At 36.8% G+C, this 99,081-nt stretch carries 95 protein-coding genes, 1 tRNA gene, 1 other RNA gene and 2 riboswitches; of the genes, 63 read left to right on the top strand and 34 right to left on the bottom strand.

The window, feature by feature from the left end:
- The first annotated feature begins 466 nt into the window (after window positions 1-466).
- The 7 genes from H9655_RS08375 (at window position 467) to H9655_RS08345 (ending at window position 7,158) form a co-directional block, all read left to right on the top strand.
- Window positions 467-1,963: a tetratricopeptide repeat protein gene (locus H9655_RS08375; RefSeq protein ID WP_191812882.1), complete on the top strand. Its 1,497-nt coding sequence runs from the start codon at window positions 467-469 to the stop codon at window positions 1,961-1,963.
- 93 nt (window positions 1,964-2,056) lie between these two features.
- On the top strand, window positions 2,057-3,010 hold the full coding sequence (gene trxB / locus H9655_RS08370) for a thioredoxin-disulfide reductase (RefSeq protein ID WP_191812881.1): 954 nt from the start codon (window positions 2,057-2,059) through the stop codon (window positions 3,008-3,010).
- A gap of 550 nt (window positions 3,011-3,560) precedes the next feature.
- Window positions 3,561-4,019: an NUDIX hydrolase gene (locus H9655_RS08365; protein ID WP_095371889.1), complete on the top strand. Its 459-nt coding sequence runs from the start codon at window positions 3,561-3,563 to the stop codon at window positions 4,017-4,019.
- 25 nt (window positions 4,020-4,044) lie between these two features.
- Window positions 4,045-4,935 carry an RNase adapter RapZ gene (gene rapZ / locus H9655_RS08360; protein ID WP_191812879.1) on the top strand — a complete coding sequence of 297 codons (891 nt, stop codon included), beginning with the start codon at window positions 4,045-4,047 and terminating at the stop codon, window positions 4,933-4,935.
- Window positions 4,932-5,900 carry a gluconeogenesis factor YvcK family protein gene (locus H9655_RS08355; protein ID WP_191812872.1) on the top strand — a complete coding sequence of 323 codons (969 nt, stop codon included), beginning with the start codon at window positions 4,932-4,934 and terminating at the stop codon, window positions 5,898-5,900. Before rapZ ends, H9655_RS08355 begins: the two co-directional genes overlap by 4 nt.
- Before the next feature lie 27 nt (window positions 5,901-5,927).
- Window positions 5,928-6,875 carry a DNA-binding protein WhiA gene (gene whiA, locus H9655_RS08350; protein WP_191812871.1) on the top strand — a complete coding sequence of 316 codons (948 nt, stop codon included), beginning with the start codon at window positions 5,928-5,930 and terminating at the stop codon, window positions 6,873-6,875.
- Window positions 6,876-6,894: 19 nt separating this feature from the next.
- The gene (locus H9655_RS08345) at window positions 6,895-7,158 is read left to right on the top strand and encodes an HPr family phosphocarrier protein (protein ID WP_191812870.1); all 264 of its coding nucleotides are present in this window, start codon (window positions 6,895-6,897) and stop codon (window positions 7,156-7,158) included.
- Window positions 7,159-7,557: 399 nt separating this feature from the next.
- On the opposite strand, the gene clpP is transcribed toward H9655_RS08345, so the two are convergent.
- Window positions 7,558-8,157 (bottom strand): ATP-dependent Clp endopeptidase proteolytic subunit ClpP, encoded by a 600-nt coding sequence (gene clpP / locus H9655_RS08340; protein WP_191812869.1) that lies wholly within the window; start codon window positions 8,155-8,157, stop codon window positions 7,558-7,560.
- Between the two features lie 288 nt (window positions 8,158-8,445).
- On the opposite strand from clpP, the gene H9655_RS08335 reads away from it, so the two are divergent.
- The 4 genes from H9655_RS08335 to H9655_RS08320 all read left to right on the top strand — a co-directional run bounded on the left by H9655_RS08335 (window position 8,446) and on the right by H9655_RS08320 (window position 11,137).
- Window positions 8,446-8,517: transfer RNA gene (locus H9655_RS08335), tRNA-Arg, on the top strand.
- A 151-nt stretch (window positions 8,518-8,668) separates the two neighbouring features.
- On the top strand, window positions 8,669-9,634 hold the full coding sequence (locus tag H9655_RS08330; protein ID WP_191812868.1) for a tyrosine-type recombinase/integrase: 966 nt from the start codon (window positions 8,669-8,671) through the stop codon (window positions 9,632-9,634).
- A 175-nt stretch (window positions 9,635-9,809) separates the two neighbouring features.
- The gene (locus H9655_RS08325; RefSeq protein WP_191812867.1) at window positions 9,810-10,670 is read left to right on the top strand and encodes a hypothetical protein; all 861 of its coding nucleotides are present in this window, start codon (window positions 9,810-9,812) and stop codon (window positions 10,668-10,670) included.
- A 260-nt stretch (window positions 10,671-10,930) separates the two neighbouring features.
- The gene (locus H9655_RS08320; RefSeq protein ID WP_191812866.1) at window positions 10,931-11,137 is read left to right on the top strand and encodes a hypothetical protein; all 207 of its coding nucleotides are present in this window, start codon (window positions 10,931-10,933) and stop codon (window positions 11,135-11,137) included.
- A gap of 70 nt (window positions 11,138-11,207) precedes the next feature.
- Here the strand turns inward: H9655_RS08320 and H9655_RS08315 are convergent, their stop codons facing one another.
- From H9655_RS08315 to H9655_RS08300, 4 genes are all read right to left on the bottom strand, one after another.
- Window positions 11,208-11,579 carry a hypothetical protein gene (locus tag H9655_RS08315; RefSeq protein WP_191812864.1) on the bottom strand — a complete coding sequence of 124 codons (372 nt, stop codon included), beginning with the start codon at window positions 11,577-11,579 and terminating at the stop codon, window positions 11,208-11,210.
- 147 nt (window positions 11,580-11,726) lie between these two features.
- A complete protein-coding gene (locus H9655_RS08310; RefSeq protein WP_191812858.1) occupies window positions 11,727-11,960 on the bottom strand; it encodes a hypothetical protein in 234 nt (77 codons plus the stop codon).
- Window positions 11,947-12,159 carry a hypothetical protein gene (locus H9655_RS08305; RefSeq protein ID WP_225230512.1) on the bottom strand — a complete coding sequence of 71 codons (213 nt, stop codon included), beginning with the start codon at window positions 12,157-12,159 and terminating at the stop codon, window positions 11,947-11,949. Before H9655_RS08305 ends, H9655_RS08310 begins: the two co-directional genes overlap by 14 nt.
- A gap of 397 nt (window positions 12,160-12,556) precedes the next feature.
- On the bottom strand, window positions 12,557-12,799 hold the full coding sequence (locus H9655_RS08300) for a hypothetical protein (RefSeq protein WP_191812856.1): 243 nt from the start codon (window positions 12,797-12,799) through the stop codon (window positions 12,557-12,559).
- A gap of 259 nt (window positions 12,800-13,058) precedes the next feature.
- Here H9655_RS08300 and H9655_RS08295 point away from each other — a divergent pair, with 259 nt between their 5' ends.
- The gene (locus H9655_RS08295; protein ID WP_191812854.1) at window positions 13,059-14,825 is read left to right on the top strand and encodes a DEAD/DEAH box helicase; all 1,767 of its coding nucleotides are present in this window, start codon (window positions 13,059-13,061) and stop codon (window positions 14,823-14,825) included.
- Window positions 14,826-15,301: 476 nt separating this feature from the next.
- Complete coding sequence (locus H9655_RS08290; RefSeq protein WP_191812851.1) at window positions 15,302-15,802, top strand: hypothetical protein; 501 nt, start codon at window positions 15,302-15,304, stop codon at window positions 15,800-15,802.
- Between the two features lie 286 nt (window positions 15,803-16,088).
- Here H9655_RS08290 and H9655_RS08285 read toward each other — a convergent pair whose 3' ends face one another.
- Window positions 16,089-20,780: a DEAD/DEAH box helicase gene (locus H9655_RS08285; protein ID WP_318245466.1), complete on the bottom strand. Its 4,692-nt coding sequence runs from the start codon at window positions 20,778-20,780 to the stop codon at window positions 16,089-16,091.
- Window positions 20,781-21,221: 441 nt separating this feature from the next.
- Between H9655_RS08285 and H9655_RS08280 the strand changes: the two genes are divergently transcribed.
- Window positions 21,222-21,596, top strand: a complete 375-nt coding sequence (locus H9655_RS08280) for a hypothetical protein (protein ID WP_191812849.1) — start codon at window positions 21,222-21,224, stop codon at window positions 21,594-21,596.
- A 7-nt stretch (window positions 21,597-21,603) separates the two neighbouring features.
- Window positions 21,604-22,821: a hypothetical protein gene (locus H9655_RS08275; RefSeq protein WP_318245462.1), complete on the top strand. Its 1,218-nt coding sequence runs from the start codon at window positions 21,604-21,606 to the stop codon at window positions 22,819-22,821.
- 143 nt (window positions 22,822-22,964) lie between these two features.
- Here H9655_RS08275 and H9655_RS08270 read toward each other — a convergent pair whose 3' ends face one another.
- Both H9655_RS08270 and H9655_RS08265 read right to left on the bottom strand, forming a co-directional pair.
- Window positions 22,965-23,879 carry a hypothetical protein gene (locus H9655_RS08270; protein ID WP_191812847.1) on the bottom strand — a complete coding sequence of 305 codons (915 nt, stop codon included), beginning with the start codon at window positions 23,877-23,879 and terminating at the stop codon, window positions 22,965-22,967.
- 172 nt (window positions 23,880-24,051) lie between these two features.
- On the bottom strand, window positions 24,052-24,558 hold the full coding sequence (locus H9655_RS08265) for a hypothetical protein (RefSeq protein ID WP_191812845.1): 507 nt from the start codon (window positions 24,556-24,558) through the stop codon (window positions 24,052-24,054).
- A gap of 201 nt (window positions 24,559-24,759) precedes the next feature.
- Here H9655_RS08265 and H9655_RS08260 point away from each other — a divergent pair, with 201 nt between their 5' ends.
- Window positions 24,760-25,212: an NUMOD1 domain-containing DNA-binding protein gene (locus H9655_RS08260; protein ID WP_191812843.1), complete on the top strand. Its 453-nt coding sequence runs from the start codon at window positions 24,760-24,762 to the stop codon at window positions 25,210-25,212.
- Window positions 25,213-26,121: 909 nt separating this feature from the next.
- Here H9655_RS08260 and H9655_RS08255 read toward each other — a convergent pair.
- Window positions 26,122-26,376: a YueH family protein gene (locus H9655_RS08255; RefSeq protein WP_191812841.1), complete on the bottom strand. Its 255-nt coding sequence runs from the start codon at window positions 26,374-26,376 to the stop codon at window positions 26,122-26,124.
- Window positions 26,377-26,728: 352 nt separating this feature from the next.
- Between H9655_RS08255 and H9655_RS08250 the strand changes: the two genes are divergently transcribed.
- Both H9655_RS08250 and H9655_RS08245 read left to right on the top strand, forming a co-directional pair.
- A complete protein-coding gene (locus H9655_RS08250) occupies window positions 26,729-27,742 on the top strand; it encodes a DUF3231 family protein (RefSeq protein WP_191812839.1) in 1,014 nt (337 codons plus the stop codon).
- A 9-nt stretch (window positions 27,743-27,751) separates the two neighbouring features.
- Complete coding sequence (locus H9655_RS08245) at window positions 27,752-28,219, top strand: hypothetical protein (RefSeq protein WP_191812837.1); 468 nt, start codon at window positions 27,752-27,754, stop codon at window positions 28,217-28,219.
- A gap of 368 nt (window positions 28,220-28,587) precedes the next feature.
- Window positions 28,588-28,673: riboswitch (cyclic di-GMP riboswitch) on the bottom strand.
- 168 nt (window positions 28,674-28,841) lie between these two features.
- On the opposite strand, the gene H9655_RS08240 is transcribed toward H9655_RS08245, so the two are convergent.
- Window positions 28,842-29,618, bottom strand: a complete 777-nt coding sequence (locus H9655_RS08240) for a class I SAM-dependent methyltransferase (protein ID WP_191812835.1) — start codon at window positions 29,616-29,618, stop codon at window positions 28,842-28,844.
- A gap of 421 nt (window positions 29,619-30,039) precedes the next feature.
- Here H9655_RS08240 and rpoN point away from each other — a divergent pair, with 421 nt between their 5' ends.
- From rpoN to eno, 8 genes are all read left to right on the top strand, one after another.
- Window positions 30,040-31,374 carry an RNA polymerase factor sigma-54 gene (rpoN, locus tag H9655_RS08235; protein ID WP_191812833.1) on the top strand — a complete coding sequence of 445 codons (1,335 nt, stop codon included), beginning with the start codon at window positions 30,040-30,042 and terminating at the stop codon, window positions 31,372-31,374.
- 16 nt (window positions 31,375-31,390) lie between these two features.
- On the top strand, window positions 31,391-31,642 hold the full coding sequence (locus H9655_RS08230; protein WP_191812831.1) for a glutaredoxin family protein: 252 nt from the start codon (window positions 31,391-31,393) through the stop codon (window positions 31,640-31,642).
- A 190-nt stretch (window positions 31,643-31,832) separates the two neighbouring features.
- Window positions 31,833-32,858: a sugar-binding transcriptional regulator gene (locus tag H9655_RS08225; protein ID WP_191812829.1), complete on the top strand. Its 1,026-nt coding sequence runs from the start codon at window positions 31,833-31,835 to the stop codon at window positions 32,856-32,858.
- 19 nt (window positions 32,859-32,877) lie between these two features.
- Window positions 32,878-33,885, top strand: coding sequence for a type I glyceraldehyde-3-phosphate dehydrogenase (gene gap / locus H9655_RS08220; RefSeq protein WP_191812827.1), 1,008 nt, complete (start codon window positions 32,878-32,880; stop codon window positions 33,883-33,885).
- 284 nt (window positions 33,886-34,169) lie between these two features.
- On the top strand, window positions 34,170-35,354 hold the full coding sequence (locus H9655_RS08215) for a phosphoglycerate kinase (RefSeq protein ID WP_191812824.1): 1,185 nt from the start codon (window positions 34,170-34,172) through the stop codon (window positions 35,352-35,354).
- 25 nt (window positions 35,355-35,379) lie between these two features.
- Complete coding sequence (tpiA, locus tag H9655_RS08210; RefSeq protein WP_191812822.1) at window positions 35,380-36,141, top strand: triose-phosphate isomerase; 762 nt, start codon at window positions 35,380-35,382, stop codon at window positions 36,139-36,141.
- Entirely contained in the window at window positions 36,134-37,666 is a 1,533-nt protein-coding gene (gene gpmI, locus H9655_RS08205; protein WP_191812820.1) for a 2,3-bisphosphoglycerate-independent phosphoglycerate mutase, read from the top strand. The genes tpiA and gpmI overlap by 8 nt, the downstream gene beginning before the upstream one ends.
- Window positions 37,667-37,756: 90 nt before the next feature.
- Complete coding sequence (gene eno / locus H9655_RS08200; RefSeq protein ID WP_191812818.1) at window positions 37,757-39,052, top strand: phosphopyruvate hydratase; 1,296 nt, start codon at window positions 37,757-37,759, stop codon at window positions 39,050-39,052.
- A gap of 217 nt (window positions 39,053-39,269) precedes the next feature.
- Here eno and H9655_RS08195 read toward each other — a convergent pair whose 3' ends face one another.
- Window positions 39,270-39,902 (bottom strand): hypothetical protein, encoded by a 633-nt coding sequence (locus tag H9655_RS08195; RefSeq protein ID WP_191812815.1) that lies wholly within the window; start codon window positions 39,900-39,902, stop codon window positions 39,270-39,272.
- A gap of 197 nt (window positions 39,903-40,099) precedes the next feature.
- Here H9655_RS08195 and secG point away from each other — a divergent pair, with 197 nt between their 5' ends.
- The 5 genes from secG to ssrA all read left to right on the top strand — a co-directional run bounded on the left by secG (window position 40,100) and on the right by ssrA (window position 44,655).
- Window positions 40,100-40,333: a preprotein translocase subunit SecG gene (secG, locus tag H9655_RS08190; protein ID WP_095371911.1), complete on the top strand. Its 234-nt coding sequence runs from the start codon at window positions 40,100-40,102 to the stop codon at window positions 40,331-40,333.
- A gap of 115 nt (window positions 40,334-40,448) precedes the next feature.
- On the top strand, window positions 40,449-41,195 hold the full coding sequence (locus H9655_RS08185) for an alpha/beta hydrolase (RefSeq protein WP_191812813.1): 747 nt from the start codon (window positions 40,449-40,451) through the stop codon (window positions 41,193-41,195).
- Between the two features lie 77 nt (window positions 41,196-41,272).
- Complete coding sequence (rnr, locus tag H9655_RS08180) at window positions 41,273-43,552, top strand: ribonuclease R (RefSeq protein ID WP_404826085.1); 2,280 nt, start codon at window positions 41,273-41,275, stop codon at window positions 43,550-43,552.
- Between the two features lie 103 nt (window positions 43,553-43,655).
- Window positions 43,656-44,123: an SsrA-binding protein SmpB gene (smpB, locus tag H9655_RS08175; protein WP_095371914.1), complete on the top strand. Its 468-nt coding sequence runs from the start codon at window positions 43,656-43,658 to the stop codon at window positions 44,121-44,123.
- A gap of 172 nt (window positions 44,124-44,295) precedes the next feature.
- Window positions 44,296-44,655, top strand: a transfer-messenger RNA (tmRNA) gene (ssrA, locus tag H9655_RS08170).
- 85 nt (window positions 44,656-44,740) lie between these two features.
- On the opposite strand, the gene H9655_RS08165 is transcribed toward ssrA, so the two are convergent.
- The 3 genes from H9655_RS08165 to H9655_RS08155 form a co-directional block, all read right to left on the bottom strand.
- Window positions 44,741-45,124 (bottom strand): hypothetical protein, encoded by a 384-nt coding sequence (locus tag H9655_RS08165; RefSeq protein WP_191812809.1) that lies wholly within the window; start codon window positions 45,122-45,124, stop codon window positions 44,741-44,743.
- Between the two features lie 259 nt (window positions 45,125-45,383).
- The gene (locus H9655_RS08160; protein ID WP_191812807.1) at window positions 45,384-45,785 is read right to left on the bottom strand and encodes an ArsI/CadI family heavy metal resistance metalloenzyme; all 402 of its coding nucleotides are present in this window, start codon (window positions 45,783-45,785) and stop codon (window positions 45,384-45,386) included.
- A gap of 18 nt (window positions 45,786-45,803) precedes the next feature.
- A complete protein-coding gene (locus tag H9655_RS08155) occupies window positions 45,804-46,106 on the bottom strand; it encodes an ArsR/SmtB family transcription factor (RefSeq protein ID WP_191812805.1) in 303 nt (100 codons plus the stop codon).
- Between the two features lie 185 nt (window positions 46,107-46,291).
- Between H9655_RS08155 and H9655_RS08150 the strand changes: the two genes are divergently transcribed.
- Genes H9655_RS08150 through arsC form a run of 3 tightly spaced genes read left to right on the top strand, consistent with a single transcriptional unit; the run spans window position 46,292 to window position 48,380 of the window.
- On the top strand, window positions 46,292-46,627 hold the full coding sequence (locus H9655_RS08150; RefSeq protein WP_191812803.1) for an ArsR/SmtB family transcription factor: 336 nt from the start codon (window positions 46,292-46,294) through the stop codon (window positions 46,625-46,627).
- 11 nt (window positions 46,628-46,638) lie between these two features.
- Window positions 46,639-47,940, top strand: coding sequence for an arsenic transporter (locus tag H9655_RS08145; RefSeq protein ID WP_225230510.1), 1,302 nt, complete (start codon window positions 46,639-46,641; stop codon window positions 47,938-47,940).
- 11 nt (window positions 47,941-47,951) lie between these two features.
- Window positions 47,952-48,380, top strand: a complete 429-nt coding sequence (gene arsC, locus H9655_RS08140; RefSeq protein ID WP_191812800.1) for an arsenate reductase (thioredoxin) — start codon at window positions 47,952-47,954, stop codon at window positions 48,378-48,380.
- Between the two features lie 38 nt (window positions 48,381-48,418).
- Here arsC and H9655_RS08135 read toward each other — a convergent pair whose 3' ends face one another.
- From H9655_RS08135 to H9655_RS08125, 3 genes are all read right to left on the bottom strand, one after another.
- Window positions 48,419-49,069, bottom strand: coding sequence for a DedA family protein (locus H9655_RS08135; RefSeq protein WP_191812798.1), 651 nt, complete (start codon window positions 49,067-49,069; stop codon window positions 48,419-48,421).
- 145 nt (window positions 49,070-49,214) lie between these two features.
- Window positions 49,215-50,420, bottom strand: coding sequence for an MFS transporter (locus H9655_RS08130; RefSeq protein WP_191812796.1), 1,206 nt, complete (start codon window positions 50,418-50,420; stop codon window positions 49,215-49,217).
- A gap of 19 nt (window positions 50,421-50,439) precedes the next feature.
- Window positions 50,440-51,021, bottom strand: coding sequence for a TetR/AcrR family transcriptional regulator (locus H9655_RS08125; protein WP_191812792.1), 582 nt, complete (start codon window positions 51,019-51,021; stop codon window positions 50,440-50,442).
- Between the two features lie 231 nt (window positions 51,022-51,252).
- Between H9655_RS08125 and H9655_RS08120 the strand changes: the two genes are divergently transcribed.
- On the top strand, window positions 51,253-51,648 hold the full coding sequence (locus H9655_RS08120; RefSeq protein WP_191812790.1) for a winged helix-turn-helix transcriptional regulator: 396 nt from the start codon (window positions 51,253-51,255) through the stop codon (window positions 51,646-51,648).
- A gap of 40 nt (window positions 51,649-51,688) precedes the next feature.
- Here H9655_RS08120 and H9655_RS08115 read toward each other — a convergent pair whose 3' ends face one another.
- Window positions 51,689-52,201, bottom strand: coding sequence for a type 1 glutamine amidotransferase domain-containing protein (locus tag H9655_RS08115; protein WP_191812788.1), 513 nt, complete (start codon window positions 52,199-52,201; stop codon window positions 51,689-51,691).
- 244 nt (window positions 52,202-52,445) lie between these two features.
- Here H9655_RS08115 and H9655_RS08110 point away from each other — a divergent pair, with 244 nt between their 5' ends.
- The 3 genes from H9655_RS08110 to H9655_RS08100 all read left to right on the top strand — a co-directional run bounded on the left by H9655_RS08110 (window position 52,446) and on the right by H9655_RS08100 (window position 54,720).
- The gene (locus tag H9655_RS08110; RefSeq protein WP_191812786.1) at window positions 52,446-53,237 is read left to right on the top strand and encodes an amino acid ABC transporter substrate-binding protein; all 792 of its coding nucleotides are present in this window, start codon (window positions 52,446-52,448) and stop codon (window positions 53,235-53,237) included.
- A 61-nt stretch (window positions 53,238-53,298) separates the two neighbouring features.
- Window positions 53,299-53,958, top strand: coding sequence for an amino acid ABC transporter permease (locus H9655_RS08105; RefSeq protein WP_191812784.1), 660 nt, complete (start codon window positions 53,299-53,301; stop codon window positions 53,956-53,958).
- A gap of 15 nt (window positions 53,959-53,973) precedes the next feature.
- Window positions 53,974-54,720, top strand: a complete 747-nt coding sequence (locus H9655_RS08100) for an amino acid ABC transporter ATP-binding protein (protein WP_191812782.1) — start codon at window positions 53,974-53,976, stop codon at window positions 54,718-54,720.
- 211 nt (window positions 54,721-54,931) lie between these two features.
- On the opposite strand, the gene H9655_RS08095 is transcribed toward H9655_RS08100, so the two are convergent.
- Window positions 54,932-55,168, bottom strand: coding sequence for an indolepyruvate ferredoxin oxidoreductase subunit alpha (locus tag H9655_RS08095; RefSeq protein WP_191812780.1), 237 nt, complete (start codon window positions 55,166-55,168; stop codon window positions 54,932-54,934).
- A gap of 261 nt (window positions 55,169-55,429) precedes the next feature.
- Between H9655_RS08095 and H9655_RS08090 the strand changes: the two genes are divergently transcribed.
- Window positions 55,430-55,789 carry an ArsR/SmtB family transcription factor gene (locus H9655_RS08090; RefSeq protein ID WP_318245465.1) on the top strand — a complete coding sequence of 120 codons (360 nt, stop codon included), beginning with the start codon at window positions 55,430-55,432 and terminating at the stop codon, window positions 55,787-55,789.
- On the top strand, window positions 55,786-58,119 hold the full coding sequence (locus H9655_RS08085; RefSeq protein WP_191812778.1) for a heavy metal translocating P-type ATPase: 2,334 nt from the start codon (window positions 55,786-55,788) through the stop codon (window positions 58,117-58,119). The genes H9655_RS08090 and H9655_RS08085 overlap by 4 nt, the downstream gene beginning before the upstream one ends.
- A gap of 39 nt (window positions 58,120-58,158) precedes the next feature.
- Here H9655_RS08085 and H9655_RS08080 read toward each other — a convergent pair whose 3' ends face one another.
- The gene (locus H9655_RS08080) at window positions 58,159-58,353 is read right to left on the bottom strand and encodes a helix-turn-helix transcriptional regulator (protein ID WP_191812775.1); all 195 of its coding nucleotides are present in this window, start codon (window positions 58,351-58,353) and stop codon (window positions 58,159-58,161) included.
- Between the two features lie 121 nt (window positions 58,354-58,474).
- On the opposite strand from H9655_RS08080, the gene H9655_RS08075 reads away from it, so the two are divergent.
- A complete protein-coding gene (locus H9655_RS08075; protein ID WP_191812773.1) occupies window positions 58,475-58,915 on the top strand; it encodes an NUDIX domain-containing protein in 441 nt (146 codons plus the stop codon).
- Between the two features lie 105 nt (window positions 58,916-59,020).
- Here H9655_RS08075 and H9655_RS08070 read toward each other — a convergent pair whose 3' ends face one another.
- From H9655_RS08070 to H9655_RS08055, 4 genes are all read right to left on the bottom strand, one after another.
- The gene (locus tag H9655_RS08070) at window positions 59,021-60,070 is read right to left on the bottom strand and encodes an NAD(P)/FAD-dependent oxidoreductase (RefSeq protein WP_191812771.1); all 1,050 of its coding nucleotides are present in this window, start codon (window positions 60,068-60,070) and stop codon (window positions 59,021-59,023) included.
- Window positions 60,071-60,234: 164 nt separating this feature from the next.
- Window positions 60,235-60,912, bottom strand: coding sequence for a molybdate ABC transporter permease subunit (gene modB / locus H9655_RS08065; protein ID WP_191812770.1), 678 nt, complete (start codon window positions 60,910-60,912; stop codon window positions 60,235-60,237).
- Window positions 60,893-61,699 carry a molybdate ABC transporter substrate-binding protein gene (modA, locus tag H9655_RS08060; RefSeq protein WP_191812767.1) on the bottom strand — a complete coding sequence of 269 codons (807 nt, stop codon included), beginning with the start codon at window positions 61,697-61,699 and terminating at the stop codon, window positions 60,893-60,895. Before modA ends, modB begins: the two co-directional genes overlap by 20 nt.
- Window positions 61,700-61,784: 85 nt before the next feature.
- Window positions 61,785-62,843 (bottom strand): ABC transporter ATP-binding protein, encoded by a 1,059-nt coding sequence (locus H9655_RS08055; RefSeq protein ID WP_191812765.1) that lies wholly within the window; start codon window positions 62,841-62,843, stop codon window positions 61,785-61,787.
- A gap of 100 nt (window positions 62,844-62,943) precedes the next feature.
- Between H9655_RS08055 and H9655_RS08050 the strand changes: the two genes are divergently transcribed.
- The 4 genes from H9655_RS08050 to H9655_RS08035 all read left to right on the top strand — a co-directional run bounded on the left by H9655_RS08050 (window position 62,944) and on the right by H9655_RS08035 (window position 65,566).
- Window positions 62,944-63,867 (top strand): helix-turn-helix transcriptional regulator, encoded by a 924-nt coding sequence (locus H9655_RS08050; protein WP_191812763.1) that lies wholly within the window; start codon window positions 62,944-62,946, stop codon window positions 63,865-63,867.
- 135 nt (window positions 63,868-64,002) lie between these two features.
- Complete coding sequence (locus H9655_RS08045) at window positions 64,003-64,512, top strand: GNAT family N-acetyltransferase (RefSeq protein ID WP_191812761.1); 510 nt, start codon at window positions 64,003-64,005, stop codon at window positions 64,510-64,512.
- A gap of 91 nt (window positions 64,513-64,603) precedes the next feature.
- Window positions 64,604-65,254 carry an alpha/beta fold hydrolase gene (locus tag H9655_RS08040; RefSeq protein ID WP_191812759.1) on the top strand — a complete coding sequence of 217 codons (651 nt, stop codon included), beginning with the start codon at window positions 64,604-64,606 and terminating at the stop codon, window positions 65,252-65,254.
- Window positions 65,255-65,329: 75 nt separating this feature from the next.
- Window positions 65,330-65,566: a hypothetical protein gene (locus tag H9655_RS08035; protein ID WP_225230508.1), complete on the top strand. Its 237-nt coding sequence runs from the start codon at window positions 65,330-65,332 to the stop codon at window positions 65,564-65,566.
- A 71-nt stretch (window positions 65,567-65,637) separates the two neighbouring features.
- On the opposite strand, the gene H9655_RS08030 is transcribed toward H9655_RS08035, so the two are convergent.
- Window positions 65,638-66,414: a 3-hydroxybutyrate dehydrogenase gene (locus H9655_RS08030; RefSeq protein WP_191812755.1), complete on the bottom strand. Its 777-nt coding sequence runs from the start codon at window positions 66,412-66,414 to the stop codon at window positions 65,638-65,640.
- A gap of 183 nt (window positions 66,415-66,597) precedes the next feature.
- Between H9655_RS08030 and H9655_RS08025 the strand changes: the two genes are divergently transcribed.
- The 8 genes from H9655_RS08025 to H9655_RS07990 all read left to right on the top strand — a co-directional run bounded on the left by H9655_RS08025 (window position 66,598) and on the right by H9655_RS07990 (window position 77,979).
- Window positions 66,598-67,527, top strand: a complete 930-nt coding sequence (locus H9655_RS08025) for a 3-hydroxyacyl-CoA dehydrogenase family protein (RefSeq protein ID WP_191812753.1) — start codon at window positions 66,598-66,600, stop codon at window positions 67,525-67,527.
- Between the two features lie 126 nt (window positions 67,528-67,653).
- The gene (locus H9655_RS08020) at window positions 67,654-69,336 is read left to right on the top strand and encodes a sigma-54 interaction domain-containing protein (RefSeq protein ID WP_225230507.1); all 1,683 of its coding nucleotides are present in this window, start codon (window positions 67,654-67,656) and stop codon (window positions 69,334-69,336) included.
- A 605-nt stretch (window positions 69,337-69,941) separates the two neighbouring features.
- A complete protein-coding gene (locus H9655_RS08015) occupies window positions 69,942-71,327 on the top strand; it encodes a GntP family permease (RefSeq protein ID WP_191812751.1) in 1,386 nt (461 codons plus the stop codon).
- A 35-nt stretch (window positions 71,328-71,362) separates the two neighbouring features.
- A complete protein-coding gene (locus H9655_RS08010) occupies window positions 71,363-72,061 on the top strand; it encodes a CoA transferase subunit A (protein ID WP_191812749.1) in 699 nt (232 codons plus the stop codon).
- A gap of 15 nt (window positions 72,062-72,076) precedes the next feature.
- Window positions 72,077-72,718: a 3-oxoacid CoA-transferase subunit B gene (locus H9655_RS08005; protein ID WP_095371955.1), complete on the top strand. Its 642-nt coding sequence runs from the start codon at window positions 72,077-72,079 to the stop codon at window positions 72,716-72,718.
- Window positions 72,719-72,973: 255 nt separating this feature from the next.
- Window positions 72,974-73,957, top strand: coding sequence for a hypothetical protein (locus H9655_RS08000; protein ID WP_225230506.1), 984 nt, complete (start codon window positions 72,974-72,976; stop codon window positions 73,955-73,957).
- A gap of 248 nt (window positions 73,958-74,205) precedes the next feature.
- Window positions 74,206-74,781, top strand: coding sequence for a TetR/AcrR family transcriptional regulator (locus H9655_RS07995; protein ID WP_191812745.1), 576 nt, complete (start codon window positions 74,206-74,208; stop codon window positions 74,779-74,781).
- A 93-nt stretch (window positions 74,782-74,874) separates the two neighbouring features.
- Window positions 74,875-77,979, top strand: a complete 3,105-nt coding sequence (locus H9655_RS07990) for an MMPL family transporter (RefSeq protein ID WP_191812743.1) — start codon at window positions 74,875-74,877, stop codon at window positions 77,977-77,979.
- A 92-nt stretch (window positions 77,980-78,071) separates the two neighbouring features.
- Here H9655_RS07990 and H9655_RS07985 read toward each other — a convergent pair whose 3' ends face one another.
- From H9655_RS07985 to H9655_RS07965, 5 genes are all read right to left on the bottom strand, one after another.
- Window positions 78,072-78,743 (bottom strand): methionine ABC transporter permease, encoded by a 672-nt coding sequence (locus H9655_RS07985; protein WP_095371958.1) that lies wholly within the window; start codon window positions 78,741-78,743, stop codon window positions 78,072-78,074.
- Window positions 78,718-79,755: a methionine ABC transporter ATP-binding protein gene (locus tag H9655_RS07980; RefSeq protein WP_191812741.1), complete on the bottom strand. Its 1,038-nt coding sequence runs from the start codon at window positions 79,753-79,755 to the stop codon at window positions 78,718-78,720. Before H9655_RS07980 ends, H9655_RS07985 begins: the two co-directional genes overlap by 26 nt.
- Window positions 79,756-79,794: 39 nt before the next feature.
- A complete protein-coding gene (locus H9655_RS07975; protein ID WP_191812739.1) occupies window positions 79,795-80,616 on the bottom strand; it encodes a MetQ/NlpA family ABC transporter substrate-binding protein in 822 nt (273 codons plus the stop codon).
- Window positions 80,613-81,728 carry an iron-containing alcohol dehydrogenase family protein gene (locus H9655_RS07970; RefSeq protein WP_191812737.1) on the bottom strand — a complete coding sequence of 372 codons (1,116 nt, stop codon included), beginning with the start codon at window positions 81,726-81,728 and terminating at the stop codon, window positions 80,613-80,615. Before H9655_RS07970 ends, H9655_RS07975 begins: the two co-directional genes overlap by 4 nt.
- Window positions 81,729-81,819: 91 nt before the next feature.
- Window positions 81,820-81,935: riboswitch (SAM riboswitch) on the bottom strand.
- Window positions 81,936-82,014: 79 nt separating this feature from the next.
- Entirely contained in the window at window positions 82,015-82,584 is a 570-nt protein-coding gene (locus H9655_RS07965; protein WP_191812736.1) for a hypothetical protein, read from the bottom strand.
- 173 nt (window positions 82,585-82,757) lie between these two features.
- On the opposite strand from H9655_RS07965, the gene H9655_RS07960 reads away from it, so the two are divergent.
- The 3 genes from H9655_RS07960 to H9655_RS07950 all read left to right on the top strand — a co-directional run bounded on the left by H9655_RS07960 (window position 82,758) and on the right by H9655_RS07950 (window position 86,525).
- Window positions 82,758-83,279, top strand: a complete 522-nt coding sequence (locus tag H9655_RS07960; protein WP_191812734.1) for a GNAT family N-acetyltransferase — start codon at window positions 82,758-82,760, stop codon at window positions 83,277-83,279.
- A 52-nt stretch (window positions 83,280-83,331) separates the two neighbouring features.
- Entirely contained in the window at window positions 83,332-84,747 is a 1,416-nt protein-coding gene (locus H9655_RS07955; protein ID WP_191812732.1) for a hypothetical protein, read from the top strand.
- Between the two features lie 260 nt (window positions 84,748-85,007).
- Window positions 85,008-86,525, top strand: coding sequence for a glycine betaine uptake BCCT transporter (locus H9655_RS07950; protein WP_191812730.1), 1,518 nt, complete (start codon window positions 85,008-85,010; stop codon window positions 86,523-86,525).
- A gap of 39 nt (window positions 86,526-86,564) precedes the next feature.
- On the opposite strand, the gene H9655_RS07945 is transcribed toward H9655_RS07950, so the two are convergent.
- Together H9655_RS07945 and H9655_RS07940 are read right to left on the bottom strand one after the other, a co-directional pair.
- Window positions 86,565-87,587 (bottom strand): HAAS signaling domain-containing protein, encoded by a 1,023-nt coding sequence (locus H9655_RS07945; RefSeq protein WP_191812728.1) that lies wholly within the window; start codon window positions 87,585-87,587, stop codon window positions 86,565-86,567.
- Complete coding sequence (locus tag H9655_RS07940) at window positions 87,574-87,921, bottom strand: PadR family transcriptional regulator (RefSeq protein WP_191812726.1); 348 nt, start codon at window positions 87,919-87,921, stop codon at window positions 87,574-87,576. Before H9655_RS07940 ends, H9655_RS07945 begins: the two co-directional genes overlap by 14 nt.
- Before the next feature lie 288 nt (window positions 87,922-88,209).
- On the opposite strand from H9655_RS07940, the gene H9655_RS07935 reads away from it, so the two are divergent.
- The 3 genes from H9655_RS07935 (at window position 88,210) to H9655_RS07925 (ending at window position 90,923) form a co-directional block, all read left to right on the top strand.
- Entirely contained in the window at window positions 88,210-89,328 is a 1,119-nt protein-coding gene (locus H9655_RS07935; protein WP_191812724.1) for a mechanosensitive ion channel family protein, read from the top strand.
- A gap of 86 nt (window positions 89,329-89,414) precedes the next feature.
- Window positions 89,415-90,017, top strand: coding sequence for a pyroglutamyl-peptidase I (locus tag H9655_RS07930; RefSeq protein WP_191812722.1), 603 nt, complete (start codon window positions 89,415-89,417; stop codon window positions 90,015-90,017).
- Window positions 90,018-90,032: 15 nt separating this feature from the next.
- Window positions 90,033-90,923 carry an aminoglycoside phosphotransferase family protein gene (locus H9655_RS07925; RefSeq protein WP_191812720.1) on the top strand — a complete coding sequence of 297 codons (891 nt, stop codon included), beginning with the start codon at window positions 90,033-90,035 and terminating at the stop codon, window positions 90,921-90,923.
- A 124-nt stretch (window positions 90,924-91,047) separates the two neighbouring features.
- Here the strand turns inward: H9655_RS07925 and H9655_RS07920 are convergent, their stop codons facing one another.
- Window positions 91,048-93,174: an MMPL family transporter gene (locus H9655_RS07920; protein WP_191812719.1), complete on the bottom strand. Its 2,127-nt coding sequence runs from the start codon at window positions 93,172-93,174 to the stop codon at window positions 91,048-91,050.
- 96 nt (window positions 93,175-93,270) lie between these two features.
- Window positions 93,271-93,837 carry a TetR/AcrR family transcriptional regulator gene (locus H9655_RS07915; RefSeq protein WP_191812717.1) on the bottom strand — a complete coding sequence of 189 codons (567 nt, stop codon included), beginning with the start codon at window positions 93,835-93,837 and terminating at the stop codon, window positions 93,271-93,273.
- Window positions 93,838-94,344: 507 nt separating this feature from the next.
- Between H9655_RS07915 and H9655_RS07910 the strand changes: the two genes are divergently transcribed.
- The 4 genes from H9655_RS07910 (at window position 94,345) to H9655_RS07895 (ending at window position 98,702) form a co-directional block, all read left to right on the top strand.
- Window positions 94,345-95,418, top strand: coding sequence for an amino acid ABC transporter substrate-binding protein (locus H9655_RS07910; protein ID WP_191812715.1), 1,074 nt, complete (start codon window positions 94,345-94,347; stop codon window positions 95,416-95,418).
- A gap of 91 nt (window positions 95,419-95,509) precedes the next feature.
- Entirely contained in the window at window positions 95,510-96,694 is a 1,185-nt protein-coding gene (locus H9655_RS07905; protein WP_318245461.1) for an amino acid ABC transporter permease, read from the top strand.
- Window positions 96,695-96,702: 8 nt separating this feature from the next.
- Entirely contained in the window at window positions 96,703-97,908 is a 1,206-nt protein-coding gene (locus tag H9655_RS07900; protein WP_191812713.1) for an amino acid ABC transporter permease, read from the top strand.
- Window positions 97,909-97,922: 14 nt separating this feature from the next.
- Window positions 97,923-98,702 carry an amino acid ABC transporter ATP-binding protein gene (locus tag H9655_RS07895; protein WP_191812711.1) on the top strand — a complete coding sequence of 260 codons (780 nt, stop codon included), beginning with the start codon at window positions 97,923-97,925 and terminating at the stop codon, window positions 98,700-98,702.
- Window positions 98,703-99,081 lie beyond the last annotated feature (379 nt).

Raw genomic sequence — 99,081 nt, 5'->3', positions numbered from 1 at the left:
TGTAGGGATTGAACCGGAAGAGTGGGCAAATGGGAAATGCCCCCACAAGAGTGTAGGGAAGTGAACCGGAAGAGTGGGCAAAAAGGTAATGCCCCCACAAGAGTGTAGGAAGAGAGCAGTAAGAGTGAGCAAAAACCGGAAGAGAAGGGCAATCAAATCGTTCACTATCAAATAATCAGGACTGACATTTATAATATGTTCATACAAAACTGTTCATTACCCTCATTTGTTGCTCATTCAATTTCCATCCATTCTAATTCCACAGTTATTCCTTTGCTATAGTGCGAGGTTCCACTTTATTAATAAAAAATATCATAAAATAGTCATATTTTTCGAAAATGTTGATTTTTTAAGCTGAGTTAGATAATCTTTCTATCTTCGCTTTTTTCCTTATCTTGTCACCCCCTTCTCGAGCGGTTGTTCGTATGTTATACTCAATTGGTTAATATATTTTATGGAGGATTCCATGCGTAAAGACTCTAAAGCAAGAGATCATAAAGGAAAAATTTTATCATTTATCCCTACAGGTGAGTATTATTTTTCAAAAGGCATTAAAGCATACCACCGCAGGGATTTTCATAGAGCGAAGAAGTACCTCCAACGTGCAATGCATCTAGAGCCAGGCGAACCGATGATTGTTTGTCAATTGGCAGTGGTGCATGCCGAAATGGGAGAATATCAAGATTCTAATCAGCTACTCCGATTGATCTTAGAGGAATTAGACGGAGAGATGATCGAGTGCCATTATTTTTTAGCAAATAATTATGCACATTTAGGTTTTTTCAAAGACGCTTACCATCATGCGACATTATATATAGAATTAGACCCAGAAGGCGAGTTTGTTGAAGATACAGAAGAGTTGTTGGAGCTTCTTACATTAGAGGACGACGACCTAAATGAACATCTATATGAGCAGGACGACTTAATGATCAAACAGGAACAAGCAAGGGAGTTACTTGAGACGGGTTATTTTCCAAAAGCTGTCGAATTACTCAATGGTGTCATTGAAGAGTACCCCGAATATTGGTCTGCTTATAATAATTTAGCGCTAGCTTATTTTTATCTAGGTGAAACAGATAAAGCCTCGGATGTGTTGAAACAAGTATTCAAAGACAATCCGGGGAATTTGCATGCCCTTTGTAATAAGCTTGTTTTTGCTTTTTACGAAAACGACTTTATAGAGATGCGAGCGCTAAAAGATGCTTTATTAAAGGTACATCCTATATCAGTTGAGCATCAATTTAAATTAGGGGCCACTTTAGCACTTATTGGTGAATATGATAAAGCTTATGCATGGCTCGGTCGCCTCTATAAACTAGGGTTTAACGGGGACGCTTCATTTTACTACTGGCTCGCATACGCTGCTTATCATACTGGTAAAGAATCTGTTGCTCAAGTGGCATGGAAAAGGGCTGTTGAATTAAATCCAGAAAAAGAAGGACTGGAGCCTTGGAGTGAATCATCAAAAAGTGCCCAAGGGTTCGAAGATCATGTTTCTTCTATTCAACAAAGGTTAGAAAGTGACTATCCAGAAGAACGATTGTTTGCCTTGTTTTTAACAGCCGTTTCAGGCAAGAAAGAACAATTACTAGACTCTGACCATTTAAAAGGGAATAGGAAGTTCTCTGCGTTAGAGAGGGATTATTTAGCTTATTTAAAATTTGGTGAGGCGTCTCAAGATACCTCAACGGCGCATGATATCGCTGGATTGCTTTATGAAAATTACTCACCAGTTGGGGCAAAAGAAGCAAGTTTATATTTAATGTGGTTTTCTGCCTATTTACAGTTAACCCAAGCAGGCGTGACAATTAAAAACCCTCATGCATATGCCGGTGCAATCACTTACTCTTGGCATAAGCTAAGAAATGAGACGGTATCACAAGCAACAATAGCAAAGAATTTCGGAATTTCTACATCAACTTTAAGAAAATATTTGCGTTTATTGAATGAATACCTTCGTTGAGCAAAAACTTGGACGTTTTCCTATAAATTTTATAGGATAAAACCAAGAAGGTCATAATAGAACAGAAGGCTTCAAGACAAAGGAGTGGGAATGATGGCTGAAGAAAAAATTTACGATGTCATTATTGCAGGGGCAGGTCCAGCAGGAATGACCGCGGCAGTATATACATCTCGTGCAAATTTATCTACATTAATGCTTGAACGCGGGGTACCAGGCGGGCAAATGGCGAATACGGAAGAAGTGGAGAACTATCCAGGGTTTGATCATATTCTTGGACCTGAACTCTCTACAAAAATGTTCGATCATGCGAAAAAATTTGGTGCGGAATATGCATACGGAGATATTAAAGAAATCATAGATGACAAGGAATATAAAACAGTCATTGCTGGTTCTAAAGAATACAAAGCACGTGCGGTTATTATTACAACAGGTGCAGAATATAAAAAACTAGGCATTCCTGGTGAAAAAGAGCTAGGCGGCCGCGGTGTATCTTATTGCGCGGTTTGTGATGGTGCATTCTTTAAAGAAAGAGAACTTGTCGTTATTGGTGGAGGCGACTCTGCGGTTGAAGAAGGTGTTTACTTAACACGCTTTGCAAGTAAAGTAACAATCATTCACCGTCGCGATAAACTACGTGCACAACAAATTTTACAACAACGTGCCTTTGATAATGATAAAATTGATTTCATTTGGAACCATACAGTGAAAGAAGTCAATGATAAGGACGGAAAAGTAGGCAGTGTCACGATTGTATCTACAGAAACAGGTGAAGAAAAAGAATTCAAAGCGGATGGCGTGTTCGTTTACATCGGTATGAATCCACTATCTAAACCTTTTGCAAGTCTTGGTATTACAAATGAAGAAGGCTATATTGTAACCAATGATCAAATGGAAACAAAAGTTCCTGGTATCTTCGCTGCTGGGGATATTCGTGAAAAAACATTGCGCCAAATCGTTACTGCAACTGGTGATGGTAGCATTGCAGCCCAAGCGGCTCAGCACTATATTGAAGAACTTCAAGAAAGTCTAAAAACAGCTGCAAATTAATGAAAAAAGGGAATCATAAACCGACTTTATCCATCATTTACAAAAAGTCATTTTGTTTTAACTCTACTGTAACCTGGGTGAAACAAATTTCGGTTATGATAATAATAGAAATTGACCCCCTTTTAAAGATATATTCCTTTTACAGCACAGGTGCTCCTGTGCTCTTTTTTTTGGTTCAAGTACAATTCTCAAAATATATGGATGTTTAAACAGAGCAATATCAGTAACTACTTGAACAAGTAGGAGAAAAAGGAACGAACGTACTCCGAATATAGAAATAAGAGTGGAGGAAAATGTATTTGCGAATCACTCTGAAGTTTTTTTCCACAGATTATATGAAAGATGACATTCTACTAAAGAAGACCGTGACAATTTGCTTAGAACGGTTTTTTAAGGGCGAAGAATCATGTTCAACCTGTATCGTTGTAGCGCTATGACAAAAATAGTATAATATAATGATAAATACTATGCTTTCATTCATTAGAGTATTTTTCCTTTAAGTCTAGTCTGTTCTCTAATAATGAGTAGCACAAAGTAAGAGGTGAATAGGATGCAGCGGGTCACAAACTGCGTATTATTAAAAGATGACCAAGTATTGTTGCTACAAAAGCCACGCCGTGGATGGTGGGTTGCACCGGGCGGAAAGATGGAGCCAGGTGAATCGGTGCGTGACTCTTGTATCAGAGAATATAGAGAAGAAACGGGGATTTACTTAAGGAATCCAAACATAAAAGGGATATTTACTTTCATTATGAAGGATGGAGATCAAGTACTTTCGGAATGGATGATGTTTACATTTTTTGCTACAGATGCGGACGGGTTGAATGTAGATGAGTCTGAAGAAGGAAAATTGCGATGGGTCGAAGTGGATAAAGTGAAAGATTTACCAATGGCTGCAGGAGATCATCATATTCTTGAATATATGATTAATGGTAATCGCATGATTTACGGTACATTTACTTATACACCTGATTTTGAATTAATTAGTTACCGCTTAGATCCAAGCTAAAAATGAATACAGGGGGAAGCGAGAAATGAGTTCGGTTGTAGCAAAAGAAACACAAATGGTCATTATTACAGGAATGTCTGGCGCAGGTAAAACAGTGGCGATTCAAAGCTTCGAAGATTTAGGCTTTTTTTGTGTAGATAATTTACCACCGACCTTATTGCCGAAATTTCTTGAACTGATGAAGGATTCAGGGAATAAGATGAATAAGGTTGCGCTTGTGATGGATTTACGTGGCCGTGAGTTTTTTGAGCATCTTTTCAAAGCGTTAGATGATTTAGCAGATACGTCATGGGTCACACCAGAAATTCTTTTCCTTGATGCGGACGATGCAACCCTTGTAAGTAGATATAAAGAAACGCGTCGCTCTCATCCATTAGCGCCATCAGGCTTACCGATGGAAGGCATCAAATTGGAGAGAGAATTATTAGATGATCTAAAAGGTAGGGCGCAGATTATCTATAAGACATCTAATATGAAGCCGCGTGAATTAAGAGAAAAGATACTCCATGAGTTTTCTGTGAATAAACAATCTATCTTCACTGTCAATGTGATGTCATTTGGTTTTAAACATGGATTACCGATTGATGCCGATCTTGTATTTGATGTTCGCTTCTTGCCAAACCCGCATTATATTGAGCATATGCGTCCGAAGACAGGCTTGGATGAAGAAGTGTCTAACTATGTTTTGAAATGGAATGAAACAAATAAATTTTTAGAAAAGGTCACGGATTTACTAGCATTTATGCTTCCGCATTATAAACGTGAAGGAAAATCCCAACTTGTTATTGCGATTGGATGTACGGGTGGACAGCATCGATCTGTAGCACTAACCGAGTATATCGCTAACCATTTTAAGCAAGACTACAACACTCGCATCACTCACCGTGACATTGAGAGGAGAAGGCAAACAACATGAATAGAAAGCCGAGGGTCGTTATCATTGGCGGTGGAACAGGGTTGCCAGTTTTATTAAGAGGATTAAAAAAATATCCCCTTGATTTGACAGCCATTGTGACAGTTGCTGATGATGGCGGTAGCTCTGGTAGGTTGAGAGAAGAATTAAATATCCCACCTCCAGGAGATATTCGTAATGTTTTGGCAGCGTTATCAGATGTGGAACCTCTTGTGGAAGAAATGTTTCAGCATCGTTTTAAAACGTCCAATGAATTATCGGGTCATTCTTTAGGTAATCTGATTCTAGCAGCGATGACTTCTATTACTGGTGACTTTGTTCATGCGATTCAAGAGATGAGTAAAGTATTGAATGTTAATGGAAGAGTCTTACCTGCAGCTGAACAGAGTGTTGTATTACATGCAGAAATGGAAGATGGCAGTATCGTTTCAGGAGAATCAAAAATCCCTTACTCTGGCAAAAAGATTAAAAAAGTATTTTTGACACCTGAGACGGTAAGTCCACTTTCGGAAACGATTGAAGCGATTCGAGAGGCTGATCTCATTATCATTGGTCCCGGAAGCCTTTACACAAGCATACTTCCCAATCTACTTGTACCGTCTGTAGGTAAGGAAGTGTGCCGTTCTCATGCCAAAAAGCTGTATATCTGTAATTTAATGACGCAGGCAGGGGAAACATTGGACTATCGTGCCAGTGACCACGTACAGGCAATATTTGATCATATGGCTGAGCCATGTTTAGATTTGATTCTTGTCAATCATGAAGAAATACCAGAAGATATTCAAGAACGTTATGAAGAGCAACGTGCGAAGCCTGTTTATTATGACCGTGATCGATTAGTCGAACAGGGCTTGCAAGTGCTACAGGGTGAGATTGTTAGCCTTGAAAAAGGAGCAATCCGTCATAAAACGAATGAAGTTGCAAAAATGATTTATCAATTAATTGTAGATGATATAATGAAAAACTAGTATTTGTCTGGTTAGGGGGGAGAAAGTATGTCTTTTGCTTCGGAAACGAAAAAAGAATTAACGAACTTGGAGACAAAGGATTGTTGCGGAAAGGCAGAACTATCCGCTTTGATCCGTATGAACGGATCTCTCTCTTTTTCAAATAAAATGTTAATTGTAGATATTCAAACGGAGAATGCAGCGATCGCCAGAAGAATCTATACGCTTATCAAAAGGAATTATGATGTGCAAGTTGAATTGCTTGTTCGAAAGAAAATGAGACTTAAGAAAAATAATGTTTATATTGTTAGACTTATGGAGCAAGCACAAAAAATTCTTGATGATCTGCACATTATTAGTGCTGGCTTTCAATTTATCCATGATATCTCAATGGATTTAATTAAAAAGAAATGCTGTAAACGTGCGTATTTAAGAGGAGCTTTTTTAGCAGGGGGATCAGTCAATAACCCTGAAACCTCTTCGTATCATTTAGAAATTGCTTCGATGTATAAGGAACATAATGACGCCTTGTCGAAATTAATGAATACTTTTGGATTGAATAGTAAAACATTGGAAAGAAAGAAAGGTTTTATTACCTACTTAAAAGAGGCGGAAAAAATTACAGAATTCCTTAATATTATTGGTGCTCATAGTGCGCTTTTACGATTTGAAGATATACGGATTGTTAGAGATATGCGAAACTCGGTTAACCGCTTGGTCAATTGCGAAACAGCCAATTTAAATAAAACAATTGGGGCTGCCTTAAGACAAGTCGAAAACATAAGATATATAGAGGGTACCGTTGGACTAAAGGTGTTACCTGAGAAATTACGCGAAATTGCAGAATTGCGTGTGACGTATCAAGATGTGACTTTAAAGGAACTCGGAGAAATGGTCTCTGGTGGCACGATAAGCAAATCGGGTATCAATCATCGCCTAAGAAAAATTGATGAAATTGCAGAAAAAATTAAAACAGGGCAATGGAAGGAATCTTAAGTTTTTTGGAGGTTAGGACATGGTAGAAAGACAAGTGGAAGTCAAACTAAAAACAGGCTTACAGGCACGTCCAGCTGCAAAGTTAGTGCAGGAAGCCAATCGCTTCACAGCCGATCTCTTTATCGAAAAAGGCGGAAAAAAAGTAAATGCCAAAAGTATCATGGGATTAATGAGCCTATCTCTAAGTGCTGGTTCAACCGTCACCCTCCTTGCTGAAGGCAACGATGAAACCGAAGCCTTAAATAAACTGACTGCACTCTTACAAGAGGACATTGTTTCATAATCTGCTTAAAACCCGAATAAGTGCGCACCCTCATTGCTAGATGTTTCTACCGATGGCGGTGCGCTTTATTGTGAAGAATGAGTGAAAAGAAATTGTTCAGCTATCGAGAAGAGAAATGGCAAAGAAGCCTGAGCAAAGTGAAATTGCGCAGCTATGTAATTTCTCCTCTTATATCGATTGAAATTGCCACTCAAAAATCAAACGCAACAAGTTATTCTATTTCTACTACTTTTATCCCCTCATTTTTCGTTCACCTCAACTATTTGTAAATCCATAATGAAACGTAATCTTATTTAACTATGCATGATCACTAAATAGTTAATCTAACAACTACCAATTTTTTGCAGAACAAAAGCCATCAGCAAATGAAATGCTGATGGCTTTTGTTCTTTGTGATGCTTATTTTTTCGCTTCTGGTGTATTGTTTGTAATGATCTTGTCGATAAGACCATATTCTAGTGCTCTTTCTGCAGTCATGAAGTTATCACGATCTGTGTCTTTAGAAATCACATCTAAAGGTTGGCCAGTGCGTTCAGCTAGAATTTGGTTCAATTTTTCACGTAAGAATAGGATGCGTTTAGCAGCAATCTCGATTTCAGTTGCTTGCCCTTGAGCGCCACCTAGTGGTTGGTGAATCATGACTTCACTATTTGGAAGCGCAAAACGTTTTCCTTTTTCACCAGCTGCTAGTAAGAATGCACCCATGGATGCAGCCATACCAGTACAGATTGTTGAAACATTTGGTTTGATGTATTGCATCGTATCATAGATGGCCATACCAGCAGTGATACTTCCGCCTGGGCTATTAATATAAAGCGTGATGTCCTTTTCAGGATTATCTGCTTCTAAGAATAATAGCTGAGCCACGATGGAGTTAGCCACATTATCGTCAATCGCACTGCCTAACATGATAATGCGATCTTTTAATAGGCGAGAGTAAATGTCATAAGCGCGTTCCCCTCGGTTTGTTTGTTCGATTACTGTAGGGATTAAGTTCATTTCCAATTCCTCCTTTAAAGGTCAAAAAAAGTTTTGGAAAGGTATTTTATACCTCGCCATTGGTAAATGTATGTAGTTTCATCATACATGGTTGGTCAATTAAGGTCAAACGAATCGCTTGATTATTTCAAGAGAATTATTCGACATTTTTTTCTAAGTTGATTTACTCGTATCCATGATACCCACAAATTTTCGCTTTTAAACAACGAATGCTTGCAAATAAAGGGCTTTTCCCATATAATTAATATTCGTAACACCAAGAAAAAACGTGTTCTTACATAAAAAAATGCCCTCGTGGTGCAACGGATAGCACGTAAGATTCCGGTTCTTAAAATGGGGGTTCGATTCCCTCCGAGGGCGTACCGAATTGCTTGATACCACTGTGTTTAATAAACATAGTGGTATTTTTTTATGTTCATTTTTTATGGGTACAATTCAAACAAAAATACCACGAAGTGAATACCACGCAATGCACACACAAGCGAACCTTCAAAATTTAAGGAGGTTCAAAATGAAGCGGAGAAAATCTGTCACCAACTCTTCAGCAATACAAACTCTCAAAAAAATATCTAATGATACAATTCCCACTATTTCATATCAGGAAGCAGCAGACCAATTTTTAAAACATTGCAGAATAAAAGGCTTATCCCCAGAAACAGTTAAATTCTATGATAAAGAACTAAAGCAAACCAAAAGAGGTCTTGTGGAAGTCGATGCGCCATTGAACAATATACGGGATATGACAACAGATCATATCGAAAGTTTTATTGAGTATCAGCAGAAAATTGGAAGAGCTGTTAATACAATTAATGCTCGCTTGAGGGCAGGGAGGACATTTTTTAATTATTGTCACAGAAAAAGCTATATACCTTCAAACCCTTATGACGGCATTCAACAACTTAGGAAACGGCATGAGGTTGGTGCTACCTTCACTAAACGTCAGCTGAAGCGTTTGCTTGACGCACCAGACGTTACAACATTCATTGGGTTACGAGACCTTGCAATCATGTTAACTTTTGCCCATACAGGCATTAGATTGACGGAGTTAACGTCATTACGCTTACAAGACATTTCTTTTGATGATAAGGGAGCAATTAATGTTCAACGTGCCAAGAACCGATATGCCCGGAGGATTCCACTCACAAATCGCCTGAGGGTGGCTCTCAGAGCTTATATACAAGAACGAGGGGTTTTACACCATGACTATCTATTTATCAGTTTAGAAAACGAGCCAATGGGTGCTAGAGGCATTCAAGACAGATTAAAACAGTATGGAAAACAAACGGGGGTAAGCAAAGAAGTCACAGTTTCTCCTCATGCTTTTCGGAGAACTTTTTGTCGATTAAAAGTTGAAGCTGGAATAAATATCTTTATTCTTCAACGCTTATCGGGTCATCAATCATTGGAAATTTTAAAGCGATATGTAGAAATTTATGGGCGAGATTTGGAAGATGCGATTGAGCAAGGAATTGATTAAAAAATTTTTAGAAAGGTAGTTTAGAAGTTATTTTAGCCATGTTAGTATAGTTAAGTTTAAAAAATAAAAAAACTTCCTCCGACAGTTTGGCGACCGAAGAGGAAGTTTCAACAAATAAAAACTGATTTCATTATAGCATGGTTGCTTGATGGAATCCAAAGGAGCCTATTTACTTATGAACGGAATAATTAAACGCAGAAAAACATCTGACTATGCACAAATCCATAATGGAGCATTACAGCAGCTGGAGGATATTCGTTCGATCGGACTTATTTCTCATTTAATGTCACTTCCTGAAGGCTGGGAAATTAAGAAGATGCAGTTATATAAAAAGTTTGGTCGTGGTCCGATAACAAATGGAATCAAAGAACTGGAGCAGAAAAAATACTGGGTAACCATTAAATACAGGAATGGTAAAAAGACTTTGTACTATTATCAGGTCAGTGACGTAGCTTTTGACGACAGTGACGTTTTAAATATGATTCTAGAAGTGAATAAAGGAGGATATAAAATACTCGAAATATCGGAAAGATTCACGCATTTACTTTCCAATGGCGGAAATCAACAATTGAAAACTGAAGATTCTTCTTCTGTGGATTCATGCATTGTCGATTCTCAACAACGCATGGTCAACAATTCACCATCAACAGTGCAAAATCGACAACTATTAAATAAAAAAGAAAAAACAAAAAGTAAAAAACAAAATAAAGATAAAAAAACATTGTTAATTAACAAGGAATTAACAGCCGATGAATGGAAAATTTATTTAACCGATTCCTGCAATGAATTTTATACTTTATTTGCACCCAATAGATGGGATAAAAAGTCATGGAATGCTTTAATCAATGCTTTCGTCACTGAAACGATAGACGAGAGCAGATATATAAATATAACAGAAGATAAAATCAAAGGGTATGCTTATCAATCACTGAAGAATATCGCATATAAACACGATTTAAAAAATGGAAAAGTGGAGCGCAAATTCCCATTCTATGATTGGCTAAACGATGATTCAGAGGACGAAATGCCTTATTAAAATTGAATATTAATAAGACGCCCAGCTATCCGTCTTAGTTGGGTGTCCTATGCAATCCTATTTCGGGTATCATTTACTCACAGTGCTGATTTATTTAAATGGTTTTGGTGACGTATAGGAGGGTTATATGAAGGTTATTAAATGGGTCAAGAAAAGACATCCCCTTGTGATTTACTATGAGGGAAAGGGCTTGGCCAGTACTGGATTTCTAAAAAATCAAAGACACGGCACACATATAGCTGTGATTAAGGAGGATTATTATGACTGTTTGGATTAACATTGATATTCCTACAATGATATTTGGAATTTACTATGAGAATAAATCCCGAAACCCTAAGTACAAAGGGATTAATCAAATGTTAAGAGATGGAGGCTGGTTTGAATACGAATCTTATCAAGAAGCTATAAACCTTTATAAAAGAGAGTATCCTAGTTTTAAGCTGTTGGATAATGTGAGGCAATATTAACATTTTCGAATGTCCTTGATAAAATAAGTACTCCTTGCTTGGGAGTACCTATTAAAGTTTTTATTTTATATTAAAAATCTGGCATCTCATCTTTTTTAACAGAATCAGAATCATCTTGCAAAAAATCATTTATGCGAGCAATGAGTTGAGTTTTGAATTGTACTCGTTCATTGTAGCCAAGATTGCAATCTCTTTCCCTTTGGTCTAATTCTACTACAGCATCTTCTACCATAATCGGAATCAGAATTTCATATTTATATTGCTTACCCAAATCAGCCAAGTCGCTTGTTGCTGTTCCTTTGTTCTCTAAAATATACAAGCCTTTCTTTCTATCTTCCTCGGTAGAATTTTGGATCGGATTGTAAATTTCTTCAAGAATCAACGCTTCTTCTAAACTTGCTCCCAATACCATTGCTTTTTCAATAAATTCATGTTTTTTCATTATAAATTCCTCCGATTTTTTGTTTTGTCCCTTTCGACAATTAGATTGTATTGAAAAAATTTTCAATGTAAGGTAAATCATTAAAAAAGATTCGGAGAAATTTTTTCTTCATTATTATATAAATAAAAAAACGCACCTAAAGGCACGTTATTCACAATCGCTATGGTCGAATCGGCTATCTTCACACATGGCTTCCCTTTTCAACTGTTCCAAAGCTTCCTTTCGTTTTTCAGTACGATCTTCAATAATCGGTATTTTTGCTTCCATTACAGGGTCTTTCGGAAATGCTACTTTAAGGAACTGAACCATCATTACAGTTATTAATAACATCATCGCTAAACTCAAGGAAATGTATGTAGCTGCGATTTTAAAATTCTTCATTATTAAAACCTTCAACGTACTCCTGACCGTTCAGCACGGCAATGTCCTTGCGTAATTTCGGTGTGTCCTGAAAGGCGTACACTTGCCATTTACTGTTTTCTCGATTTCTTGTGCTGTAAAGGAAATTGTTGTCTAGTCTCACAAGCTCCACGAATAACGACTTCTTATATATCATTTTAACTGGCAATTTCTCTTCCATCATAACAGCTCCTTATTATGTATTTTAAAAGGGTCTCCCGTTTCGGCAGACCCTTAAAGGATGGTTATTTTGTAACCACCCATGAAGGACAGGCAAATTATGCCCACCCTTTTATTTGATAGAGGGAGTAAACATTGTTTACATTCTAGGGTCTGAATACTGTTCACACCCTCTCTTAAGGAGCTAAACAATGTGTAGACCCTTTAGGCTCGTAACATAATTACAAACCCTTTAAGGGTGACGTATAGTATACGTATCCTTTTATTTGCTGAAGGGTCTGAAAAGTAATCAGACCTTAGTCAAATGACCATTTTAAAAGGTTCTGTCAAAACGACAGTTCCTTCAACATCGTTCGAGCCGATGTTAAATTTCAAGATCATTTGAAATGATCTTGAAATCAAATCCCATAAGGCAACAACTTGGCATTTATTTCTTCAATCCACTCTGGCTCTGTCAAGTTTGATTCATACCAGTGAGTGAGATTAATAATAACAGTCTCGTAGACTTTGAATGGCAACTGTTGAAATCCCATTTCATCATCAAGCGTATAATTGAAGGTTTCTCCTGAAATATCATCAAAAGCCAATCCGTTTTCTAATCGTAGTGCTTTCCATCGTTTCAAATCCCAAACGTATTTCATGCTATCACTCCCAAATTTTAGTATTTACTACATTATACGATGTGCAAAATTGGCAGCCTAGTGTAAATATCAGAAAAATAAAACATTTCTCCATCTAACTGCGTTTGAAAAACTTTTCAATACAATAGTCGAGTCCTGAAAAGACAAAAAATTTAAAAATCGAGGACAATAAACGACATTACAATCAACTTTTTGATTTCGCTATAAGAAAATCGATCTTAATGTTGTTCATTGTCCTTCCTATAAGGAGACGACTATTATGGAGAAAAAGTTCAACTACATTACGGAAGTACTGACTAAAGCTGATTTGAAAGTTATGTTAGACAACAGAGAAGGATTCACTTTAATTGTTTCGCCTACAGGAACTGGGAAATCAACCTTTATTATCGAAGACATAATCAAACCACATTTTAAAAATGAAAATCATGGCTTCGGTCAAGGAATATACCAGGATTTTGCCAGTAAAAAGATTTTGGTTATGGCGAATAGAACTGCGGTAGTTTTGAAGTTTAATGATGATGTTGAAAAGGCTTGTGAAGAGATGGGAATATATAAAGCGAAAAATATAACAGTTGCCAGTTATCAAAAAGTATCACAAGTAGCACACGATGAAATGCTCTTAGAAATAGAAGAAGCTGAAATTATTTTATGCGATGAAGCACATTACTTTATCGCAGACGCTTGGAACGGAACAACAGGAGCAATCATGAATAAGATACTTGAAGCATCTGAACAAAAGCCTGTTATCTTCTTCACAGCTACTCCACAGCAAATCATAAAATATTTTAATAATCGAGGTTTAACATACAAGGAGCTTGATTATAGAAATGTACTGGGATTTAATGACCGAATGGACTTTGTTTGCACGAATAAAGACTTGGAGCAAATCATCAAAAGCATTGATAAGAATGAAAAAATAATGGTGTTCGTAGCTGATATGACTTCAAGAAAAATGATTGCGAGAATGTGCCAAAAATATGTTAAAAAAGGTTATCAAGTAGAGTTCTATCATTCCGTATGGGTTAAACCAGATGATGGCAGATTTAATGGTTTGAAAATACCCCAAATGGCTGCTAAAGTTGGACAACTTGTTAGCGACAAAAAATTCGATACTCAAATCGCTATAGCCAATAAGGCTATTGATAATGGCATAGACATTATTGACCCTGACTTTAAACATATAATCCTTTTGAATCAGTATGACCAAGTTCAGATCCAGCAGATGGTTGGTCGTAAACGGTTTGACATTCATAATCCTAATGACCGTTTAACAGTATGGCTGTCTACTGAGAATCAACCCATGTTAGAAAATTTCTATGATTTAATAATCGCTCAGATTAATTTCATAAAAAAATTCAGACAATATCGTTCGGAAAATATTGAATCTGCAAAAAGTGGCATGAAGATTTTACCTGGTAATAAAAACAAATCAGAAGGGGAAATTTTAAAATTAGCTGAATCATGGGTTGTCGATTCCTTCTTTGCGGAAGATGTAAATATTGAAGAATCAGAGAATTTAAAAGTAGAAAAACGGCTCATTCAAAGTGAAGAATATGCCAAACTTCTAAGTTATCAATTAGATTACATTTCACCACTTGTATGTAAACATCTAATGGATACTGAAGAAGCATTAACAACTGATGAACTTCAAAGCATTGTTAAAAATTATCAGAAGCTGGTAAAGGAATTATTTGAAAGACCTGCTACCCTTCAATGGAGAAACAAGTATATCGCTTCTGAAGAAAACAAATTGGAATTTAAACAGCGTATAAAAGATGAACTAATTCCATACTTAAATGAACTTGAAGGAATCAAATTGTTTGATAATGAAAAGCGTGCATTTGAAGAAAAAATCAGTCACTATTTCGGAGCATCTAAAAGAATCGGTAGATTGGCGAGTCTAAAGACGATTAATGAATTTATCCAACCTCATGGATTTGAAATCAACGCTAAACGTCCAATCATCAATAATGAAAAGAAAACTGTATGGATTGTTGAAGAATTAATGACACAGGACAGGAAGTGACATTAGAACTCATTTCCTTTAAACGTCTTTAAGAGAACGAATCTTAATGACGTTTTCTGTCCTTAAAACAACAATCAAGGGGTGGCTATGCTACACCCATGCTACCAGCAGGTCGATTATATACTACTGTTATATAGATAGTATATAGTACAGCATACTACAGTTATATATAATATATATAATAAGTATATATGGGCTTAGATGGCTTAGCAGCCACTAAAGCCTTAACTCATTCGCTATCGCTCATGAGTTGCAACTGTGATGGTTGTATGTGCTTATTTATATTGTAGCAATGTATATATTAAATGAATAATAGGATAATAAAGCAGACCAGTATCGAATGATGCTGGTTATTTTTATGGGAATATTTATACCCCCTACCGAAATAAGAAAAAAGCTATAAGGATAAGAGGACCAGGTCTAAGTTATTACAAAAAAATCCAGTCCCTATCTTTACTTTTGAAAGGAGAATTTACATGGCTAGAGGTGTCAGAACAAGCACAAATCAATTAAAAATGAAAGCCAGCAAAGCACAAATAGCTGCTCGAGAACAAGCTGAAGAATTGGTGGTGACAAATGCCACAAAGCCAAAAGCGTCTCCGATGTTGACATCTGAAGAACGTAAAATGTTTAACAAGCTCAAGAAGCGGAATGACAATTATACTGAAAGCGATTCAGAATCATTAAACCTTTTAGCACAATATTTAACTATGTGGTATAACTTGAAACAACACTACAACGCACTGGACGTGTTTGACGAACGTTCAGCAGATATTGAAAGGCGTATGATTGCCCTTGATAAACAAATTGCAGCTCATATGTCAGCTCTCGCTATACCATTGTCACAACGCTTTAGGCTCGCTAATGACATGGCTAAGGTTATGATTGAGGAACGGAAGTTACAACAAATGGAAGTGGAAAAACGTCAGGAAGTCAACCCATTACTTGCTTTGCTGGAGGACGATGACGATGAGTAAATTAATATGACCGCTCGGCGTAATTGCTGGGCGGTTATTTTTTGTTTATATAAATATTAGAAGCTTGAATTATAGGAGTGGATTTTTTACGCGCTGAGGAAACCCTCTTCTCCCCTCACTAAGGAAAAACAAACTGGAGGGTGTTTTTCTAAATGGTCTGTAGTACAGTCCTTTAAAAATCAGAGAGGTCTGTTTCTTCGGCCCGATATATAAAATCCGACTAAGCTAACGAAAAATAAAAAAGCATACAATTAGGACAATCCTAAAAGTATGCTTATATAAACGATTATTGATTATAAGTAAATTCTTCTATTTCTAATGCTGGCAAACTTTTGACTAAATCAACTGTTTGAACAGAGACATTAATAACTGACAGTAACAAGTAAAAGATATATTTTTCATCATCAGAATATTCATTTGGATCGTCAATGATGCCTGATTTTTTATCAGTCTTCACTTGATACTGATCGATAATCCACTCAATCGCAGGTCGTCCATTTACGACGTACTCATACGCTTTTTCAGGAATGCTCTTAATCGTAATGTCTTTGTTGAAGACGATGGAATCTAGTTGTCCACGTTTTGGGTGTTTCATTTTTTGAACTTTGTATGATGGCGTTTGAGATTTGTATATAATATCAATTCCATCATATGCAGATACTTTTTCGTAATTTATGTGTAAATCAGCTAGTCTTCGGCCAATTTCTACAAATTTTTCTTTGTTCTTCAAAATAGGTATCCGGGGAGAAGCTTTTCTAAGGTCATTATTATATTTAAATCGATATTCTTCAGAATGCAACAATCCATATACGTAGTAGAATACGTCCTCTGAATTCAATCTGATTTTTTTACAGAAATGGTCATTGATGTTGCTATTATCAGAAAATAATTCACTAGTATCATTGTTGTATAAAACATATCCTCGTCCATTTTCCATTAAATGTAGATTTGGTATTAAATCAACCATAAGAACTGAAAAATCTCGTCTTGCTCCTCCTCCTGCAACATAAATAACTTTATTCCTTTTTCCAAATATAGAATGATAAATACCAGGATACTCAACAATATTTTTATCATAGTACAGCCATTTTTTAGCAAATGGCCTGTATGAACTTTCAATAATTGAGTTTGGATTATGTTCTATTAGTTGATTCTGTTCTAATTTCTTTTTAAGACCGCGTGACCATTTTACAAAATCATCCTTAGTGTTAATCAAGCTAACTTTTTCCTTCAAGTCTTTAATGCTACTCAATCGTTCTACTTCTGAATTGTAATTATCAATCATAGATTTTGATGTTAAATGAACTGTCTCTTTTGAATAGTTATAAACCCATGCGTCTCTATTCGTAGTCACACCAATTGCTTTTGTTTGAAAAACTTCTCCATCCATTTCCTTAAATGTCGAGTACTGTTCATCCCTTTGATTTATCCAATCATTATTTACGTCTGGTATAACTTGCTGAAATTCAGTATTTGCAATAGATTTTAAAATATTGAGTTTTTCCAACTTATCTTTTCTACTCAGATAATCTCCAATATCAAAATAGAAAATTTTGTGCTCGTTTGAAGCATCTTTGACTAACAGTGTTATAGCAACGCCGGTTAAAATATTAAAAACACTTTGACCTTCTAATTTAGCTTCTTCTCCAATTTTCCCACGAACTGCACCTTTCAAGTTAATTGAATAAATATAATTAAATTCATCATGAATAACTTTTCTAAATCCCTCATGACTTGGCTTATCAATTATGGAATTAGGGGTAATAAAAGCAATAACACCAGTATCCCCTATTCTATCCGTAGACCATCTAAAAGCTTTAATATAAGTATCGAATAGTGATTTTTTATTTAATCCCGATGTATACCTTGCGTATGTTTGGTCAATTTTTTGGGTTAATCGCGGGTAATCAATATTTTGATTATTGTCATTGGCACTTGTTTGCCCGATTGAATATGGTGGATTTCCTATAATTACTGTAATAGGCGTTTCTATCTGACGTTTTAACCGCTCATCATTATCTCCGAAAAACTCATCATCAAGTGTGTCTTCTTTTTCAGTCGATTCAAGGGTGTCAGTAAGTACTATCCCTTTAAATGGAACATATTCACTTTCGTCATTTTCGTCTTTCAACATTCCATGGAACGTTTCCTCAATATTAATTGCTGCAATGTAATAACTCAACAGCACAATCTCGTTGGCATGAAGCTCTTGAGTGTACTTGCGGAACATATCATCCTTGTTAATCAGTCCCGACTGTAATAAGCGCGTGATAAACGTCCCAGTACCTGTAAATGGATCAAGGACATTTACACCTTCATCAGAAATTGATTTCCCAAAGTGTTTCTTCAATACTTCATCGACAGAATGAATGATGAAATCTACTACTTCAACAGGCGTAAAAACAATTCCCAAGCGATCAGTAGTTTCTTTAAATCCTACCTTAAAGAACTTATCATAAAGTTGAATAATAATGTCTTGTTTTGCTTTTAAATTATCGATACCTTGAGCCCGAATACGAACACTCTCATAGAATTCTTGAAGTTTTTCTTGTTCTTTAACAAGTCCTTGTTCATCTAGAACACTCAAAATTGAATCCATTGCTTTTGAAACAGGGTTGTTGTGAACAAAACTATATGAATCAAACAAAGCTTCAAACACTGGTTTTGTTATTAAATGCTGTGCTAACATTTCAATCGCTTGGTTATCTGAAATAGAGCTATTAATATTATGACGTAAACTAGTCACGAATTTTTTAAACTCATTGTATGCCTCGCTATTAGTGTCCTCTAACATTACACGGATACGCATCATATGTTGCTGTGCTATTTCTGCAACATCTTTTGACCAGTCTTCCCAATAACGGACATTTCCTACTTTCCTCACAATTCTTCCGTATATCGCTCTTTCAAGCTCTGACCAATCTTCGTCAGTGAGTGACCATGCTAATTGTTCATCTTCAGGCTTTGGAATTACCAAGCCATCTTCAGGTGCATCCCCAACACCTATAACTTGAATTTGTTCTGGTTTCTTTTTATTCAGTTCAAGTTTGTTGATAGTTGCGTCGAAACGCTCATCTAGTGAACGTAATGCATTCAATACTTCCCAAACTACACGATATTTCTCATTGTTATCTAGAACAGTATTAGGGTCAACTCCTGCTGGTATCCCGATAGGCAGAATCACGTAACCATAGTCTTTCCCAGGTGCTTTACGCATTACACGTCCCACTGCCTGAGCAATATCAATTTTTGATTTTCTTGGTTTCAAAAACATGACTGCATCTAAGTCGGGGACATCGACACCTTCTGTTAAGAATCTTGCGTTTGATAATATCCGGCAGGTACGTTCAGGAACATCGGCTTTCAACCAAGAAATTTTCTCATTTTTTTGAAGTGCATTCATTGAGCCATCCGCATGTTCGATTTCAATATTGAAAATGTCTGATTGCTCGTTCACTTCATTGATATATTCATCAACGACATTTGAAAACATATTGGTGATTAGTTTTGAATCTTTGATAGTACCTGTAAAGGCGATTGCCCTCTTCATTGGTTGTCCGAGCGTTTCGTTCGTGTTGCCCTTCCGTTTAACCAAACCATTCCAACAGCCAATAATTTTTGTTACATCGTCAAATTCCAATTCCGATTCACGTGCAAGCATCTGCTGAAAACGGCGAGCAATGACTTCTTCATCAACTGCTAGAACCATCACTTTGTAATCTGTTAAGATATCCTTGCGGATAGCATCGCCAAATCCGATACGATAGAATTCTTCCCCATAAATTTCGGGATCACTCATATCCGCAATCAAAACAGACATTTCTTCTGCCTTCTTTTTGGCATCTTCTCCATATACTCGAGGTGTTGCAGTCTGATAGAGACGTTTATTTGCTTTAATATTGTCATCGCTATGAACCTTCGTAAAGGCAGAAGCTTCCTTATTAAGCTCTGTTGCTCCTGTTGTACGATGGGCTTCATCGCATACAACTAAATCAAAATTATAAAAACCATTTTTCTGAGCCTCTATGATTACATCAATCGATTGATATGTCGAAAAAACTGTCAGGAAATCTCCCTGATCCGTACTTCTTTCAATTCGATCCTGATATTCTAATAATTTTTCAGTATTCGTAGTAGCTGGATATCCTATATCAGCAGCTGCAATATCTTCTAGCTCATTCTCTCCTTTTTCTTTTGTTACCTTTCTATCTGAACACACTGCAATGGAATCCATCTTAAAACTAATATCAGCATTCCAGCTTCGTAATGTTTGAGATAATAATTGAATACTTGGAACAAGATAAAGAACTTTGAACACTCCATTTTTTTCAGCGGCCATTTTTTCTGCAATGGCCATGGAAGTGTAGGTTTTCCCTGTGCCAGGAGCCATAATTAGCTTTCCGCGGTCAGCATTCTTGAAACCTTCAATTACTGCCTTGATTGCTGGAACTTGGTGAGGTCGAGGAGTCTTTTTTCTTTGCAGCTTAACTTGTTTAGGGCTACTAAATGAATATGCAGACCAATCAATTTTACTTTCTTGTAAATTCGCCAATGAGACGCGTGCAATGGTTTTATTTCGGAACTTTAGTGCTTCGTCTGCATTGGTACTCCATTTATCTGTTGTCGTGACAATAATTCCTTCTGAGTAATAGCTTTTTCCTACTTCATTTAAGAACGAATCTATATGTGATTTTCTAATGACCGTATCAGCAGAGTAATATTTACATTGTATGGCTACCAATTCGCCAGTTTCTCGTTTCTTTGCTACTAAATCTACACCTGTATCTTTTTTAGGGATATTATACTCGGCTGGAACATCACTTAATTTCCATATTTCATCGTATAAACGAGAATACATCGGTTCATTTTCTAAATATGCTACTATTAATAATTCGAATAGTGTCCCTCTATCACGTTGTGTATGTTGCTTCATGTCAATCTCATTAATTAAAGCAACGAAACTTTTATGATTTTTCACTTCCAAACTCTTCACCTATCTTTCATCTAATAAAAAAAATTCAGCTTTAGTGCTACCAATATTAGTATTATTTTATCATGAAAATGTAGAACTTTAGAGGCTGTCTTTTAGAAAAGTTATGAATTATAAAGGCATTCTTCAGATTAGAGTCAAGGAGATGTGAATTAATTATCAATCCGTTTCCTAGTCTGTATTTCAGACTACTAAGAAACGTTTTTTTATTAACATAATTTATGACTTGATTTAGGAAGTCAGTAAAATCGAAATTTGATGAGGATCTTTTTAAAAACAGGTCCTTTTTATTTCTGTGACAATTTCCCTATGTATTTTCTTGTCTATTTTTGTCGAATATCTCTCCTTTTTCCAAAATATTGATATATTTAAATTAAATTAACATAATCGAAAAGTATATGAATAAATAAGAGGGGAAAGGATATAATAATGAATTTAAAACATCAAGCAGACATGGCTGCTTTACCCACTGAATGTCCGCCAGAGACTGCAAAATCAGAAGACATTGAAGTTGCTTATAGATTTATTAAAAGTGACCTCGTAACAGAAGAAGACTTTCTTAGCCATAAAGAGGAAAATAAAAAGTATCCTCCATATTTAGCTTGTCAAGCCCTTGCTGTTTCATTTTTCGTCACAGAGGAACACGCTAGGAAGGTAGCTGAAAACAATCAATACTTAGGAGATAAGAAACTGGTCAAAGGAAGGATTACTTCCGAATGTGGTAAACATAGAACAAAGCGCGGTCACATAAACTTGTGGTTATGTGAAGATGTAGATATGAAAAAGGTTTTTCTAGGAGAGTAGGGTCAAAGTGAAAATAAATAAAATTCCATACAGTGAATTGGAGAATTCTGAGCTAATACACGTTTTTGAATATTATGATTTTCCTTTGTTCTTTATTTCTAAATCTCCACAGGGAAAATACTATTTAAATTTCTATGTCAAAGAAATGGAAAAAAATGTGGATAAATGGCTTTTCAGTAGAATTTCCAATAAAGAACGGTTGGATTTAATTAATCAAAGAATAAAAGTGAAAACTTTGCTTAACCATTTAAAGAGTAAACAGCGTTTACATCATTTAATCATTGACTCAAATACGGTTACTACGAATGATGAGCTAGAACTTACTGTTGTTGACGCTACTAATTTTGATGAAAAGAGTTTTCCAGTTAAAGACCTTTATGTGGAATATGATTATGTTACTGATACTGAGCTTACAAAAGTCGAAGAAGATGTTATTGATAGCTCAAGATTTAAAGTAGTTTTAAGGGACGATAGAAATAGTCATGATATAGGTTTGGACTTATTTTTAGATTTCTTAAGTAACTTAAAGGAATCAATTAATGATATTGCATACGATATTGGTAGTAAGCTAATAGGCCAAGTACATAAGCATGAAATTAACTTAAGAGTACATTCTTTACAGCCTTCTTCATTTGGTATATGGCTAATTACGGAACCAACGGAGGCTGATCTGTTTGAAGTCCCTGAAAAATCTTTAAACAATCTTTTTGAATTAATTGATGATATTCAACGCAAAAATCCAGATGAAATTGAAGAACAGATAGACATAGATGAAGAATATTCAATCGAAACAATAAAAAGTGTTAAAAATTTACTTAAAGACATTGTAGATAATGATTTTTCCTTGACGTTAGAAGCAAATACAAAAACCCAGATGGTACCAAAAGAAGTTAGTTTTGATAAAACTTCTTACGGAAAGCTAGATATATTAAATAAAATTCTAAAAGACAAGAGTCAAAAGCACTCTGAAGAAGTTGAAGTTGATGGTGTATTAACTTCAATAAATACTTCTTATAATAAGTTTAGGATTTCAACTACTACGATGGGAGACATTAGTGGAAAAATGTCTACAGAGATGTTTAGGGAATTAAAAAAGAATAACAACCTTCAATTTAAAGTTCCAAGTGCGATTAAAGCAACCATTAAGAAGGAATATATAAATGATTACTTAGAAGAAGAGCATTATGAAAAATATACACTTTTGCAGTTTGAGCAGCCTGAGTAATCGGGCTGTTTCTTTGTAGTAAAATCAATATTTTATATAATGTACAAATTTATATGGATAATTTCCCCAAAAGATAAAGACCACTTGTTTGTGGTCCGAGTTTTTTAAACTAAAACATTGGTAGCTTAATCAAGAATTATTTCTCATTCTTGATGAGAAAAGTCAATGGTACCCAATGATTCGTATTTTGTTACTGCTATTGATTTAAGTTCATTCCAACTTTTGAGAGCATCAGAAATATGATTGTATGCATTGATATATTCTTCTGAAGAGTTATTATTTCTCATTCTTACATATCTGTTTACACTAAAGCTTTCTTTAAAGATTACTATAGTAGCTATTTTATGAGTTCCCTCAGGTTGCGAAAGGTTAGAAAATATATTAGTAGCAGAGGTGAGGTGTCCATCGAAATCCCAGAAAAGGGTGTTAAGGCCATGGTCATAAAATGGGCCTTCATTAGTTATGCGGTAATATTCAAGGCAATCAAAAAGTGTAGACCAGCCATCATGTATTGAAGATGATTGCTGAACGTAACCATCATATTTTTTCAATTCAAGGATTACTTTGTTAAGGTTAAATACAGTGTTGTATTCATAGTTGGCTAATTCAAGCATAGATTGCTTTGCAACATCACTATCTAAAGTAGAAAACTTTTTCTTTGAATCTATATAGATTGTGCTCTTTATAGATTCTATAGTCTCGGAAATTGCTTTTCTATCTTTAATTCCAATTGTTAGGATAACCACTCCAAATGCTAATAAGGTAACAACCTCAGATGGGATTATCAGTACATCGATACTGAATAACTTCTTCATACCTTTAGTTGTAAAAGACAAAATGAGGAAAACTATGGCTATAATATCAAATGTTAGTATAAATTTTTTACCTCTGTTTGATTCCAAACTCAAATCAACAAGAGAATACATTAAAGCAGCAACCGATACACAAAACATTACTAGTATACTAGGAGAAAAAGCTCCAATAGCTCTAAAAATAGCTAGAATTATTATAGCTGTACCTGTTAGTATGGTGAAATTCCTGTAATATTGATTATTCATTAATTTCCTCCAAAAATTTCTGGTTATTTCATTTTACCATTTTTTTCTTTTGTTAATTCTTCTATATTTAACTTTTAATAATAAAATTCTCATTTTACTAGGAAGTTCCCAAGGGAACTCCCTTCTTATTTTTTTGGTTATTTTTAAGTCCTGATCTATGTATAATGAGACTTTATATGGTTAAATTTGATTCATTATCATACAATACTTTTGATTTTCTTTTGAGCTCATTTGAAATGCTCAAATACCAAGTTTTTTTCGATTTATTCCATTTCTTCAGCGTCAAGAAATTTTCCCAATCCAACTCATATATGGCTTTTAATGATAAATCTTTATTTAGCATAACGATGATTACATACTCAAATTTTTGCTTCTGTGGTTGTTCAGAATTAACGTCATTTAATCCGTTAAAAACCCCAGTCATTTTAGTTGTAGTTGTTTTAATGGAGTAACGCTCAAATTCCCTACTGATAGCATCCACATTTTTTGTTCCAACACGAACTGCTTCTAAATTTGGTAATTGTGGACTTTCATTATAAAAATTTATCGCTAACCTTTCACCCCAATCCCCTATCAAATTGCTGGAACGTATAAGATTTCTACTTTTCATTTCGACCAATACATCACGATACATTTCGATAATTTTAAAATCATCCATATTCCGAAGTATTTCTTTCATTAAGGCATTCCTTCCTAAATGTTTTTGATAATATCATTACCACACTAAGGAAACAAAACCCTTTAACAATTAAGGAAAATATTGAATAATTTTAATATTTAAACATTAGTTCGTTGAATATTAATATTCAAAAATTAACTGGTTTAGCTAGCCTTACACATGAGATCGTCCTCAATACAATACTGTTGAGGTGATTTAATAATGAAAAAAAGACACAAACATAAGCTTTATAATAGGTGGAAGTCTATGATGGATAGGTGCTATAACCCAAATCATGTTAAATACAAATTCTATGGTGGCAAAGGTATAAGAGTATGTGAACGTTGGCGTGACTTTTGGAATTTCGTTGAAGATATTGATAACATGAGGAATGGTCATTTACTATATCTGAAAGGGTATCAGCTTGATAAAGACAAAAGTGGAAGGTCAGTTTACAGTTTGAATAACTGTTGTGTTATTACAGCAGAAGAAAATCGTAGAATCGCTAATGAAAAACAGAAACAAAGCATATTTGCGATTAATAATAATGAAAAAATAAAATTTGATTCGATTGCGGAAGCAAGTAGAAAATTAAATATAAAAGACGGTACTCTAAGACGATATGTGAAAAACGGAAAGAGACATTCCTCTGGATATCGGTTTCAAAAGGTTTAGAAGGAAAGAATTTCTTTACACTTATTTTGCTCTTTGGTATTATTGAGTAAATTAGGTTCGTGATTGTGCGAAGTATTGCACAGTGGTTTTTCTAAAATTTCAAGCAAAATCAATGATACCAACGTTTCACGAAGGTTTTCCCACTGAAGCCGACAACGGATAGCACGTAAGATTCCGGTTCTTAAAATGGGGGTTCGATTCCCTCCGAGGGCGCTAAAAGTGATGATATAAGAGATTGTAGGCGTTTTTTATTTTTTTGCCCGACTTTTGTCCGGCAATGAATAAAAAACGCCTATTTTATTTGCCTTAATCGGATGTACATGAATCAATGTACTCTTGAATTATTCTTAATATTCTACTATTTAAGAAGTTCTTCTAAAAAACGCCTCTTATTAGCTCTCGATATACATCATTATTCGCAACAAAAAAGAAGAGCCAAGCAGTGACTCTTCAATAGAGAATATAATAGGCGATTTTATAATGACTAAAGGGTAATCAGCAATTTAAGAAAATTTCTCCAAAAGAAAAGTATGTGAGCGTGAGCAGGCCCTGTCGAAAGGGATAATTGGTTGGTGAACAATATAATCATTTATTTTATGTTCAATCATTATAATGCTTGGATGCCATCAATTATGCTTCATAAAAAGGACCTGCTCATAAATCTATAAAAACGCTGAAAAGAAACATGACAACTATAATATTTATGTACATGGCTGCTATGACTATGCCATAATGAATTTTTTTAAAAAAGAACAATGACGTTGGGGCTAACAATCCCCCGAAAATGAGCATTCCGAATATTTCATTTGAATAGAAGAAGATAATCACCTACAGCAAGTTTTTCTAATTAGTTTGTTTACTAAATAAATTTCTATGTATGAAGAATAAAAAAACATTTTAATCCGAAGTTTAACGAAGTAGTTTTAATTCAGTAAGTTTTGACAGTCTATAGGCTAACTCGTATGAATTTCCTTCATAAAGATGAAATGAGAGTGAGTCATCGAGGTATTCTACTTTTTGTTGGAATTCATCTAAACAACCTATTTGTGCTGACCAATGGAGATCAGGAATAGAGACAATATATTTTTCATCTGGAGTTTTAATTATGTATACATTTGAGTGTCTTTCTCCTAATAAATGCATTTTTTCTTGAAGATATTTCATCTGTTCTACACCTCAACTTCTCCCTTTATTAAAAGTATTATATAAATGAAAAGTATGCAAAGGAAGCAATATCTATTAGAAACACTGAAAAGGTGACAAAAGGCTCTAGGGAGAAAGTCTACAATAATTACTGGAATGTTAACTTCTTCAAAATAAATATTAATCAAATTAATTAACAAAAGATGGATTAAAAAAAGAGCCGATAATCCTGCGGTTTTTTGAAATAAAAATTACGTTACGGAAAGATGATAGATCCTGAAAAATTTAATTGCATGTGAATGTAAAAAAAACTGGGAATGTTTCCTTGAGGTTAAGGACACGCTAAAGATAATCTTTCAGTGGGAGGGTTAATATGGCGGAGAAAGATCAAAGGTTAACGGCATCTGAGTTAGCGCAGCTATGGAATGCCTATATGAATAATAAAATGTATAAATGCGTCCTGCAGTATTTTTATGAAAAAGCTGATAAAGGCGATATTAAGGAATTTATTGAGACGGCTATCGAGATGTGTGATGAAATTATTTTTGATATAACGACGATCTACAATAAGAACAACCATCCATTGCCGAAAGCCTTTAGTGAAGAAGAAGATGTCAATGTAACTGCTCCAAAGCTTTACTCAGATGTATTTATCCTTGCGTATATGCATGATATGACCCGTTATGGCATGATTGGTTATGGAACTGCATTAGCTATTGCGATTCATGAAGATGTGGACCAAATTTTCTCAAAGGCATTAAAAAAATGTTCACAATTATATAGAAACGCGATTAAATTGCAGCAAGATAAGGGTGTTTTTCACCCCTCACCGTCTATTCCTATCCCAGAAAAAATTGAAATCGCTGAAAAAAATAGTTACTTAAGTGGCTTTATAGGTGAACAGCGAGCATTATCAGTCATTGAAATTATGAATGTATACAATGATATGCAAAGAAATGCTTTAGGAAAGGCCCTGTTTTTAGGTCTTTGTCAAACAGTTAGTTCAGATGATATCAAGAAATTTTTGCGGAAAGGCCTTGATTTATTCGATGAAAATGTCCAAGAATTTGCTAATGCTTTAATTAAAGATAGCATTTCTGTTTCACCAACTTGGGACTCAGAAGTGCTTAATTCCACGACACCACCTTTTTCAGAAAAGTTAATGCTATACCAAGTAGTGATGTTTATTGCTACGTTGTCCGGCTATTATGGGACAGCATTAGGTACGACTACAAGACGGGATTTAACGGTAATGTATGCAAAGATAATGACCGAAACATTAGACTTAGGCAATCAATCGGCAAGTTTATTAATTAAATACGGTTGGCTTGAACAAGCCCCTCAATCAGTAAATCATAGAAATATTTCCAAAAAGAAAAGGAAATAGGGATGTTCTGTGAAAAAAAATAACCCGATTGAAAAATTGTTTTGGTCGATTGCTTTTCCCGGTTTTGGTCAATATTTAAATGGAAGATTGTTTAAAGGTACTGTATTTTTAGTTTTAGAAATTTTATTTAATGTCATGGGTAATTTTAATGAAATTATTATGTTGAGCTTTCAAGGTAAAGTTCATCAAGCTGCTGAGGCCGCAAACTATGGATGGCTTATGTTTTATCCTTGTTTATACTTCTTCGCTATTTGGGATGCTTATAAGGATGCTGGAGGAGAAGGGAGTAAGTATTCATTCTTACCATTTGTATTTTGTGCGTATTTTGTAACGGTTGGTCTGATGTATTCAACAGAGGTATCAATATTTGGCGTGTTTTTTGGGCCCGTATGGTTACCGATGTTAGCTGTCATTCCTGGTATCATAATTGGTTGGCTGATTCGCTTTGTCATCCTTAAATTTTCAACTTCATCATAAAAGCCAACCCTCGGATTAAGAGATGGTTGGCTTTTAAATTTGGTATGTATACTATTAATCCTCATTTACTGTTGCTTTGCATACGGGACAAGTGATTTTTTCATTCGATCTAAATTGGATTTTCTTCAAATCTTTCCTCGTAAATGTAGCAAAAACATTATAGCGGAAACCGCATATACAAGAGTGTTGGTCTTTGACAATATGGGTTAAATGGGTTTCTTCGCTTTGTACGGTTGGATAGATCATAAGACACGCCTTTCTTTTTTGTGGGAAATTTAGGCAAAATTAGAAAGGTTTTTATATAGGAGACTTTTAGAAAGTCCGTAAAGAGGTAAGAATGATTCAAGCGAAAAATAATCACCTTACACATCTGCAACCCGGCTGCCATGACAATATATGCTTTAGGCCCGTGGCTTTGCGTCTTTTACTTTCGTAAAATTTGCCCAATATGATAGATTTTATCATATATTCATAAAGTGTGGTCGACAAAGGCCCTTTTGTAACTAAAGGGAAAAATAACTGAAAAATCTAATAATTGTTTAGTTTCCACAATCGTTGCATTCGAACTTTTACTAAACAAACGTGGCTTTTTGCGGGCAATCATTTTTATTCATCAAACGAACTATTTCACTGATTTCCAAATTGTCCATCTGTCTTTTTCAACTATGTGATGATCTGCTGTTATTGACTCATCAATATGATCTATTAAATGTTCTAATTCTTCATCGTTTAGCTCATGTAAAATGCTTCTTCCTGTTCTTTCACTTAGGTCTTTAAACAATTCCCCTTTACTTTCATACACTTTTCTTACTTCCCACAACTTCACTTCTTCAATATCTTTAAATCCTGCGGCCTTAAGGTTTTTAATTACAAATTGACTATTATATCTGCGATTCTTCTCTTTTTTAGCTAACCTTGGGAAAAGTTCAAAGAAATATCCTCTAATATGACTCTCACTACCCTTCACCAAACAATCATCAGGAGTACGGTCTTGAACAATATAAAAGCCGTTGTCTTTCAGCATTCTATATGCTTCTTTAAAACAGGATTCTAAATCTTTAATGTGATGGATCAACGCCCTTTCAAGTACTAAGTTGAAACTCTTATCATTTAAACCTGTTTCCAAAGCATCACCATGCTTAAACGAAATACTTTCGTATGCTTTGCAATTTTCTTTTGCACCTTCAAGAATAACTTTTGAAAAATCAATACCAGTAACGGAATCAATCCCCATGTCTGCCATTGCCTTGGAATAGATACCTCCACCACATCCAACATCTAAGGCATTTGATATATTTTCGATGGGCACGAGATTGTGTATTACTTCCATCCATGAGTCGTCAGCTCTTCGTGTTGTATAAGTATCGCGATTTCCTTTGTTATGAAAGTCAATTCCCATTTAATATCCCCTCCTTCTCTTTTGCAACCCTCTCTGTCAATAAATAGTATATCTATCATTCAGCATAAGCAAAAATACTAATTTATTATAAAATATGATAAGCATTACTTATTATTGTCTTTCCCTTATGCAACAATCTCGCCAATTTGCGGAATAACCTAATCAAGTAATTTAAAACAACAAATGTTGCAAAAGAGACACTCCCTTATGTTGAAATAGTTTACTCCACCATAATTTCTTTCCTTTTTTTTCTTCCTGTACCGCTGCAATCTCAAATCGTCTTTCCGCCATCGATTAATCTTCCTTTTTCTTTTTTGATGATATTTACTCTAGAAAATGAATAGTTATGTGGTGAGTACCAATTTATTTCTATACACTAATTCTGATGAATATTGTAGAATGGGGTTAAGGGGGGATTAGAATGAACTTGAAAGCAGGGTTGTGGCAACAGCAAACATTAAAATTGACCATGACGCAAGAGCTTACACAAGCGATTGCGCTGTTACAATATAATACACAAGAATTATCTGCCTTTTTGGAAAGTAAGGCGTTAGAAAATCCCCTTATGCAAATTGAAGAGAGTCCTGCACAAGCAGCCGAACCGAGATTTGATCGAATGAAACCATCGAAACAAAAAGTAGATGACAATAAACAAAACTGGATTGAACAAATCGGTTCGAAAAACCATACAACATTACAAGAATACTTACATTCGCAGTTAGCGATTGCAGAATTAAATCATATGGAATTTAAGCTCATTTCCTATCTTATTGGCTGTTTAGATGAAAACGGTTACTTACAAACTGATCTACAAGCTGTTGCGGAAAAATTCAATGTAAGTGAAGAGGATATGACTGAAGCTTTGATTGAGATACAAAGTTTAGAGCCAGCAGGAGTAGCAGCGAGAGACTTACAGGAGTGCCTATGGTTACAATTAGAGAGACTTCACCCTTATAATGAAATCGCTGAGAAAGTCATTAGTGATTATTTTATTCTTTTTGCTGAAAAGAAATGGAAAGAAATTGCGAAAAAACTGAAAGTAGAACTAAAAGAAATCCAAGCAGTGTTTGATCTTGTGCAAACATTAAACCCAAGACCAGCGGCAGCCTTCCAAAATGAGTTAGCACCTTATATTACACCAGAGGTCGTTATTCAGTGGGAAGATGGGGATTTTTCTGTAAGTATATATGATGATGTACTACCAAAGATTCGTTTTAATGAAGGTTATTTTCGCAAGTTTCAAACAGATGGAGATCAGGATGTAAATCGTTTTTTACAAGAGAAAAAAACGGATTTTCAATGGATTGCTAGAAGTATAGAACAAAGAAAAGAAACATTATTAAAAGTAGCATTAAAAATTGTAGAAAAACAGCCTGAATTCTTCTGGAAAGGCCCAAATTATTTGCAACCGATGACAATGAAAGAGATCGCTGATGAGTTAGAGATACATGAATCAACTGTCAGTCGGGCGGTCCGTGAAAAATATGCGCAAACACCATTTGGAACGATTGAATTGCGATCCTTTTTCTCTAGTACAATCAAGACGACGTCCTTTGAGAATACATCATCTGAGCAGGCGAAAAACGCAATAAGTGAAATGGTCAAAGGTGAAGATAAGAAGAAACCTTTTTCAGATCAAGTGATAGTTCAGCGACTAGAAGAGGAAAAAGGTATTGTAATATCAAGAAGAACAGTAGCAAAATATCGTGATCAATTAAAAATTCCTTCTTCCTCAAAAAGAAAAAGGTACGAATAGAGAGTGGGTGGGTTGATTGCATAGTGTTAAACTGTATACAAGAAAAAATTGCCCCTTATGTGAGCAAGCTGAGCTTGTCATTGATATGGTCCTAGAAGATTGTTTATTTCAATATGAAGCCATTGATATTGAAACGAGTGATGATCTAACAGAACGCTTTGGATTAATGATTCCAGTTATTGTAGTAGATGGTGAGATTCTTCAATATGGGCAAGTGGATTATGTCACTCTTTCTGAGAAGTTAAGTGGAAAAACGTTAAATGATTGAAAAATAAAAATAACCCTGCTAATATAATGTTGTAGGGTTATTTTATAAAATTTATGATTAAAGTTTTGTAAAAAGGGTATAAGAATAAAGAAGAAAAAAATGAAGTTTACACTTCATTATATATTTTTATTCTAGCGGGACACAAAACGTCTCGCATGGACATATAATGTCCATGTAAAGGAGTAAACAATTGAATAAGTGGATGAATGTTACCCAAAAAGTAATTCCAGATTTAATGGAAATAATGAAAAGAAGATATGAAATTTTGCAACAAACCTCTTTGATGGAGCCTGTAGGAAGAAGGAGTTTAGCGGCAAAAGTAGGGATGACCGAAAGAGTATTACGAGCTGAACTAGATTTTTTAAGAGAACAAGGGTTAATGATTGTAGATGCACAAGGAACGAGACTATCGGAAGCTGGAAAGCAACTCCTTGTAGATCTGCACGAGGTGATTAAAGAATGGTCGGGATTAAATGATAAAGAAATAAATATGACAAAAATGCTTCAAATAGAAAAGGTGTTACTTACTTATGGGGATACTGATAAGGATGAAACAGTGAAGTCTGAGTTAGGAAAAGAAGTAGCACGTCTTATTCAGGTGTTAGCTAATGGAGGGATGACCATTGCAGTAACGGGTGGATCCACGATTTCAACTGTAGCTGATGCGCTTAAGAAACAGCAACATATGTCGGATGTCTTATTTGTTCCAGCCCGTGGAGGTGTCGGGACAGATATGAAATTCCAAGCCAATACATTAGCGGCGCGTATGGCAGAAGAATCGGGTGCCACATATCAAACATTGTATGTCCCAGATGTTGTCGGTGAAGATATGTATCAATCCATCATCAAGGAACCAGAAATAAAGCAAGTGCTGACAGTTATTAAAAAGGCGGATATCGTCATTCACGGTATTGGCAACGCACTTGAGATGGCAGAAAGACGTGGCACCCATACGGAGAACATAAAGGAATTAACTGAATCAGGTGCGATTGCTGAAGCATTCGGGTATTACTTTAATGAAGAGGGCAAAGTGGTTCATCGATTGCAAACAGTAGGACTACAACTAGAAGATTTGCAACAGGCAGATTATGTGATTGCTGTTGCAGGTGGATCGACAAAGGCTAAAGCGATTGCTGCGTACATGAAGCAAGCACCGAAGCAAACAATACTTGTCACAGATGAGGTTGTGGCAGAGGAATTACTAAAAAACAATTAATTAATGGAGGTTTTATGATATGACAATTAAAGTGGGAATAAACGGTTTTGGAAGAATTGGTAGAAACGTATTCCGTGCGAGCTTTGAAAAGGAAAATGTAGAAATCGTGGCGATAAATGACTTAACAGATGCGAATATGCTTGCTCATTTATTAAAGTATGACTCTATTCATGGCGCATTTCCGCACGAGGTAAAAGTAGATGGCGATCACTTAATCGTAGGTGGCAAAAAGGTTAAAGTGTTAGCAGAAAGAAATCCAGTTGATATTGGCTGGGGTGATTTAGGTGTTGAGTTAGTTGTTGAATCTACAGGTCGCTTTACAAAACGAGCAGATGCAGCGAAACACTTAGAAGCAGGTGCGAAAAAAGTGGTTATATCTGCTCCAGCAACTGACGAAGATTTAACAGTTGTAATGGGTGTAAACCACGAGTCATATGATCCCGACAAACATCATATCGTATCAAATGCTTCTTGTACGACGAATTGCTTAGCACCGTTGGCGAAAGTGTTACATGATTCATTTACGATTAAACGTGGAATGATGACAACAGTTCATTCCTATACAAATGACCAGCAAATACTTGATTTACCTCATAAGGATTATCGTCGAGCAAGAGCAGCTGCAGAAAATATTATTCCAACAACCACTGGAGCAGCAAAAGCCGTTTCCCTTGTTTTACCAGAATTAAAAGGGAAACTAAATGGTGGAGCCATTCGTGTTCCAACACCGAATGTATCTCTAGTCGATTTAGTTGCTGAACTTGATAAAGATGTTACAATCGATGAAGTGAATGAAGCATTGAAATCTGCCGCAAATGGAGAGTTAAAAGATATTCTTAGCTTTAGTGAGGAACCATTAGTTTCAGGTGATTACAATGGCAATCCTGCCTCATCAACCGTTGATGGTTTATCTACAATGGTCATGGAAGGCAATATGGTCAAAGTCATTTCATGGTACGACAATGAAAGTGGTTATTCTCACAGAGTGATTGATTTAATGGAATATATGGCTGAAAAAGGATTATAAATATAAGTTAAGTAAACATTAAAAATAAAATTTTTGCTTACAAACTCACATCTTTATGGATATTACATGAATGAACGTCTATAATGATAAATGGTGAAGGGAGAAAGGGACCATACCTCTCCCTTTTATTTTGACTTTTTCTAAACGTTTTCGCGCTTTTCTTGCGCGAGTAAGAAAGAAAACGGTGATTTTTATACATATAAATGAATGAACATTCGCCTTTCTTGTAGTACAAGCAGCTAACTAGAAAATAGTCATTATTATGTTTAGGAGGGCCTTTTACTATGAACAAAAAGAGCGTAAAAGATGTTGAACTAAAAGGAAAACGCGTATTTTGTCGTGTAGACTTTAATGTGCCGATGAAAGAGGGACAAATCACGGATGAAACACGTATTCGCGCAGCGATTCCGACTATTAACTATCTAATTGACCAAGGAGCGAAAGTGATTTTAGCTTCTCATTTAGGACGTCCAAAAGGACAAGTAGTAGAAGAGTTAAGGTTAACTCCTGTTGCAGAAAGATTATCTGCCTTGCTTGGAAAAAATGTTGCCTATGCAGATGAGGCGTACGGAGAAAAAGTTGAACAGGCAGTAGACGGTTTAGAAGAGGGCGATGTTCTATTATTAGAGAATGTTCGCTTCTACCCAGGTGAAGAAAAGAATGATCCTGAACTTGCAAAAGCTTTTGCCCAATTAGCAGATGTTTATGTAAATGATGCGTTTGGTGCGGCCCATCGTGCACATGCATCGACAGAAGGAATTGCCCATCATATCCCAGCGGTTTCTGGTTTACTAATGGAAAAGGAATTAGAAGTGTTAGGCAAAGCATTGTCAAACCCTGATAGACCATTTACAGCTATCATTGGTGGTGCAAAAGTTAAAGACAAAATCGATGTCATTGATAATCTATTAGATAAAGTAGATAATTTAATTATCGGCGGCGGTTTAGCCTTTACGTTTGTAAAAGCACAAGGTCATGATATCGGCAATTCTCTATTAGAAGAAGATAAACTAGAATTAGCGAAAACATTTATGCAAAAAGCAGAAGAAAAAGGCGTGAACTTTCTGATGCCAATTGATGCTGTCGTTGCCGATCGTTTTGCTGAAGACGCAGATAGTAAAACAGTTGCGATTAACGAGATTCCAGCAGAGTGGATGGCATTAGATATTGGTCCTGAAACGGCTAATTTATATAGTGAAGTCATTGCAGATAGTAAGCTAGTCATTTGGAATGGACCGATGGGTGTATTTGAAATGGATCAGTTTGCTGGTGGAACCAAAGCAGTAGCAGAAGCATTAGCGGAAGCAAATGACACGTACTCTGTTATCGGTGGTGGTGATTCAGCTGCAGCTGTTGAGAAATTCCATTTTGCTGATCGCATGAGCCATATTTCAACAGGTGGCGGTGCATCATTAGAATTCATGGAAGGAAAAGCGCTTCCAGGTGTTGTTGCTTTAAATGATAAATAAGTAATAAAAGAAAGGACGAGATAGTATGCGTAAGCCGATTATTGCAGGTAACTGGAAAATGCATAAAACAATGAATGAGGCGAAGTCATTTATTGAGGAAATTAACGGTCTTGTTCCAGGTGAAATGGATATGGATACAGTCGTATGTGCACCTGCTCTATTCTTGGAGCGCCTTGTAGATGGTGTAGAAGGTTCACCTGTTGCCATCGGTGCACAAAACATGCATTTTGAAGAGAATGGCGCATTCACTGGCGAAATCAGCCCTGTTGCACTTCAAGACTTAGGTGTATCTTATGTCATCATTGGGCATTCAGAACGTCGCGAAATGTTCAATGAAACAGATGAGACTGTAAATAAAAAAGCGAAGTCAGCATTTGCTCATAACCTCACTCCAATCATTTGTGTAGGTGAAACGCTTGAGCAAAGAGAAAACAATGAAACAATGAGTTTTGTTGGGCATCAAGTGGAAGCAGCGTTGTCAGGGTTATCTGATGAGCAATTAAAACAGGTTGTCATCGCTTATGAACCGATTTGGGCTATTGGTACAGGCAAGTCATCTTCAGCGGAAGATGCGAACGAAGTATGTGCCTATATTCGTTCGGTCGTCAGTAAACAGTTTTCTGAGGAGATTGCTGAAGCTCTTCGCATTCAATACGGTGGTAGCGTAAAACCAGCAAATATTAAAGAATATATGAGTCAAGCGGATATTGACGGTGCACTTGTCGGTGGCGCAAGTCTTGAACCATCTTCTTTCCTGCAATTATTGGAGGCGGGTAAGTATGAGTAAATCACCTGTTGCTTTGATTATTCTTGATGGCTTTGCTCATAGAGAAGAAGTCAAAGGCAATGCTGTTGCTCAAGCGAAAAAACCGAACTTTGATCGGTTATGGAATGAGTATCCACATGCTTATTTAACAGCAAGTGGAGAAGCGGTTGGCTTACCACAAGGACAAATGGGAAACTCTGAAGTGGGTCATATGAATATCGGGGCCGGGCGTATTGTTTATCAAAGCTTAACAAGAGTAAATGTTGCCATTCGTGAGGGGCACTTTGAGCAGAATGAAACATTCCTTGCAGCGATTAATCATGCGAAGCAAAACAATACAAGCCTGCATCTAATGGGGCTTTTATCTGATGGTGGTGTGCATAGTCATATTAATCACTTATATGCCCTCCTTCAGCTTGCAAGTGACGAAGGCTTGAAAAAAGTTTATGTCCATGGTTTTCTTGATGGCCGAGATGTGGGACCACAGACAGCTAAAGGATATATTCAAGCGGCAGAAGAGAAAATGAAAGAAATCGGTGTAGGTGAATTCGCCTCTATTTCTGGTCGTTATTACTCAATGGATCGTGACAATCGTTGGGAACGTGTGGAAAAGTCATATCGTTCGATGGTATACGGAGAAGGGCCAACTTATCATAGTGCGCACGAGTTAGTAGAAGATAGTTATGCGAACGGTATTTATGACGAATTTGTTATTCCTTCTGTTATTGTGAAGGAAGATGGATTACCTGTTGGAAAAGTTAGTGATAACGACGCGATGATTTTTTACAACTTTAGACCTGACCGAGCAATTCAAATTTCGAATACGTTTACAAACACAGACTTCCGTTCGTTTGATCGTGGAATAGGCCATCCAAAGTCTTTATTCTTTGTTTGCTTAACCCATTTTAGTGAAACAGTTGACGGGTATGTTGCATTTAAACCGACAAACCTAGATAATACTCTAGGAGAAGTACTCTCACAAAATCATTTAACTCAACTGAGAATTGCTGAAACAGAGAAGTATCCTCATGTTACCTTCTTTATGAGTGGCGGAAGAGAAGCGAAATTCCCTGGTGAAGAACGAATTTTGATTAACTCACCTAAAGTCGCTACTTATGATTTGAAGCCAGAAATGAGCGCTTACGAAGTAACAGATGCTTTGCTTGATGAAATTAGTCAGGATAAGCATGATGCCATTATATTGAATTTTGCTAACCCTGATATGGTGGGGCACTCAGGTATGCTAGAACCAACAATTAAAGCAGTTGAAACGGTTGATGAATGTCTTGGAAAAGTGATTGACGCCATTATTGCTAAAGGTGGAAAAGCGATTATCACAGCTGACCACGGTAATGCGGATGAGGTACTAACCCTTGATGATCATCCAATGACAGCTCATACAACTAATCCTGTGCCTGTGATTGTAACGGAAAAAGGTCTAATATTACGTGAAGATGGAATATTAGGAGATTTAGCTCCAACTATGCTTGATTTATTAAAGGTGACTAAACCTGAAGAAATGACTGGTTCTACGTTAATTAAATAAGTGCCGGTGTTCACTTTTTAGTGAATATCCGTGCCTTACATATAAATGAAGTTTGACAAGATGACAGCCAATGAAAAAGGAGAGATTATCATGCCATTTATCCAACATGTATATGCTCGTGAAGTATTAGATTCACGTGGAAATCCAACAGTAGAAGTAGAAGTATTAACAGAGTCTGGTTTTTTCGGCCGTGCGATTGTACCATCTGGTGCATCAACTGGTGAATATGAAGCAGTTGAGCTTCGTGACGGAGACAAGGATCGTTATTTAGGTAAAGGTGTTCAAAAAGCAGTAGATAATGTGAATAACTTAATTTCTGAAGCAATTATCGGTTTTGACGTAACGGATCAAGCAGGGATTGACCGTACAATGATCGCCCTTGATGGCACAGAAAATAAAGGCAAATTAGGTGCTAACGCGATTCTTGGTGTATCTATGGCTTGTGCCCATGCAGCAGCAGAGTCTGTTGGTTTACCACTATACCGCTATCTTGGTGGTTTCAATGCAAAACAATTACCAACACCAATGATGAACATCATTAACGGTGGTTCTCATGCGGATAACAATGTTGATTTCCAAGAATTCATGATTATGCCTGTTGGCGCTCCTTCTTTCAAAGAAGCGATCCGTATGGGTGCTGAAGTTTTCCATTCATTAAAAAAAGTTCTTTCATCTAAAGGCTTAAACACGGCAGTAGGTGACGAAGGTGGCTTCGCTCCAAACCTTGGGTCAAACCGTGAAGCGCTAGAAGTTATCATCGAAGCGATTAGCAATGCGGGTTACGAAGCAGGTAAAGATATTTACCTTGCAATGGACGTTGCTTCATCTGAGTTCTTTAACAAACAAACAGGCAAATATGATTTAACAGGTGAAGGTCGCCTTGGATTATCTTCAGAAGAAATGGTTTCTTTCTATGAGGAGCTTGTATCTGAATTCCCAATTATCTCTATTGAAGATGGTTTAGATGAAAACGATTGGAAAGGCCACAAATTGCTAACTGAACGTATCGGTGGAAAAGTTCAACTAGTAGGTGATGACCTATTCGTTACAAACACGAAAAAACTAGCAGAAGGAATCGAACAAGGCGTAGGAAACTCGATCCTTATTAAAGTTAACCAAATCGGTACATTAACTGAAACGTTTGAAGCGATCGAAATGGCGAAACGTGCGGGATACACAGCAGTTGTTTCTCACCGTTCTGGTGAATCAGAAGACGCAACAATCGCTGATATCGCTGTTGCTACAAATGCTGGTCAAATCAAAACAGGTTCAATGAGCCGTACAGATCGTATCGCAAAATACAACCAACTACTTCGCATTGAAGATGAGCTTGGTGATTTAGCTGTGTATGATGGGTTGAAATCTTTTTATAACTTGAGTAAATAATGAAATAAAATGACTATATAAACAAACATCATTTTTGTAAATGGTGTTTGTTTTTTTCGTTGGTACAAGTAGTGACGGAAAGCCCCTGAATAGTTTGCAAATGAAAGTATGGTAAGAAAAAGAATTGCGCGCAAAAAATTCATATGCGCGCACAAGTGAGAACAAAAAGTCTAAGAGTTATGACTACAAGAAAAGCCACTCAGCAATTAGAATAATTTTAGCTTGCTTTTCGTGGAAATAGCGTATAAGAAAGCGATATGATACCATCAATAACTAATATAATGGCCCAAATGCGACTAATATTATTTGCCGTGGAATGAGTAAACGGGAAGACAGCGTCGTTTGCAGCAAACCATTGGTTCCCTAGCTCAGTAATAGAATCAATAGAACGGGCCTCTTCTGAAAGTCCGAGGAATAGAGCCAAAACAATATGAGCTAAAACAAATACAAGCAAGTGGAGAAAGAATTGTTTTCTCTCTAACGCTGCATGCTCCCGACCAGAGAGCTTTGCCGGCTTGTCGATTGAAACTGATTCGCCTTTCCATTGCGCGACTTTTCTTTTAATAAAGTGATCTAGTTTTTTAAAGTCGGATTTTCCGTAAGTAAAGGCATAGATAATAACAATTAAAATAATGATTTGATAGCTAGAAAACTCGCCCGTCCTTCTATAATCCATATAACCCATCGTAGCAATCCAAATATCATTCAAGAGAAAAATGCCTAAAAATAAGAAGCTCCATTTATCCAACTTGAACCAATATCTGAGGATTAAGAAGGCAAGTATAGATAGCCAGAAAATCACTTCAGCGGTGATTAAAAAAGCCCATTTATGATCTAAAATAAAGTCCATTTTCCACCTCCATTTAGTTAAAATCATTATATAATAAATGGTTACCTGCTTAAATAAAAAATATCTTTCCGAAGTGTACATAGGCATGTGCGCATGAACTTGACTTTTCGCGATAGATTAACTTGTCTGGACATAGTAAATATGCTAAAATTTGAGTATTATCATTGTACGTAAATGACCGAGTTGGAGGTACTGTTATGCATACACTTTTAATTACATTGCTAGTCATTGTGTCTATCGGTTTAATTGCCGTTGTTTTACTTCAATCAGGAAAAAGTGCAGGTCTTTCAGGTGCGATTTCTGGTGGAGCGGAGCAACTTTTTGGTAAACAAAAAGCACGCGGCTTAGATTTGATTTTACATCGTTTGACGATTGTTTTAGCTGTTTTATTCTTTATTTTAACAATCGCAGTTTCTTATTTTGCTCTATAAATAGAGACGAACAATGCAATGCCTGGCCTCAACGAAAGGTCGGGTTTTTATTTTGCCTATGACAGGGAAAACTAATAATGTTAAACAAACGTTTGATTGAAAGGAAGTTTACATAATGAAAGTAGTTCAACCAAAACCATTCACATTTGGAAACGGTAAACGAGCAGTATTATTATTACATGGGTTTACTGGCAATACAGCAGATGTTCGCATGATGGCAAGATTCCTAGAAGGGAAAGGTTATACTTGTCATGCGCCATTATATAAAGGTCATGGTGTCCCGCCGGAAGAACTTGTGCATACGGGGCCAGAAGATTGGTGGCAAGATGTCATGAATGGTTATCAACACCTAAAGGAAATGGGGCATGAAGAAATCGCGATTGCCGGCTTATCTCTTGGTGGGGTATTTTCCTTGAAATTAGGTTACACTGTACCTGTAAAGGGTATTGTAACAATGTGTGCACCTATGCATATTAAGTCTGAAGAAGTGATGTACGATAACGTCGTTGATTATGCCCGTCAATATAAGAAGCTAGAAGGAAAATCACCTGAACAAATCGAAGAAGAAGTAGCTAAGTTTAAAGAAACACCAATGAACACATTAAAGGCATTACAAGCTTTAATTGCAGATGTCCGTCATAATGTGGATATGATTTATTCTCCGACTTTTGTTGTGCAATCAAGAGAAGATCATATGATTAATACTGAAAGCGCGAATATTATATACAATGAAGTAGAAAATGATCAAAAACAAATTAAATGGTATGAAGAATCCGGTCATGTCATTACACTTGATAAGGAAAGAGATCAACTGCATGAAGATGTGTATCAATTTTTAGAGCAGCTTGATTGGCAAGTGTAAGTCAGATCGAAGTTTGAGGAGTGTTGTCAATCGTGGATAACCACAAAAAAGAGCTGGTCGATAAACTATTAAATTATATGAAGGACGAGGCGTACAAGCCGCTAACAGTACAAGAAATGGAGGAGGCTTTTGGGATAGAAGACTCCACCCAATTCAAGGATTTTGTCAAGACATTAGTTATTATGGAGGAACAAGGTTTAGTTGTGCGGACAAGAAGTAATCGCTACGGATTACCTGAAAAAATGAATCTTGTGCGCGGGAAATTATCTGGCCATGCCAAGGGGTTTGCCTTTGTTATTCCAGACGAACCTGGACTCGATGATTTATTTATTCCACCTAATGAAACAAATAATGCTATGCACGGTGATATTGTTTTAGCACGTGTAGCAGCAGAAAGCGCTGGTCAAAGAAAAGAAGGAACCATCGTCCGCATTTTAGAACGTGGTGTGCAACAAATCGTTGGTACATACACTGAGAGTAAGCATTTTGGCTTTGTTATTCCAGATGATAAAAAGTTTGCCAGTGATATCTTTATCCCGAAAGCTGCTTCTAAAGGGGCAGTAGAAGGACATAAAGTCGTTGTTAAACTCACTACTTATCCTGAAGGAAGAAAGAGTGCGGAAGGTGAAGTAATGGAAATTCTGGGTCATAAAAACGATCCAGGTGTTGATATTCTTTCCATTATTCACAAACATGGCTTACCGATGGAATTCCCTGATGATGTGTTAAAGCAGGCAGAAGAAACGCCTGATGAAATCGATGAAAAAGAAATTGAAAATCGCCGGGACCTAAGAGGCGAAACGATTGTTACGATTGATGGGGCAGATGCGAAAGATTTAGATGATGCTGTTACTGTGACGAAGCTTGATAATGGTCATTATAAATTAGGTGTGCATATTGCTGATGTATCTTATTACGTAACTGAAGGATCACCGATTGATGTCGAAGCAGAGGAACGAGCAACAAGTGTGTACTTAGTCGATCGTGTGATTCCAATGATTCCTCATCGTCTATCGAATGGGATTTGTTCATTGAATCCAAAAGTAGATCGTCTCACGCTTTCATGTGAGATGGAAATTACGCCTGATGGTGAAGTGGTCAATCATGAGATTTTCCAAAGCGTCATCAAAACAACGGAAAGAATGACTTATTCGGACGTGAATAAGATTTTAGAAGACAATGATGAACAATTAATTGAACGCTATGAGCCACTTGTACCGATGTTTAAACGTATGGAAGAATTAGCTGCGATTCTTCGCAAAAAGCGTATGCATCGTGGTGCCATTGATTTTGATTTTAAAGAAGCGAAAGTGTTAGTAAATGAAGAGGGTGACCCAAAAGATGTGGTCATTCGCGAACGTTCAGTAGCAGAAAGACTCATTGAAGAATTTATGTTAGCTGCGAATGAAACGGTTGCCGAGCATTTTCATTGGATGGAAGTTCCGTTCATCTACCGTATTCACGAAGATCCGAAAGAAGATAAGCTCAGAAGATTCTTTGAGTTTATTACAAACTTTGGTTATATCGTGAAAGGAACAGCCAACTCCGTTCATCCACGGGCATTACAAGATATTATAGAAGAAGTACAAGGAACACCAGAGGAAATGGTGATTTCAACAATGATGCTTCGTTCTATGCAACAAGCGAAGTATGATCCAGAAAGCTTGGGTCACTTTGGGTTATCAACAGAGTTTTATACACACTTCACCTCACCTATTCGTCGATATCCAGATACGATTGTTCACCGTCTCATTCGTACGTATTTGATCGAAGGTAAGATAGACGATCGCACCCAAGAAAAATGGAATGCGATGTTACCTGAAATCGCGGATCATGCTTCTGAAATGGAGCGCAGAGCAGTCGATGCCGAACGTGAAACCGATGAATTGAAAAAGGCAGAATATATGCTTGATAAAATTGGCGAAGAATATGATGGTATGATTAGCTCTGTCACGAACTTTGGGATGTTTGTCGAACTACCAAACACGATAGAAGGTTTAATCCATGTCAGCTATATGACCGATGACTATTATCGCTATGAAGAACGACAAATGGCGATGATCGGCGAACGTACAGGCAATGTATTCCGCATTGGTGATGAAATTACCGTTCGCGTCATTAATGTCAATAAAGACGAACGTGCGATTGACTTTGAGATTGTCGGAATGAAAGGTACGCCTAGAAGAGAACGCCGACAAGAAACAAAAGTGTTTAAAACAGGCAGTTCAGAAAGAAAACCAAGGAAATCTGCGGCGCCAGAACGAGGCGCAAAACCTGGTAAGCCAGATGGTAAAAAAAAGAAAAAGCGCAAATTCTATGAGAATGCACCGAAAGCTAAACGAAAAAAGAAGCGTTAATAATCTAATGGAGGAAGCCTTTTTTGTAAGGCTTTCTTCCTTCTTCCCATTGTTTTTGCTAAAATAAATAAAACTGCTGTGATTTAAGGGAGATGAGAAAGAGATGCCAAAAGGTGCAGGGAAAACAATCGCCCAAAATAAAAAAGCCTATCATGATTATACGGTCGAAGAAACATATGAAGCGGGTATTGTTTTACAAGGAACAGAGATTAAATCTATTCGTAACGGACGTGTGAACCTAAAAGATGCTTATGCACGAATTGTTAATAATGAATTATTCATTATTGGTATGCATATTAGTCCTTACGAGCAAGGTAATATTCATAACCACGATCCATTAAGAACGAGAAAGCTTTTACTACACCGGAAAGAAATCAACAAACTAATTGGTGAGTCAAAAGAAAGCGGCTATGCCCTTGTTCCATTAAAACTCTATTTAAAAAATGGTTTCGCAAAGGTTTTAGTTGGATTAGCAAAGGGTAAAAAGAAATATGACAAGCGCGAAGACTTAAAACGCAAAGAAGCGAAACGAGAAGTGGAGCGTGCCTTCCGCGAAAGACAAAAAATGTAATATACCAAAAGCTTACAATTGATATTTTGTTTGTTTGTGCTATAATAGTAATTGTCACTTCAAAAAGAAGTGCACAATCTATGCTCAAAGTTCATCGAGCATTCCGTATGCTGCAACGAAACAGTTGCGCACCTAATACAGCTAGCAGCTTTAAAAACTGCTACTAAACAATGGGGACGCTACGGATTCGACAGGGATAGTTTGAGCTTAGGTTGCGAGTCGAGGGGATCGTCCTCGTTAAAACGTCAAAGCCTATAACTGGCAAACAACAAAACAACTTCGCTTTAGCTGCCTAATAGGCCTTTAGCGGTTCCTCCCTCCATCGCCCATGTGGTAGGGTAAGGGACTCAAATTAAGTGGGCTACGCCGGATTCCACCGTCTGAGGATGAAGGAAGAGAACAACCAGACTAGCTGCCCGGACGCCCGTCGATAGGCATAAGGAGCAGCGAAACACGAATATATCGACTACACTCGTAGAAGCTTAAGTGCCAATATCTTTGGACGAGGGTTCGACTCCCTCCGTCTCCACCAAATACATATTTGGTGGTTTTTTATTTGGTTAAAAATTTTTAAGCAATAATTATAGTAACAACCATGCATAGATTTGTACTAAAAATTAATCATTCTTTAATAAGTTAATATCAAACTTCTCTTTTTTGCCATTCCATTCTATTTCGAATGTATGCATTTTATTTGGAGTAAACATGAATGTCCCTTCATCTCTTTTACTAAGCTGGTTATTTTCATCAAGCGTTTGTTCACCGCCACCGGTTCCGAATTGTGGAGACCTATAAAACCAACGATCAACTAACACATTTGCTTCATCACCAGTATATTCTATTATTACCTCATGCCTATAGTTATTCTGATGAATAGATGTATATTTAGATGTTACAAGCCAATCTGTTCCTTCACCCCTAAAAGAATAAACTGCACTAACAAGTCTATTATTATTTATATAATAATACGCTATATAAATAATGACACTTAATAGAATCAATAGAACAAATATTTTATAGTATTTTTTCTTTAACAGGGCTTATTCCTCCTTTTTTATAAATTGGTGGTTATGAAGTTCAAAAGTAACTTGCAACTCTAGCTTTGAAAAAAATAATTAGTTGGGGCTATGCAAACAAGCGGATGAGTGATCATTGCTGAAATTTCGGATTTTAACTGATTAAGGAAGTTCTCAAAAAATTATCGTTCACCTATAAAGAAGACCAAGCATTTAGAATTACGGAACAAAAAAACATTATCCCTTATCTATTCACACAACATTCCTCATTCTGAACCCCACGATCTGCCTTCGTATAAAAAAACTCCCACTCATTCCCATCTGGATCAGTGATCCAAAACTTGTCTTGCAGGGCGTAGCAGCAAGTGGTATCGCGTTCTTCACGTGCGAAGAATCCTTCTTTTTCTAATCGTTGTTTATGGTGATCGATTTCTTCTTGTGTTTCTACTTGGAAGCCAAAGTGATTCACTTGATTACCGTTTACTTCGTCTTTAACATTAAGGGTAAAGTTGAGTCCAGGTTGTTCTAGTAAAAACTTACTGTAAGTGGGTTTGACCTTGATTGGAGAAACACCGAATACTTTTGAATAAAAGGCAATGGATGCTTCTAAATTGCTTACGTTCATACCGATATGCACATATTTCATTTGAAATGCCTCCTTTTTTTAATTACAACACGAATGACTTGACTTTCTAAAGATACAACAAAGTTCTTCTGATAAGAGATGATTCACGGATTGCTCATTTAATTCATAGTAATTCCATTTTCCTTTTGTCTCTTTTGTAATTAAACCAGCTTCGAGCAAAATCTTTAAATGATAGGATAATTTCGATTGCGGAAGGGAGAAAATCTCAGATAAATCACAAACGCATGTCTGTCCGCGTTGGCATAACTCATACATAATTTCTAGCCTTTTTTGGTCGGCTAATGCTTTAAATTGTTTTTCATATTCAATAAATTGTTTCAATAGATTGCACTTCCTATCAAATTTTTTTGATGTGACTTCAGTATACTTTAACTATAATTGGAAAAACAAGCTATATATCAAAAAAAATTGATGTGTTTTTTACAAAAGGGATTGCCTAACCAAACATTTACCTATAAAATAGCATAAGGATATAAGCATTTACTTATATATAAAGGAGTACCTAAATGAAAAGTACAATTGAGGAAGTTGCGCTTGTGTTAAAGCTGTTAGGCGATAAAACAAGGTTAAAGATGGTGAAGATTCTTGAATCAAGGGAATGCTGTGTATGTGAGCTAGTTCATTTATTTGATATGAGTCAGCCGGCTATTAGTCAGCATTTACGGAAGTTACGTGATGTTGGTTTGATCATTGAATCGAGAAAAGGACAATGGGTTTATTACGGTTTGAATAAACAATATGAGAACTTTCCCTTCGTCTGTACTTTATTAAATCAGCTTCCTAGTCAAGAGGGGTTACTCGAAAGTCTTGAAAAACAAGGGTTGCGCGTTATGTGTGATTAAGGAGGATTTGTATGACAACGTCAGTGGTTTTGGCATCGGTGATTTTTTTAATCACACTTATTTTAGTCATCTGGCAACCTAAAGGTTTGTCTATTGGTTGGTCAGCCTGTGGTGGAGCGATATTGGCTTTACTAGTTGGTGTAGTAGATTTCCAAGATGTTTTGGATGTGACATCAATTGTCTGGAATGCAACGTTAACATTTATCGCTATTATTATTATTTCTTTAATTTTAGATGAGATTGGTTTCTTTGAATGGTCTGCCTTGCATATGGCTAGAGCGGCAAAAGGACATGGTGTAAAAATGTTTGTCTATGTGACTTTGCTTGGAGCGATTGTATCGGCTCTGTTTGCGAATGATGGGGCTGCCTTGATTTTGACACCAATTGTTCTTTCGATGGTAAGGAACTTGAATTTTAATGAGAAAATGGTCTTTCCGTTTATTATTGCAAGTGGTTTTATCGCTGACACAGCGTCATTACCCCTTGTCGTTAGTAATCTTGTTAATATTGTATCGGCTGATTTCTTTGGCATCGGATTTGTGGAATTTTTCACTGTCATGATTGTGCCGAATTTATTTTCTGTTGCAGCAAGTATTTTGGTTCTCTATTTGTTTTTTAGAAAAAGCATACCCGGTCGTTATGATGGTACGCAATTGCGGGAGCCGCGTGTAGCGATAAAAGATCCACGATTATTCAAACTCTCATGGTGGATTTTGGCGATCTTACTAGTTGGCTATTTTGCTAGTGAGTTTGTTGGTGTGCCGGTATCGATTATTGCTAGTATTATAGCGTTTGTTTTTCTGATTATTTCCAGGAGAAGTGAAGCGGTTGATGTAAAAACCGTCATGAAGGGCGCACCGTGGAATATTGTTTTCTTCTCAGTCGGGATGTATGTTGTTGTGTATGGTTTACGGAATGTCGGGTTAACGAGCTTGTTAACAGATGTTCTTCAAATAACCGTTGATCAAGGATTGTTTGCCGCAACAATGGGCATGGGCTTTATTGCCGCCATTTTGTCTTCGGTCATGAATAACATGCCGACAGTGATGATTGATGCGTTAGCGATTGCTGATACGAATGCAACAGGTGTAATGAAAGATGCCTTGATTTATGCCAATGTGATCGGTTCTGACCTTGGACCTAAAATCACGCCAATAGGGTCACTTGCTACTTTATTATGGTTACATGTGTTATCGCGTAAAGGGGTGAAGATTTCTTGGGGTACCTACTTTAAAACTGGTATCATCCTAACGATTCCCACCTTATTTATCACCTTATTAGGTCTCTATATATGGTTATTGATTATTCATTAAGGAGTGTTTATATGACGAAAAAGATCATTTATTTTCTTTGTACAGGGAATTCTTGCCGAAGTCAAATGGCTGAAGGTTGGGCAAAGCATTATTTAAGTAACGACTGGCAAGTTTACAGTGCAGGAATCGAAGCACATGGACTGAATCCAAAAGCGGTAGAAGCGATGAAAGAAGCGGAGATAGATATCTCAAAGCAAACATCGGATGTGATAAATGACGCCATCTTAAATCAAGCGGATTTGGTTGTCACCTTATGTGGCGATGCTGCTGATAAATGTCCAATGACGCCTTCAAAAGTGAAACGAGAACATTGGGGATTTGATGATCCTGCCAAAGCAATCGGCACGGAAGAGGAAAAGTGGCAGATGTTTACCCGTGTAAGAGATGAAATAGGCGAGCGGTTGAAGCGGTTTGCTGAGGAAAATGAAAACCTTCGTTGAAGAGCGACAATTATTTTTTTTCACCAACAAAAACAGATCTAGGTATTCGATTTAATCCTAGATCTGTTTTTTCTTTTCATTAATAAGAAAACGACCGGTATACTAAAAGGGATAAGTGAAAGGACCAAAAGTGAGGCAACGAGGTGTTGTTCTACAATTGGCATTTGCCCCAATAAAAGTCCAGCTAATAACCAAAAAAACACCCAGAGAAAGCCGCCAAGGGCATTATGTTTAAAGAAAGATCGATAAGAATAATTCATCATCGCACATGCTACCGGGACAGTTGTACGCATAAGTGGAATAAATCTAGCAGTGATAATAGATATCTTACCGTAACGATTCATAAATTGCTCTGCTCGTTGGAGTTGTGTTTCTTTTAATAAAAATGGCTTTAATCTTTTACTATTCCAGCCTTTGATTAATCTTCCAATCGAAAAGTTTTGGTTATCTCCACAGATTGTAGCAAGGAAAAAGACGATGGCTAGGGTTTCGATATTCAAATTACCGACTGCTGCAAGAGCGCCGCTTGCAAAGACGAGTGAATCACCTGGAATAAAGGTAAGTACGATGAATGCTGTTTTTAAATATATAAACAAAAATAACAGTGCATAAATATATAAACCATAAGAAGCAAGGAATTCCCCCAGTTGTTTATCAAATGTGCTCATCGTGTAAAAAATTGTCTCCATTATACCCGCCCCTGATATTAGACTCATTAGAGGCATCATATTCATTCAATGTGAAGAAGGAAATAAGGAATCCGCCCTTTTTGTTACATAGAAAAAAAGAGTCATATGTGTTCCTGAGAGGTGTACACATGATGACTCTTTTTAATTATTCCGCTGTACTTTCAACAAACTCTTTCTCACGCCATAAATACGTTATCCCCAGACCCAGCAGCATCACAACACCTGCAAATAGGAAAGGGTAATGGATATTGACATCGAATAGAATGCCTGCAACTGCTGGTCCGGCAATATTACCGAGACTTGTGTAAGTTGAGTTCATTCCAGCGACAAAGCCTTGTTCTTTCCCAGCTGATCGGGAAAGGAATGTGGTAAGTGCCGGACGTAGTAAATCAAATGCTAAGAAGATGAAGGCCGTCACTAATAGCACCATCCAGAATCCAGATATAACTGTTGAAGCAAATGCTAAGACTACCCCCATGATTAAACAAACCTGGATCACTTTTTTCTCACCAATTTTGTCGACCATTTTTCCGAATAAGAAGATTTGGACGATGACCCCGAATATTGAGCTGACCGTTATAATGATCGCAATATCTTGTGGTGTAAAGCCAAATTTATGGTCTGAGAATAAGCTAAATACGGTTTCATAGGCAGATAAACCGAAAGCTAGGATAAAGACGATGATAAACGCAATAAAGTATAACGGATTGAAGGAGCGTTTAAAGTCTGCGATAAAGCTAGTTTTCTTTGCATTTTCAGAAAGCTCTTTCATCTGCTCTTTTGTAAGTGGTTCTTTTAATATAAAGATGGATAAAATACATGCCAAGAAGGCAATACCTGCTGCAAAGAAGAAAGGCAGGCGAATCCCATACTCGGCGATAAAGCCACCGATTCCTGGCCCTATAATGAATCCAGTGCTAATGGCCGCTGACACGTATCCCATTGCCTTTGGCCGATCTTTTAATGTAGTGATATCGGCTACATAGGCTGTTACCCCAGGCATAATAAAAGCTGCACTGATCCCGCCTAAAATTCTGGATAGATATAAGGCAGAAATATGAGTACCTAATCCAAAAACCAACTCACTGATAGCGAATAGAAATAACCCAATTGTAATGATTTTTTTTCGGCCAAATCGGTCAACGAATCTACCTGCAAAAGGGGAAGTAATCAATTGAGCTAAAGCAAAGACAGCAACTAAATAGCCCATTGTACTTCCAGATAAGTCCATAATATTCATAAATGAAGGCATGACCGGAATAATGAGTCCTATGCCTAAAAAGGCAATGAAAATATTGCTTAATAATATAAGTAAGACAGTTTTTTGTTCTTTTAACGGTTTTTGTTCCATTTGAAACACCTCTTTTTTCTTAACGTATCGAGATGCCTCTCCAGAATACTTTCCATGAGGCTTCTAGTTTTTCTTGTAATCGTTTTGTATCACTCATATAGACAAGCTCAAGCATGATGCTATCGACAACACCAAAGAATGCAAGTGTAGGTATGCGTGGATGTTCCGCATGCAATAGCCCTTCATTTATCCATTGCTGGAATTTTTCCTGTAATAAGGCTTGCGTTTTTTCTTCTATATCAATGACTTCAAGGTCAACCTCTTTTTGAAGATGAGCAGGTGGGAAGAAAGACATTCTTAGCCAGAACTTCAATTGCTCATTCTGTTGAAAGAGATCAACAATTAGTTGTAAAAATCCGTATAAATCTTTTTCTGGTTGTGAGCTACGAAGGTTACTAAAATATTGTAATTTGCTTAGTAGTTCAGTTTCTTTGGCATCATGTAACACCTGAAGAAATAAATCATCTTTCCCGCGAAAATGAGCATATAATGATTGTTTCTTCATGCCAACTTCTTCTGCTATTTGGGAAAGGGAAGCACCTTCATATCCATGTATCGTAAAATATTTCAAAGCTGCTTCCTTTATATCATCACTTTTCATTTCACTCACCCCTGATTAACGAACGTTCGTAAGTTATCTTATCAGAGGGTTTAAGTAAAAGCAATAAAAATTAGTTGGCAAATTTCAGCAATATTAGTCGCTAAACGAAGTAGAAATACATTATTTAGAATCTGTAGATGGTGGGATAGAAATACCATTAGATATACAAAAGGTTTGATATGTTAAAATAAACTCTTAAAGGATGGATAGGTGAGATGGAGGTAGATAATCATGTGTGAGTCTCTTCGGGAAGATATAAAAGAAAAGCTAGAAAGTGGTTATTACCACTGTGCGAAGGAGTTCACTTTATCAGTGATAAGTGGCAAGTACAAAGTTGTCATCCTTTGGCATTTAGGTGTAGAAGGTCCTTACCGTTTTAATGGCCTCCAAAAACTTTTTGATGGTGTATCGCATAAAACGCTATCTAATCAATTAAAAGAGTTAGTAGAAGACGGGATGATCAGTAGAAAAGTGTATCCGGAGATGCCGCCGAAAGTGGAGTATTCTATGACGGAATTAGGTTATTCGTTATTACCTATCATAGAAATGATGTATGAATGGGGTACGAACCGCATCCAACAGCTACAAGAAGAAGGCATTTTAAAAACCAGCTTTGAGGAGAAGTAATCCTAAGCTGGTTTTTATTGTTAGCTAAGCTTTAGCCTTATTAATTATTTAATAATTTCAATGCCTCACGATTAAAAGCAGGTAAGTCGTCTGGTGTACGACTTGTTACAAGTTGCTGATCAACAACTACTTCTTCATCGACAAATTGTGCTCCAGCATTGATTAAGTCTTTACGAACAGAAATGAAGCTCGTCATCCTTTTTCCTTCTAATAAATCTGTATCAATTAAAAATTGAGGTCCATGACAAATAGCGAATACCGGTTTGCCTTCTGCGATAAAATGTTTGGCAAATGTGGCGTGGTCAGGATTAATTCTTAATAAATCCGGGGAAAACCCTCCAGGAATAAGCAAAGCGTCAAAGTCTTCTGGACTTACTTCATCAAGCCCTTTATCCACAGTGAAAGTTTGGCCATTTTTTCCTCTGATTTCTTTTCCTACTTCAGCATTTACAATGGACACCGTGTGGCCAGCTTCTCTCATTTTCTCAGCCGGATCAGTTAACTCAATTTCTTCCACCATATCTGTTACAAGAGCGGCAATTTTTTTACCCATTTCAATATCACTCCTACTTTGTAATCTATTCTTATCGTAAATCGTTAAACAACAAATGTGAAGAACGCACTTTCGTTACACATAGTTACTTTGAAGTAACTATGAAGTATCAGAATATACACTTGATTTGCATATATTAAAATAATGATTGACATAGATTTGACTCATATGATAGATTTATTTTATCACTCTAATATATTAGCAGACTAAAGTATTTGTATATTTATAAATTGGGGGCTTAATCATGGGGAAAAAATTAACGCTTTTTGTTTTATCACTTTTAGCAGTCGGATTTCTAGCTGCTTGCGGCTCAACAACATCTAGTGAGGAGAAAGGTTCAGAAGAAGGAAAGGAAATCGTTATCGGAATAGATGATAAGTTTGCACCAATGGGGTTCCGGGATGAGAATAATGAGATTGTCGGTTTTGACATTGATTTAGCAAAAGCGGTAGTAGAAAAAATGGGAGCAACACCTGTCTTTCAACCGATTGATTGGAAAACAAAAGAGTCTGAATTAAGTAGTGGTCGTATCGATCTCATATGGAATGGTTATACGATTACAGATGAAAGAAAAGAGAAGGTCTTATTTACTAAGCCATATTTAAGTAATGCACAAGTGGTTGTGACCCAGGCAGATTCTAATATTGAAACTATTAATGATTTAGAAGGAAAAGTAGTAGGCTTACAATCCTTATCATCGGCTGCTGATGCCTTAAGTGGAAATGAAATTAGTGAAAAAGTAAAAGAGGTTACAGAGTTCTCTGATAATGTTTTAGCGTTAGCAGATTTGAAGAATGGTCGCGTCGAAGCAGTAGTCATTGATGAAATCGTCATTGATTATTATATGACAAAGGAAAATGAAAATTTTAAAGTCCTTGAGGAATCACTGGCACCAGAAGAGTATGGTATTGGTGTGAAAAAAGGAAATGAAGAATTGTTAGCAGATTTACAAGCAGCATTAGATGAAATGATTGCGGATGGTACGGCGGCAGATATTTCCGAGAAATGGTTTGGTGAAGATTTATTATTGAAATAAATGAATAACAGCAGGATTTCCTAATTGGAGGAAACCCTGTTTTGTTTTTGGAGGATGGACGATGTCACTTGATTATATTATGACGTTACTTAAACCTATGCTAGAAGGCGCGCAAATTACAGTGTTGCTCTTTATCATTGCCATTATTGCCTCAATTCCACTTGGATTTTTATTAACACTAGCAGCTCGTAGTAAGATCAAGCCTTTATCTTGGTTTGCCCATACGTATATTTATGTGATGCGGGGAACACCTTTACTATTGCAATTATTATTCATTTGTTTCGGGTTACCGATGCTTCCAGTCGTAGGTGAATATTTAGTCCTTGATCGCTTTGTTGCCGCAGCTTTAGGGTTTATCTTGAATTATGCCGCTTATTTTGCTGAGATATTTCGCGGGGGCTTAATCTCAATAGATAAAGGTCAATATGAAGCAGCGCATGTACTAGGGTTAAATCGCTGGCAAACAATGACACGTATCATCATTCCTCAAATGATCCGGGTGGCATTACCAGCGATTGCGAATGAATCTATTACGTTAGTAAAGGATACAGCGTTATTATATGCAGTCGCTGTTCCGGAACTTTTACACTTTGCTCAAACGGCAGTCAATCGTGATTTTACTATCATGCCATTCTTCTTAGCAGGCATCATCTATCTACTGATGACACTTGTGCTTTCGTTTATTTTTAAATGGATTGAAAGAAGATTTAGATACGCATAGGAAGGAGCGCTTAGTATGACAGTTATTTCTGTGGTTGATGTAAAAAAGTCATTCGGTAAAACAGAAGTATTAAAAGGAATCAGCCTTAATATTAAGAAAAATGAAGTGGTGTCAATTATCGGTCCTTCAGGTTCAGGAAAAAGTACGCTACTTCGCAGTATGATTAAATTAGAAGAAATCAACAGCGGGTCAATCATTATTGATGGGGAGGCATTAGTGGAAAATGGAAAGTATGCTAAACCTCAAAATGTGAAAAATATGATTGCGAAAATGGGTATGGTGTTTCAACATTTTAATTTATTCCCACATTTAACAGTCCGAGAGAACTTAGAAATCGCACCGAACATGGCTAAAATGGGGACAAAAGCGGAAATAAGACAACGAAGCGAGGCATTATTAGCTAAGGTAGGATTAAGAGATTGGATGGATGCCTTTCCTGGTAATTTATCCGGTGGGCAAAAGCAACGGGTGGCCATTGCAAGAGCTCTAATGATGGAACCAGAAATTCTGTTATTCGATGAACCGACCTCGGCATTGGACCCTGAGCTAACCGTTGAAGTATTGCAAGTAATGAAGGAATTAGCAAAAGAAAAAATGACGATGATCGTTGTGACCCATGAAATGGGCTTCGCCAAAGAAGTCTCAACAAAAAGCATATTTATGGATCAAGGTGAAGTGGTTGAAGAAGGTAAGCCAGATCAATTATTTACTTCACCTCAACATGAGCGAACAAAAGCGTTTCTAAAGAGAAATCTAAAATAAAGTATAATACCCTCTATCTAATTGGTAGAGGGTGTTACTATGATGCCTTATGATTCAGAAGAGGAGCTAGAATAAAAGAAGTTTCCTTCGAAACAATGTTAAATGCGATAGAATCCCCGATTCTAACATACAACAGCTTACCACCGGCTATAGTCTAAATACAAAAATGTGAACGGAGTACCATCGTTTGTACACTCCGTTCACACTTTCATTAAGCATCAAAATAGGCTTTTGCCTTCGCGATAAAAGACTCTTCCTTATCAGGTACATCTTCTTCATAGAAGATAGCATCAACTGGACAAACCGCTTCACATGCGCCGCAATCAATACAAATTGAAGGATCAATCAAATATTGATCTTCCCCTTTTTCAATGCAATCGACCGGGCATGAGTCAAGGCAATCAGCGGCCTGTTCATCAATACAAGGAGATGTAATTACGTAAGCCATATTTCTCTTCCCTCCCATCGTTTATATCTGAAGTGTTTTCTTCACAAATGTGTGTCTATTGTATAATTAAATATTTTTACCTGTATTCCTCTTTTCTCTTGCGTTTAAACCTATTTTTGGCAATAGAGTATAGAAATGCTCATTACTTTTGAAATATTCTTCCTTTTTTCTTTGACAATAACCACTTCCATTACATAGACTGAAGATATAATCAAATATTCGTTTGAATGAGGTGCTTTTATTTTGGTTGCCAAGGTGAAGATAGATGCTGAGGTTTGTGAAGTGATTTGTAATGATGAAGAGAAGGTTAGTCGCGTCAAGCAAGAAATGAACGATATAACAGGACTTGAGCTAATCTTTAAAGCTTTATCGGATGCTACACGTATAAAAATTGCTTATGCTCTTACAATAGAAGAAGAACTTTGTGTTTGTGACGTTGCAACAATCATTGGTTGTTCAATGGCAACTGCTTCCCATCATTTAAGATTATTAAAAAATATTGGATTAGCGAAATTTCGCAAAGAAGGAAAGCTTGTTTATTATTCTTTAGATGATCTCCATGTGAAACAATTAATTCAGATTGCATATATTCATCATCAGGAAGGGCGGCCAAATCAATGAGTGAAGGTGAAGCTAAACAGAACTATCGGATTGAAGGATTTTCATGCGCTCATTGTGCTGGGAAATTTGAGAAAAACGTACAAAACATACCCGGAGTAAAAGAAGCGCATGTAAATTTCGGTGCTTCTAAACTTTCAATTGTAGGAGAAGCCTCTCTTAGCGACATTGAAAAAGCGGGTGCATTTGAAAAACTTAAAGTTATTCCTGAACAGAGAATAACTGAAAAGACTTATCGTGTGGAAGGATTTTCTTGTGCAAATTGTGCTGCCAAGTTTGAAAGAAATGTAAAGAATTTGTCTGGTGTACAAGATGCCCATGTGAATTTTGGTGCAAGTAAACTCTCTGTACAGGGGGAAGTATCGATTGCAGCATTAGAACAAGCAGGCGCTTTTGAAAATTTAAAGGTAGTCGAAGAAAATGCCCATGTCGGATTAAATGAAAAGGAGTCAACTTCGTTTATACAAAAATACAGTCGTGTGCTTATTGCTAGTTTGTTTGTAATATTTGGCTATCTATCCTGGATTGGGTTAGGAGAGAGCCATTATCTTACGGTTTCAATGTTTCTTTTCTCGATAATTATTGGTGGCTTAGATTTATTAAAGATAGGTGTAAAGAATCTAATAAAGCTAGATTTTGATATGAAAACATTAATGACTGTAGCCGTCATTGGTGGGGCGATCATAGGCGAGTGGGGTGAAGTAGCCGTTGTTGTCATTTTATTTGCCATAAGTGAAGAACTGGAGCGCTATTCGATGGAAAAAGCACGACAGTCTATTCGCTCCCTTATGAAAATTGCTCCGAAGAAAGCAACCATTAGAAGGGGCGATATAGAGCAGGTTGTGTCTGTTGAAGAAATTCTAGTTGGCGATATTATGTTAGTGAAGCCAGGACAAAAAATTGCCATGGATGGCATGATTGTTAAAGGTTTATCATCCATCAATCAGGCATCGATTACTGGTGAGTCCATTCCAGTTGAAAAAGGTGTAGATGATGAGGTATATGCAGGTACTCTGAATCAAGACGGTTATTTAGAAGTGAAGATTACAAAATTGGTTGGTGATACGACAATTGCCAAAATCATTCACTTAGTAGAGGAAGCACAGGGTGAAAAAGCACCTGCACAAGCTTTCATCGACCGTTTTGCAAGATACTACACACCAGTGATTATGTTCATAGCTGTTCTCATTGCCATCATCCCGCCATTATTGTTAAATGGGAGCTGGGAAACTTGGGTTTACCAAGCATTAGCCGTTTTAGTCGTTGGTTGTCCTTGTGCCCTTGTCATTTCGACACCAATTGCCCTTGTTTCAGCAATCGGGAATGCAGCTAGACACGGCGTGCTCATTAAAGGTGGTATCTATTTAGAAGAGTTGTCGCATATACAAACAGTAGCTTTTGATAAAACAGGGACGTTAACAAGAGGGGAACCGGTAGTTACTGATTTTAATGTCCATGATGATGAGAAAGAAAGCGATGAGTGGCTACGAATGATTGCTAGTATTGAAAAACTTTCTCAACATCCATTAGCTGCTGCTGTTATTCATTTAGAAGATGAAAAAGGGTTAAAAGATAAAGACATTGAAGTAACAGACTTTGCTTCACTAACAGGTAAAGGGGTTCAGGCAAAGATAAATGGAGATAAATACTATATTGGAAATCCGCAACTTTTTACCCAATTACAAGTAATGCCTGAGATTATAAGTGAAATAATTGGAAGACAACAAAGTGAAGGAAAAACAGTCATTGTTTTTGGAACAGAAAAAAAGATACTCGTAACAATGGCCATTGCTGATGAAATCCGCCAAGTAAGCAAAGCGGTAATAGAAAAGCTACACCAATTAGGTATTAAACAAACGGTGATGTTGACAGGAGATCACCATAAGGCTGCCAGTAGAATCGGGGAATTAGCTGGAGTATCGAAAGTGTATGCAGAATTATTACCGGAAGAAAAATTAGCACTCGTAAAAAGACTGCAAAAAGAGTCCGGACATGTAGCAATGGTCGGTGATGGCGTAAATGATGCTCCTGCTCTTGCTTCTGCACAAGTGGGGATTGCGATGGGAGGAGCAGGTACGGATGCGGCCTTAGAAACGGCGGATATTGCTCTCATGGGTGATGATTTATCAAAGCTTCCTTTTGCGATGAAGTTAAGTAGAAAAACAATGAGAATCATAAAAGGAAACATTATCTTCTCACTTACGATTAAGCTGATTGCTCTACTACTCGTTGTCCCAAGTTGGTTAACTTTATGGATTGCAATTGTAGCAGATATTGGTGCTACTTTAATTGTGGCCTTAAATAGTATGCGCTTAATGAAAGTGAAAGAGTAGGGAGGCGTAATGCCTCCTTTTTGTTTGAATAGTACCATATTACTTCAGTTGCTCTATTGTTTTTCCGAAAAATTCTGCAAACTTAATCAATGTTTTTTCCTTTGGATTTGCTTGATTCAATTCATACCGTGAAATCGTACGGGCACTAATGCCTATGCGCTCACTTAATTCCTTTTGCGTCATATGCTTCTTTAATCTTTCTACTTTTAAGTTCAATCCTAATTGTTTAGACATAGAGGCTCCTTGGTTATTTTTACAAATGAAGTTAACTAGTTATATAGTACCATAAAAAATGAGTGTTTTCAGTATTTTTGTGCATTTACACTGTGGTAATAGGAGAAAAGGTGGTGGAGAGATGGAAATAAGAAATGCAAGTAGAGCGATAACAATAGAAGGCGAACGCTTGTTATTAGTTAAATGTATTGATGAATGTGGCATCTTTTATGTTTTTCCTGGAGGAGGACAAAACCATGGGGAAACCCTTGAAGAAACAGTGAAAAGAGAGTGTTTAGAAGAAACGGGAGCAATTATTAAAGTAGGAAATCTTCGTTATATTCGTGAATACATAGGGAGAAATCATGAGTTTTCATCACAGCATAAAGAGGTACATCAAGTTGAATTCTTCTTCACCTGTCATCTGTTAGAGCAGAATGATGCGATTCTGGAAGATGATCACCAAGTGGGGATAGATTGGATACCCTTAAAAAGCATTGAGGCACTTCGGATATATCCTCAAGAGCTAACAAAATACATTCTCGATGATCATTCTCCTGTATATCTTGGGGATGTGAACTGAGAGACAAGAATTTAGTTTTGCACGCCTATATAGAAAATGATCAAAAGTATCCATACTTTTGACCATACACTCTCCATATATACAATCTATATTTAATACGTGAAATTATTTATAGATTTTCTTCTTCAATTCCTTATTCCGCTCACTAAACAATTCGTTATGTGAAGAAACCATTCCAAATCCATTGGCTTCTGGATCGATGTAGGTCTTCGCATGGTTGACAGCATTGGCAGCGTCTTGGAAGGCGCCGGCAATGAGGTGAACTTTACCATCATGTTTCAGAATATCTCCTGCTGCATATAAGCCAGGGATAGATGATTCACTTCTGCTACTACCTGCAATATAAAAATCATCAATCATGTCGATTTGCATATCACAATTATTGAGGAGGGCTGAATCTCTTTCGTATCCATGGTTGATAATCACATCATCTATAGCAAGGGTGGATATTTCACCTGATTCATGATTAGTTAATTCAACATGTTCAATACGATCTTGTCTCTCACCAGCAACAAGCTTAGTAATAGAAGAGTGGAAAATGACTTCAGCTGAGCTATTCTTCAGTTGTTCTACTTGTGCCTCATGTCCGCTTAATTCACCTTTACGGTAAGTCAAATAAACTTTTTTTGCATAAGGAACAAGTTCATTTGCCCAATCGACAGCTGAGTTTCCTCCACCTGATATCACAACCGTTTTATCACGGAAGCTTTGAATGGATTTCACTGTATAGTGGAGATTGGATACTTCATATTTTTCTGCACCTTCAATTTGAAGCTTCTGTGGTTTTAAGATCCCCCCACCTACAGCGACAATGACCGTTTTGGAAAAATGTATTTGTCCTGATGCGGTATGTAGATGAAAGATACGGTTGTCATCTTGATCGATTTTTACAATTTTTTCATTTAGTACAACAGTGGGATCAAATGTTAAGCCTTGAGTAACGAGTTGTTCGATTAGTTTCTCACCAGGCACAGGAGCTAGGCCACCTACGTCCCAAATCATCTTTTCTGGGTACACATGAATTTTCCCGCCAAGCTGTGGTTGAAATTCAATAATCTTGGTCTTCATGGAACGTAACCCACTATAAAAAGTAGAGTACAAGCCTGCTGGACCTCCACCAATAACCGTCACATCAAATAACTCATGCTGTTCCATCTTGATCCCTCCTAATTTCCTCAATTGATTATCATTCTCATTAAAGGATAACGCTTTTTTCTCTTTTCTGCAAGAGGAACTTCCTACTTTTTCATTATAAGAATCATAGGCCAATTGATTTAGCAAAAAAATCGCAGAGTGTGTGGATAATCTCTACGATTTTTTTATTCTTTTACTCTAATCGTTAAAAGGATGATAAAGGAAATAATAATCATAGCACCTACCCATAGCCAAGCCATGGTCATTTGACCGGAATCGATGGCTAGATAGATAGCAATAGGAATCGTTTGTGTTTCCCCAGGAATATTACCTGCAAACATTAATGTTGCGCCGAATTCTCCTAGTGCTCTGGCAAAGCTTAAAATAGCGCCAGAAATAAGCGCTTTAGAAGCTAATGGAACAGATATTAGCCAAAATATTTTCCAATCATTTGCACCATCCACACGTGCGGCATCCTCGATATCACGATCAATACTGAGAAAGCCAGATTTAGCTGATTGATACATTAAAGGGAAAGCGACGATGATGGCGGCAAGGACTGCAGCCCACCAAGTGAAAATAATGGGCCGATCGAATAACCAAGTGAGGGCTTGTCCAGCCCAACTATTTTTACCAAAGATGACAATTAATAAGAAGCCGACGACCGTCGGTGGTAGTACCATTGGCAACATTAAAAGCGTTTCGACGACCGCTTTTCCTTTAAAAGACTTCCTTGCTAGAAAATAGCCAGCAATTGTTCCGATGATTACTACGATTATTCCAGCGAGAATGGAAATTTTTAAAGAGATCCATATGGGACTTAAAAAGGTTGGACTGGTAATATTATTGAGCAGTGAATCCATATTTTTCAAAGACCTTTAATGCTTCATCGGTTTGTAAGAAGGTATAGAATTCCTTCGCTGCATCGTAATTTTTTGTGTCTTTTACGATACCAACAGGGTAAATAATTGGTGTATGTGTATCTGCACCTGCTGTATCAATAATTTCAACTTTATCAGAAACGAGTGCATCTGTTTTATAAACAATGCCTGCATTTACGTTGCCGGTTTCCACATAAGAAAGAACTTGTCTCACATCTTTTGCGTAAACGGTTTTAGCTTTTAGCTCGTTCCATAAGCCCATATTTTCAAGTGATTTGACACCGTAAGCACCTGCTGGAACAGATTCGGGTGTACCAAGTGAAATTTGTTCAACATCCTCTTGCGTTAAATCTGTAAAACTTGTTAAATTTTCTTCATTTCTTGGCGCGATTAACACTAAGCTATTCCCTAATAGATCCACACCATCTTCTTTTGCAATATTTCCTTCTTCTACTAAAGTATCGAATTTATCTTCTGCAGCTGAGAAGAAGAGGTCAACTGGTGCGCCTTGGGATATTTGTTGTTGGAGAGAACCTGAACCACCGAAATTGAATGTTAGTTTTGTCTCAGGGTGTTGATCTGCATACATTTCATCGATTTCTGACAGGGCATCTTGCAGACTGGCAGCAGCAGAAATTGTTAATTCTACGGATTCTTTTCCTTCATGATCTGTTTCTTTTGGGGCAGCTTCTTCTTCATTTGAAGAACACGCTACGGTAAATAAAGTGACTAAGAGTAATAAACAGATAAGCTTTAATTGTTTTAACAAGTTGAATCATCTCCATCTTTCCTCTAATTGGTTATATCTTTTTATATCTTATTATAACTAGTTATAAAATAAAATACTTTTTATACTAAAGAATTACTTTTTTTGACGCTTTATCAAATAGAAGGAGATGTTCATCGGCGATTGATAAAGGTAATTGGTCACCTTTAGTGAAGGATAATAATCCAGGTGCTTTGATCGTTAAATGAATCTGGTTGTGTTTTGCATAAATAATAGTATCTGCACCAAGAGTTTCTAAGTCTTCAACGGTGGCGGTCAAGAGTGAATTATATTCATCAATGATTAAATGCTCGGGACGAATGCCAACTAGTACCTCCTTAGTTGTTCTTAAGTTTTTACGTGAGAAAATAGTCGGAATTCCGTCAATTGTAATGACATTGGATTCGATCTTTCCGTTTAAAACATTAATAGCTGGTGATCCTATAAAGCTGGCGACAAAAAGATTAGCTGGCGTTTCGTATATTTCATGTGGTGTACCCACTTGTTGAATACTTCCATCTTTTAATACGATAATACGATCAGCCATTGTCATTGCCTCTGTTTGATCATGGGTGACATAAATTGTCGTAGTGGCTAGCCTTTCATGCAAAAGTGTAATTTCTCTGCGCATTTGTGTACGCAGCTTGGCATCTAGGTTAGAAAGTGGTTCATCCATAAGAAAAACGGGATTATCGCAAACGATTGCCCGAGCAAGAGCTACACGCTGCCTTTGTCCCCCGGATAGATCTGCCGGTTTTCTTGTCAACAAATTTGTTAAGCCAGTAATCTCTGCAGTTTTCAACACTTTTTTCTTTATATCAGTTTTCTTTTCTTTCCTCATCTTTAAACCGAAAGCGATGTTTTGATATACTGTCATATGAGGATATAATGCATAATTTTGAAAGACCATTGATAGATTGCGCTCTCTAGTAGGGACGTTATTCATTTCTTTCCCATCAATCAGTAATCTTCCGGAAGTGATGTCTTCTAAGCCGGCTATCATTTTTAGAATCGTTGATTTTCCACAACCAGATGGTCCAACAAAGACAATGAACTCTTGTTCTTTTGTTTCAAAGTGGAAGTCTTTTATGACTGGTTCACCAACCTGGTAAGATTTAAAAATATGTTCAAAGATTAATTGTGTCATTTTGCCCGCCTTTTAATTAGTTATAATTAGTTATTGTTTATTATAATAAAAACATAAACAAAAGACGAACCTTTTTTGAAATATCCTGGAGGTGATGCGCTTGACGAATGATGCATCTTATACAATTGAAGAAGTTTCACAATTATTAAAGGTTTCAAAGCTAACAGTATATGATCTTATTAAAAAGGATCAACTTCCTGCTTATCGAGTAGGGAGGCAAATGAGAATTGATGCCATTGATTTGGAGCGTTACAAATCCAAAAGTAAAACAGGCATCACCAAGAATAAAACTGTGAAAGAAGGAAAAGAGAAAGATCATTCCATTGATGATGGTCATGTGATTATAAGTGGACAAGATATTGTTCTAGATATACTGGCTAAGCATATAGAAAATAAAAAAGGACAATCGCCATTAAGGCTATATAGTGGGAGCTTGAATAGTTTATTTTCGATGTATCGCGGAGAATGTAATGTCGTTAGTTGTCATTTGTTTGATGGTGATACTGGAGAATATAATACGTCCTATGTGAAGAAGATTCTTGTCAGTCAACCGTTTATCCAGCTGAATCTTGTTTACCGTACGGCGGGTATCTACGTACAAAAAGGAAACCCTCTTCATATTCAAGGGTGGGCAGATCTTGGACGTTCGGATGTTAGGATCATGAATCGGGAAGTTGGCTCAGGGGCAAGAGTATTATTGGATGAACAACTTAGAGTTCATGGATTCAATGCTAACAAGCTGAATGGGTATGATCATGTGTTAACAAGCCATTACTCAGTTGCATCAGCTGTCGCGAGCGGTCAGGCTGATATTGGTATAGGTATTGAAAACGTAACAAAAATGGTCAATGTTGACTTTATTCCATTAATATCTGAACAATATGATCTCATCATTCTTAAGGAAAATGAAGAACTCGTGCAATTGCTGAAAGAAACGGTTAATTCTTCTAGTTATAAAAAGGAAATCGAACAGCTATACGGCTATGATTTAGGCAAATGTGGAGAAGTTATTTACGAATCATAAGTGAAGGAAAAACCTATTGTCTGAAAAAGACAGTAGGTTTTTTGTTGAGAATAACATGTCTTGCCATCCGTCACTTCTTTCTATGGTAAAATTAGTGTAACAAAATTCTGATTTTTCTATGAAAGGGGGATGTACATGATAAAAATCATGCAAGCTAATTCAACCCATGTTAATGGGATTATTAAGGTGTGTTCGGATGGATATCGGGCGACCTATAAGGATTTATATACAAAGGAATATATTGAGAGCGTGATCAGTGATTTTTACAATGTTGCTAGAATTTCAGCAGAAGTTGAAACGAGGAATCGACAATGGGGAGGTTATTTTGTAGCAGTAGATAATGAGCATGTTATTGGTGCAGGTGGCGGTGGATTGACTGGTGAAGGAATCGGGGAAATCTTTGTTTTATACCTTGATCCAACTAGGAAAAACCAAGGTATCGGCACAAAATTATTACATGCAATCACGAAACAACAAAAAGAAATCTACGGTGTAAAAGAACAATGGGTTTCTGTTCAAAAGGGAAATAGAATGGGCATTCCCTTTTATGAGGCAAAAGGTTTCGTTTTGCAACATGAACAGAAAGGTTGGTATAACAAGGGGCAAGGCGAATATAAAACTTTGCGATATGCGCGGGATATTTAGTAGCAAAAAGAGTTGGTAAAATTTTGGGATGTAGGTATATACAAAATAACTAAGCTACAGGACATAATTAAAAATCGGTGGTGGGAAATGGATGAAACTAGTTTTTTTGCATGGATTAGGCCAAACCAATGATAGTTGGATTAAGGTTAAGAAGTTTATGGGGGACGGATACGATACTACGTTCATTTCTATAGATGAATTAGTGACAACATCTGAAACTATTACTTTCAATCAGTTATCTAAGTCTTTAACAAATGTGCTTCATACAATAAATACCCCGTTTATCATCATTGGACTATCATTAGGCGGGTGTTTTGCATTGCAACAAGCACTTATCACAAACCCTCATTTAAGAGGTATGGTGTTATCAGGAACACCGTACTCATTAGTAAATGGGTGGCAAATCAAAAGCATATTTCAGCTGCAAAAATATATATTTAAGCTAATACCAGCAAAAGTGTGGCGAAAGCAAGGGATAGAAAAATCAACGATCATTCCCCTTTACCAATCAATGGTTAGTTATGATTTATCTCATTCATTGCATCAAATCAACATTCCCACCTTAGTGTTGGTTGGTTCAAAAGACCGTATCAATATGCCTGCTGCAAAAGAATTGACAGAATTGATCCCTCGTGCTCAATTACAAATCATAGAGAAGGGTAACCATGAACTGAATATACAAATGCCGCAACAATTTGCAAAGGAAGTGGAAACTTTCTTAGTGAATACGGATTTAAAATAAGCGATTTAACTTAAGGAGGATAAATGGTGATTCTTTCAATTTTGATGATTGTTTTTATTGCCATTGCCAATATAGTTGGAGCGTATGCAGCGTTTAACAAAAGAAGTATATACAAGGGGAGCACTCATTATTCTAGCATTTGCCCCTGTATTTGGTGGTATGGGGAGTTTAATAGCTGTCTCTATAATCTGCGGTCCGTTTACCGTTTTTTATGGTCTGCAAATAGGATATATATTGCTTGTTAATAGTGGGATAGTATTATTTATCGCCGTGATAGTAAGTTGCTTACAAAAAGTTCTCAAAATGATGTAAATACAATTAAAAGAAGTACTGATAAGGAGCAGCACTTCTTTTAGTTTGATTCTAGCTTTCTCTTTTGGCACTTATTGCGCCGTATACCCACCATCCATCACGATCGCTTGACCAGTTACGCCTCCTGCTAAATCACTGGCTAGGAACATAGCGTAGTCAGCAATTTCTTTTACTTGTAGTAAGCGTTTTTGTGGAACGAGCGGATAGATGACTTCTTCAAGTACATTTTCTAATGGAACATTTCTAGTTGTGGCTAAGTCTTGTAATTGGTTTTGGACTAGTGGTGTGTCAACATAACCAGGGCAAAGGGCGTTGACTGTAATGCCATCTGCTGCTGACTCTAGTGCGGCCACTTTTGTTAAGCCGATCACACCATGTTTCGCACTATTGTAGGCTGCTTTGTTGGCAAAACCGATTAATCCATTAATGGATGCAATATTTAAGATGCGACCAGATTGTTGTTCTTTCATTATTGGTAGTACGTGTTTGAGTGCAATAAATGGTGCTGTGAGCATGATTTTAATCATCAGCTCAAATTTCTCAGTAGGGAAATCTTCTATCGGTGCAACATGCTGCAAACCGGCATTATTAATAAAGATATCAATGCTTCCGTGCGTTTTTTTTGTTTCTTCAATCAGGCTGATAATGTCTTCCTCTTTTGTTACATCAGCTTTCAAGCCAGACACTTCTAACCCTTTTTCTTGAAGTAATTGCGCAGATTTTTTGACTTCCTCTTCATTCATATCAGATAGAACGACCTTTGCTCCGTTTTCGGCAAAAATTTTGCCTATCTCATAGCCAATGCCTCGTGCTGAACCTGTTATAATTGCCACTTTATTAGATACCATTTTGACATTCCTCCATATCAATCTAGTGGCTTATTTCAGTATGAAGATGTGTAAAGTAGTAATAGGGAGTTGGGGAGTTAAAACTGGAAAAATCGTAACATACATTCATGGTTTTCGCAATTATTTTATTTTTGGCACAGTTATTGCATTTTTATGATTGAAAAGTTAAAGGAGGTTACAACGATGATAAGAAATATCACTGTGATTGGTTCAGGTGTAATGGGGACAGGTATTGCGATATCGTTTGCGACTAAAGGATACGACGTGATACTGAATGATTTAAACGATGAATTATTACATAAGGCAGAAAAAAGAATATCAGCAGATGTAGCATTACTTGTTGAAGAGGAAGTGTTATCAGAAAAGGAAGCGGATACAAGCTTGAATGCTATTGGATATGTTGCTGACTTATCTCAAGCTGTTCAAAAAGCAGATTTAATTATTGAAGCAATACCAGAAGTGATTGAATGGAAGTGGGATTTATATAAACAGTTGGAAGAATTGAAGCAACCAACAGCAATTGTTGCCTCAAATACATCTACTTTTCCAATTACGAGATTAATGGAGAAGTCCACGTTTGCTAATCAAATGATGATCACGCATTTCTTTAATCCAGCACATCTAGTTCCGTTAGTAGAAATGATTAAACATGAACAGACTTCTGATGCAATTGTTGAAGAAGTAGGAAGCATTATGAAAGATATCGGCAAAGCACCTGTCATTTTACAAAAAGAAAAGTCTGGCTTTATTGCTAATCGATTACAAACAGCCTTAATGAGAGAAGCTTTTTCTCTATTGGCTGAAGGGGTGGCAACAGCTGAAGATATAGATACGGCTATTACCGCAGGACCGGGGTTCCGCTGGGCATTTACAGGGCCGATTGAGATTGCTGACTTCGGGGGATTAGATACTTGGGAAAGAGTATTTCATAACGTTGCTCCAGAATTAAATGACACAAAGGAAGCGCCAGCAATCATCTCTGACTTAGTAGCCGATAAGAAGCTTGGTGTGAAGACAGGTGAAGGGATTTTCCAATATGAAGGAGAGATGGTTTCTAATAAACTATTAGAAAGAGACCGTTCCTTTATTCGCTTAGCAAAAATGAAAAAATGATTCTTAGGTGTAGGACGACAAAAAGTTCTACACCTTTTTTGTGATTAAAAATAATCTATTGCCTGGCTATGATATAATAATGAAAATTATCAGATAGTAATCAGCGAGCGTAAGGAGAGATCTCAGATGCAAAACAGTCATGTCATCCAGAATGAACAGTTATTTAACAAAATCATAGATGAGCTGCCGTTAGGGGTGATGATCCTTAATCACCAAAAGGAGCTACTGTTTTGTAATCAAAGATTGTTGTGGATGATGGATGATGAAAGCGAAATGACTCATCTTCTCCAACAAGACTTCCCTCTCAGTACAATTGTGAAGATGAAAATAAATAAAAAAGAGCTATTAATTAAGGGTGAACGGTTAGAAGGGATAAATGGCGCTGCCTATATGTATCTTTGTGCACTGTCAAATGAACCTATTGCAGAGATGCTAACTACCGGCCAAGGACAGCAAGAGAATGAGATGTTAATAGAAGACATTCTCGAATATGCTTATGACGGCTTAGTACTTGTCGATGCAAAAGGCTATGTCGTTCTGTTGACGCAAGCATATGCCGAATTTTTGAAGGTCGATCAGAAAAGCTCAATAGGCAAGCATGTTACAGAAGTAATCGAAAATACGAGAATGCATATCGTTGTAAAAACAGGTAAGCAAGAAACAGCCTCTTTACAGAAAGTAAATGGTGGCTATATGATTGCGACCCGTTCGCCTATTTTTAAAAATGGCAAAGTAGTTGGTGCGGTTGGTAAGCTCCTATTTAAAAATGTTGGTCAGTTTTCCGCATTGTTTAAACGATTACACTCATTAGAAAAAGAGTTGAAGAAATATAAAGGTGATTTTAGAGAAAGTAATAAAGCATCATACTCTTTTCATCATTTGATTGGTGAATCTCCTGCTTTTAAACAAGTAAAAGCACAAGCGATCAAAGTGGCTGAAAATGATTCCAATGTCCTGCTATTAGGTGAGAGCGGAACAGGAAAGGAACTATTTGCACATGCAATTCATCAGGCGAGCAGTAGAGGAATGGGGCTATTTGTAAAAGTGAATTGTGCGGCTATTCCAGCTGAATTAATTGAGTCCGAACTCTTTGGTTATGAAGAGGGAGCGTTTACAGGTGCGAGAAAAGGCGGCAAAGCAGGAAAGTTTGAAACAGCAGATGGAGGCACGATTTTTTTAGATGAAATAGGTGAGCTGCCAATTCATATGCAAGTGAAGTTATTGCGCGTGTTGCAAGAAAAAGAAGTTGAACGAGTCGGTTCAACTAATAGTAAAGCCATCGATGTCCGTATTATTGCAGCCACTAACCGAAACTTAGAGGAAATGGTAGATAAAGGTGAATTCAGATTAGATCTTTATTATCGCCTAAAAGTGATGGAAATAACGATCCCTTCTTTAAAAGAAAGAAAAGAAGATATCTCACGACTGTCTCATTATTTTACTGAAAAATATGCAAACATAATGGCAAAGCCAGTCAAGGGGATTGGCGAAAAGGCACTCCATATCTTGAAAAACTACCATTGGCCAGGCAATATTCGCGAACTTGAAAATGTAATAGAACGCGCGATGAATATGGTTGATCTCAATTGTTTGATTGAACCGAAGCACTTGTCGGCAAATATTAAATTACAAGAAACAGAAGTACCTACACGTACATTAGCTGAAGTTATAGAAGAAACAGAAAAACAAACCATTATACAATGTCTAACAGCAGTTGGTGGCAAGAAAACAGAAGCAGCCAAACGTCTCGGCATTAGCCGTACGACATTGTATGAAAAAATGAACAAATATCATTTGCTAGAGGTGTAAGTAAGGTATGAACGAGATCCTATCAAATTTGGTAGGGTTTTTTTAGTGTAGTTGTTAATTGTCCACACAAAAAGAACGGAAACCCCCAAAGGAGTGTGGGCAATTGGAGTTTGCCCACACTAAAGAGTGGAAATCCCAAGAGAATTGTGGATATCAACGTTTTATCCACATTATCCGTACCCCCCTATTCCCCACAAAAATAAAATAGATTAACGGCAGTTGGAAATGAAGCGATTTTACATAAATCTGTTAAGTAATCCGTACAAGAACGTGGTAGAAATTTATAAGATGTACGTAAATCCATACAGAAATATTTTGATGTTTTAAAAATGACAGTTATTCTGAACGGTTTTTGTTGAAAAAAACGCGTATGAATTAAAAAAAAGAATAAGAATAGAGTGAATCCTTCAGTTGGCACGTTCATTGCATAGTATGGACAGATGGTTTATTGTCAGTATGACTCTAAAGAAGATTTGTAAATGGAAATGAAAACGTTTTCTGTATGTAACGTAATAGGGGGTTACAAAAGGGGGAGAATAGCAACAATCAGATGACTCTGGGGAGAAGTCAGTTTGAATTGTTAGCGAAAATAAAGGGGGATTTCATTGTTTATTGAGATTTTTGCTATTATACTAGCATTAGGACTTTTAATTTTCTTAGCTTATCGTGGTTATCCAGTTATTATTATTGCCCCAATTGTTACGTTATTAGCTGTTGTAATATCTGGCGGGTTATTATTACCGAGTTATACAGAGACATATATGTCGAACGCAGCTAATTATATCAAATCATTTTTCCCAATCTTCTTACTAGGTGCGATTTTCGGAAAAGTGATGGAAATGACAGGAGCAGCAGCAGCCATTGCAAAGACAATTGTATCCTCACTAGGATCAAAACATGCCATTTTAGCTGTTGTCCTTGCTTGTTCTGCGTTAACATATGGAGGCGTTTCTCTATTTGTTGTCGCATTTGCTGTTTATCCTTTTGCAGCAGCTATCTTCAAAGAAGCAGATATTCCTAAACGTTTAATTCCAGGTGCAATTGCATTAGGAGCATTCACGTATACAATGGACGCACTACCTGGTACACCACAAATTCAAAATATTATTCCAACGAATTATTTTGGTACAGATGCTTATGCGGCCCCTCTTGTAGGTATTATTGGAGCCATTATTATCTTCACTGGCGGGATGATTTGGTTAGAACGTCGTAGAAGGAAAGCGCTTGCCAATGGCGAAGGTTATGGTACAGGGCATAAAAACGAGCCTGAAAAAGTTGATCCGAATACGTTACCGAGTTTTTGGTTAGCGATTTTACCACTCGTTGTTGTTATTGCATTAAACTTTATTTTTAGCCGCACAAGTTGGTCTGCGAAATTCTGGTACGATGCATCGCAGCTTTCTGAACAATATAATATTGCTGATCCAAGTACAGTCACTTCAACATGGGCGCTCGTTGCAGCATTAACTATCGGGATAATTGTCGCAATGCTCACGAATGTGAGAAAAATCAAAACAGGTTTAGCAGCAGGGTTAACGACAGCAGCGATGGGTTCATTACTAGCAATCTTTAATACTGCTTCTGAAGTTGGGTTTGGTAATGTTGTAAAAACGCTACCGGGCTTTACAGCTATTCAAGACTGGGTATTTAATGCAAGCAATAATCCGCTAGTCTCGGAAGCAATTGCTGTAAACGTACTTTCAGGGGTAACTGGGTCAGCCTCTGGTGGGTTATCGATCGCATTAGAGGTAATGGGCGCACAATATTTACAGATGGCACAAACATTAGGTATTTCACCAGAGTTACTTCATCGGATTGCTTCTATGGCTTCAGGTGGTATGGATACCCTTCCTCACAACGGAGCTGTTATTACGTTATTAGCGATTACAGGCTTAACACATAGACAATCATATGGAGACATCTTTGTATTGACAATATTAAAAACGGTTACTGTATTTGCATTAGCTTTTGCTATTTCACTATTTATTTAATTTTATCGTTTATAAAATGGAAGGAGAGTCATACCATGAGTAAAATAATTACATCTTTAGATGAAGTGTTAGAACAAGTTCAGGATGGTGCTTCTATAGCAGTAGGTGGTTTTGGTTTATGCGGAATTCCAGAGAAACTCATTATAGCCCTACAAGAAAAAGGAACGAAGGAACTAACGGTATACAGTAATAACTGTGGTGTGGATGATTGGGGATTAGGCTTACTTCTACAAAATAAACAAATCAAAAAAATGGTCGCCTCTTATGTAGGAGAAAATAAAACATTTGAAAAACAATTTTTAAGCGGCGAGCTTGAAGTTGAACTCGTTCCTCAAGGTACATTAGCTGAAAGGTTAAGAGCTGGTGGCGCTGGAATTCCAGGATTTTATACAGCAACTGGTGTAGGCACAGAGGTAGCAAAAGGTAAAGAGCATAAAGAATTTGACGGAAAAACATATATTTTAGAAAGAGGAATTGTAGCGGATTTCGCTTTCGTAAAAGCATGGAAAGCAGATCCATTTGGCAACTTAGTCTTTAGAAAAACAGCCCGTAATTTTAATCCAACTGTGGCGACTGCAGGAAAAATAACGATTGTTGAAGTAGAAGAATTAGTTGGAGCGGGAGAATTAGATCCAGATGAGATTCATACACCGGGCGTATATGTTCAACATGTATATGAAGGAAAAACTTACGAGAAAAGAATTGAGAGACTAACAACGAGAAAAGAAGCTTAAAAGGAGGACATAATCATGAGTGGAAGAGAGAAAATACTCAATCGAGCAGTAAAAGAAATTAAAGATGGTATGTGTGTAAACCTTGGTATTGGTATGCCTACTTTAATTGCCGATCGTATCCCTGAAGAATTTGATGTTATGCTTCAATCCGAAAATGGTTTATTGGGCATTGGTAGCTACCCGAAAGAGTCTGAAGTAGACGCAGATCTTATCAATGCTGGAAAAGAAACAGTGACAGCTAAACGCAATGCTTCGTATTTTGATAGCGCAGAGTCCTTCTCTATGATTCGTGGCGGTCATATCGACCTTGCTATCCTTGGTGGTATGGAAGTATCTGAAACAGGTGATTTAGCCAACTGGATGATACCAGGAAAAATGGTTAAAGGTATGGGCGGTGCCATGGACCTTGTTCAAGGAGCAAAACGCATTGTTGTCATCATGGACCATCGTAATAAATATGGTGAGTCTAAAGTGAAAAAGAGTTGTGAGTTGCCACTAACTGGTGAAGGAGTTGTTCATGTACTTATTACGGACATGGCAGTCTTCGAATTCACTGAAAAAGGTATGGAACTTGTAGAACTACAAGAAGGTGTGACATTAGAAGAATTAAAAGAGGCAACTGCGGCTTCTTTTATTGTACGTGAATCGGTGAAGTAAAATGGCTCTAGGGCTGACTCTAATTATTGAGTCAGTCTTTTTAAATTGAGAACCGTAACTAGACGTTACATGAAAACATGAAGCTAGATGCACCCACAAGATACCGGGAAATCATACAAGATGTATAAGCAAAAGTGAAATGCACCCACAAGCTGGCATAACCTCCAGTCAACACTTTTGTTTGCAACGCATTCGGTTATTCTGAGGCACATATGTCAGCGCCTTCTCATATTTGCAATGCTTTCGTTTTTTTCGATGCACAAAATCCATCGCCTTTTCTTGTTTGCAACGCATTCGGGTAATTCCGATGCACATACTTCAGCCCCTTCTCTTATTTGCAACGATTCCAGCCTTTCCGATGCACATATCCCAGCCAACATACATATTTGCAGTGCTTTCGTTTTTTACGGGGCACATATGTCAGCGCCTTCTTTTATTTGCAATGATTCCAGCTTTTCCGAGGCTCATACCCCAGCCAACACACATATTAGCAATGCTTTCGTTTTTTACAAGGCACAAAATCCATCGCCTTCTCGTATTTGCAATGCATTCGGTAATTCCGATGCACATACTTCAGCCCCTTCTCTTATTTGCAACGATTCCAGCTTTTCCGATGCACATATTCCAGCCAACACACATATTTGCAGTGCTTTCGTTTTTTCCGAGGCACATATCCCATCGCCTTCTCTTGTTTGCAACGCTTTTGGTAATTCCGATGCACATACTTCAGCCCCTTCCCTTATTTGCAACGCATTCGGCTATTCCGAAGCACATATATCAGCCACTTCTCATATGTGCATCGCTTCCAGCTTTTCCGATGCACATATTCCAGCCAACAAACATATTTGCAGTGCTTTCGTTTTTTCCGATGCACAAAATCCATCGCCTTCTCTTGTTTGCAACGCATTCGGTTATTCCGAAGCACATATATCAGCGCCTTCTCTTATTTGCAACGATTCCAGCTTTTCCGATGCACATATTCCAGGCAATATACATATTTGCAGTGCTTTCGTTTTTTTCGATGCACATACTTCAGCGCCTTCTCATATTTGCAACGCATTCGGCTATTCCGAAGCACATATATCAGTCACTTCTCATATGTGCATCGATTCCAGCTTTTCCGATGCACATATTCCAGCCAACATACATATTTGCCATGCTTTCGATTATTACATGGCTCATATTCCGGACTGCTTCTCGTTTGCATTGATTCAAGCATTTGCGTGGCACATAATTTAGCCCCTTCTTTTGTTTGCATTTGAAAATACCATCAAGATGTGTGAGCAAACGCGAAATGCACCTACAAAAAGAAATTAGTAAAGACGCAAATAAGTGTAACTAAAAAGCTAACGTATAAGAAGTGAAATCATAAACCTTTGCACAACGCATGTTATATTTGTCAAATAGAAAAAAATATATTATTCTACTCTATATCGGAATGAATATTCATTCCTAATCATATGTTGATTGAAGTAAGGAGAGAGTGTATGACTGAGACAAAAAAGTCTAAGCGGCAAGACATTTTAGATGCCGCGATTGTTTTGTTTGCAGAGAGGGGGTATAACGGGACGACGGTACCGATGATTGCTGATGCTGCAAAGGTTGGTGCGGGAACGATTTATCGTTATTTTGATCATAAAGAGAGCTTAGTTAATGTGCTCTTCCAAGAAAAACTAAATGCGTTATTTGAACAATTATTAAAGGATTATCCGACCGAATCAAGTATCCGTGAACAATTTCATCATATCTTTGAGAGTATTCACCACTTTGCGATGGAAGATACACATGCGCTACACTTCATTGATTCTCATTGTAATGAAATATTTTTAACAAAAGAAAGCCAGGAACTATTTGATTCGTTTATAGAATATATCTCCAATGTTGTTAGAGTTGGTCAAGAAAGAGGAGAAATTATCGTTCTCCAAACTGAGGCTTTGATAGGTGTTGTTTATGGTGCCATTGTTCAAATATTAAAAATGGTGCGGGCAGGAACTATCGATGGTAGTTCTCCTTTAATGGATAACTTAGAGGATTGTTGTTGGAATGCGATTAAAGCCAACTAGTTAAACATTAGCTTGAAAGTTTATTTCAAGATGAATATAAATAGGAATGAATATTCATTCCGTCCGTCACATAAAAAAGAAAGGAGTCAGATCGTGTCAAAGTTAAAAAATGTAAGAACCCTATTATTTTTCGGGTGGGTTGTTATCTCAGTATTAAGTTTCCTATGGATGCCGAATATGGATGACCTCGTTAGAGAAAAGGGGCAAATAACAATACCAGATAATGCCTTAAGTAGAGAAGCGTCACAATTGTTAGAGGAAATGGATGAGAATGCAGATACGTATGATTTTATCGCAGTTATAGGATCAAAAGATGGCAAGGAAATGTCTAATCAGGAGAAAAAGGAATTAGATAAACTGCTTTCAGATGTAAAAGCCAGACAATCATCACTTGGTATCGAAGAGATGACAACGCATTTGGATGGTGAAGAAGCAGCATCGGTTCTGACAGCTGAAGATGGTTCGACCATACTAGCGCAGATTTCTATTGACCGGGAGCAGGGTGAATTACAGGAAGTCGCTAATTCTCTTAGAAGTGAGTTCATAACAGATACACTCGAAGTTTCTATTACTGGCAACGAACTTGTCATGGAAGACTTTGTACAGGCGACGCAAGATGGGATTAAGAAAACCGAGGCAATTGCCGTCGTATTCATCCTACTCGTATTAATTCTTGTTTTCCGTTCGCCGATTATACCGTTTATCTCATTATTATCTGTGGGTGTATCCTATATTGTCTCCATGTCTATTATTGCAAACTTAGTAGATTCATTTAATTACCCATTTTCAAATTTCACGCAAGTATTTTTAGTAGTGATTTTATTTGGAATAGGTACTGACTATAATATCTTACTATTTACGAGATTTAAAGAAGAGCTGAGTAAGCAGGAAACCATTTTAGAGGCACTTAAAGTTACCTATCGTACGGCAGGAATTACTGTTCTATATAGTGGTTTAGCCGTGTTTATTGGTTTTATTGTATTAATGTTTGCTCAATTTAGCTTGTATCAAGCTAGTTCGGCGGTAGCTATCGGTGTAGCAGTCCTTGTAGCAGTGTTGTATACATTTAATCCATTTTTCATGTACGTGTTAGGGAAAAAGATGTTTTGGCCATCTAAGAAATTTGACGGTCATGCGGACAGTAAATTTTGGGGATTTCTCTCAGGACATTCAATAAAGCGTCCTTTTCTCTCATTACTTATTGTTCTTCTTATCTCTCTACCATTTGTATTCAAATACTCAGGAGAATTAAGCTATAACGACCTTCTTGAAGTAGATGATTCTTTTGAATCAAAACAGGGAATCAATCGGATAGAAGACCATTTTCCTTCTGGGTTCTCAGCACCGGCAACATTAGTTATAAAAAATGAGCAATCACTCAATCAACAAGAATCATTGCAAGCGATTGATGAATTGACAGAGAAAATATTAGCTGTCGATGGCGTATCCAAGGTACAATCTGTCACAAGACCAGCTGGAGAAAAAATACCAGAACTCTATTTAAATGATCAAACAGATCAATTAAATCAAGGGATTGGGGATGCTAACAAAGGGGTAGGAACGATACATGATGGTTTATCTTCTGCTGAAGGAGAATTATCAGCCAATCAAAATAGTAATCAATTAGAAGATGTGCAAACACTCATTGATGGAACAACAAATGCTAAAAACGGAGCGTCCACTTTAGTAGAGGCACTGAATGAATTAACAACTGGAATTCAATCAGGTAGTAGTGGGGCAAGTGAGTTAAATCAAGGGATTGCAGATGTGAAGGCAAGTGTGGAACAGCTTTCTGGTGCAACTGGCACATTATTGAATGGTTATACGGAACTGCAAAAAGGGCTTTCCAATACAGGCAATGTATTTACGCAGATGAATACTGCTGTAACAAGTATGACTTTAGCATTTACGCAAATTGAGCAATCATTAACAAACTATATTGAGGAAAATCCAGAAGCTGCTACAGATGAGCAAATACAACTGGCATTAGGAACAGCCAGAGAGGCGAAGCTACAAGTTGATGGGTTAAGTACGCAATTAGAATCTGCTTATCCACAATATGAAACGGCGATGGCTCGGTTTGCTGAAGTGAATGCAGGACTTGAGCAAGTTCATACTGGCTTAGGAGAACTTCGAAGCGGTTTAGATGCATTAGAGTCAGGTGCGAATGAGTTGCAAACAGGTTTAGCAAATGGTGCAAGGGCATCAAATGAAATGGCGACAAAAACGGGTGAATTAGCGTCTGGATTAGCCCAAATTAATGAGGGGCAAATCATGCTCCAAACAGGTTTAGATGATTTAAGTGAGAAAATGGTGGAATTAGAAAAGGGATTAGCAGAAAGTACAGATGGATTAAATCAAGTAGGTGAGGGTTTACAGGATGCAAATAAGTATCTTAGTGGCTTAAGTGACTCGAAAGCTTCAGAAAAATTCTTTATTCCTGAGGAAGTATTAAATGGAGAGGAATTTCAGCAAGCACTTGATATGTATGTATCAGATAATCAAAAAATGACGACGTTGACGATTGTTTTAGAAGAGAACCCTTATACAAATGAAGCGATGAAGGTAATGGAAGAAGTCAATCGTCAAGTGCCGGCAAGTATGAATGCAACCGTTTTACAAGATGCTGAATATGCAATCGGTGGGCAAACACAGCAAAATCTAGACTTACAAAATATTGCTACAGAAGATTTCGCTCGAACAGCAACCATTATGCTAATTGGCATTGGCATCGTTCTAATGGTTATCACACGATCTGTGATGCAGCCATTATATATTATTGCGGCACTCCTATTAGCCTACTATACTTCATTAGGTATTAGTGAATGGATGAGTCAATCTATTCTCGGCGCAAGTGAGCTCGCATGGAATGTACCATTTTTTGGATTTATTATGATTATCGCTCTTGGAGTCGATTATAGTATCTTTCTAATGATGCGTTTTAATGAAGTCGATGGTAATCCGGTAAATGCGATCTTAACGGCAGCGAAAAATATAGGTGGAGTAGTGATATCGGCTGCCATTATTTTAGGAGGGACCTTTGCTGCATTAATCCCTTCAGGCGTCATTACACTGATCGAAGTGGCGCTCGTTGTGCTAATTGGTCTAATCATGCTGAGCTTGCTTATGCTACCAATTTTAGTCCCATCATTTTTAGCAATTGGGGAAAAATTAAAGAGAAGAAGAGAAGAGGGCTAAAGTTAAGTAGAACAATTTCTTCGCCAGTTTTCTTAAGAGCTTGCAAGCAGAAATAAGAAAAGAGCCGAACATTTGCTTTCGGCTCTTTTTCTTTAATCCTTCTTCAACTTAGCAGCCCAAAAATTCCCCAACGACTGCAAGCCCTGTACTAATATAATCAGTAAAATGACGGTGACATACATCACATCAACTTCATATCTCAAATGGCCATAACGGTAGGCTAAGTCACCAAGCCCTCCACCGCCAACGAGTCCCGCCATTGCTGTAGCACCAATTAATCCAATTGTAGCAATCGTTAGTCCAAGAACGATTGAGGAGCGCGACTCTCTAACAAGTACATTCCATATAATATGTCTTGTTTTAATTCCCATTGCTTCATACGCTTCGACAACACCACGGTCAACCTCAAGTAATGCCGATTCCATTAAGCGCGCAATATATGGGGCGGTATAAATGACAAGTGGGACAATCACGCCTTTAACACCAATCGATGTACCAACAATAAACTTGGTAAACGGTAGAATGAAAAATAATAAGATAATAAAAGGTACGGAACGAATGACGTTAATCACTACGTTGAGCACATTATATACAAATTTATTATCTAAAGCTTTACCTGGTCTAGTTAAAACAAGAAGAATACCTAGTGGTAACCCGATCAAAATGGAAATCGCGAGAGAGATACCAACCATTTGGAAAGTTTGTATCGTTGACTCCCATAAATCAGCACCCCATGCATCAAGAAATTCGTTGATGGCGTTCATTGAGTGTCACTCCTTCCACATGGACTTGTTTCTCTTGTAAAAATTGAATGGCTTTGTGAATCTCTGCTGTATCGCCTTTAAAATGGACAAGCAACTGTCCGAATGCTTCATCTTTTAATCTTGTAATATTACCAGATAAGATATTAGGGAAAATATCATATTTTTTCGTTACTAATGCAAGTGCAGGATCACCTGATGATTCACCAAAGAAAGATAATGTTGCCACTTGGCCACTTTCACTTAATTCCTCTAATAGATCATCGGGGATATCATGTGAAAATAAGCTATTGACGAATCTTTTGGTTGTACTGTGTTGAGGAGACGTAAAGATATCCTTCGTTCGCCCCTCTTCGATAATTTCCCCATTTTCCATAACGGCCACACAATCGCAAATCCTTTGGATAACATTCATCTCATGTGTAATAAGGAGAATCGTAATTCCTAATTCTTTATTGATTTTTAAGAGCAAATCAAGAATTGCCTCTGTTGTATCTGGATCTAAGGCGCTTGTTGCTTCATCGCTGAGTAATACTTCTGGTTCATGCGATAATGCACGGGCAATAGCAACCCGTTGCTTTTGGCCACCAGATAACTCAGCTGGATAAGCATTTTGTTTTTCACTTAAACCGACAATCTCTAAATATTTATTCACTCGACTCTTTACTTCTTTCTTATCTAATCCTGTTAGTTTAAGAGGAATCGCAATATTATCATAAACTGTTGCGGTTTTTAATAAGTTAAACCCTTGAAAAATCATGCCGATATGACTTCTTGCTTCACGGAGTTTTCCTGATGTCAGCGTGGTTAAATCCACCCCATTGACTTTTACAGAACCACTATCAGGTTTTTCAAGTAAGTTCACACAGCGAATTAATGTACTTTTACCAGCGCCGCTGTATCCGATAACCCCGAAGATTTCTCCTTGATCCACTGATAGTGAAACATCCTTTAATGCATGGATGTTTCCTTGTTTTCCTGTAAAGGTTTTGGTTATATTCTTAAGCTCTATCATGATTTGATACTCCCTCCGTAACGCTCATTTTTGATCAGTTTACCAAGAGACGATAACTGAACCGTCAAATTCCTCTTCAACAAACTTTTCAATTTCTTCACTGCGGTAGATTTCAGCTAATTTTTCAAGAATTTCATCATCTTTATTCTCCGTACGGACAGCAGCGTGGTTTACGTAAGGTGAATCTTTAGGCTCGATAAAGATAGCGTCTTTAGAAGGGACAAAACCAGCTTCAATCGCAAAGTTTGTGTTAATTGCAGCAGCGTCTAACTCTTCTAGTTGTCGAGCGATTTGGGCAGAGTCAAGTTCAATAAATTCATAGTTGCCATTGTTTTTTTCGATATCACGTACAGTTGAATTGATACCTGTTTCAGGATCTAATTCGATTAATCCAGCTTTTTCAAAAAGTAATAGAGCCCGGCCACTATTTGTTGGGTCACTCGGTAGACCGATTTTTGCGCCGTCTTTTAATTCAGCGACATCTTTTACATCGAGTGCATAGATGCCCATTGGGAATGAAACAGTATCAAAAGATTTAACTAAATCTAAATTTCTATCTTCTTTAAATGCATTAAAATAAGGCTCTGTTTGAAAAATGTTTAAGTCAATCTCTTTTTCAGCTAATGCGACATTTGGCATCACATAATCAGTAAAAACTTGTGGTTTAATATTGATATCTTCTTCTTTAGCTAATTCAATTACTTTTTCTAAAATTTGCTCATGTGGACCTGCAGTGACACCAATGACTAATTCTTCATCGTCATATAATCCTTCTGTAGAGTTGCTGGCTTCATCACTACCACATGCAGCTAAGCCTGTTAAAGATAATAAGAATGTACCTGTTAATAACCATTTTTTCATGATGATCGAACTCCCTTTTGTTTATTTTGTACTTCTAATAATTGAAGTGCTTGTAAAACAGATTGTTCATTTATCTCGTATTTCATCAAGTGAATAGATTCAGTTGGGCGTATAGCCTTTTTCACAATTGTCTTAATGAATCGCTCATCATTCACATCTATATTTAGAGCAGAGAGGCTACTTGGCAATTGCCAGCTCTCATAAAACGGAAGAAGGTAATCAATTTCTGTCCATTTTTCTTCGATGGCCAATTGACCAAGTATCCCGTAAGCGACTAATTCCCCATGGAGAAAGTCATGGACCGTATCCGCAACGGTTAGTCCGTTGTGAAGTGAATGGGCACCAGCAATTCTCCCTGCCTTTTCGCCGAATCCACCGACCATACCCCCAGTCATGATAATCGTTTCAATCACTCGAATAAGTGCTGGTGAGGTTTCGTTTTGGGCTACTGCTTGTAGTGCGGCTTCCCCATCATTAAGCAATGTCTCTCGACAAATTTTGGCTGAAAATTGAGAAATTTGTTTAGGCACAGGTAGTGTTTCTTCAGGATAAAAACTTTCAATTAGGGCTTCAGCTTCATAAAACTTGGCTAATGTATCCCCGATTCCTGCTTTTAAATAAGCAAGAGGCGCTTTAGCAATGATTTCAGGTTCAACCAATACGAGGGTTGTCGCAATAGGAAACTCGGTATAATGAGTAAAGCTTCCTTCTTCATTATAAAAAACACTTAATGGTGTCCATGCGGCACAGGTTGCAGCGATTGTCGGTATAAGAATGGATTGAACTGATGCTTCAATCGCAACTGCTTTTGTTATATCCAATGCTGTTCCACCACCAATCCCAATTACGCCATTAGCACCATCATTTGTTAATACTTCTTGGATGGCATGGACCTTTTTTAAAGTAGTGTGACCATCTATGTAATGAAGGCGAATGTTGTGATCGATTACTTCCTTAGGCAAGTATGGCTGTACGGCTTGCCAAGCTTTTTTACCGGTTATTATATGGTATTTGGAAACAGAGATTTCTTTAAGTAGGTTGGGGAGTTCTGTTAAGATACCTGAATCTAATAAATAATATCCAGGCGCCCCTTTAACGATTGTTGCAGTCATTTCCTCTCCTCGTTTCTCTTTGATGTGATAATAAAAAACAAAAATGCCTCTCATCATGAGAGGCATAAATATACTAGAATAGTAGTAACCTCTCTCATATATCAAAATACCAAAAAGTATTTTGCAGGATTTAGCACCTGTTCATATGGGTATATGAATGGTTGCCGGGCGTCGCAGGGCCAGTCCCTCAGCCGCTCTTTATAAGAGAAAATGCTTTATTAAATTATATTCATAATATTATCTATTACATGAAAAGTCAATAATGTAATTAAAATTATTCAAAAAATTAGTGATGGTGTTCTACCTGTGGGGTGTTTTCTTCTATCGGATGAATTGGGTTCCTCACTTCTTGATGAATGCCCGATGCACAGATAATGGCGATGCTTAATAAGAATGTTAGATAGAAGGGAAGAGGTCGAGTTTTCAATGCTTCCTTTAATGAATGTTTTTTGTGCATGAGAAGCATCATGGCAAAAATACTAATTAAATAAATCAAATCCATGCTAATGATCATAAATGTAACTTCACTTGGTACTAACATGATGCCTAGCATTGCCCCCATCATACTTCCCATGAGACTTGACGCTTGAGCTTCAACGAGTCCGTTTGTTTTAAACGGCAGTCCTATAAAAACGGCAATGACAGCGCTAATGAGAATAGATAATACAGTTGCTTTCGCCATTTCTGGTAACCATACAGATATAATTAAACCGATTGTTAAACTACTTGTCATACCAACCACCATGGGAATACATTTAGAATATTGGGTAGCTATATCTTTGTTTTTTCTAACGGCACTAATAAAGAAAAAGAAACTGTAACCGACAATTAGAAATAGACTGAACAAAGCAAGCATATGCAAATGACCCTCCTTTAGATGCTGATTAAATATCTCGATGCCTCCTTTCATATATATTTTGTATCGTAGTGATTATGTCAGTAAGGAACTTTTTATATTGTTCATTCGTAAATAGATAAAGTTTTATAAGTTTTCATTCAGAACAGTTTTACAAGAAAAGGAGTTTTTATATGGGAGAAGAAATAAAGATTAGACCGATACATATAAATGATGCAAGAGATATTCATGAAATGCATAGGCAAGATTCTATTATTCAGCAGACTATGGCCTTATCATCAGGGCGATTAAAAAATATTGAAGATTATATTGAAGGACTTACGCATCAAGACCATGTATTTGTTGCAGAATGGAACGGTCATGTTATGGGAATAGCCTCTTTAGAAGAGAGAAGTGGAAAGTTGAGGTATAGTGGTAATGTGTCCATCTCAATTAATGAAGAAGTACAAGGAAAAGGGATTGGTAAGACGCTTCTTGAGCGAATAGTAAAGCTAGCCGATGAAGAATTAGGGCTCATCAGATTAGAGTTAGATGTATGTGCAGATAATATAAGGGCAATTGCTTTATATGAACTGTTTCATTTTAGACAAGAAGGTTATTTGCATAAGGCTCATTTCAGCCAGGGTGAATTTAAAGATGTCATAATTATGGGAAGAATTAAAGAGAACCTTAAAATAGAAACGATTGAATGTTAACTTTTCATTTCCTGTATACTAATTAAATCATATCTAAAGGAGAACAGCTGCTTTGAATCACTTAATAATGGAACAACTTAAAATCTATTTTAAAGGAATCAATCCAGATGATTTAGTTATGGAGCAGATGGAATTTGAAGAAAATGTGTATGATATCCTGCTGGAAGATTGGGGAGAGTCAATTGGCTCGGTTCGTATGGATGAATTAGGCGTGGCAGAATTTTTCATTTATACAGATGAACTGGATGAAATCCCAGGGGAAATGAGTAAGTTTGCTATGATCATGCAAGCAGAGCAGTTTATAGAAAAGTTCTATGATTCGACTTTCAGACATGGGTTATATTTGTCAGCATATATTGACTTAGGTGAATATCATATGATTTTATATAATCGCAAAGATGAACGATTGAATAAGGAACTTCCTCATTCCGGCATTAGTTTTACAATGCTGAGTAATGGTGTATTAAGTGCAGTCGAAAGAGAAAGCATGGATTTTGAACTAGTCTATCCAAAAAAACTGATTACGAATGAAGAGGCGAAGCAAATTTATTTAAACCATTTACACATGGTTCCTGTCATAGCGAAATATGATAAAGACGTATTTGTCGATGGGGACGATGGCTATCACTATGTTTATCAGTTGGAGGATTTTATTTATGGTGTACACACAAATGGGGAGGTACTTACCTCGGATTCATTTGGTGTAAGCAAAACGCTAGTGACATCATTACCCCATTTAGCCGATGATATCGATATTTATACTTTGGCAGGAATGACGGAAGACCATATGCTTGTAGCTGAAGTAAAAAAGAAGAGTGGTAGACTAGAGGTATGGAGTCAATTATCTAAAGAGTCCTTACGGGTGAGTGAGGAAGATTTATTAGATGATGAACTAGATATCCCACATGCTATAAAATTTGTATTCAATTCGGAAGGAAGACTGCTTAAATTAATGGGCTTAGATGATTCTGAAACGGTTGCTTCTCGACATGTTCAATCGAAAGTGGCGCTTTTAACTGCTACATCAGTGTTGCAAGCCATTTATCATAACCCTCATGATTATTTTAAACTGCAACAATTAGACGATGATGTAATCAATCAAAAACCGACAAACGGCATATATGATTATACGTTTATTCGACAAGAAAGAGGCGTCCAAGTTGCTGATGCTTTTGTTCATATTCAAATAGACGATAAGGGTTTGGTGAAATACGTAGACGTAGATAGTGAGGTAATCCAAGATTTCTCACATGTATCATTTGCTTCAACCCTTTCATTCAAAGATGCAACACAATTGATTAAGGAAAAACTTTTTATGGAATTAAGCTGGGGAAAGAATATAGAAAAGCATCAATACACATTAACTTATTTACCGACCTATCCACTTACGACTGGTCATATTAAGATGATTGATATGAATACTGGGGAACCGTGGATTATTGATACAAGTTGTATGGATCAATATTAAATCGAAAAATGCCTTCTATGCTGATAATGGATAGAGGCATTTTTTTTATTTTATAAGTGGACTGGTGCAAAGATACAAGGCTAACGCTTAAAGAATCGAGTTTAAGTTATATTTATTTGGGTAAAAAGTGTAAAGGGTTTATCGAACGGTTGTGTATTCTGTCAGACAAAGAATAATAAATAAAATTTGTCTTAAACTATAACAAAGGATTTTAGAAGCAGATTAAAGTGTAGAAAAGATTTTTGGGAAAGGAATAATCTATGAAGAGAGTATCGAATGTTTTTTGGATTACTGTAGTAATTGTATTTATTTTTGTGGCTGTAGGTGTAGCTATTCCTAATGTGTTCGAGAGGGTAACGGCTAATTTACAAGGTTTTTTAACAAATGGTTTTGGATGGTATTATCTTATTTTGGTTACAATCATAGTGGCTTTTTGTCTGTTTCTTATTTTCAGTCCCATAGGCTCGATTAAGTTAGGAAAACAAGATTCTAAACCGGAATTCTCTACTATCTCTTGGTTTGCGATGTTGTTTAGTGCTGGTATGGGCATTGGGCTTGTGTTCTGGGGAGCGGCAGAACCCGTATCTCATTATGTGACACCTCCACTGGCTAACGGAGAAACAGACGAAGCGTTTAGAGAATCTTTACGATATACTTTTTTCCATTGGGGCATACATGCGTGGGCTATATATGGAATTGTCGCTTTAGTATTAGCGTATTTTCAATTTAGAAAAGACGAACCTGGTTTAATCTCTGCAACATTAAAGCCTCTTTTTGGAAAAGCGATGGACGGTTTTTGGGGTACACTGATTGATGTATTGGCTGTATTTGCAACAGTTGTCGGTGTAGCAACAACCTTAGGGTTTGGTGCAGCACAAATTAATGGAGGATTAACGTATTTATTCGGGATCCCTGACAGTTTTCTAGTACAAGTAATCATCGTTGCGATTGTAACAGTATTATTTATGCTTTCCGCTTGGTCAGGCTTGAGTAAAGGCATTCAATATTTAAGTAATGTAAATATGGTATTAGCAGTTATATTGGTACTACTTGTATTTGTGTTAGGACCAACAGTACTTATTATAAATATGTTCACTGATACGATAGGTGGTTATATACAAAATATAATGCGAATGAGTTTTAGTATCTCTCCACTGAATGAGGAACATCGATCATGGATAAATGACTGGACCATTTTTTATTGGGCATGGTGGATTTCATGGTCTCCATTTGTCGGGATTTTTATCGCGCGTGTTTCAAAAGGCAGAACAATAAGGGAGTTTATCTCAGGTGTATTATTAGCTCCAGCATTGGTTAGCATGTTCTGGTTTGCGGTATTTGGCACATCAGCCATTGACGTTCAAAGAAGTGGAGCGGTGGATTTAAGTCAATTTCCAACGGAACAAGTATTATTTGCCGTCTTTGGCGAGTTTCCATGGTCAATGGTAATTTCGATTATTGCCATCGTATTAGTAGCGATTTTCTTCATTACTTCAGCAGATTCCGCCACATTTGTACTAGGTATGCAAACAACTTATGGATCTTTGAATCCTCTTAATTCAGTCAAGCTGACTTGGGGAGTTGCCCAATCATTAGTAGCCTTAATACTCCTATATAGTGGAGGATTACAAGGTTTACAAAACGCATTGATTATATCCGCTTTTCCTTTCTCATTTATAATGATATTAATGATGATTTCAATTTATCGTTCATTAATGCAAGAAAAGAAAGAATTGGGTTTATATATTAAGCCGAAGAAAAGACAAAAAGAACAATAACTAAAAGAAGCGCGGACTTTCGTTCGCGCTTCTTTTTAGTTACAGTAAAGTATCATTTTTTATTTTGCTTTTCTTAAATCCATCATATGAAGCATAAACAGCTGAAATGATTGTAACAGCAATAGAGACCCCGATAATTGTGTCAAGAATGGAACTTATATTTGCTGCTGTTGTGTTGAAAATTTGGCTAAGTTCATTGATTAAATCGCTATGAAAAAGGTTTGGTTGCAGGATAATTAACAGGAACACGATAGTATACAAGAGTTGATATACCGTATTAATGGTTGCTAAAGATTTTGTCCACTGCCTCTTCACCCATTTGTATACCGTCAATGTGAGCTCGCATAAAAGAACAATTAAAACAAGTGGCCAGAATGAGAGAAGAAATTCTTGGTTGAAGATCGGTGTCAGTAGGGTTAACCCTGTTTCTTGATTATTTTGTGTATAGATACCGACTATATCAAGTGCGAAGAAATAAATACTACCCCAAATGGCAGTCCAGAGGAAGGCGGCAAAAATATCGACCTTCGTGATTCCTTTTTTCTTAGGAATAACAGTAATATTTTTTAAATCATCTGGTGTCCATTTTGCTCCTGTACCAGCAATTTCATAAGGCGCGACGCCAGTTCTTTCCATAATGATGAAGACAAAAGCGACCCAGAATACAACTTGGATAGCTGTGGATAGAACCGTCCAAATTCCTTTACCAAAGACAGTGAAAATATAAGTCCAATCCTGGTTGCTGTCTAGGTATGTGACTACTCCTTCAAAAACGATATAAGCAATAGCAAAGCCTATGGCAAGCTGTAAAATCATCTTCACAGTAGTCATGAATAAATCATAATAATCAGGACCGATTAAGTAGGAGGGGGCGTCGCGGTAATTCTTCGCGATTTCTGCAGGATCTCCTAAGTCCGCCAATACAGCTTTTTCATCGTCGAGCGTATAATTCTCTGGTAGTGCATCTAAAATGGACGACTTTAGCTCTAAAGCAATGTCATTCCGTTGTTTTTCAGGAAGGCGCTTTGTTACTTCATGTATATAGACCTCAATCCATTCCATTCTTCTTTTCCCCCTCTAATAATAAATTCATTTCAGTAGACATTTTTGTCCACTCCTCCTTTAATGCTGCGAATATTGTTTTCCCATAGTCACTAAGCTGATAATATTTTCTCGGTCTGCTTTCGGTTGTGTCCCAGCTACTAGTGACAAGTTCTTGTTTTTCCAACCGTCTAAGTAAAGGGTATAAAGTACTTTGCTCTATTTCTATGCCTGATTGTTCTAAGTTTTGTACTAAAGAGTATCCGTATTGTGGTTGGTCTAACTGACTTAAAACCGCTAATGTAAGAGTTCCGCGTTTAAGCTCCGTGGTAAGGGAATGTAATAGTTCTTTCAATTGTTATCACCTCGTTAATAACTATAGTGTATATCATACAGTATTATAAAATCAATAATAATGTGCATAATATTTTTCGACAACATTACTTAACATAAATCTCCAAGGTAGAATAGTTAAAAATGAGAAAGAATAAGAAGGCAGAGAGAAAGAGGCATTCGCATTATTTTCGTTCATCAGGTTTATTAACTTGTGGGACGGTTATTTACATAAAGGAATATTTTTTACTAATGGTAACAAGCGGTGTTATGTTATGATAAACACTAGATTATAAGGAGGGGCAGATAAATGGAAGGCGCTTTTTCATTCCTTGATTCTGATAACACCTGGATTCAGCTAGGGATATCAATAGGAATCTTGATACTTTTTTTATTTTTCCGCGATATTTTTGCAAAATATGTTTTTCAATTATTAATGAAGGTGAGTAATAAGGCGAACTCTCAGCTTTTATCTCATATCTTTCTCTCATTTGAAAAACCGGTGAAATGGATTTTCATCATTGTGGGTCTATATATCGCAATGGGCTTTTTCCCATATTTAGAACAACATAATACGCTGTTTGTTCGCTTAATCAGATCATCATTCATGATAATGATCGGCTGGGGCTTCTATAATATTGCTTCTGCATCATCTGCAGTTTTCATTAAGATGCGTGATAAATATACACTTGAAGTCGATGATATACTCATTCCATTTTTATCAAGAATGTTAAGAGTAGTTATTATTGTAATTACTGCAAGTATTGTCTTACAAGTGTTTGAATATGATATCAGTGGTCTTGTAGCAGGGCTTGGTATCGGTGGTGCTGCTATTGCTTTTGCGGCGAAGGATGCTATCGGTAATTTATTCGGAGGTTTTGTCATCATTACCGAGAAACCATTTACAATCGGTGATTGGATTATGACGCCGAGCGTGGAAGGGACGGTAGAGGATATTTCCTTTAGAAGTACAAAAGTCCGGACATTCGCACAAGCGATTGTTACGTTACCAAATGGGACAATTGCGAATGAACCTATAACGAATTGGAGCCGAATGGGAAAAAGACAAATTACGTTTAATTTATCAATCTCACATGAGACACCAAGACATAAACTGCAACGTATTGTCGATAGGATTCATACAACTTTAGTAAATAATGATGACATCCATCCAGAAACCATCTTTGTTACTTTCGATGAAATCAAAGATAATTCATATGACTTATTTTTATATTTCTTTACGAACACAACCAATTGGGGAGAATTCCTTAAAATTAAAGAGAATATTAACTTTCAAATCCTTGATATTCTAGAGCAAGAAGGTGTCATCATTGCGCTAGAAAGCACTCGTGTATATGTTGATTCCGACAAGCTCCTTACAGATCAAAAGGAAAACAATGATCAATTAATGTTAGGGAAAGATTCTTAAAAACGAAATCGCTTCTTGTTTTAATACAGAAGCGTTTCTCTTTTTGAACAAATGATTGAATATTCTACATAATAGAAGGTGAGAAAGTGCAAAAATTATTATTAACCGGTTTTGAACCTTTTTTAGATTTTCCAATTAATCCAACCATGGAAGTTGTAGAAGCATTGGATGGCAAAGTAATCGGGGATTATCATGTTCAAACGGCCTTGCTCCCCGTCTCTTTTAAACATGTAAAGCAGGCAATGATAACCAAACTAGAAGAAATGAACCCAGATGCCGTGATACTACTGGGACTAGCAGCTGGTAGAGATAAAATAACACCCGAGCGGATAGCGATTAATGTAAATGATGGCCCCGTTGATAATAATGGAGTTCAACCAATGGATGAGCCCATTCATATGGATGGCGACGATGGTTATTTCTCTACACTACCTATTAGGCAAATGGTCGAAAGGCTTCATCATCATGGTTTCCCAGCAAAAATCTCTAATACTGCAGGAGCTTATTTATGTAACCATGTGATGTATCAAGTACTGTATTATTTAAAAAAGCAAAACATCAATATTCCAGCAGGGTTTATTCATATTCCCGCGTCTCATCGATTAGCTTTGACCAATAGTAAACTGCCTAGTTGGAGTCAACATGATTTAACAAGGGCAATCGAAATATGTATAGAAACATTAGAATAGTTAGGGGAATCTAATGTGGTTTTTGATAGTAAGTTGGATAAGCAATTAAAGCAAGAAATTCGAATAGCATTAGAAACTGAAGGGTCTTGGCAATTGGAGGATATATCCTTTATAGGAAGAGGCGTAGTGAATGCTGTTTATCTAATTCAAGACCGATTAAAAGGAAAGTTTGCAGTAAGAACCCCTTGGCAAATAGAAGGAGAGAGTGGTGAAATTTCTTTAAAAAAAGAATATCAACTCTCTAAACATTGCTATGCTCATGGTTTCCCAGTTGCAAAAGTGTATCAATTATATATAGGAGAGAATATCAATTTTCTATTATCTGAGTACATATCTGGTCAACATGATAACTACAGAAGTGATCAAATTGGTGAAAAAATAAATGAATTACACCAACTCCCTGTTGAGGGTCTATCTATAATAGATCAACATAATCAATCCTTACCTAACATAATTTCTACAAGAATAGTGGATCGCCTACATCAAGTGAATACATTGTTATCTGCTGAATTTACTGTTCCTAATAAAGCTGAGATCGAAAAAATACTAAATACATCCACAAATCCAAATGTACTAATGCATTTAGATGTTAGACCACCGAATATCTTTACAGAGAATGGACGTTTAAGGGCGTTTATTGATTGGGACAATGCCTTTATAGGTGATCCTATTATGGAATTGACGCGAATCTTCGAGTCAAAGGAATTGGATGAAAAGGAATTTATGAAGGGGTACGGTGAGAGTCTCCTTGAACAAACTGACTCCCTCATCCAAAATATATATAGATTAGATACAACATTAATGTTAAGCCTTTTATTTGCGATAGACCTTAAAGATGGGAAGAAAAGGACGTACTATATGAACAGAACGAAAAATCTGTTATTAGATATAACAAAGAGGATGTAACAATAAGTAAAAAGGAGAATGCAACAATTGGATGCTAGATAAACTTGCCTCCAAGTCTAAGCAGGTCATAAAAAAACTGCCACAAAATTTTATTTGTGGCAGTGAAAAACATTTATTACCCATTCTATTTGTTATGGACTGACTTTTCTTTTTCCGGTTGTTTATCTTTCTCTAATAAAACAATTAATCCTGGTAAAAGTACACCTCTTATAAGGAATGTATCTAACAGAATGCCGACAGCTACAATAAAGCCGAATACAAATAGTAGTTCAATAGGTTGTGTCATTAAAACAGCGAATGTTGCGGCTAAAATCAAGCCGGCAGAAGAAATGACGCCACCTGTATGAGAAACAGCTAATTGAACAGCTTCTTTGACACTATGGTGCTTTCTTTCTTCTTGAAAGCGGGAAACGAGCATAATATTATAATCGATTCCAAGTGCGACAAGAAATACGAAGGCATATAAAGGAACGCGGTTACTTACAGCATCGATACCGAAGAATATCTCTGTTAAAAATGTTCCCAATCCTAATGCTGCCAAGAATGATACGAGAATGGTACCCATCATATAGATTGGCATTTTGATCGATTTGGTCAAAACAATAAGGAGCAAGAAGATGAGGACCGTTTCAAGTGTAACAATCAAAAGGATATCATTATTATTCACTTTACGATCATCTAATGATGATGCTGTTTCACCTGCAAAATATATGTCGCCATCGATATTACTGTTGTCTAATAACGCTTTTTCCTCATTTACTATTTTTTCTAGTTCATTAATACTTTCAATTGCATAAGGACTATCATTGAAAGTCATGCGCAGTTGAAGAACTTGACCGCTTTCAGTTGTTCCCGAAGGTCTAACTTCATTTACTTCTGATCTTGTTGAAAGTTGTTCGACAAGAGAAGCAACTTGTTCTTCAGTTAATGTCTGTGATGATTCAACTAAAACAGTTGTTGGTGCAAGGTCTCCGCTAGAGAAGTTTTCTTCTAATACCTCATAACCGACCCGAGATGGCATATCTTCAGGGAAAGATTTAATCGTATCAAATTCATAGTCTAAGTTTGAAATATTTAATGCTGAAACGACTAAGATAACCCCGACAGATATAACTGATACAATCGGTTTTTTGATAACGAATTGCCCTACCTTGCTCCAGAAAGAACTTCCTTTCACTGAATGCTCTCCCACTTGCGGTACTTTTGGCCAAAATGCTTTTCTCCCAAATAGCGCAAATAAAGCAGGAATGAGCGTTATTGATGAGATCATGATAATCGCCATTGCTGTTGCGAAAGTTGGTGCAAAGTTTCGATAATCACCAAACTCGGCAAAAAACAGAACAAGCATAGCGGCGAGAACTGTCCCTCCAGAGAAGAAAACAGGTGTGCCAACGCTTCTCATTGCCACTTTCATCGCTTCAAAAGAGTTTTCTTGGTTTTTTAATGCTTCTCTAAAACGGGAAAATACGAAAAGCGAATAGTCAACTACTGCTGCAAATAACAAGATCAACATAATCGAAATCGTTTGTTGACTAAGATCTAATCCTAGACTTCCGAAAATACCTAATGACTTCATAACGACTTCATAAACAAAACCAGCTGCTAATAGAGGGATGATAGCAAGCAGTGGCGACCGATAAATAACAATCAGTAAGACTAATATTAAAGCGACAGTTGATAAAATAAGGACAACATCAGCTCTTGAAAATAGGTCAAGAGAGTCAGCACTAATGCCAGCAGGCCCAGTTACCCAAAAGTTTAGGTCTGTTTGATCCTTGACGATATCTTGCATTTGGTGAATGGAAGTTTGAATATCTCCGCTCTCCATACTTGATGCAAATTGTAGTGGAATGACTGCTATAGATTGATCATCAGAGAAAAACCCTTTAAGTGCTTCAGGTGGTAATTGTTCTAGTGGAATGGTTTCAGTTATTCCTTTAATGTCATTATTTTTAAAACTATTTAGCTGTTCTGCTAATACAGAGGTTGCGAGTTGCTCATCATTTTTATCCTGAAAGACAAGGATAGCAGGAATACCGTCAGCGCTTGGAAAATATTTTTCTAATTTGTTTTGGGCGATAATCGATTGGCTATCTTCTGGGAGCGTAGCAATTCTCCCCACTTGATAATCTTTCGCATTAGGAGCAAAAAATGCTAAGCCTAGTGCGATGACTAGCCAACAGACGATGGTAATCCACGCCCCTTTTTTCGTTGCTACTCGATCGGTAATAGTATGGAGCAAGTTTTTCATTTGATAGGACTTCCTTTCAAATTAGGTTGAGGTAAATATCATAAAAATTCAATTGTTCTATCATATTCTGCTCCAAAGTGACACATGTGTCAATTATTAAGTGCGTATCCCGTTACTTACCATTTCAATTATGGATTGAATCCATTTCTCACGGGGTAACTGAAAATGATTTGGAATGGCTACTGATTGAAAAATAAAGCCTAATATCATTGTATCTGGCAAGGAGGGGTTTAACTTTCCTTCTTGCTTTCCTAATCGGATAAAGTTTTGTAAGCATGTATACATATTGATTCTCATGTCTTTGAAATAAGTTTGATTTGCGACCGCTTTTTCGTTTGTTGCATTCACTTGCATAGTAATATTGATTAATTCCTGAATTTCAGTTCGTTCAAAGATAATTTCCATTAAGTACGCAAATTGCTGCTCAAAATCCCCTTTCTCCTCGATTTGTTCTAATTTTTTCATAAATTGATTCATTTCATAAATCATAAAAGCCGTAATAAGTTCATCCTTATTATCAAAATACTTATAAATTGTCCCTCTTGCTACATTTAGCCTTTCTGCCAATAAACTAAACGTAAATGCTTCATATCCAACTTCTAGTAATAATACTTGTGTATGTTCGTATAATTCTGTAATGGAGAACTTTCTATCTCTACCCAAATTTATTCACCTCATCAATAGTATAATCGTTTGGCATTTGTAATCTAAAGATATATCGCTTTCATTAATTAATACGTCAAAAGAAGGTAAAATGTTATATTGAAAACTACTTTCCTGAAACGAGCTCGGAACAATTAATGAAGAAAAGGGATGGTAAGGTGTTGCCCGTTTTGCAAAAAAAGAATATTAATCTGATTAGTAGAATAGGTATTTAGCATGAGCGTTAGTTAAACAATCATACATGATTAAGAAATACTGTTCATTTGAAAGTGCACCTCATTAGACCCCATTAGTATAGGAAGAGATTACTTTTTAGTAAAGTACAATAATATATTTATTAATTATGAATAGTTTAATTTTTAAGAAAATTAAAAATATGATGTTGACTATAAAAAACAATAAAGTTAATATATAACATATGGTGGTAGACAATCTTACATAGTGAATCTATTACTATTGTTAAATATCTAAAAATTCTGTTAAACAACAGAATAAAGGGGGGCAATAATGAAGAAGATTTCTTTTGTGTTTATGAGTTGCGTTTTAGTAGTGTTGCTTACGCTAACAGGTTGCTCAAATGAAGACACAGGCGGAAAGGAAAGCGGGGATTCAAGTAACGGATCATCTGGAAGTTCTATTCTTAGTAAGGTGATTGATAATAAGAAGTTAGTAGCTGGAGTGAATGATGAATTGCCAGGGTTTGGATACATTGATGAGAGTGGTAAGAATGTTGGGTTTGATGTTGATTTCGCTAGAGTACTTGCAGCAGGTGCGATAGGGGATGCCGAAGCCGTTGAATTTAGACCTTTATCTGCTCAAGAGAGATTTACAGCTGTGCAAACAGGCGAAGTTGATGTGTTAATTAGAAATACAACTTGGACAACAAACCGTGATTCGGAAGTTGGCTTGAATTTTGCTCCAACAACATTTTATGATGGCCAAGGTATTATGGTAAGAGCTGACAGTGGAGTAGAGTCTCTTGAGGATTTAAAAGGTATGCGTATTGGTGTAGATACAGGAACCACAACAGAACTGAACTTAGCAGATCAGATGAGAGCGCTTGGTATTGAGCATGATGCGGTTGTGTTTGATGGTCAAGATGCAGTAGTAGCAGCGTATGAATCAGGAAGTATTGATGCTTGGACTACAGATAAATCAGGATTAGTTGCAAGGCAGGCGGTTATGGAAAATCCTGATGACCACAAGATTTTAGAAGAGAACTTATCGAAAGAGCCCCTAGGACCATCAGTAAAAGGTGGAGATGATAAATGGTTCGATGCGGTTAATTGGATGGTTTTTGCTACGATTCAAGCTGAAGAATATGGTATCACTTCTAAAAATGTGGATGAATTTTTAGAATCGGAAAATCCTGAAATTAGAAGATTGTTAGGAACTGAAGGGAATCTTGGAGAACAGTTAGGTCTACCAAAAGACTTTGCCTACCAGATTATTAAGCAAGTAGGGAACTATGGTGAGATTTTTGAGAAGAATCTTGGGGCTGAAACCATATTCAAATTAGATAGAGGATTAAACGCATTACACACTGATGGCGGAATTCTTTATTCTCCTCCATTCCGTTAAGTAAAGATAGACCTGCTTGATGAGACTTCTCTATAGCAGGTCTTTTTTTAACCCTTAGTCAAATAGTTACCTTTAGAAGGGAGTGTAAGATGTGAGTAAACTGTTGAATCAGAAGAAGACGATTTCTCCACCATTTTGGCGAAATAGGAAGATTATCCCGATAATTCTACAAGTTGTATTTGCCATAATCATTTTAGCGTTAGGCTATCTTTTAATTAATAATGCATTAAGTGGGCTTAAACAAATAGGTATACAGTTAGGTTTCGATTTCCTTGCCAATACAGCGGGGTTTTCAATTTCTGAGGCGATGATTGATTATCAACCGACAGATACATATGGAAAAGCTTTAGTCATAGGCATGCTTAATACTTTGAGGGTTGCATTTTTTGGTATCATTTTGACGACTATTCTTGGATTGATTGTCGGTTTGTCAAGAATGTCGAAAAACTGGTTATTAAGTAAACTTGCTGGAGCATACATCGAAATTTTTCGAAATACGCCATTGCTTGTACAAATATTCATTTGGTTTTATGCCGTTTTCTTACCAATGCCAAAAATTCAAGAAGCCCTTCAAATGGGACCGATGCTTTTCTCAAATCGAGGGACAGCTATTCCTTGGTACGAAAAAAATCAAGGGATTTTACTCTGGGGCATTTTATTTCTCGTATCTTTCGTTATTGCATTCTTTGTATATCGTTTGATGTTAAAGAAACAAATAGAGTCAGGGAAGAAGAATTTCCCATCATTATGGGCGCTAGGTGTTATTGTGGTGGTTGCTATTGTCTCTTACGTAGTTACTGGAAACGCACCGGTATCCTTCCATACTCCGACTGTTGCAGGAAATGGGTTTGATGGTGGTTTTGTCCTATCACCTGGATTTTCCGCAATATTACTCGGGTTAGTCATTTATACATCGACGTTTATTGCAGAGATCATACGCGCTGGTGTCAATGGAGTCAATAAGGGGCAATCTGAAGCCGCAAAGGCATTAGGGTTAAAGAATTCTACAGCTCTAAGATTAGTGATTTTCCCCCAAGCCATTAGAATTATCATTCCGCCTTTAACAAGTCAATATTTGAACTTAACTAAGAATTCAAGTTTGGCGGTTGCTGTTGGTTATCAAGAGATTGTGAGTATTGGAAACACAGTAATGAATCAAGCTGGACGACCGATAGAGGCTATTGCGATAATGATTGCTGTTTATTTAACCTTTAGTTTAATTACTTCTTTATTGATGAACTACTTTAATAAAAAAGCACAACTCGTTGAAAGGTAGGTGTAAGCATGAACAATGAACCTCAAATAAATGCAACTTCTGATTCATCGGTTGTGGGGCCGCCTAAAAACACAGTCGGTGTAGGTGGTTGGTTAAAGACGAACTTATTCAGTGGTTGGGCAAACATTATATTAACCATCGTATCAGCTACCATTATTTCATATGTTGTCTTCCATACAGGCAAATTTATTTTTTTAGCTGATTGGACTGTTATAGAATCGAACTTTCGTTTACTCATGGTTGGTCAATTTCCATTAGAGGAGACTTGGAGAGTTTGGGCAGCTGTATTTCTCATTTCTGCTCTTTTAGGAAGTTCGTGGGGGCTATGGCGAGGAGTGATGAGACATGTGACGTTGGTTATTGCTGGGCTAATGGTCTTTTCGCTTATCCTACCATTTATTCAAACAAATACGAGGCTCATTCTAGTTGGAAATATTATTTGCATTTTCCTCTTTTATATCATAGGAAGAAAAGTAACAAAACTAAAAATACCAGTCTTATTACTATGGATTCTATTTATTCCGCTTGTTATTTCTCTATTTAATGGTTTCGGTATTTTGCCAAAAGTAAATTCTAATATTTGGGGAGGTTTCTTGTTAACGCTACTTATTGCAAGCGTGGCAATTGTTTGTTCTTTCCCATTGGGCGTTTTATTAGCTCTAGGAAGAAGAAGTAAACTCCCTGTAGTGAAATGGTTTTGTATCATTTATATTGAATTGATAAGAGGAATTCCTCTAATTACCATTCTGTTTGTATTTCAGTTAATGTTGCCGTTGTTTCTAGGCAATAGTATTGAAGTGAGTAATGTCCTAAGGGTGATGGTTGGTTTCACATTATTTAGTGCGGCGTATTTAGCTGAAAATATTAGAGGCGGATTGCAATCGATCCCGAGAGGACAGTTCGAGGCAGCACATGCTTTAGGTTTAAATTCCACATATACTATGGGTTTTATTGTTCTTCCTCAGGCTATCAAAGCTGTTATTCCGGCTTGTGTCGGTCAGTTTATCTCAATTTTCAAAGATACTTCTCTAGTAGCGATTGTAGGATTAACTGAATTATTAGGAATGGGACAAAAGGTGATTGCAAATCCCGCTTTTTTAGGTAAGAACATGGAAGTATTTCTTTTTATCGCGTTTATTTACTTTATATTCTGTTCGCTTATGTCATATGTAAGTAGAAGATTAGAAAATACATTAGGTGCCGGAGAGCGTTAGGAGGATATATAGACATGGAAAGTATATTTGGAGTTGAGAAATTAGATATACCTATTGAAAGAAGAGAAAATATAATAGAAGTGAAGGAATTAAATAAATGGTTTGGACAACTGCATGTTTTAAAAAATGTAAATATTAATGTGAAACAAGGTGAGGTTGTTGTTGTACTTGGACCATCTGGTTCAGGGAAGTCTACTTTTATTCGCACCCTTAATGCTTTAGAAGAGTTTCAACAAGGACAAATAAAAATAGATGGTATTGAGTTGACTGATGATTTAAGGAATATAGAAGAAATAAGAAAAGAAACAGGAATGGTTTTTCAATCTTTTAATCTCTTTCCACATATGACAATTCTAAAGAACATTTCTTTAGCACCGATTTGGGTTCGGAGGTGGAAGAAGAATAAAGCTGAACAAATCGCGAAGGAATTGCTTGAAAGAGTGGGTATTCCTGAACAAGCTGAAAAATACCCAGGTCAACTTTCAGGTGGGCAACAACAAAGGGTAGCAATTGCAAGAGCGTTGGCAATGCAACCGAAAATCATGTTATTTGATGAACCGACCTCAGCGTTAGATCCTGAAATGGTAAAAGAAGTATTGGATGTAATGAAGACGTTAGCTGAATCTGGAATGACAATGGTAGTTGTTACACATGAAATGGGGTTTGCTCGCCAAGTAGCTGACCGTATTGTTCTATTCGATTACGGTGAAATTGTTGAAGAGGGTACTCCAGAAGAATTATTTGATAACCCACAACATGAAAGGACGAAAGCATTCTTATCGCAAATATTATAATGTAAAAGGTGTTAGCATAACATGAAAGTGCTGACGCCTTTTTATTATATAAAGGGATTAATTGCAATGATTTAATTTTTTTTAAAAAGTTATTGACGAATAATAATAATAAGTGCTACTATATTAAAGCAGTCGTTAATGACGCAGTAACTTACATAAGATTTTTTAAAAAAGTTATTGACATCAAACGCACTGGGTGATATATTAAGAAAGTCGCTTATGAAGCGAATGAGATTGTTCTTTGAAAACTGAACGAACATAAAACGTCAAGCGTAATTCTAAAAAAAGCTGATTTATCAGCGACAAAGCACCATAGGTGCAAACGAGCTAATCAAACACTTTATTGGAGAGTTTGATCCTGGCTCAGGACGAACGCTGG

Origin of the sequence: Cytobacillus stercorigallinarum, assembly GCF_014836495.1 — a bacterium.
GTDB classification, from domain to species: Bacteria; Bacillota; Bacilli; order Bacillales; family Cytobacillaceae; genus Cytobacillus; species Cytobacillus stercorigallinarum.
This window is presented reverse-complemented; position numbering and strand designations above follow the sequence as displayed.

Excerpts from the sequence above, each read along its gene's own strand:
- H9655_RS08040 (WP_191812759.1), top strand. The coding sequence starts at position 64,604 with ATGAAACTAGTTTTTTTGCATGGATTAGGCCAAACCAATGATAGTTGG.
- H9655_RS07985 (WP_095371958.1), bottom strand. The coding sequence starts at position 78,743 with ATGAACGCCATCAACGAATTTCTTGATGCATGGGGTGCTGATTTATGG.
- eno (WP_191812818.1), top strand. The coding sequence starts at position 37,757 with ATGCCATTTATCCAACATGTATATGCTCGTGAAGTATTAGATTCACGT.
- H9655_RS07960 (WP_191812734.1), top strand. The coding sequence starts at position 82,758 with ATGGGAGAAGAAATAAAGATTAGACCGATACATATAAATGATGCAAGA.
- H9655_RS07935 (WP_191812724.1), top strand. The coding sequence starts at position 88,210 with ATGGAAGGCGCTTTTTCATTCCTTGATTCTGATAACACCTGGATTCAG.
- H9655_RS08325 (WP_191812867.1), top strand. The coding sequence starts at position 9,810 with ATGAACGGAATAATTAAACGCAGAAAAACATCTGACTATGCACAAATC.
- H9655_RS08055 (WP_191812765.1), bottom strand. The coding sequence starts at position 62,843 with ATGACACAATTAATCTTTGAACATATTTTTAAATCTTACCAGGTTGGT.
- H9655_RS08045 (WP_191812761.1), top strand. The coding sequence starts at position 64,003 with ATGATAAAAATCATGCAAGCTAATTCAACCCATGTTAATGGGATTATT.
- H9655_RS07945 (WP_191812728.1), bottom strand. The coding sequence starts at position 87,587 with ATGGAATGGATTGAGGTCTATATACATGAAGTAACAAAGCGCCTTCCT.
- H9655_RS08375 (WP_191812882.1), top strand. The coding sequence starts at position 467 with ATGCGTAAAGACTCTAAAGCAAGAGATCATAAAGGAAAAATTTTATCA.
- H9655_RS08025 (WP_191812753.1), top strand. The coding sequence starts at position 66,598 with ATGATAAGAAATATCACTGTGATTGGTTCAGGTGTAATGGGGACAGGT.
- H9655_RS08130 (WP_191812796.1), bottom strand. The coding sequence starts at position 50,420 with ATGGAACAAAAACCGTTAAAAGAACAAAAAACTGTCTTACTTATATTA.
- H9655_RS07895 (WP_191812711.1), top strand. The coding sequence starts at position 97,923 with ATGGAAAGTATATTTGGAGTTGAGAAATTAGATATACCTATTGAAAGA.
- gap (WP_191812827.1), top strand. The coding sequence starts at position 32,878 with ATGACAATTAAAGTGGGAATAAACGGTTTTGGAAGAATTGGTAGAAAC.
- H9655_RS08290 (WP_191812851.1), top strand. The coding sequence starts at position 15,302 with ATGGCTAGAGGTGTCAGAACAAGCACAAATCAATTAAAAATGAAAGCC.
- H9655_RS08300 (WP_191812856.1), bottom strand. The coding sequence starts at position 12,799 with ATGAAATACGTTTGGGATTTGAAACGATGGAAAGCACTACGATTAGAA.
- H9655_RS08250 (WP_191812839.1), top strand. The coding sequence starts at position 26,729 with ATGGCGGAGAAAGATCAAAGGTTAACGGCATCTGAGTTAGCGCAGCTA.
- H9655_RS08000 (WP_225230506.1), top strand. The coding sequence starts at position 72,974 with ATGCACAAAATCCATCGCCTTTTCTTGTTTGCAACGCATTCGGGTAAT.
- H9655_RS08160 (WP_191812807.1), bottom strand. The coding sequence starts at position 45,785 with ATGAAATATGTGCATATCGGTATGAACGTAAGCAATTTAGAAGCATCC.
- H9655_RS08010 (WP_191812749.1), top strand. The coding sequence starts at position 71,363 with ATGAGTAAAATAATTACATCTTTAGATGAAGTGTTAGAACAAGTTCAG.
- whiA (WP_191812871.1), top strand. The coding sequence starts at position 5,928 with ATGTCTTTTGCTTCGGAAACGAAAAAAGAATTAACGAACTTGGAGACA.
- H9655_RS08080 (WP_191812775.1), bottom strand. The coding sequence starts at position 58,353 with ATGTCTAAACAATTAGGATTGAACTTAAAAGTAGAAAGATTAAAGAAG.
- modB (WP_191812770.1), bottom strand. The coding sequence starts at position 60,912 with ATGGATTCACTGCTCAATAATATTACCAGTCCAACCTTTTTAAGTCCC.
- rpoN (WP_191812833.1), top strand. The coding sequence starts at position 30,040 with ATGAACTTGAAAGCAGGGTTGTGGCAACAGCAAACATTAAAATTGACC.
- H9655_RS08240 (WP_191812835.1), bottom strand. The coding sequence starts at position 29,618 with ATGGGAATTGACTTTCATAACAAAGGAAATCGCGATACTTATACAACA.
- H9655_RS08125 (WP_191812792.1), bottom strand. The coding sequence starts at position 51,021 with ATGAAAAGTGATGATATAAAGGAAGCAGCTTTGAAATATTTTACGATA.
- H9655_RS08215 (WP_191812824.1), top strand. The coding sequence starts at position 34,170 with ATGAACAAAAAGAGCGTAAAAGATGTTGAACTAAAAGGAAAACGCGTA.
- H9655_RS08270 (WP_191812847.1), bottom strand. The coding sequence starts at position 23,879 with ATGAATAATCAATATTACAGGAATTTCACCATACTAACAGGTACAGCT.
- gpmI (WP_191812820.1), top strand. The coding sequence starts at position 36,134 with ATGAGTAAATCACCTGTTGCTTTGATTATTCTTGATGGCTTTGCTCAT.
- H9655_RS07965 (WP_191812736.1), bottom strand. The coding sequence starts at position 82,584 with ATGCTTGCTTTGTTCAGTCTATTTCTAATTGTCGGTTACAGTTTCTTT.
- H9655_RS07980 (WP_191812741.1), bottom strand. The coding sequence starts at position 79,755 with ATGATAGAGCTTAAGAATATAACCAAAACCTTTACAGGAAAACAAGGA.
- H9655_RS08120 (WP_191812790.1), top strand. The coding sequence starts at position 51,253 with ATGTGTGAGTCTCTTCGGGAAGATATAAAAGAAAAGCTAGAAAGTGGT.
- H9655_RS08030 (WP_191812755.1), bottom strand. The coding sequence starts at position 66,414 with ATGGTATCTAATAAAGTGGCAATTATAACAGGTTCAGCACGAGGCATT.
- H9655_RS08255 (WP_191812841.1), bottom strand. The coding sequence starts at position 26,376 with ATGAAATATCTTCAAGAAAAAATGCATTTATTAGGAGAAAGACACTCA.
- H9655_RS08105 (WP_191812784.1), top strand. The coding sequence starts at position 53,299 with ATGTCACTTGATTATATTATGACGTTACTTAAACCTATGCTAGAAGGC.
- H9655_RS08185 (WP_191812813.1), top strand. The coding sequence starts at position 40,449 with ATGAAAGTAGTTCAACCAAAACCATTCACATTTGGAAACGGTAAACGA.
- smpB (WP_095371914.1), top strand. The coding sequence starts at position 43,656 with ATGCCAAAAGGTGCAGGGAAAACAATCGCCCAAAATAAAAAAGCCTAT.
- clpP (WP_191812869.1), bottom strand. The coding sequence starts at position 8,157 with ATGAACTTAATCCCTACAGTAATCGAACAAACAAACCGAGGGGAACGC.
- secG (WP_095371911.1), top strand. The coding sequence starts at position 40,100 with ATGCATACACTTTTAATTACATTGCTAGTCATTGTGTCTATCGGTTTA.
- H9655_RS08315 (WP_191812864.1), bottom strand. The coding sequence starts at position 11,579 with ATGAAAAAACATGAATTTATTGAAAAAGCAATGGTATTGGGAGCAAGT.
- H9655_RS08260 (WP_191812843.1), top strand. The coding sequence starts at position 24,760 with ATGAAAAAAAGACACAAACATAAGCTTTATAATAGGTGGAAGTCTATG.
- H9655_RS08355 (WP_191812872.1), top strand. The coding sequence starts at position 4,932 with ATGAATAGAAAGCCGAGGGTCGTTATCATTGGCGGTGGAACAGGGTTG.
- H9655_RS08145 (WP_225230510.1), top strand. The coding sequence starts at position 46,639 with ATGACAACGTCAGTGGTTTTGGCATCGGTGATTTTTTTAATCACACTT.
- H9655_RS07910 (WP_191812715.1), top strand. The coding sequence starts at position 94,345 with ATGAAGAAGATTTCTTTTGTGTTTATGAGTTGCGTTTTAGTAGTGTTG.
- H9655_RS08135 (WP_191812798.1), bottom strand. The coding sequence starts at position 49,069 with ATGGAGACAATTTTTTACACGATGAGCACATTTGATAAACAACTGGGG.
- rapZ (WP_191812879.1), top strand. The coding sequence starts at position 4,045 with ATGAGTTCGGTTGTAGCAAAAGAAACACAAATGGTCATTATTACAGGA.
- H9655_RS07970 (WP_191812737.1), bottom strand. The coding sequence starts at position 81,728 with ATGACTGCAACAATCGTTAAAGGGGCGCCTGGATATTATTTATTAGAT.
- rnr (WP_404826085.1), top strand. The coding sequence starts at position 41,273 with ATGAAGGACGAGGCGTACAAGCCGCTAACAGTACAAGAAATGGAGGAG.
- H9655_RS08280 (WP_191812849.1), top strand. The coding sequence starts at position 21,222 with ATGAATTTAAAACATCAAGCAGACATGGCTGCTTTACCCACTGAATGT.
- H9655_RS08115 (WP_191812788.1), bottom strand. The coding sequence starts at position 52,201 with ATGGGTAAAAAAATTGCCGCTCTTGTAACAGATATGGTGGAAGAAATT.
- H9655_RS07950 (WP_191812730.1), top strand. The coding sequence starts at position 85,008 with ATGAAGAGAGTATCGAATGTTTTTTGGATTACTGTAGTAATTGTATTT.
- H9655_RS08070 (WP_191812771.1), bottom strand. The coding sequence starts at position 60,070 with ATGGAACAGCATGAGTTATTTGATGTGACGGTTATTGGTGGAGGTCCA.
- H9655_RS08345 (WP_191812870.1), top strand. The coding sequence starts at position 6,895 with ATGGTAGAAAGACAAGTGGAAGTCAAACTAAAAACAGGCTTACAGGCA.
- arsC (WP_191812800.1), top strand. The coding sequence starts at position 47,952 with ATGACGAAAAAGATCATTTATTTTCTTTGTACAGGGAATTCTTGCCGA.
- H9655_RS07900 (WP_191812713.1), top strand. The coding sequence starts at position 96,703 with ATGAACAATGAACCTCAAATAAATGCAACTTCTGATTCATCGGTTGTG.
- H9655_RS08020 (WP_225230507.1), top strand. The coding sequence starts at position 67,654 with ATGCAAAACAGTCATGTCATCCAGAATGAACAGTTATTTAACAAAATC.
- H9655_RS08085 (WP_191812778.1), top strand. The coding sequence starts at position 55,786 with ATGAGTGAAGGTGAAGCTAAACAGAACTATCGGATTGAAGGATTTTCA.
- H9655_RS08320 (WP_191812866.1), top strand. The coding sequence starts at position 10,931 with ATGACTGTTTGGATTAACATTGATATTCCTACAATGATATTTGGAATT.
- H9655_RS08265 (WP_191812845.1), bottom strand. The coding sequence starts at position 24,558 with ATGAAAGAAATACTTCGGAATATGGATGATTTTAAAATTATCGAAATG.
- H9655_RS08095 (WP_191812780.1), bottom strand. The coding sequence starts at position 55,168 with ATGGCTTACGTAATTACATCTCCTTGTATTGATGAACAGGCCGCTGAT.
- H9655_RS07920 (WP_191812719.1), bottom strand. The coding sequence starts at position 93,174 with ATGAAAAACTTGCTCCATACTATTACCGATCGAGTAGCAACGAAAAAA.
- H9655_RS08150 (WP_191812803.1), top strand. The coding sequence starts at position 46,292 with ATGAAAAGTACAATTGAGGAAGTTGCGCTTGTGTTAAAGCTGTTAGGC.
- H9655_RS07995 (WP_191812745.1), top strand. The coding sequence starts at position 74,206 with ATGACTGAGACAAAAAAGTCTAAGCGGCAAGACATTTTAGATGCCGCG.
- trxB (WP_191812881.1), top strand. The coding sequence starts at position 2,057 with ATGGCTGAAGAAAAAATTTACGATGTCATTATTGCAGGGGCAGGTCCA.
- H9655_RS08305 (WP_225230512.1), bottom strand. The coding sequence starts at position 12,159 with ATGGAAGAGAAATTGCCAGTTAAAATGATATATAAGAAGTCGTTATTC.
- H9655_RS08365 (WP_095371889.1), top strand. The coding sequence starts at position 3,561 with ATGCAGCGGGTCACAAACTGCGTATTATTAAAAGATGACCAAGTATTG.
- H9655_RS08075 (WP_191812773.1), top strand. The coding sequence starts at position 58,475 with ATGGAAATAAGAAATGCAAGTAGAGCGATAACAATAGAAGGCGAACGC.
- H9655_RS08310 (WP_191812858.1), bottom strand. The coding sequence starts at position 11,960 with ATGAAGAATTTTAAAATCGCAGCTACATACATTTCCTTGAGTTTAGCG.
- H9655_RS08005 (WP_095371955.1), top strand. The coding sequence starts at position 72,077 with ATGAGTGGAAGAGAGAAAATACTCAATCGAGCAGTAAAAGAAATTAAA.
- H9655_RS08295 (WP_191812854.1), top strand. The coding sequence starts at position 13,059 with ATGGAGAAAAAGTTCAACTACATTACGGAAGTACTGACTAAAGCTGAT.
- H9655_RS08110 (WP_191812786.1), top strand. The coding sequence starts at position 52,446 with ATGGGGAAAAAATTAACGCTTTTTGTTTTATCACTTTTAGCAGTCGGA.
- tpiA (WP_191812822.1), top strand. The coding sequence starts at position 35,380 with ATGCGTAAGCCGATTATTGCAGGTAACTGGAAAATGCATAAAACAATG.
- H9655_RS07975 (WP_191812739.1), bottom strand. The coding sequence starts at position 80,616 with ATGAAAAAATGGTTATTAACAGGTACATTCTTATTATCTTTAACAGGC.
- H9655_RS08330 (WP_191812868.1), top strand. The coding sequence starts at position 8,669 with ATGAAGCGGAGAAAATCTGTCACCAACTCTTCAGCAATACAAACTCTC.
- H9655_RS08195 (WP_191812815.1), bottom strand. The coding sequence starts at position 39,902 with ATGGACTTTATTTTAGATCATAAATGGGCTTTTTTAATCACCGCTGAA.
- H9655_RS08100 (WP_191812782.1), top strand. The coding sequence starts at position 53,974 with ATGACAGTTATTTCTGTGGTTGATGTAAAAAAGTCATTCGGTAAAACA.